Annotated in this window: 108 protein-coding genes, 1 tRNA gene, 2 pseudogenes and 1 riboswitch (2 of these 112 running past the window's edge); of the genes and pseudogenes, 15 read left to right on the top strand and 96 right to left on the bottom strand. The window is 41.6% G+C overall.

Going from position 1 to position 115,343, the window contains the following annotated elements; genetic code table 11:
• From JI665_RS04400 to JI665_RS04380, 5 genes are all read right to left on the bottom strand, one after another.
• On the bottom strand, positions 1–1,104 hold the 5' portion of the coding sequence (locus JI665_RS04400; protein WP_244671073.1) for a hypothetical protein. 408 nt of this gene lie to the left of the window's left edge; 1,104 of the gene's 1,512 nt are visible here — the first part of the coding sequence; it begins with the start codon at positions 1,102–1,104; its stop codon lies off the left edge, out of view.
• The gene (locus JI665_RS04395) at positions 1,095–2,168 is read right to left on the bottom strand and encodes a Wadjet anti-phage system protein JetD domain-containing protein (RefSeq protein ID WP_312886130.1); all 1,074 of its coding nucleotides are present in this window, start codon (positions 2,166–2,168) and stop codon (positions 1,095–1,097) included. Before JI665_RS04395 ends, JI665_RS04400 begins: the two co-directional genes overlap by 10 nt.
• Positions 2,169–2,347: 179 nt before the next feature.
• Positions 2,348–2,728, bottom strand: a complete 381-nt coding sequence (locus JI665_RS04390; RefSeq protein ID WP_206836734.1) for a DUF5367 domain-containing protein — start codon at positions 2,726–2,728, stop codon at positions 2,348–2,350.
• 97 nt (positions 2,729–2,825) lie between these two features.
• The gene (locus tag JI665_RS04385) at positions 2,826–3,317 is read right to left on the bottom strand and encodes an AraC family transcriptional regulator (RefSeq protein ID WP_206836731.1); all 492 of its coding nucleotides are present in this window, start codon (positions 3,315–3,317) and stop codon (positions 2,826–2,828) included.
• A 123-nt stretch (positions 3,318–3,440) separates the two neighbouring features.
• Positions 3,441–3,971 carry a cell wall hydrolase gene (locus JI665_RS04380; protein ID WP_206836728.1) on the bottom strand — a complete coding sequence of 177 codons (531 nt, stop codon included), beginning with the start codon at positions 3,969–3,971 and terminating at the stop codon, positions 3,441–3,443.
• A gap of 235 nt (positions 3,972–4,206) precedes the next feature.
• On the opposite strand from JI665_RS04380, the gene JI665_RS04375 reads away from it, so the two are divergent.
• The gene (locus JI665_RS04375) at positions 4,207–4,707 is read left to right on the top strand and encodes a GNAT family N-acetyltransferase (RefSeq protein ID WP_206836727.1); all 501 of its coding nucleotides are present in this window, start codon (positions 4,207–4,209) and stop codon (positions 4,705–4,707) included.
• Positions 4,708–4,851: 144 nt separating this feature from the next.
• Here JI665_RS04375 and argH read toward each other — a convergent pair whose 3' ends face one another.
• The 10 genes from argH to JI665_RS04325 form a co-directional block, all read right to left on the bottom strand.
• Positions 4,852–6,180 (bottom strand): argininosuccinate lyase, encoded by a 1,329-nt coding sequence (argH, locus tag JI665_RS04370; RefSeq protein WP_206836724.1) that lies wholly within the window; start codon positions 6,178–6,180, stop codon positions 4,852–4,854.
• Positions 6,181–7,704, bottom strand: a complete 1,524-nt coding sequence (locus JI665_RS04365; RefSeq protein ID WP_206836720.1) for a Na+/H+ antiporter NhaC family protein — start codon at positions 7,702–7,704, stop codon at positions 6,181–6,183.
• A 188-nt stretch (positions 7,705–7,892) separates the two neighbouring features.
• The gene (locus JI665_RS04360) at positions 7,893–9,206 is read right to left on the bottom strand and encodes a hypothetical protein (protein WP_206836715.1); all 1,314 of its coding nucleotides are present in this window, start codon (positions 9,204–9,206) and stop codon (positions 7,893–7,895) included.
• Between the two features lie 520 nt (positions 9,207–9,726).
• Positions 9,727–10,728 carry an adenosine deaminase gene (gene add / locus JI665_RS04355; RefSeq protein ID WP_206836714.1) on the bottom strand — a complete coding sequence of 334 codons (1,002 nt, stop codon included), beginning with the start codon at positions 10,726–10,728 and terminating at the stop codon, positions 9,727–9,729.
• Between the two features lie 55 nt (positions 10,729–10,783).
• A riboswitch (purine riboswitch) is annotated at positions 10,784–10,883 on the bottom strand.
• A gap of 45 nt (positions 10,884–10,928) precedes the next feature.
• Positions 10,929–11,951 (bottom strand): multifunctional transcriptional regulator/nicotinamide-nucleotide adenylyltransferase/ribosylnicotinamide kinase NadR, encoded by a 1,023-nt coding sequence (gene nadR / locus JI665_RS04350; protein ID WP_206836711.1) that lies wholly within the window; start codon positions 11,949–11,951, stop codon positions 10,929–10,931.
• Positions 11,952–12,647: a nicotinamide riboside transporter PnuC gene (gene pnuC, locus JI665_RS04345; protein ID WP_206836707.1), complete on the bottom strand. Its 696-nt coding sequence runs from the start codon at positions 12,645–12,647 to the stop codon at positions 11,952–11,954.
• Between the two features lie 28 nt (positions 12,648–12,675).
• Positions 12,676–13,440 (bottom strand): NUDIX domain-containing protein, encoded by a 765-nt coding sequence (locus tag JI665_RS04340; protein WP_206836703.1) that lies wholly within the window; start codon positions 13,438–13,440, stop codon positions 12,676–12,678.
• 191 nt (positions 13,441–13,631) lie between these two features.
• Positions 13,632–14,999 carry a glycerol-3-phosphate transporter gene (glpT, locus tag JI665_RS04335; protein WP_206836701.1) on the bottom strand — a complete coding sequence of 456 codons (1,368 nt, stop codon included), beginning with the start codon at positions 14,997–14,999 and terminating at the stop codon, positions 13,632–13,634.
• Positions 15,000–15,261: 262 nt separating this feature from the next.
• Positions 15,262–16,236 (bottom strand): bile acid:sodium symporter family protein, encoded by a 975-nt coding sequence (locus JI665_RS04330; RefSeq protein WP_206836697.1) that lies wholly within the window; start codon positions 16,234–16,236, stop codon positions 15,262–15,264.
• A 4-nt stretch (positions 16,237–16,240) separates the two neighbouring features.
• Positions 16,241–17,632, bottom strand: a complete 1,392-nt coding sequence (locus tag JI665_RS04325; RefSeq protein WP_206836694.1) for an FAD-binding oxidoreductase — start codon at positions 17,630–17,632, stop codon at positions 16,241–16,243.
• 199 nt (positions 17,633–17,831) lie between these two features.
• Between JI665_RS04325 and JI665_RS04320 the strand changes: the two genes are divergently transcribed.
• A complete protein-coding gene (locus JI665_RS04320; protein WP_206836693.1) occupies positions 17,832–18,542 on the top strand; it encodes a FadR/GntR family transcriptional regulator in 711 nt (236 codons plus the stop codon).
• Between the two features lie 47 nt (positions 18,543–18,589).
• Here JI665_RS04320 and JI665_RS04315 read toward each other — a convergent pair whose 3' ends face one another.
• Positions 18,590–20,656, bottom strand: coding sequence for a DUF4179 domain-containing protein (locus JI665_RS04315; RefSeq protein ID WP_206836691.1), 2,067 nt, complete (start codon positions 20,654–20,656; stop codon positions 18,590–18,592).
• A 167-nt stretch (positions 20,657–20,823) separates the two neighbouring features.
• Positions 20,824–21,735, bottom strand: coding sequence for an SDR family oxidoreductase (locus JI665_RS04310; RefSeq protein ID WP_206836688.1), 912 nt, complete (start codon positions 21,733–21,735; stop codon positions 20,824–20,826).
• A 97-nt stretch (positions 21,736–21,832) separates the two neighbouring features.
• Here JI665_RS04310 and JI665_RS04305 point away from each other — a divergent pair, with 97 nt between their 5' ends.
• Positions 21,833–22,801: a helix-turn-helix transcriptional regulator gene (locus tag JI665_RS04305; RefSeq protein ID WP_206836685.1), complete on the top strand. Its 969-nt coding sequence runs from the start codon at positions 21,833–21,835 to the stop codon at positions 22,799–22,801.
• Positions 22,802–23,052: 251 nt separating this feature from the next.
• Here the strand turns inward: JI665_RS04305 and JI665_RS04300 are convergent, their stop codons facing one another.
• Both JI665_RS04300 and JI665_RS04295 read right to left on the bottom strand, forming a co-directional pair.
• Positions 23,053–23,547: a DUF1456 family protein gene (locus JI665_RS04300; protein WP_206837664.1), complete on the bottom strand. Its 495-nt coding sequence runs from the start codon at positions 23,545–23,547 to the stop codon at positions 23,053–23,055.
• Positions 23,548–23,744: 197 nt separating this feature from the next.
• A tRNA-Sec gene (locus tag JI665_RS04295) sits at positions 23,745–23,841 on the bottom strand.
• Positions 23,842–23,964: 123 nt separating this feature from the next.
• Here JI665_RS04295 and JI665_RS04290 point away from each other — a divergent pair.
• Both JI665_RS04290 and JI665_RS04285 read left to right on the top strand, forming a co-directional pair.
• The gene (locus tag JI665_RS04290) at positions 23,965–24,390 is read left to right on the top strand and encodes a DUF2621 domain-containing protein (protein ID WP_019381898.1); all 426 of its coding nucleotides are present in this window, start codon (positions 23,965–23,967) and stop codon (positions 24,388–24,390) included.
• Between the two features lie 291 nt (positions 24,391–24,681).
• Entirely contained in the window at positions 24,682–25,176 is a 495-nt protein-coding gene (locus JI665_RS04285) for a DinB family protein (RefSeq protein ID WP_206836683.1), read from the top strand.
• 48 nt (positions 25,177–25,224) lie between these two features.
• Here the strand turns inward: JI665_RS04285 and JI665_RS04280 are convergent, their stop codons facing one another.
• From JI665_RS04280 to JI665_RS04270, 3 genes are all read right to left on the bottom strand, one after another.
• Positions 25,225–25,713, bottom strand: a complete 489-nt coding sequence (locus tag JI665_RS04280) for a CcdC family protein (RefSeq protein ID WP_206836681.1) — start codon at positions 25,711–25,713, stop codon at positions 25,225–25,227.
• A gap of 152 nt (positions 25,714–25,865) precedes the next feature.
• Entirely contained in the window at positions 25,866–26,225 is a 360-nt protein-coding gene (locus JI665_RS04275) for a response regulator (RefSeq protein WP_206836678.1), read from the bottom strand.
• Between the two features lie 275 nt (positions 26,226–26,500).
• Positions 26,501–27,208, bottom strand: coding sequence for a cytochrome c biogenesis CcdA family protein (locus JI665_RS04270; protein WP_071156551.1), 708 nt, complete (start codon positions 27,206–27,208; stop codon positions 26,501–26,503).
• A 347-nt stretch (positions 27,209–27,555) separates the two neighbouring features.
• Here JI665_RS04270 and JI665_RS04265 point away from each other — a divergent pair, with 347 nt between their 5' ends.
• Positions 27,556–27,726 carry an aspartyl-phosphate phosphatase Spo0E family protein gene (locus JI665_RS04265; RefSeq protein ID WP_009330553.1) on the top strand — a complete coding sequence of 57 codons (171 nt, stop codon included), beginning with the start codon at positions 27,556–27,558 and terminating at the stop codon, positions 27,724–27,726.
• 60 nt (positions 27,727–27,786) lie between these two features.
• Here the strand turns inward: JI665_RS04265 and JI665_RS04260 are convergent, their stop codons facing one another.
• Positions 27,787–28,194: an Lrp/AsnC family transcriptional regulator gene (locus tag JI665_RS04260; RefSeq protein ID WP_206836676.1), complete on the bottom strand. Its 408-nt coding sequence runs from the start codon at positions 28,192–28,194 to the stop codon at positions 27,787–27,789.
• Positions 28,195–28,312: 118 nt separating this feature from the next.
• On the opposite strand from JI665_RS04260, the gene JI665_RS04255 reads away from it, so the two are divergent.
• A complete protein-coding gene (locus tag JI665_RS04255; RefSeq protein ID WP_206836674.1) occupies positions 28,313–29,074 on the top strand; it encodes an MBL fold metallo-hydrolase in 762 nt (253 codons plus the stop codon).
• A gap of 39 nt (positions 29,075–29,113) precedes the next feature.
• On the opposite strand, the gene JI665_RS04250 is transcribed toward JI665_RS04255, so the two are convergent.
• From JI665_RS04250 to yneA, 9 genes are all read right to left on the bottom strand, one after another.
• Complete coding sequence (locus JI665_RS04250) at positions 29,114–30,907, bottom strand: ABC transporter ATP-binding protein (RefSeq protein ID WP_206836669.1); 1,794 nt, start codon at positions 30,905–30,907, stop codon at positions 29,114–29,116.
• Between the two features lie 4 nt (positions 30,908–30,911).
• Positions 30,912–32,660, bottom strand: coding sequence for an ABC transporter transmembrane domain-containing protein (locus tag JI665_RS04245; protein ID WP_206836666.1), 1,749 nt, complete (start codon positions 32,658–32,660; stop codon positions 30,912–30,914).
• Positions 32,661–32,771: 111 nt separating this feature from the next.
• Positions 32,772–33,212: a DUF6376 family protein gene (locus JI665_RS04240; protein WP_244671072.1), complete on the bottom strand. Its 441-nt coding sequence runs from the start codon at positions 33,210–33,212 to the stop codon at positions 32,772–32,774.
• A gap of 134 nt (positions 33,213–33,346) precedes the next feature.
• Positions 33,347–33,562, bottom strand: coding sequence for a YneF family protein (locus JI665_RS04235; protein WP_009330559.1), 216 nt, complete (start codon positions 33,560–33,562; stop codon positions 33,347–33,349).
• 86 nt (positions 33,563–33,648) lie between these two features.
• A complete protein-coding gene (gene sirA, locus JI665_RS04230) occupies positions 33,649–34,086 on the bottom strand; it encodes a sporulation inhibitor of replication protein SirA (RefSeq protein ID WP_035330668.1) in 438 nt (145 codons plus the stop codon).
• Positions 34,087–34,355: 269 nt separating this feature from the next.
• The gene (gene tkt, locus JI665_RS04225) at positions 34,356–36,362 is read right to left on the bottom strand and encodes a transketolase (protein ID WP_206836660.1); all 2,007 of its coding nucleotides are present in this window, start codon (positions 36,360–36,362) and stop codon (positions 34,356–34,358) included.
• Positions 36,363–36,598: 236 nt separating this feature from the next.
• Positions 36,599–36,832, bottom strand: a complete 234-nt coding sequence (locus JI665_RS04220; protein ID WP_206836655.1) for a DUF896 domain-containing protein — start codon at positions 36,830–36,832, stop codon at positions 36,599–36,601.
• A 142-nt stretch (positions 36,833–36,974) separates the two neighbouring features.
• A complete protein-coding gene (locus tag JI665_RS04215) occupies positions 36,975–37,622 on the bottom strand; it encodes a YneB family resolvase-like protein (protein WP_206836652.1) in 648 nt (215 codons plus the stop codon).
• A 9-nt stretch (positions 37,623–37,631) separates the two neighbouring features.
• Positions 37,632–37,964, bottom strand: coding sequence for a cell division suppressor protein YneA (gene yneA, locus JI665_RS04210; protein ID WP_206836649.1), 333 nt, complete (start codon positions 37,962–37,964; stop codon positions 37,632–37,634).
• Positions 37,965–38,120: 156 nt separating this feature from the next.
• On the opposite strand from yneA, the gene lexA reads away from it, so the two are divergent.
• Together lexA and JI665_RS04200 are read left to right on the top strand one after the other, a co-directional pair.
• The gene (gene lexA, locus JI665_RS04205; protein ID WP_206836646.1) at positions 38,121–38,744 is read left to right on the top strand and encodes a transcriptional repressor LexA; all 624 of its coding nucleotides are present in this window, start codon (positions 38,121–38,123) and stop codon (positions 38,742–38,744) included.
• Between the two features lie 285 nt (positions 38,745–39,029).
• Entirely contained in the window at positions 39,030–39,314 is a 285-nt protein-coding gene (locus tag JI665_RS04200; RefSeq protein WP_009330566.1) for a DUF4257 domain-containing protein, read from the top strand.
• A gap of 207 nt (positions 39,315–39,521) precedes the next feature.
• Here the strand turns inward: JI665_RS04200 and JI665_RS04195 are convergent, their stop codons facing one another.
• The 4 genes and pseudogenes from JI665_RS04195 to JI665_RS04180 form a co-directional block, all read right to left on the bottom strand.
• On the bottom strand, positions 39,522–40,082 hold the full coding sequence (locus tag JI665_RS04195; RefSeq protein WP_244671071.1) for a CBO0543 family protein: 561 nt from the start codon (positions 40,080–40,082) through the stop codon (positions 39,522–39,524).
• Positions 40,083–41,280: 1,198 nt separating this feature from the next.
• On the bottom strand, positions 41,281–41,748 hold the full coding sequence (locus JI665_RS04190) for a CBO0543 family protein (protein WP_206836643.1): 468 nt from the start codon (positions 41,746–41,748) through the stop codon (positions 41,281–41,283).
• Positions 41,745–42,236, bottom strand: a complete 492-nt coding sequence (locus JI665_RS04185; protein WP_206836640.1) for a CBO0543 family protein — start codon at positions 42,234–42,236, stop codon at positions 41,745–41,747. Before JI665_RS04185 ends, JI665_RS04190 begins: the two co-directional genes overlap by 4 nt.
• 47 nt (positions 42,237–42,283) lie before the next feature.
• Positions 42,284–42,513, bottom strand: a pseudogene (locus JI665_RS04180) (hypothetical protein).
• Positions 42,514–42,737: 224 nt separating this feature from the next.
• Here JI665_RS04180 and JI665_RS29100 point away from each other — a divergent pair.
• Positions 42,738–42,902, top strand: a complete 165-nt coding sequence (locus tag JI665_RS29100; RefSeq protein ID WP_244671070.1) for a hypothetical protein — start codon at positions 42,738–42,740, stop codon at positions 42,900–42,902.
• Between the two features lie 85 nt (positions 42,903–42,987).
• On the opposite strand, the gene glnA is transcribed toward JI665_RS29100, so the two are convergent.
• The 4 genes from glnA to hflX form a co-directional block, all read right to left on the bottom strand.
• Positions 42,988–44,322, bottom strand: a complete 1,335-nt coding sequence (gene glnA / locus JI665_RS04170) for a type I glutamate--ammonia ligase (protein ID WP_035330680.1) — start codon at positions 44,320–44,322, stop codon at positions 42,988–42,990.
• Positions 44,323–44,425: 103 nt separating this feature from the next.
• Positions 44,426–44,833 carry a MerR family transcriptional regulator gene (locus tag JI665_RS04165; protein ID WP_035330681.1) on the bottom strand — a complete coding sequence of 136 codons (408 nt, stop codon included), beginning with the start codon at positions 44,831–44,833 and terminating at the stop codon, positions 44,426–44,428.
• A 188-nt stretch (positions 44,834–45,021) separates the two neighbouring features.
• Positions 45,022–46,293: an aminotransferase class I/II-fold pyridoxal phosphate-dependent enzyme gene (locus JI665_RS04160; RefSeq protein WP_206836637.1), complete on the bottom strand. Its 1,272-nt coding sequence runs from the start codon at positions 46,291–46,293 to the stop codon at positions 45,022–45,024.
• Between the two features lie 13 nt (positions 46,294–46,306).
• On the bottom strand, positions 46,307–47,581 hold the full coding sequence (gene hflX / locus JI665_RS04155; protein ID WP_414635259.1) for a GTPase HflX: 1,275 nt from the start codon (positions 47,579–47,581) through the stop codon (positions 46,307–46,309).
• 218 nt (positions 47,582–47,799) lie between these two features.
• Here hflX and JI665_RS04150 point away from each other — a divergent pair, with 218 nt between their 5' ends.
• A complete protein-coding gene (locus JI665_RS04150; RefSeq protein ID WP_206836631.1) occupies positions 47,800–48,414 on the top strand; it encodes a trimeric intracellular cation channel family protein in 615 nt (204 codons plus the stop codon).
• Between the two features lie 66 nt (positions 48,415–48,480).
• On the opposite strand, the gene JI665_RS04145 is transcribed toward JI665_RS04150, so the two are convergent.
• The 4 genes from JI665_RS04145 to miaA all read right to left on the bottom strand — a co-directional run bounded on the left by JI665_RS04145 (position 48,481) and on the right by miaA (position 51,373).
• Positions 48,481–48,714, bottom strand: a complete 234-nt coding sequence (locus tag JI665_RS04145; protein WP_206836628.1) for a glutaredoxin family protein — start codon at positions 48,712–48,714, stop codon at positions 48,481–48,483.
• A 64-nt stretch (positions 48,715–48,778) separates the two neighbouring features.
• Complete coding sequence (gene spoVK / locus JI665_RS04140) at positions 48,779–49,729, bottom strand: stage V sporulation protein K (protein ID WP_206836624.1); 951 nt, start codon at positions 49,727–49,729, stop codon at positions 48,779–48,781.
• A gap of 420 nt (positions 49,730–50,149) precedes the next feature.
• The gene (gene hfq, locus JI665_RS04135) at positions 50,150–50,383 is read right to left on the bottom strand and encodes an RNA chaperone Hfq (protein WP_035330690.1); all 234 of its coding nucleotides are present in this window, start codon (positions 50,381–50,383) and stop codon (positions 50,150–50,152) included.
• Between the two features lie 27 nt (positions 50,384–50,410).
• Positions 50,411–51,373: a tRNA (adenosine(37)-N6)-dimethylallyltransferase MiaA gene (miaA, locus tag JI665_RS04130; protein ID WP_206836619.1), complete on the bottom strand. Its 963-nt coding sequence runs from the start codon at positions 51,371–51,373 to the stop codon at positions 50,411–50,413.
• Positions 51,374–51,648: 275 nt separating this feature from the next.
• Here miaA and mreBH point away from each other — a divergent pair, with 275 nt between their 5' ends.
• Positions 51,649–52,656: a rod-share determining protein MreBH gene (mreBH, locus tag JI665_RS04125; RefSeq protein WP_206836618.1), complete on the top strand. Its 1,008-nt coding sequence runs from the start codon at positions 51,649–51,651 to the stop codon at positions 52,654–52,656.
• 254 nt (positions 52,657–52,910) lie between these two features.
• On the opposite strand, the gene mutL is transcribed toward mreBH, so the two are convergent.
• The 6 genes and pseudogenes from mutL to JI665_RS04100 all read right to left on the bottom strand — a co-directional run bounded on the left by mutL (position 52,911) and on the right by JI665_RS04100 (position 60,269).
• Positions 52,911–54,833: a DNA mismatch repair endonuclease MutL gene (gene mutL, locus JI665_RS04120; protein WP_206836614.1), complete on the bottom strand. Its 1,923-nt coding sequence runs from the start codon at positions 54,831–54,833 to the stop codon at positions 52,911–52,913.
• 18 nt (positions 54,834–54,851) lie between these two features.
• Positions 54,852–57,452: a DNA mismatch repair protein MutS gene (gene mutS / locus JI665_RS04115; RefSeq protein WP_206836611.1), complete on the bottom strand. Its 2,601-nt coding sequence runs from the start codon at positions 57,450–57,452 to the stop codon at positions 54,852–54,854.
• A 323-nt stretch (positions 57,453–57,775) separates the two neighbouring features.
• Positions 57,776–58,393, bottom strand: a complete 618-nt coding sequence (locus JI665_RS04110) for a PH domain-containing protein (protein ID WP_113882021.1) — start codon at positions 58,391–58,393, stop codon at positions 57,776–57,778.
• Between the two features lie 117 nt (positions 58,394–58,510).
• A complete protein-coding gene (locus JI665_RS28475) occupies positions 58,511–58,960 on the bottom strand; it encodes a VOC family protein (protein WP_414635262.1) in 450 nt (149 codons plus the stop codon).
• A gap of 288 nt (positions 58,961–59,248) precedes the next feature.
• Positions 59,249–59,560 (bottom strand): annotated as a pseudogene (locus tag JI665_RS28855) (VOC family protein); the annotation flags it as partial.
• Between the two features lie 163 nt (positions 59,561–59,723).
• The gene (locus JI665_RS04100) at positions 59,724–60,269 is read right to left on the bottom strand and encodes an outer spore coat protein CotE (RefSeq protein WP_206836605.1); all 546 of its coding nucleotides are present in this window, start codon (positions 60,267–60,269) and stop codon (positions 59,724–59,726) included.
• Positions 60,270–60,585: 316 nt separating this feature from the next.
• On the opposite strand from JI665_RS04100, the gene JI665_RS04095 reads away from it, so the two are divergent.
• From JI665_RS04095 to JI665_RS04085, 3 genes are all read left to right on the top strand, one after another.
• Positions 60,586–60,960 carry a hypothetical protein gene (locus JI665_RS04095; protein WP_206836603.1) on the top strand — a complete coding sequence of 125 codons (375 nt, stop codon included), beginning with the start codon at positions 60,586–60,588 and terminating at the stop codon, positions 60,958–60,960.
• A 43-nt stretch (positions 60,961–61,003) separates the two neighbouring features.
• Complete coding sequence (locus tag JI665_RS04090; protein ID WP_206836600.1) at positions 61,004–61,300, top strand: hypothetical protein; 297 nt, start codon at positions 61,004–61,006, stop codon at positions 61,298–61,300.
• A gap of 64 nt (positions 61,301–61,364) precedes the next feature.
• A complete protein-coding gene (locus tag JI665_RS04085) occupies positions 61,365–61,715 on the top strand; it encodes a hypothetical protein (RefSeq protein WP_009330660.1) in 351 nt (116 codons plus the stop codon).
• A 102-nt stretch (positions 61,716–61,817) separates the two neighbouring features.
• Here JI665_RS04085 and JI665_RS04080 read toward each other — a convergent pair whose 3' ends face one another.
• The 46 genes from JI665_RS04080 to JI665_RS03855 all read right to left on the bottom strand — a co-directional run.
• Positions 61,818–62,243, bottom strand: coding sequence for a RicAFT regulatory complex protein RicA family protein (locus tag JI665_RS04080; RefSeq protein WP_206836597.1), 426 nt, complete (start codon positions 62,241–62,243; stop codon positions 61,818–61,820).
• Positions 62,243–63,790, bottom strand: coding sequence for a tRNA (N6-isopentenyl adenosine(37)-C2)-methylthiotransferase MiaB (gene miaB / locus JI665_RS04075; protein WP_206836594.1), 1,548 nt, complete (start codon positions 63,788–63,790; stop codon positions 62,243–62,245). Before miaB ends, JI665_RS04080 begins: the two co-directional genes overlap by 1 nt.
• Before the next feature lie 310 nt (positions 63,791–64,100).
• Positions 64,101–64,967, bottom strand: coding sequence for a 2-oxoacid:ferredoxin oxidoreductase subunit beta (locus tag JI665_RS04070; RefSeq protein WP_009330663.1), 867 nt, complete (start codon positions 64,965–64,967; stop codon positions 64,101–64,103).
• Positions 64,968–66,704: a 2-oxoacid:acceptor oxidoreductase subunit alpha gene (locus JI665_RS04065; RefSeq protein WP_206836592.1), complete on the bottom strand. Its 1,737-nt coding sequence runs from the start codon at positions 66,702–66,704 to the stop codon at positions 64,968–64,970.
• 300 nt (positions 66,705–67,004) lie between these two features.
• Positions 67,005–67,928, bottom strand: a complete 924-nt coding sequence (locus tag JI665_RS04060) for a dipeptidase (protein ID WP_206836589.1) — start codon at positions 67,926–67,928, stop codon at positions 67,005–67,007.
• Between the two features lie 154 nt (positions 67,929–68,082).
• Entirely contained in the window at positions 68,083–68,343 is a 261-nt protein-coding gene (gene spoVS / locus JI665_RS04055) for a stage V sporulation protein SpoVS (RefSeq protein ID WP_026585459.1), read from the bottom strand.
• 281 nt (positions 68,344–68,624) lie between these two features.
• Positions 68,625–69,422, bottom strand: a complete 798-nt coding sequence (locus JI665_RS04050; RefSeq protein WP_206836586.1) for a TIGR00282 family metallophosphoesterase — start codon at positions 69,420–69,422, stop codon at positions 68,625–68,627.
• Between the two features lie 128 nt (positions 69,423–69,550).
• Positions 69,551–71,116, bottom strand: coding sequence for a ribonuclease Y (rny, locus tag JI665_RS04045; RefSeq protein ID WP_414635258.1), 1,566 nt, complete (start codon positions 71,114–71,116; stop codon positions 69,551–69,553).
• Positions 71,117–71,534: 418 nt separating this feature from the next.
• A complete protein-coding gene (gene recA / locus JI665_RS04040) occupies positions 71,535–72,575 on the bottom strand; it encodes a recombinase RecA (protein ID WP_206836583.1) in 1,041 nt (346 codons plus the stop codon).
• Between the two features lie 269 nt (positions 72,576–72,844).
• Positions 72,845–74,095: a competence/damage-inducible protein A gene (locus JI665_RS04035; RefSeq protein ID WP_206836580.1), complete on the bottom strand. Its 1,251-nt coding sequence runs from the start codon at positions 74,093–74,095 to the stop codon at positions 72,845–72,847.
• 27 nt (positions 74,096–74,122) lie between these two features.
• Positions 74,123–74,701 carry a CDP-diacylglycerol--glycerol-3-phosphate 3-phosphatidyltransferase gene (gene pgsA / locus JI665_RS04030; RefSeq protein WP_206836577.1) on the bottom strand — a complete coding sequence of 193 codons (579 nt, stop codon included), beginning with the start codon at positions 74,699–74,701 and terminating at the stop codon, positions 74,123–74,125.
• Between the two features lie 115 nt (positions 74,702–74,816).
• Positions 74,817–75,737: a helix-turn-helix domain-containing protein gene (locus JI665_RS04025; RefSeq protein WP_206836574.1), complete on the bottom strand. Its 921-nt coding sequence runs from the start codon at positions 75,735–75,737 to the stop codon at positions 74,817–74,819.
• 21 nt (positions 75,738–75,758) lie between these two features.
• Positions 75,759–76,550 carry a YmfK family protein gene (locus JI665_RS04020; RefSeq protein WP_159862727.1) on the bottom strand — a complete coding sequence of 264 codons (792 nt, stop codon included), beginning with the start codon at positions 76,548–76,550 and terminating at the stop codon, positions 75,759–75,761.
• A 234-nt stretch (positions 76,551–76,784) separates the two neighbouring features.
• A complete protein-coding gene (locus JI665_RS04015; RefSeq protein ID WP_206836571.1) occupies positions 76,785–77,042 on the bottom strand; it encodes a DUF3243 domain-containing protein in 258 nt (85 codons plus the stop codon).
• A gap of 116 nt (positions 77,043–77,158) precedes the next feature.
• The gene (gene ymfI / locus JI665_RS04010) at positions 77,159–77,881 is read right to left on the bottom strand and encodes an elongation factor P 5-aminopentanone reductase (protein WP_206836567.1); all 723 of its coding nucleotides are present in this window, start codon (positions 77,879–77,881) and stop codon (positions 77,159–77,161) included.
• 59 nt (positions 77,882–77,940) lie between these two features.
• Complete coding sequence (gene yfmH, locus JI665_RS04005) at positions 77,941–79,230, bottom strand: EF-P 5-aminopentanol modification-associated protein YfmH (protein ID WP_206836561.1); 1,290 nt, start codon at positions 79,228–79,230, stop codon at positions 77,941–77,943.
• Positions 79,230–80,510: an EF-P 5-aminopentanol modification-associated protein YfmF gene (yfmF, locus tag JI665_RS04000; RefSeq protein WP_206836558.1), complete on the bottom strand. Its 1,281-nt coding sequence runs from the start codon at positions 80,508–80,510 to the stop codon at positions 79,230–79,232. Before yfmF ends, yfmH begins: the two co-directional genes overlap by 1 nt.
• A gap of 321 nt (positions 80,511–80,831) precedes the next feature.
• Positions 80,832–81,791, bottom strand: a complete 960-nt coding sequence (locus tag JI665_RS03995; protein WP_009330679.1) for an ABC transporter permease — start codon at positions 81,789–81,791, stop codon at positions 80,832–80,834.
• Positions 81,792–82,838 carry an ABC transporter permease gene (locus JI665_RS03990; RefSeq protein WP_206836555.1) on the bottom strand — a complete coding sequence of 349 codons (1,047 nt, stop codon included), beginning with the start codon at positions 82,836–82,838 and terminating at the stop codon, positions 81,792–81,794.
• On the bottom strand, positions 82,831–84,366 hold the full coding sequence (locus JI665_RS03985; RefSeq protein WP_206836552.1) for an ABC transporter ATP-binding protein: 1,536 nt from the start codon (positions 84,364–84,366) through the stop codon (positions 82,831–82,833). Before JI665_RS03985 ends, JI665_RS03990 begins: the two co-directional genes overlap by 8 nt.
• 237 nt (positions 84,367–84,603) lie before the next feature.
• Entirely contained in the window at positions 84,604–85,710 is a 1,107-nt protein-coding gene (locus JI665_RS03980) for a BMP family lipoprotein (RefSeq protein WP_206836549.1), read from the bottom strand.
• 73 nt (positions 85,711–85,783) lie between these two features.
• On the bottom strand, positions 85,784–86,509 hold the full coding sequence (locus JI665_RS03975; protein ID WP_113881995.1) for a GntR family transcriptional regulator: 726 nt from the start codon (positions 86,507–86,509) through the stop codon (positions 85,784–85,786).
• Positions 86,510–86,937: 428 nt separating this feature from the next.
• Positions 86,938–89,283, bottom strand: coding sequence for a DNA translocase FtsK (locus JI665_RS03970; protein ID WP_206836546.1), 2,346 nt, complete (start codon positions 89,281–89,283; stop codon positions 86,938–86,940).
• A 170-nt stretch (positions 89,284–89,453) separates the two neighbouring features.
• Positions 89,454–89,669 carry a YlzJ-like family protein gene (locus JI665_RS03965; RefSeq protein ID WP_206836543.1) on the bottom strand — a complete coding sequence of 72 codons (216 nt, stop codon included), beginning with the start codon at positions 89,667–89,669 and terminating at the stop codon, positions 89,454–89,456.
• Entirely contained in the window at positions 89,666–90,418 is a 753-nt protein-coding gene (locus JI665_RS03960; RefSeq protein WP_206836540.1) for a ClpP family protease, read from the bottom strand. The genes JI665_RS03965 and JI665_RS03960 overlap by 4 nt, the downstream gene beginning before the upstream one ends.
• A gap of 126 nt (positions 90,419–90,544) precedes the next feature.
• On the bottom strand, positions 90,545–92,212 hold the full coding sequence (locus tag JI665_RS03955) for a ribonuclease J (RefSeq protein ID WP_206836535.1): 1,668 nt from the start codon (positions 92,210–92,212) through the stop codon (positions 90,545–90,547).
• A gap of 167 nt (positions 92,213–92,379) precedes the next feature.
• Positions 92,380–93,246: a 4-hydroxy-tetrahydrodipicolinate synthase gene (dapA, locus tag JI665_RS03950; protein WP_206836532.1), complete on the bottom strand. Its 867-nt coding sequence runs from the start codon at positions 93,244–93,246 to the stop codon at positions 92,380–92,382.
• 136 nt (positions 93,247–93,382) lie between these two features.
• Positions 93,383–94,627 (bottom strand): aspartate kinase, encoded by a 1,245-nt coding sequence (dapG, locus tag JI665_RS03945; protein WP_206836529.1) that lies wholly within the window; start codon positions 94,625–94,627, stop codon positions 93,383–93,385.
• 41 nt (positions 94,628–94,668) lie between these two features.
• Positions 94,669–95,718 carry an aspartate-semialdehyde dehydrogenase gene (asd, locus tag JI665_RS03940; RefSeq protein WP_206836527.1) on the bottom strand — a complete coding sequence of 350 codons (1,050 nt, stop codon included), beginning with the start codon at positions 95,716–95,718 and terminating at the stop codon, positions 94,669–94,671.
• 290 nt (positions 95,719–96,008) lie between these two features.
• A complete protein-coding gene (gene dpaB, locus JI665_RS03935; protein WP_206836525.1) occupies positions 96,009–96,608 on the bottom strand; it encodes a dipicolinate synthase subunit B in 600 nt (199 codons plus the stop codon).
• Entirely contained in the window at positions 96,605–97,507 is a 903-nt protein-coding gene (dpaA, locus tag JI665_RS03930; protein WP_206836522.1) for a dipicolinic acid synthetase subunit A, read from the bottom strand. Before dpaA ends, dpaB begins: the two co-directional genes overlap by 4 nt.
• 375 nt (positions 97,508–97,882) lie before the next feature.
• On the bottom strand, positions 97,883–98,137 hold the full coding sequence (locus tag JI665_RS03925) for a YlmC/YmxH family sporulation protein (protein ID WP_206837657.1): 255 nt from the start codon (positions 98,135–98,137) through the stop codon (positions 97,883–97,885).
• A 142-nt stretch (positions 98,138–98,279) separates the two neighbouring features.
• On the bottom strand, positions 98,280–99,515 hold the full coding sequence (locus tag JI665_RS03920) for a M16 family metallopeptidase (RefSeq protein ID WP_206836519.1): 1,236 nt from the start codon (positions 99,513–99,515) through the stop codon (positions 98,280–98,282).
• Between the two features lie 42 nt (positions 99,516–99,557).
• Complete coding sequence (locus JI665_RS03915; RefSeq protein ID WP_206836516.1) at positions 99,558–100,574, bottom strand: polysaccharide deacetylase family protein; 1,017 nt, start codon at positions 100,572–100,574, stop codon at positions 99,558–99,560.
• A 185-nt stretch (positions 100,575–100,759) separates the two neighbouring features.
• Positions 100,760–102,880 (bottom strand): polyribonucleotide nucleotidyltransferase, encoded by a 2,121-nt coding sequence (gene pnp / locus JI665_RS03910; RefSeq protein WP_206836513.1) that lies wholly within the window; start codon positions 102,878–102,880, stop codon positions 100,760–100,762.
• A 318-nt stretch (positions 102,881–103,198) separates the two neighbouring features.
• Entirely contained in the window at positions 103,199–103,468 is a 270-nt protein-coding gene (gene rpsO / locus JI665_RS03905; protein ID WP_009330698.1) for a 30S ribosomal protein S15, read from the bottom strand.
• A 122-nt stretch (positions 103,469–103,590) separates the two neighbouring features.
• On the bottom strand, positions 103,591–104,541 hold the full coding sequence (gene ribF / locus JI665_RS03900) for a bifunctional riboflavin kinase/FAD synthetase (RefSeq protein WP_206836511.1): 951 nt from the start codon (positions 104,539–104,541) through the stop codon (positions 103,591–103,593).
• 66 nt (positions 104,542–104,607) lie between these two features.
• A complete protein-coding gene (truB, locus tag JI665_RS03895; RefSeq protein WP_206836508.1) occupies positions 104,608–105,525 on the bottom strand; it encodes a tRNA pseudouridine(55) synthase TruB in 918 nt (305 codons plus the stop codon).
• 65 nt (positions 105,526–105,590) lie between these two features.
• Positions 105,591–105,971 carry a 30S ribosome-binding factor RbfA gene (rbfA, locus tag JI665_RS03890; RefSeq protein WP_206836506.1) on the bottom strand — a complete coding sequence of 127 codons (381 nt, stop codon included), beginning with the start codon at positions 105,969–105,971 and terminating at the stop codon, positions 105,591–105,593.
• 16 nt (positions 105,972–105,987) lie between these two features.
• Positions 105,988–106,269: a DUF503 domain-containing protein gene (locus JI665_RS03885; RefSeq protein WP_206836503.1), complete on the bottom strand. Its 282-nt coding sequence runs from the start codon at positions 106,267–106,269 to the stop codon at positions 105,988–105,990.
• Positions 106,269–108,500, bottom strand: coding sequence for a translation initiation factor IF-2 (infB, locus tag JI665_RS03880; RefSeq protein ID WP_206836500.1), 2,232 nt, complete (start codon positions 108,498–108,500; stop codon positions 106,269–106,271). The genes JI665_RS03885 and infB overlap by 1 nt, the downstream gene beginning before the upstream one ends.
• 19 nt (positions 108,501–108,519) lie before the next feature.
• Positions 108,520–108,822, bottom strand: a complete 303-nt coding sequence (locus JI665_RS03875; RefSeq protein WP_009330704.1) for a YlxQ family RNA-binding protein — start codon at positions 108,820–108,822, stop codon at positions 108,520–108,522.
• A complete protein-coding gene (gene rnpM / locus JI665_RS03870) occupies positions 108,819–109,103 on the bottom strand; it encodes an RNase P modulator RnpM (RefSeq protein ID WP_206836497.1) in 285 nt (94 codons plus the stop codon). The genes JI665_RS03875 and rnpM overlap by 4 nt, the downstream gene beginning before the upstream one ends.
• A gap of 17 nt (positions 109,104–109,120) precedes the next feature.
• Entirely contained in the window at positions 109,121–110,278 is a 1,158-nt protein-coding gene (nusA, locus tag JI665_RS03865; protein ID WP_206836495.1) for a transcription termination factor NusA, read from the bottom strand.
• A 92-nt stretch (positions 110,279–110,370) separates the two neighbouring features.
• Positions 110,371–110,838, bottom strand: coding sequence for a ribosome maturation factor RimP (gene rimP / locus JI665_RS03860; RefSeq protein ID WP_206836490.1), 468 nt, complete (start codon positions 110,836–110,838; stop codon positions 110,371–110,373).
• 270 nt (positions 110,839–111,108) lie between these two features.
• Positions 111,109–115,343: the 3' portion of a PolC-type DNA polymerase III gene (locus tag JI665_RS03855; RefSeq protein WP_206836487.1), read on the bottom strand. Its footprint extends 76 nt past the window's final position; the window shows 4,235 of its 4,311 coding nt (coding positions 77–4,311); its start codon lies beyond the right edge, outside the window; it ends in the stop codon at positions 111,109–111,111.

Below are 115,343 nucleotides of genomic sequence, written 5' to 3'. Positions count from 1 at the left end.
TTCTTCCTCTATTACCTCTGTAAGCTGCGTTTCATCAAATTCCTGCTCTCCCCAAATCCAGTCCAAAGGCAAGATAAATTCATTCTTTGGCGAAAATAAAGGACCTAATACTTTTTCAACCCTATCGAATGAAGAAAACCCTTCTTTCATGAACCAGTTCTCATAAATATGCTCCCTGAATGAAACAAGGCTCGTTTCCCAAAACAGGGATGGGTTTTCTGCTTTCATCTTCATTTCATAGGAGATATTTTGAATCACAAGCTTGGCGAAACGGTCATGCAGCTGCCTCGTATGGCCGATCTTTTCCTGAAGAAGGATTAATTCTTTTTGAATGAGATCATCTTCCTCATTTCTTCGTTTCGTTTTCTCTATCATGCTGCTGATGGTGCGGAAGTGATTCTTCTCTTCTTCGAACTGCTTTTCAATTTCCGCACGGTTATCAGCCCTTTGCATTTCTTCTTCCATCAATAAGATTTTGGGATTGTTGATCATTTCTTTTTGAAAGGAAAATTCTTTTGCCATTAAGCGGTTGACCCGTGAAATGAGGTGATCGAGGTTTCGAGTGGCTTTGCGGAAATTACCGTTTTTTATCAGCTGCATACTATAAAGCTGTTCAATGGTGATTGAGAATTCCTCTGCCATTTCCCTGCTCATGAAGATCATCTCCTGTGAGACATCTGTGAGCTTGTAGACAATGGATCCGCCCATCTCCAGGTTCGTATATAATTCATCCATCGTCACATAGCGGAAAACCTGCGTCTCCCATGATTGCCTGATTTCATCGTAATAGAGGGCTTCAAAAGGTCTGCTGTATTCCTCTTTCCCCTGATACAGAAGCCCGCTTGTGATCCGTTCAATCTGCTTCTCATCGGCTAAAAGCTTCATTTGCTTGATTGAATCTTCAACCATATACTTGATATCCGATTTCCCCCGATGATCATCATCATTCAATTCCCGATAAAAAATGGTGAGGAGCACCTGCATCAGAATTGTTTGGATATGAGGCTTCAGCTCTCCGACTTCCATTCCTCTTCCAAGCTCAAACAGCGGATTCAATCGCTGCATCCGCTGGGCGAATCCTTCCCATGATTCGTTCACATCCATCTCCTCCATGTTTCAATTGTTAAGACTTCCTGGGGAATCCGTTTATTTTCCTTCCATAATGTCATTAAAAGTTTCTGCTCTTCCTCTGTAAACCACTGGAAGAACGCATCACGGTACTTAAGATTTTGAAGCTGACCGGATTTCTGTTCATTTCTTTGATCCAGACATTCAAGCATTTTACGATAAATCTTTAATGCAGGCTGAATGCAGCAAAGCGGATATTTTTCAATCAGCCGGGAAATGATCCCGTAACCTGCTGCATCAAGATCTCCTGCATAGTAGAAGAGATACGATTTTGCCGGGAAAATTTTAAAGAAAAACGAAAAGCTCCGTTCAATTTTCGTGCCTTCCCCATAAATGATGAGTTCCGGCTCATAATCAAGCAGTTCACTTTCCAATAATTGAATGGAAGTATGAAAGAATGATAGTTTCTCGACAATCAGCACTCTCTGAATTTCTTTCATTTCTTTTCCCTGCTTCATCCAAAATACAAAAGGCTCCCCGTATTTCACAACTTTAAGCTGTTCTTCAGATATTCCAATGCGCGCTAAAAAGCCTTTTCCATCAGGAAAACTAATCCCGTCCTGCAGGAATTTTTCATGGCCGAACAGTTCCAGGCTTCTTTCCTCGAGTGAAACGATTTCCCGTTCATTGCTGGATTGGAGAAAACCATATAAACTCTGAATACGGCTCCACTCCTCTTTCGTCTGCCATTCCGGGTGCCGTTCATAAAATGAAAAATCGAACTGATCACTCAGCTTCATCATCCCGAGCCGATCCCATTTGTCGGCTTGAGCCTTCACATTAACCCAGTAATATAAAGGCAAAGACGGTGTTTTCCCATTGTATTGATTATTATGTATAGGAGTCAGCTGCCCATCAATTTGCAATGATTCTATGGCTTCATAAAACTGCGAATAACCATCCATTTCATAGTAATCATCCAGCAATTTTCGCAGCTGAAATTCTAAATCGTTTATGTTTAACTTCTTCTTTTGCTTCGGGTGCTGAATATCTTCAATGAAACTTCTCACCCTAGTTTCGATGATGTTGATTTTTTTCACCTTCTTAAACATCTTGGGGTCAGTAGAGACCTCTATTATCCATAAGGACATCATTTTTATTATAAACTAGTTGAAGAATTGATGGTAATTTTGATTTTTAAAATTGATGAAGTAAATGGCCTAAGATGCAATAAACGAAAAAAATGCCTGCCCTGCAACCAGGGCCCGGCACTTTTTTCTCAAAAGGCATCCTTTGATCTTACCTTTATTGTGAACCCTGACAATAAAATCAGGCTATACGCCCAAAGCAGCCAGGAAGCGAATAAAGGAAGTGAATCATTAGTTAAATTCGGAAACACTTTTGCAAAATAAATAATGCTTATGATATCCAGCAGCATTCCTGGAAGAGCAATTTGCACTGCTGCCTTCAGACGTTCTGTTTCTGGAATATGCCTAAAATAATAGTAAGGATAGGTTGCAATTGAAATTAAAGGGATCGCCAGAATAAAAATCGAAAGCGCTAAAAAAGCCTGTCCAGGAATTAAAAAGATCTGTCCAAATAAACGGAATAATATTGTTGCTGATACCCATAATAGAAAGCCCCATGCAAAGTTAAGCATAAAATACACCTCCTGCAAAGATGTGCTTTATTATTCGCTGGAAGTCAGTTACATCCTGCTGATAATTGGTGAATTTTATGTAAAGATTCTGCAGGCATTACTCTGCATATGAAATTCTTTTTTTGATTGGAACATATAAATCAACCTTACATTTCCCCTCTTCATCTTCAGCGGGATTATTTAAATTATACTCAAGGCTGTGCCGATCGTAATCCGGTTCATAATCGCTATTTGGAAGCCATTCCCGAAACATGTACTGATAGGCACCATTCAATTTATCAGGGATATCAAAGAAATGATACAGAGCATAATCTCCGCCAGGCAGCTTTCTAAATTTCACTTCTTGATGTTTTTCTTTATCAAATCCCTCGGGTATGGTAACACAGGCATCGTGGCGGCAAACCTTGCTTTCCACCAGTTCAGGATTATCCAATGAAATGCCGATAAAAGATTGCTTCGGCGGCAACAGCCCATTGGTGTTTGCCCAGCTAATCAAATCTCTCCAATGATCCTGCAGTTCAAAATAACTTCCGGTGCGCCTGATAAATGCAACTTCAGTTTGGGGTAATTCCATTACAATGATATTCATTTTCACATCTCCTTCATGGAAGTATTTACCTCAAACAAATTTCGGCACCATATTTAAATTTCCTCCTTCCTTTGCTTTTTTTCCAATAAAAAAAGCGCGCAGCTTTTATGGCTGTACGCGCTTTTATATAGCAAATGCATGATTGCCGATTTTTTTCACAACTTCACGTGAAAAGATCCACTGGCTTGTAGCTGTGTCAGGGTTATAAAAATAAAGGAGCTCTTCATTTTGCTCCTTATCAATAAGAGCTGTCTCAACGGCCTGAACTGCTTCATTACTCGCCGGTTCATTGATGGAACCATTTTGAACAGGTTCAAAAGCATTCTTCTGATAAATAACGTCCTTGACTGTATCCGGGAATTGTTCATGCTCAACACGATTCAGCACCACGTCAGCAACTGCTACTTTCCCTTCGAACGGCTCCCCTTCTGCTTCAGCCTGTACAAGACGGGCAAGCAGCTTTTTTTCTTCCTCTTTGATGAAACGATGATCTGTTGATGATGACTCCTTCACGTCAACCTCAACTTTTTTATATGTTAGTGTCTCTGCAGCTTTCTGATCCACTGTCTCAGCATCAAAGTGATCTGCAGGAAACACGCTATATGAACCCATAATGAGTGAAATGGCAGCAACAAACGTTACTAAATTCTTCATTTGTAAACCTCCTGTTTGTAGTTTTTAGGCAAAAACAGGCCACTTATAAGGCTAACAGGTTTACAGTGGTAACTCATTAGTGAATCTATGGGAGAATTACCAATCTAGAAAATGGAATTTTTAATTTGCTCATATAATAACTTAACTTATATATTTGTACTAGCATGACTGATGAACAAATTTTTTTATGAATCGGTTCAACAGGTATAAAAAATTGAAAGAGGTGCTACTTTAATTGAAAGTACTTGAAACAGATCGATTAATTCTTCGCTGGTTAACACCAGATGATGCAGCATTCATTCTCAATCTTTTAAATGAACCTGCATGGATTCGTTATATTGGCGATAAAGGTGTACGTACACTAGAGGATGCTAAGAATTATATTGTTACCGGCCCAATGAAAATGTACTCTCAGCTGGGCTATGGCCTTTTTATGGTTGAACGGAAGGAAGGAAACACTCCTATTGGAATGTGCGGATTGATAAAACGAGATACTCTAGACAATGTTGATATTGGCTTTGCTTTTTTATCTACATATCAAACGCAAGGTTATGGGTTCGAGTCAGCTTCTGCTACATTGAAATATGGTCATGAGCAGCTGGATCTGAAACGGATCCTTGCCATCACATCCTTGGGAAATCATGCTTCCTCCAGACTGCTTGAAAAAATCGGCATGAAATATGAAGGAACAATTATTTTGGATAAGGAAGAGCTTAAATTGTTTGTGTCTGAATAATGAATTCTTGAGTATATTTCTATCCTGAAAAAAGGTGTCTCCCCCCAACCAATAAAAATTAAGCCTGGGGCCGACATCGATACGATTGATAACGGGCAAGCAAACAGGACCAACCCTCTTCGATTGGTCCCGTTTGCTTAATTTTTATCCCGAAATCTGCTTGATTAGTTTTTTGTTCCCTTTGGTTAATATGTTCTCATAGTCAATGTATTCGTAAATATCGTCTGTTATGCTGCTGCTAAACTGCGCCAGCTCTTCGACCGTTAAATCTTCAATCGCCTTCTTTTGCTCTTCACAATAAATAATGAGCTTGCCGACGATTTCGTGAGCATCTCTAAATGCAGTCCCTTTGCTCACTAAATAATCTGCAACTTCGGTTGCGTTCAAGAAACCTGCTTTAATGGCAGCTTTCATGTTTTCTTCCTTTACTAGAAGCGTATCAATCATTTTTGACATAATATCAAGGCAATCTATCACTGTATCGACTGCATCAAAAAACTGTTCTTTATCTTCCTGCATGTCTTTGTTGTATGTGAGCGGCAATCCTTTCAGTGTCGTAAGCAATGAAAAGAGGGAACCGTATACTCTGCCTGTCTTGCCTCTAATAAGTTCAGCTGCATCCGGGTTTTTCTTTTGAGGCATGATGCTGCTGCCCGTTGAATAGGCATCATCCATTTCAATAAATTTGAATTCCTGGCTGCTCCAGAGAATGAGTTCTTCACTCAAGCGGCTCAAGTGCATCATTATAATTGAAAAACTTGACATGATTTCCAGTAAGTAATCCCGATCACTTACCCCATCTAAAAAGTTGTCTACCGGTTTAGCGAATCCTAACAGGTCTGTAGTTATTTGACGGTCGATGTTGTGTGTTGTTCCCGCCAATGCACCACATCCGAGCGGGTTTTCATCCAAAATATCAATGGCATTCTGGACTCTCTTTTTGTCCCGGCTAAACATTTGTACGTATGCACCGAGATGATGGCCGAATGTTATGACCTGTGCCCTTTGCAAATGTGTGTATCCAGGCATAATGACGTTATTATTTGCTGATTTCTCATTTAACGAATGGATAAGTTGCTGAAGGACAGACACCACTTCTCCGGCTTTATTTTTTGCATAAAGTCTCATGTCAATCGCCACTTGGTCATTTCTGCTTCGTGCAGTATGAAGTTTCTTTCCTGTGTCACCAATTCTCGATGTCAGATTCATTTCAACAAAAGAATGGATATCTTCATATTCGCCTTCCACTTTTAATACACCGGACTCTATATCGCTCATGATCGATTCCAGCCCACTAATAAGTAAATCACCTTCAGACTCTGTGAGTAATTTACATTTTACAAGCATTTTTACATGTGCAATGCTTCCAGTTATATCCTCATAATACAGCCTATTATCAACAGGTAAAGATGTATTGAATTTCTCCATGATTTCATCTTCACGTTTAGTGAATCGTCCGCCCCAAAGTTTCACTTATAATTCAACCCTTTCACTATACTTTCTTGTGTGTATCTTGGATATCACAAAAACAGCTGCTATTAGCAGTACTATCGTCAAGATTAAAGTGAATGCACTTCCTGTGATCCCGGCAACGAGAAATCCGATTAATGCAATCGATGCATTAATGAGTGCATATGGAAACTGTGTTTTTACGTGATCGATATGATCCGCTCCTGCCCCTGTTGACGATAAGATCGTCGTATCGGAAATTGGTGAACAGTGATCTCCGAAGATACCACCTGACAATACAGCTCCTATACAAACTAACAAATGCGCATCGAGACCTACAGCCATAGGAATGGCTATTGGAAGCATAATCGCAAATGTCCCCCATGACGTCCCTGATGCCAGAGACATCCCCGCTCCAACTAAGAATAAGATTGCAGGTATGATGAACGATGGAACATTTCCTTTCATCGCCTCAACTATAAACGCTGCCGTTCCCATTTCATTAATTACTTTGCCAAGCGACCAAGCAAGGACAAGTGTGACTGCAACGTAAACCATTTTCTGAATTCCAGTTGTATAAATATCAATAATCTCGCCGAACTTTTTCACTTTGTACATAATCATTAAGACGACAATCGATAACGCCGCAAATAAGTATGCAGCACTTAAAGAAACCCTGAATTCATTTCCTGGTACCGGCTCAAACGGGAAGCCGAATGAAATTAACAATCCGAAAAGGGTAATGAATAATACCAATAGCGGCAGCCAAATTAATACGGCATGTCCATTTTTGGTAATCCCCTCCACATCTTCTGGTTTTCTAAGAGGTTTCGACTCAGGCCAATACAGATTGCCCGTTTGCTGCACTCTTTTTTCCGCCTTTGCCATCGGTCCAAAGTCCAATTTTGTCAAAGCCACTATAGGCACCATTGAAACGGTCAATAGTGCATAAAACTGAAATGGAATGACTTGAATAAGCGTACTGAATTCAGATGTATTTATGTTCAGCAATTCAAATTCTTTTTTTATAAGCCCCATTATATATACGCCCCATCCGATGAATGGGATCAATACTGCGACGGGAGATGACGTTGAATCGATGATCCATGCAAGCTTCTCCCTAGAGATTTTGGCTTTATCGAAAATCTTTTCAAAAACCGGTCCAACGATTAGTGGTGTGCCCAAATCGGAAAAGAAAATGATAATTCCTCCAAACCACGCAGAGATTTGTGCTTTTGCGCGTGTGTTAATGTACTTTATGGCACCTGAGGCAAGAGCTGCCCCTCCACCCGACTTCTCCATAAGTGCTACAAACCCGCCAATAAAGAATAATAAAACTAAAACTGCTGCATTGTAACTATCCGCTACTTGCGGAAAAATAAAGTTTCCGATTACTTCCATTGTCGCTTCGAGAGGGCGGCCACCGACAAGAATCAGGACTCCAATATACACTCCGGAGAACAGGGACACGATAACATTCTTTGTAAGTATTGCGAGAATTACTGCAATAATCGGTGGTATTAAAGACACCAAACCCATGTGATCCATAAACAAATCTCCCCTTAAACTAAATATTATCATTTTGTATATGGGTAAATAGTTAATATTTACCCTAAAATAAATTATATTTTAACGCATCCATGAAACGCAATAACAATTTAAAATTTTTAGACAATTTTTTATCAGTTATTATCCTAAAATTAGAAAGACTGTTGAGGTGATAATTCCCAACAGTCTTAAACAACTTTATTTGGTGAGTTTGTCAGTTTGTAAACGCGTCTCGGTCTTCCCCTCGCCGGGTATTCTTCCACCCCGGTACATTCAGCTAAACCGGCATCACATAAACTTTCTATGAAACGTCTTGTATTTCTTTCATCCCTGGATAGTTGAATTGAAATGTCTTTAACTGTAAATTCTTTTATTCCTGCATTCCTTATTAAAGCAAATAGTTCAATATAATGTTTAACATTGATTTTCTCGTTTTTAAGTTTAGTCATAAAGCTTTTATCATTAAAATACGGAAAATCCATCTTTTCTATGTTTTCACTATCAACTTCAACGACTTCACCATTTTCGTGAATAATAATAATTGAACCAAACCTCTCTTTGGATTGTTTTAGTGCATTGTTTGCATTCAGTTCCGCTGAAAATATAGTTTCACCAAATCCTATGCCTACACCCACCTTCAACCCAGACTCCAAAATCAATTTGTTTACTGTCTCTTCAATTTTTTGTATTTCCCGTTCACTATCACCGCGCGAGCTAAATATTAAATAGCGGCCAAGCCCTTTTTCTATTAGTGATCCATTCAACCGTTCACTTAGGTTTATTAAAATCTCTTTTAACTTCAATTCCATATACTGGAGCTGATATGTTTGTTTCGAACTTTTGAAATGATTTTCCAAATGTCCCATTTCAAATAGCTGAACTGCAACTTGGGACTCCATAAAGTAGAAAGTCTTTATTTTTTCAGAAAGGATGTTTAATGTATGGCGGATTTCAATATCACTTGTTGAAATTCTGAATGCAGGAACACTCATTTCTTTAAGTTGTAAATAAACTTCTTCAAAACAAGTGATTGCTCCTTTTGTCTCACCATTTTCCCATAAATGACTGTGGAAACCTATTAATTCTTCTGTTGAAGTTTTTTCGGAAAAAGTTTTCACATAAATCTTTTCGGGATTAATATTGAGTTGGTTAAAAGCAGTCTCTAAATGACTTTTTGAAATTTCATCTATACTTAAATGATCTAAAAAAGAACCCGTTTTGTATGCAAACTCCAAGAGCCCTTTGAAAATTCCAGCTTCAGTATGTTCGATATAAATTTGTTTTTCCGTATTTCCTACCGCTTCACATGCAATGTTATAAGAAATTTTCCCTGAAAAAATCCACAAATCAACATTGTTATTATTATTTCTTATTATATCTTCAGTTTCCCGCACTTCTTTATACGGATACGTTAAAAAAATAACATCTAACTTTAAGTCTTGTGCGATATGTATGATTCTTTCTACAGTGGATTGTGGACCGACGACCCCCACCCTTAACATAGACAAGCACTCCTTTAATAATAATGATACAATCTAGAATTCTATCTTAATGATACACATTATTCTGTAAATTATTAAGTTTGATTTTTAATTTTGTATTCTTCGATTATATTCTTTAATCAGTATACCTAAATATTCATTCCAATCCCCCCGTATCTCTCGATATTTTTTGTGAATAATTTAGCCACCCTTTATAAAGAGTGGCCTAAAGAATATTCACATGTTTTTACTAGTTTCAGTAATGGAAAGGTTAGCTAGTAAGAAGGAGCTTAATATCAAAAGTATAAAGCATCAATCAGGCGCATTGCTTTTTTAAAATGCTTATCTGATAAGATTACTTTATAAAAAGTATTCAGGGAAAAGCTGCATTTACTAGTGCCTTTTTACTTTTAATATTGTTGGAAACAAATAAAGGTGCTGTCCCCCTATTCATGTCCCTTGCTCATGATTGTATTAATGCAGCCAGGGTCATGCATCTTTCTTGCTCAAGTTGAAATTTCTTTTTTAGGCAATATTAACTTTAAATGTCCAGTAGATATTTCTTCAGTTTTTCCTTTGTCCCTTCATCTGCAAAAGCTGCTTCTACACTATTCATATAAATTTGTTTATAATCCTCAGCACTCATAGCAAATTCATTGGAAACAATATCACATTCCTTTGCCATCGTTGTATCCGATACTGTTCTGTTATCCGTATTAACCGTTACTTTAATTCCATCCCGATGGAAGTCGGAAATTGGGTGTTCGCTAAATTGGTTTACCGCTTTCGTTTGGACATTGCTGGTTGGGCACATTTCAAGCACAACCTGTTTTTCCTTTACAAGCTTATAAGCCTTTTCACAGTCCTTAATAAATACGCCATGTCCAATTCTTTCAGCTCCCAGCCATTCTACGGCCTCCAGCACATTTTGACCGATTCCCGTTTCACCGGCGTGGATGGTGACTTTGTATCCATATTCTCTGGCCAGCGCGATCGGTTCAATGAATTTTTCGCAGAACCCTTCCTCCTCGGAAGCACATAAATCGATTGCGACAACCCCTTTCCCAAGGAATGCCTTTCCCTTTTCGACGACCTCAAATGCACTTACCACACTCATCGTTCGCATACATGACAAAATGATATTTCCTTTAATATCAAATTCTTCTTCTGCTTCTCTCATCCCTTCAATCACACTTTGGATGATTTCTACTACGGATAATCCCTTTCGCGTATGAAGTAATGGGGCAAAGCGGACCTCCATGTACTTCACATTTTCCTTTGCTGCATCTTCAAAGAGCTCAAAGGAAATTCTTTTTAAATTTTCCTTTGACTGCATAACTAAGTTAGGAATGGAGAATCTTTTTAAATATTCATCCAGGGATTCGCAATCCAACGGTGCAATTAGTTCTTCTTTGATTTTTTCTTTATCAAAAGAAGGCAGGCTGATGCCTTCTCTCTTCGCGATATCAATGATGGTTTCTGGTCTGACACTCCCGTCCAAATGGCAGTGAAGTTCAATTTTAGGCAAAATAGTAAAATTCATAGCTGGACCTCCTAGATTTTTTTACAAAAAAAAATTCCTGATTACGAAGAAAATACAGCACATGTATCTTCTTCGTAATCAGGAATTATTGGTTCCTGGTAGAGACCTCCAAACCATATTATTGGAGTTATACGAATGAAAGTATTTCATTAGGTTTTTTAAAAGGATAAATAATATTATCTATTTTGTCAATCACTTATTTAACATTTCAGCAGCTCTTCAATATGCCCTATTGCACTCTGAAGCCGTTCCTTATAATCTCCGTTAAGGGTTTTGTAATCAATCTTATGATTGTTCAGCAGTGTTTTTAGAGCATCGTTGTTTTGGAGCCTTACTTCATGCTCTCCATGAACACGAAGTCCATCATCCACCCATTTCACATCAGTTTCAAGATATAGCCATAGGTCATAATCCTGCAGGTTCGCTATTTCATCCAGCACTGTTTGATGCTCATTGTTGTATAGGTTGGAGTAAAACTGGGTCACGATTGCCTCTGTGTCGATAAAAACAACCCTGTTCGCTTTTTCAATCGCCTTAATTTCACTAAGCTTATGGCCGTAAGCAATTTTGTGGTAATCTTCCTTAACTATGATACCTTCGCAGCCGCCTAGTTCTTCGCATACGTTTCGGCCATATTCCTCAACATAGGAAGTATTATAAACTTTAGCAAGATTCCTTGTCAGTGTCGATTTTCCACAGCTTTCGGTTCCAACCAAAACAACCTTTTTAACGAAATATGGTTTAACAAAGTCAGGAATGTACTCCCAATGATGAAAGACGCCTTCATTACGGATCACTGTTGCTGATATATTCACATGTCCCCGATTCGGATCAATCAATTCGTGTTTCGCCTCAGGGTAAAGTTCATTAAAGATATCGCTATATTCATACTCTGAACTAAATACATAATCAATGCGCTTTCCAATTGCCTTTTTTATATTCCCGGCACCTTCAGCCCAATTGTAATCGTTATTCCCCTGATCGTCTTTAATGGATATGACCTTAACATGCGGCATATCTTTTGTTAATTGGCTGAGCCAGCGCAAACGGATATGAGGCGGAATATAATTCATTTTAGAATGCTGGCACAATTGCCTGTCACGCAGTTCGCTATGGGACAGCACAACGTACAGTTCATCGACGATGGATGAGGCCTGCACGATGGCATAGACGTGGCCAAGATGGAGGGGGAGAAACTTGCCTCCAATAAACCCAACTGTCATTTAAATCGCCTCCTTCTTCTGGTTCACATACAATTTCCGCCAGTTGATATAACCATAAATGCTGTTGACCAGGAAAGCAGTCCACATGACCAGCATCGAAAAGTCATTGCCTCCCTGTGAGATGAGAGCACTCGCCCAAAGAATAATCGATAATACATTAACGGAAATCCACAGGAGCCATTGCTCCGCAAATCTCTTCAGCATCAATATTTGTGCAGTTATCGAAAGGACATTTGTAGCTGAATCCGTCCAGACAAAATTGCCTTCTAAATATCTAAGAAAAAACCCATATCCAATTGTAAGTACGACAATAGCTACTAATGTATAGAGCCAGCCCTTTTTAGTCAGGCTTTTAACTTTTACATCTTCCCCTTTAACATCCCGAATTGTTTTATGCTGTCTCCACAGATAAATTCCGATAAATTGCACCGGAAAATAAAACAGTGCATTGAGCATGGCTTCTCCATATAGACCATAGCCGTATGCAATATAAGCATAGGTTAAAGTTTGAACAATGCCAAAGTAATAGTTTGCAATCTTCCCCTTTGCCACCAGCACCACACATAACATGCCGCTTATGGAGGAAATCAGGCCAAGCATTGAATCCGACCAGGCAAAGAAAAGATAAATGTTAACAAATGTAAACGTGATCAGCCATATTATTTCGAACCGCGTCCAGTTCTTAAAGATCCCCATGTGAATCTCCCCTTTTATGATTTGCTTTTCACCCCTGCAGCTTATTTCTATACACGGACACAATCGGCTGGAAATCATTGAATCGATAAAGCTGGGCAGGCGTTTTGGAATAGCGGTTTGATTTCTTAGACTTTCCGTCTTCCGATACCGCTTCAATAAAAGGCAGTGTCGGTGCTTTTCTGAAAAAGGCAGCATCAGTCGAGATCGAAGGATCATCCAAGACCGTCAGTAATACCCCCTGCAGTTCAGAGAGCACAAATTCCTCAGGAAGAAAGTGCTTAGCAAGTGTTGTGAGCGCCATATCTTTTTTAATAAACCAAAGTGCATCATCCATAATGGTCCGATGATCGAATGCAAGATCAAGTTCAAGTGCCTCTTCAAGAGTAAACAGCTCAATTTCAGAAGCATCAAAAGTCTTTTTCCGGCTCCTTAATGCCGCTTCATTTGCAATGACATAATGAGCATTAGAAATTATCCATCCCCGCTGATCCCGGCCAGAAGAATCATAGACACCAAAATGTTTTATTTTCAGTCCTTCCACCCCGGTTTCCTCGGTTAACCTTCGCAAAGCTGCCTGAAACGCTGTCTCATTGGGACGTACAAAACCCCCGGGGAGTGCCCACTTTCCTGCTTCTATATTTGGATTTCCTTCATGGTCCAGCTCGGATCTTTTTATAAGCATGATTTTCAGTTCTTTTTTTGGAGGTTTATATTCTCCCGAGAGCTCAGATGTAATTGTAAAAACCGCTATATCGCTTGTGTAACCGTCTGGGGTAATATATATTTTTTTCAATTTTGTTCACCTCTTTTTTAATTAACATTTTGTTAATTGTTAATTAAAATATATTCCATAATTTGCTGTTAGTCAAGATAGTTTTAAAAAAAGATTTTCTTTTAAGAAAAAGATACTTATTACCTTAGTTTTTTAACGCATTTTTGAGCATAAAAAAAAGTGCCTAATGATTAGACACTTTCTTTTTTATCTTAATGTTGATTTTTAACAACTTCTTGACCACGGACATTCCACGTTACAGCGAATATGATGGCTGCAAGGACACAAGATGCGGTTAACAGCATAAATCCTGCATCCCATCCAGATGCATCTACGATAACACCCATTAACGCATTAGCAGTTACAGTACCTCCGAGGTAGCCAAACAAACCAGTTAATCCTGCTGCAGTTCCGGCAGCCTTTTTAGGAACGAAATCAAGTGCCTGAAGGCCAATTAACATTACCGGTCCATAAATAAGGAAACCGATTGCAATCAAACAAATCATGTCGATCGTTGGATTTCCTGCCGGATTAAACCAATAAATAAGAACGGCGATCAATACTCCCAGCATAAACACAAAGCCTGCAGGACCACGGCGCCCTTTGAAAAACTTATCTGAGATCCAGCCGCATAATAGTGTTCCTGGTATACCCGCCCACTCATATAGAAAATAGGCTACGCTGGACTTGCTCATATCGAAGCCTTTTTCTTCACTCAAATAAGTTGGTGCCCAGTCCAGTACACCATAGCGGACGAAATAAACGAAAATATTAGCAATAGCAATGGCCCAAACCCATTTATTATTTAATACATACTTGAACAGAATTTCTTTAGTTGTTAATTCTGTTTCAAAGGTTTTCTTAGTTTTACTTGGATAATCATTGCGATATTCTTCAATGGTTGGCAGTCCTACCGATTGAGGAGTATCACGAATGAGGAAGTAGGCCATGAATGCAACAACAATGGCTACAAGAGCAGGTAATATAAATACACCTTCATAGCCTGAAGAAGAGCTTCCGGCTATGCCTGCGAACATCGCCGCACCAGCCACGGCAAGAGGTGCCATTAGCCCCCCGCCGACATTATGGGCTACATTCCAAATGGCTGTTTTGTTTCCTCTTTCATTGATGCTGAACCAGTGTACAAGAACACGGCCAGAAGGCGGCCAGCCCATTCCCTGGAACCAGCCATTTAAGAAAAGCATAATAAACATAATAGCAACAGATGAAGTAAAGAAAGGAACAAACCCCATTAATAAAGAAATAATAGCAGAAAGAATTAAACCTGCAGGCAAGAATATCCTTGGATTACTCCGGTCTGAAAAGGTCCCCATGACAAATTTACTGATGCCATAGGAAATAGAAATAGCAGATAACGCAAAGCCAAGTTCTGTTTTGGAATAACCTTCTTCAATAAAGTACGGCATGGCCAATGAGAAGTTTTTCCGGATCAAATAATACGCTGCATAACCAATGAAAATTCCCAGAAATACTTGAAATCTAAGTTTTTTATACTCAGAATCAATTTGTTCTTCAGGCAATCTTTCAATTGGGGGAGCAGGCTTAAACAGTTTGAACATTCAGGTTCCCCCTAAGATAGATTTGACAACAATATTAACTGTTAAAAAAAACAAAACCCATACTTTATTAACACTTCCAGGAATGGAAGTGCAAAAAGCATGGGTTCTCCGTTTCTCCACCATAGTTAACTTGTTATGTCACATTCTAGTATTATTTGTAAACGTTGTCAATAGCCTATAAAACTATTTAGATTGTTTTCGATACGTACAAAAAAGGTGCCTGCCCTCTTAAGCTTTAAGGGCCAGACACCTAAACCCATATTTATAGTTTCACCTCAACTGGCTTAACTGCCGTTTCTAGTTCACTTTTCACAGCAGGTTTCTTCGACCAATAAGTCGCCAGAATCGGCCCTGAAATGTTATGCCAGGCAGCTGCCAGCACACTTGGAAGTGCTGCCAACGGCCCAAAATGGGCAGTTGCAAGGGCAACACCTAAACCGGAGTTCTGCATGCCAACTTCAATGGCAATCGCTCTTCGGTTTACTTCATCCTGACCAAGCACTTTTCCTGCAAAATAGCCAAGCAGGAGTCCGAATCCATTGTGGAGCATGACGGCTGTAAAAATCAGAAGCCCAGATGCGGCGATGGTTGCCGAATTGCCCGAAACGACTGCAGCCACAATCGTGATAATCGCTGCTACGGAAATAAGAGGTAAAACAGTTAAACTTTTTTCCACAGCCACAGGGAAGAATTTCTTGATGGCCAGGCCTAGAACAATCGGTACAATGATAACCTGCACAATAGACATAAACATGGCAACAGCATCAACCGGCATCCATTGGCCGGCAAGCATCAGGAGAAGCAGCGGTGTCATGATCGGCGCCAATAGAGTTGAAACGGAAGTCATGGCGATGGATAACGGTACATTTCCCTTTGCCAGATACACCATAACGTTAGAAGCCGTTCCCCCAGGTACACAGCCAAGCAAAACAAGTCCCGCTGCCAATTCCGCCGGCAAATTCAAAAGTTTCGCAATGACGAAAGCGACCAGCGGCATGATAATGAACTGTGCACAAACTCCGATTAACACAGGCAGCGGTTTGGTAAAGATGATTTTAAAATCGACTGCCTTCAGTGTAAGCCCCATTCCAAACATGACGACACCGAGAAGGATGGTGATATAGCCTCCCAACCCCAAAAATGGGTCAGGAAACATAAAGGCAATAACCGATGTGAAGATCACCCACACGGCAAAATATTTTCCGGCAATGGTACTGACCGCTTCTAATACCTTCATTACATCACGCTCCTTCTCTTGTCTTTAAGATTTTATTTGGGTTAAAAAGGTTATCTGGATCGAGGGCCTGTTTGATTTTTTCCATAACCTGAAGAGCCTGGCCATGTTCTTGTTGCTGGTATTTCTGCTTGCCTACACCCACTCCATGCTCACCTGTGCATGTTCCGCCCCGCTCAAGCGCATAGATGACAATTTGTTCATTGAACTTCTCTGCCTTTGCCACCTCTTCCGGATTACTCATATCAATCATGAGAAGTGTATGGTAATTTCCATCTCCTACATGTCCGACGATCCCTCCAGGTAGTCTCAGTGAATCGACCGCTTCCCTGGCATGGCTGATAGCGCCAGAAAGTTCTGAAATCGGCAGGCATACATCTGTTACCATCATTTTCTTCCCGGGGTGGCCATGGATATAAGCATAAGCAAGGTTATGCCGGGCCTCCCACAAGCGATTTCTTGCGGCATTATCGGTTTCAAATTCAATATCGAGGCAACGATGGTCCTCGACTATTTCTCTTGTGAAGGCGACATCCTGTTTCAAACCGGCTTCATTGCCGTGAAACTCCAAAAAGAGTGTTGGACTTTCGTTATAGTTTGTTTCACTGAACAGGTTCACCTGCTTCATGGATGGTTCATCCACAAGCTCCACTCTTGCAATCGGAACCCCTGCCTGTAAAATAGAAACAACCGCTTCCACCGCATCGTTCAATGAAGGGAAAGAAGCTCTTGCCGCCATCACATGCTCCGGAATACCATATACTCTTAAAGTCAATTCCGTAAAGCAGCCAAGCGTCCCCTCAGAACCAACGAATAAACCATTTAAATGGTATCCCGATGAGGATTTAGCAGCTAAATTTCCTGTATGTATGATCGAACCATCAGCCAGAACCACTTCCAAATCACGCACCTGATCACGCATCACTCCATATTTTACCGATGTTGTTCCGCTGGCATTAGTTGCCGCCATTCCGCCAAGCGTAGCATCCGCCCCCGGATCCACAGAGAAAAACAGACCATATTTTTTCAATTCCTTGTTTAGCTGCGTGCGGGTTACTCCAGGCTGTACCCGGACAAGGAAATCATTTTCACGCACTTCGAGGATTTTATTCATTAAGGAAAAATCAATTGTAATTCCATGTTCGTACGGTATGACGTGCCCCTCGAGACTGGACCCCAGACCAAAAGGAACGATTGGCACTTTATATTGATTTGCAAGCTTGACCACTTCACTGACCTGCTGGGCTGTTTCAGGAAAAACCACAATATCGGGAAGGCTCTCCTTGTGGTATGATTCATCCCTTCCATGCAATTCTCTGACTGTCTGATTTTCTGTTACCTGCTGCTCAGAAAGAACCTCTTTTAAAGCATGTACGAGGCTCATACTAGCTGTTTCCATCCTATACTCCTTCTTTCTTCTGCTAAAAATTTGGTCAAACCAATGTTATAATTGGTCCAACAAGTTAAGTCAATTATACTAACTTATCAGAAAAATTCAATTATTAATTTTATTTATTTTTCAGTATTGATTAATAGATTTTAGGTCTGTTACATTTAGAAAAGTGAATGAGGCCTATTTTGAAAAGAGGTTACGGGGAATGGCAGAGAAAAAAAAGACCTATCTGGTTTTAGTAGATAAAATTATAGAATGCTATTTAGGAGGAAATCTGAAACCGGGTGATAGACTGCCTTCAGAAAGAGAATTGGCAGGCCAATTCAATGTCAGCCGGACAACCATCAGAGAAGCCCTGAGAACCATGGAACTGAACGGGCTCATCGATATCCGCCAGGGAGGCGGAAGCTACGTTAAAGTCTCTGATGTCCATGCAAGAAAAGAAGAAATCATCACAGCTGTCAAATCGGAAAATCCCCTAGTATATGAAATGCTAGAGCTCAGGCGTGCACTGGAAGTCGAATCCTCCTTTCTTGCTGCCAAAAGAGCCACTTCGGCAGACCTGGAGAAGCTGCGGATAGCTTTGAATCATATGGCTCTGTCCAAACAAGACCCGGAATTAGCGTTAAAAGCCGACCTTGACTTTCACATTGGGATTGCCGTGGCCACTCATAATTCGATTTTCATTGAATTAATACATACTCTAAAAGGACATATGGAAGATACCATTAGAGCTACACAGAATCATCGCTTTAAGGATCCGTCCCGTTACGAGGATACAATGGAAGAACATAAGGAAATTTATCTGGCTATTGCCTCTGGAAATGGGGATAGAGCGAAGGAATTAATGGAGGGGCACATTACGAATATTAGGGCCGAATTGGTGGAGTCGATGGTGATTGATATAGGGAGATGAAGGCATAAATGCAGCTAAGGCTTTAATTGAAAAGAAGCAGGAAACCATTATCGGATTCCTGCTTTATCTTTTACTATCAGCTCAGTTTCAATCTCTACTATATCATCCAAATATTTCGTTGTATTATATCCGAAAATATCCAGACTCTTCGGAACCACGTTATCCCCTTGTATCTTAAAGCTTTGAACTGTAAAAAAGTGACGAGGCTGTTCAATATCTTCGTAAATAAAAGGTGCTTTATTCATATCATATTCTTTTCCATTCTTATCAACGATGACTCCTTCATAATCCCCTTCCATTGAAATATTTTCTTCCTCAGTAGCAATATTGAAATGAAGTGATTCATACTCTCGATTTTTAATTTCATGATTGCTAAAGACAACTCTGGTAGGCTGGCCAATTTCCACCTTGTCAATTGAGATGGTACTGCCTGCATATTCGAAGGTTTGAGGATACTTTTTGGAAGTATCCAGTTCGACAGTTTTAAGCTCTTCAATTGATAAATTCACACTATGAAATTGAATTTTGACCTCATCAGTTTCTTTTTCAAAAAGAGGTTCAAAGTGCGCCTGGAAGTTACTCCATCTAAAATCCGGCTGTGTATATACATAGGAACTTCCAAATAAATCGGCTTCCGTTATTTTATTGTTAATTTTCATATTTTTAAAATTGATCATGTCTATCCGCTTCTTCTTCTGTTCAGTTTTGAGGCCATATTGCAGTATTGTCGCTGTTGGAGCAAGGATTAGTTTATCGAACCGAACCGGTACTCCCTCAATTTCAATATCTTCCTCCAATGCATACTCGGTAGAAGGCTGTTTTGTTACGGGAATCTCAAAATTCCACTCTCCTTCTTCCGGCTCAATACTCTTGTAAGAATCAGATGAGTCACCTACTATTTTCATAACCTTATTAATTTTGAGCTTAATTGTGCTTTTATCCTCTTTAAGTGGGGGCAGACTAATCTTCCCATGATAAGTATTCTTTTCCTCATTGTTAAGCTCCGATCCAAAATCAGGCGGATAGTACCTTTGAGAAGTATGATCATTCATGATATTACGTTCGTCTTCAATAAAAACACCGTCATCAAAATTAATCATGTATTGATTATTTTCATTGGTATCCTCAATCTCATAAAAAATAAGAGTCTGAACATCATCAGCTATCGCACTCTTAATCTTTATTTTCACCCCATCACTTTCTGCTTCCAGGTTCAGCCTCTCACCCACATCCGCCTGCAGAAAGGCACGCAGCTCCTGATTTTCCTCGGTCCAGGTGTAATAGAGCTTTGAAAAGGCGCCTGTAAAAAGCCCTGCAAAAATGGCTAGAGCGAATATACCTGCGGCAATAAACCCATTTCTTTTACGTTTATTCTTCTTTTGCTGATTGAGACTTTCCCTTTCTGCAATTCGTTCTTTGACATTTTCCATAAAACCAGGTGGTACACTGAATTTCGCAATGGCTTCATTAAAGCCCAGCATAACTTCCTGTAAGGCTGCTAAATCTTCCTGGCAGTCCTGGCAATGATAGATATGTATTTCAAAATCAATCTTTCGCGGCCGGTCCATGTTTCTCTCCAGATAATCAACGTAAAGCTTTTGGAATTCTTTACAGCCGTGATAGTGCTCTCCATCTCCCATTCCGTTTCTGAGTGACTGGAGTCCTGAGAATATAAGCGCCTTAACCTGTTCGGCTGAAACCTGGAGAAGCTGTGCTGTTTCGTCCTTTGAGAGTCCTTTTATGTATGTTAAAACCAGTACTTCTCTTTTCTTCTCTTTTAACGGATGGAGTGCATGAAATATCTCTTGATGGTAATCACTTACCTCCGAAGCTTGTATACTTTTATTAAGAGAAAGCTCCCGGCAGATAAGGATAAAAATAGATAAAACCGATATTTCGAAAGATGTGCTGCTTTTAAACCTTGGCAGCTCCTTGTGCACCTGTAAAATGGCCCGATAAAAAAGCTCCTCTATCTTGCGTTGGTTCCCAAGATAGGACAAGCCAATTGCATATAAGGATCGCTGATGCTGTTCAAACCAGTTAACGATGGATTCTATACCTTTTACTCTTATCATCACTGGTAAACTGGGATTGTTTTTTGCTGGGATAATCAAGACCAGTCTCCCCTCTATGTATGTCTAATTATTTATTTACCTGGTTTAATTATAACGATTAGTGTGGAATTGTTCACCAAAATTTGGATAAGAAATTCATGTTCCCTCAGGGAAATAAAAAAACTCCTTTTGCAGAAGTTCTGCAAAGGAGTTATTCGAATGATAAGCTATCTATATCCCTCCACATCGGCCGGTTTCCCCGCCTCCTGGACCTCCACCAGATATCTGAAAGCATCAGGCTGAGAACCGTCCAGATCATGAAAGTTGTACATTTTGGCCAGCTGGCCACTGGAATAGGACCCTCCGTTCAACCGTTTTTTATCAGGATCCTTTGCTATAGCACTAATTGCACGCCCTATATACCTTGGTGTTTCAGAAATCACGAAATGAGGCTCCTTAATGGCCGCATCTTTCCAGTTTTCCTCTTTTACCCCAAATACCTCAAGCATGATTTCAGAACGCATCCAGCCGGGTGAAACAGCTACCGCTGTGCAATCATAAGGTTCAAGTTCATGTGCCAGCGCTTTAGCCATCCTGATAACCGAGCTCTTAGCCAAATCATAAAATAAAGACAGGCGGTAACGATTTTGATTGTACTCCTCTGTTCCGTCTGTGATTTCGGCAACTAATCCGCCTTTGTTTTTGATCAGGAGAGGGAGGGCATAATGACTTGTGATAATATGCGTATCAATCGCCAGACGAAGCATTCTCATCCCCTTCTCCAGGGAATGCTCCCAGACAGGAATATCCCATTCCATCAAATTTTCGCTTCCCCATATATCATTGACTAGGATATCCAGCCTTCCTTGTTCTTTCTCTATTCTTTCAATCAATGACTGCACCTGATCAGGTATCAGATGATCCACTTGGACAGCAATACCATTACCGCCCAGTTCGCTGACTAATTCTGCTGTTTCCTCAATGGTTTCCTTACGGCCATATTCCGACATCTGATTTCGGGTCGTACGCCCTGTAACATACACTGTCGCACCTGCAGCTCCCAGTTCCATGGCAATGCCGCGGCCAGCTCCCCGTGTTCCTCCGGCTACCAGCGCTACCTTCCCTTTTAATGATGTCATTCCGATTTGCCCCCTTTTGTGTTATATCTATACTATAATCATTAAAGTTGACATCCAATGTCATATTTAACATTATTATTATCCAGGAGTGAACAGAATGCGGGCGGACAGACTCATTTCTATATTATTATTGCTTCAAAATAACGAAAGAATGACCTCAAGGGAATTGGCAAAAGAATTGGAGGTAACAGAACGCACAATACACCGGGATATGGAAGCCTTAAGCGCTGCAGGCATTCCTGTCCTCGCTGAACGCGGAAAATTTGGCGGATGGAGACTGCTTGAGAAATACAGAACAAATCTTACAGGATTAAAGGCAGATGAAATCAAAACACTGCTTCTATCCCCTTCCTTCGAGCATCTAGCGGACCTTGGAATCAGTAGGGATTGGAAAGAAGCACGCCAGAAACTCCTCGCGGCCATTCCTGCTCCACTGAAAGAGGATGTTAAAGACATTTCCAATCGGATTCATATAGACACCAGCACTTGGAGACAAACACCAAGGGAAATGAAGTCTTTTGAAATTCTGCAGCAGGCGGTATGGGAGGAGAAAAAGCTTCAGATTAAATACGAAAAGGCAGATAAACAAACGAGCGACAGAATTGTAGAGCCTTTAGGACTGATCGCTAAAGGGAATACCTGGTATCTAATCGCTGCTTCTGACGAACAGATAAAGAGCTATCGTGCTTCGAGAATAGTGGATGCAGATCTTATTAATGAGAAATTCAGCAGGCCGAGTGACTTTGATCTCGCTGATTATTGGCAGGAATCTAAGCAGAAATTTATTAGCAGCCTTCCTAAGTTTGAGGTGGAAGTGGAGATGTCTCCATCCATTATTCAGCGGATTAATTTTACTGGGCGATTTGTACGGGTGATACACATGGATAACCCTAGGGATAATGGATGGATTCCTGTAAGCCTTAGCTTTGATACTGAACAAGAGGCGAGAGAGTATATACTTGGGTTTGGGAATCAGATTAAGATTGTAAGGCCTGTTTCGCTTAGGAAAAGTGTGTGGGAAATGGCTGAGAGTGTTGTTAATTTTTATAAAGAATATGAGGAGTAAACAAGGAAAAAAGGGGTCTCTAATTGACCAGAGCCTTTCCAACAGTACATAACGGATTAACCCCCGCAGGGTCAGGCACCAATATTAAAAACGAGCCTCCTCAATCATTTCTGAGGCTCGTTTTTGTCCATAGTCCACTTATGTAACTACTAAAGAAAAATTAATTTCATGAACAATTCACTTTTTCAATGATATCAGACAGCTTTTCTTTATAGACTATTAATATGTTATCACTCGAATTCTTTCATTCATTATCCTCTATATTTAATTGCCAGTCCTTTTAAGAAATTTCTGGCAAAATTGTCTAAGCATATTTTATAATTTTTGTGTCCTTCTTTTCTTAAAAACGCTCCGAGTTCTCCTTTTGATACGTTTAATCCAGCTTTTTTGAATACATCTATCATGTCCTCTGTTGTTAAGGACAAGGCGATTTTGGTTTTCTTTAAAAGGATATTGTTTACATTTGTAGTTTTTTCTATGGATGGTTCTGGCGTATTATTTTGACCTGGTTTTGGCTCTTGTTTACCTCTTTTATAAATAATGAAGCCATTCAAAAATGAATTTAACATATTATTTGTCAATTTTATTTGGCTGCCATTCTCTTCTTCATCATCTGTCTTTTTGAGGATCTTCACCACCTCTGGTACGGTCACTTCTATTCCTCCAAGTTTAAAGATTTCTGCCATTTCACTATTTTTGATTTCTAGCGCATATCTCAATCGAATTAATATATCATTATTATCCATCAACTTACTTCCTCCTATTTTTCACTGCTCTTTATTACAACAGTATGCATTTAAATATCTTAAGTCTATCATAGCCGAAGCCTCACAATGAGTAGAACGGAAACAATCCATTTAATATGCTTTAGCACCAAAAGCGAGTAAGTGGATAGCACAAAAAACCGCACAGCGTCCCACTATGCGGCCATTATATGTATATTTGGCGGGACCGCCTGGGAATCGAACCCAGCTGACCACACACGGTGGTCACAAGCGGTTTTGAAGACCGTGGAGGGCACCAGCACCCCAATCAGCCCCGTAAAGACTCTTCCTATTATAAGGGCAATTGATGCTGTTTTCAAGACTAATGCTTCCTTTCTTGTCGTATCGCGGGACAAGGCTTATAATAAGGACAGGAAAAAATGTGTGTAGGTGAAGGAAATGCTAGAAGGCTGGTTTATGTATTTTATATTGTTTTGGGTTGTCGTTCTGATTTCGTTCTTCGCGATCGGCGGATTTTTTATGTTCCGCAAATTCTTAAAGCGCATGCCCAAAGAAGATGGCAAATCAGATTTGGATTGGGAAGAGCATTATGTCAATGAAACGCGCCATCTATGGCAGCAGAAGGAAAAAGATCTGCTGGAGGATCTGGTAAGTCCAGTTCCTGAACTGTTCAGAGATGTAGCAAGAATGAAAATAGCCGGCAAAATCGGTGAACTTGCCCTAAAGGAAAAGGCAGCACAAATCGATCAGGACCTCCTGATTCGCGGCTATATATTAGCCACTCCAAAAAGAGATCATAAATTTCTCCGCAAGAAATTGACGGAAAAACAGATAAATATGACTCCATACGAGCACTTATTTTAGGCCATTTCGTATCATCGGAATGGTTTTTTATTATACGGGCTTTTAAAAGCCACACATAGTTTCAGCACGTGTGGATTGGAGTGGAAGTCACTCGACTCCTGCGGGAGTAGCATACCAAGGGAGACCCCACAGACGCGAATGCGTCGAGGAGGCTCCCGGTAGCCCCGCGGAAAGCGAGTGTCTGGAACGGAAATCCACACATGCTTAATTCAATTCTTGAAATTAAATAGGATAGTCAGAATATCTAATGAATAGAAATGAAGAGTACTCTATCCAAAAAGGAGAAGTCCAATGACCACAAAAGAAGTCTTATTAAAACAACTATCCGCCTGCCTCGACCAGCCCAATTGGTTTGTCCCTTTATCAGCTGCCATCGAAGGACTATCAGCAAAAGAAGCATCTTTCAAGTCAGGAACCGCCAATTCGGTCTGGCAGATCGTCACCCACCTTACCTTCTGGAATGACCGCTATCTAACAAGATTCAAAGAATTGCCGCTCGCCCAAACCCATATCGCCAATGACGATACATTCAGCACAAAAGAATCCGTTACAGAAGAGGATTGGCAATCTGCTATAAAAGCTCTTCAAAACGTATTGTCTGAGTGGATCAAAGCCCTGGAAGAATGCAGTGAAGAAAAGCTCCTCTTATCCGCCTATAAGGAACCAATTGAACCCTGGTCGTCTGTCATTTCCAATCTAACCATCCACAACGCCTATCACATCGGACAGATTGTCGAAATCCGGAAGATGTACGGACTTTGGGACCCCAAAAATGGTGTCCATTAATCAATAACAAAAAATCCGCCGAGCCTATGCCCGGCGGATTTCATTCTATCAAGTTGTTTTCGGATTCCCCGATTCATGCAGCTCCTGATGAAGCTTCCGATAATTCATATACATCGCTATCCTCCACGGCACGATCATTGAAAATGCGAGAATCCAGAACATGCCGCTCAGCTGGCCATAGTCAATCGTTGAGCTAAGGACCATTTTTCCAATAATCCGGATTATAAGCAAGCCTATCAATATAAAAGCGAATGCTTTGGAACGCTTCAGATAAATATCGCTGTCTCTGACTTCAAAGGAGGATGTTTTAATTAAAAGGATGGAAAAAAGCATTCCAACTGCGGCTGCTTCCAGGATCTCCATTGGGGTAACGCGAAAATAAGGAACGACAAACATAAGAGCACCTGTGCTCATAAAAATCGGCGGCAAGATGATTTTCTTGGCGGAAGCCGGCTTTTTTGCGGCCTTCATACGGATGAACATTACGAAGATCGCCATAAAAACGGCACCGATTGATGAAATTAATACAAAGTCCATTCGATTTCATCCTCTATTTCATTTGATTACTAACCATATTATATCTTAATAGGCTTGATTTAGGTACTCAGAAGGATAAAAGTTCAATAAAAAAAGCCACTCCAGCTGATACCCGGACACATCCGTATGTCCAGGGTACCCTGAGTCAGCTCTTAGCTTAATACCCGATTCACAGCTTCTAATACACGGCCTTCATCAAATGGTTTTATGATAAAATCTTTCGCGCCAGCTTCAATGGATTCAACCACTACCTTCTGCTGGCCCATGGCTGAACACATGATTACTTTTGCATTAGGGTTTTCCCTCTTAATTTCCCTGACAGCCTCAAGCCCGCTCATTTCAGGCATTGTGATATCCATCATTACCAGATCAGGCTTCAGATTTTCAAATAGGTGCACGGCTTCTTTACCGTTTTCCCCTTCGCCCACAATTTCATGGTCGGCTTTTTTTAAAATGCTGCCAAGGGTAACCCTCATAAACTTTGCATCGTCTACTATTAAAATTCTCGCCACCACTGTTTCCCCCTTGTAGTGCATTGGAAGCTATATCTCTATTATACTACATTCATAGTAAAAAATACCCATAAAAACAATTATTAAACATTTAATCGAACAAAATTCCTTAAGAGAGACACATTTTTCCACGCCCAAAGAACACATATTTCAATATATCGAAGTATCAGATAAATTTCAATTGAAAGAATATGACAAATTTCGACCACGTCACATAGCCCTTTTTACATATAACAAAAAAAGAGCACATTCCCAATTTGAATGTGCTCCTGCTTTTAGAAACCTGTAAATCCGCCAAATAGCGGTGAAAGAATCGCAATGATTTTTGTCATCCAGTCAAAGAATAAGACAACACCCATGATCATCATCAATACGCCGCCGATTTTCATAATCTTGGCACTGTTTCGTCTGATCCATTGCAGCTTGCCAACAAAGAAAGAAAGCACGAAGAATGGGATTCCGAAACCAAGAATATAGGCAATCATATAAACCATTGCTGAGCTTGGATTAGAAGCTGCGAGTGAAATCACAGCTCCCAGAATTGGTCCTGTACATGGGGTCCAGCCGGCAGCAAACGCCATCCCGATTAGTACCGAACCAAGCAATCCGGCAGGACGGTTTTTAAACTCGAACCGCCTTTCTTTCATTAAGAATTCCGGCTTGATGACTCCCACTACCAGCAATCCAAAGAAGAAGATAAATATAGCTCCCAGCTGGCGGATGAGGTCTTGATATTCAGTAAAGAAACGGCCTATGAAAGTAGTGCCAAACCCAATAGCAATAAAAATAGCCGAAAATCCAAGAAGGAAGAATAGCGTGTGCAGCATGCTCCGTCTTTGCAGCATCGCATTCTCTTCTTTTATCTCCCCTACAGACATTCCTGTAATATACGATAAGAATGCTGGATATAACGGCAGGCAGCAAGGAGAAATGAAGCTTAAAAACCCTGCCCCTAAGGCAATAAATACATTCAAATCTGTCATAGTCACAACTCCTGATACTCATTCATTCCCATTTCATTCTAACAAATCCCATATAGAAAAGATAATGGATAGAATGTGAACATTTTGTGTCCCCGAATATTTCACACATTTCTGAGTAAACCACCGGCTATTATATTAATTCATATTAGATTTCAACCTAAAACATGTATTTTTAATGTAAATGTTACTAAAGTTTAAAACAAGTTTCTTTTGAATTAATTACCATTATTCGATATACTAGTATAGGACTTAACAAATTCTGTTATTATCTTTCATCTTTTGACATGGAATAGAATTGGCAGAGTAAAGCCTACATATAAGAAATAATCAGAGAGGAACTATTGGCCATGTGTAAACAGGAACTGCTTACATTGATTGAACAGAAAAGAACAGAGTTAATTCAAGTGGCCATGAAAAGCGGCTTAAGCTCTGCCGCAGCAATCCGGTACAGCCAGGAGCTGGATGCCCTATTAAATGAATATAACCGAACCTTTATAAAAAAAGTGCAGACACATTAAGAAACAGCCATGCAACCTATGCAGGCTGTTTCTTACATTTATCCCTCTGAATCTAAGCAGTTATTTATTAATAACAATCGATAATTTATAATTTGCATGCTTATTCAAGTCTGTTAAAAATTGATCTAACCGTTCATTAGACTGGAATTTGCATTCAAGTATGTAACAGCCATCCCCGCTGATCTTATAATTATGTATGATTTCCTGCTGTGTTTTTACGAAGGTCAGATACGGCTGATGATTCATACTTTGAGTAATAACCGTAATAAAAGCATGGATGGAATACCCTAATTTCTCCTGGTTCACTTTGATTGTGTATCCCTCAATTACGCCATGATCTTCTAATTTTGCCAATCTTGATGCGGCTGCCTGGCCAGTTAAATGGACTTTCTCCCCCAGCTCCTTCATGGTGATCCGGCTGTTTTTGGAGAGTTCCTCCAAAATACGCCAATCCGTGTGATCCAGCATTTTTTCAACTCCTTTCACTTTTCAAGTTAAACGGCAAAAAGACTTGATTTTATCTATGTAAGTACCAATGGGTCTTAGTATAAACTAAACCTAAATCAAAGAAAAGGAGTACATTTATATGAATATACAGCAAATCCGCAACGCTACACTAGTTGTCCAATATGCAGGCAAAAAGATTTTAATTGATCCCTTTTTAGCAGAAAAAGGAACTTACCCGCCTTTTCCAAATTCATTGAGACAAGATCAAAACAATCCTTTAACAGAGCTTCCGGTTTCCATTGATGAAATTATTCATAATGTGGATGCAGTGATTGTTACCCACCTGCATTTAGACCACTTTGATGATGCAGCCAAAGAAGCATTGCCAAAAAACATTAAAATGTTTGTGCAAAATGAAGAAGATGCTGCTGAAGTGAGAAATGCTGGTTTTAATAATATTGAAGTGCTCCATGAAGATAATGTTTTTGAAGATATCCAACTAATCAAAACAAAGGGCGAACATGGCAGGGGCGAAATTTTAAAACTGGCCGGTCTTGTTTGCGGAGTTGTCTTCAAACATCAAAGTGAAAAAACACTTTATGTAGCTGGAGATACAGTTTGGTATGATGCTGTTCAGGAAGTCATTGAAACACACAATCCTGAAGTCATTGTTGTAAATGGCGGAGATAACCAGTTTCTTGAAGGCGGCTCGCTAGTTATGGGGAAAGAGGATATCTATGAAGTTTCCAAGGCTGCCCCGGATGCTAAGATTATTTCCGTCCATATGGAGGCCGTCAACCATTGGACACTATCAAAGGAAGAGTTAAAAAGCTACAGTAAAGACAAAGACTTTTCCGATCAATTATTAGTGCCTGAAGATGGAGAATCCTACTCCTTTTAAGAGACGAAAAGACGTGTGGCTATTCACACGTCTTTTCTATTAGCCTACTGCATCCTCCACTTTCTCAGCCGACCCATTCTGCAGCAGATACATTTTATGATACAAACCGCGCTTGGCAAGTAATTCCTGATGCGTTCCTCTTTCTACTATTTCCCCCTGATGAAGAACGAGAATCAATTCTGCATCCTGTATCGTAGACAATCGATGAGCAATCGCAATCGTCGTGCGGCCCTTCCGCATTTTCTCCAGTGCAGTTTGAATCGCTTCCTCTGTTTCTGTATCAATGTTGGCTGTTGCTTCATCCAGCACAAGAATTTTCGGATTGGCAGCAATCGTTCTTGCAAAGGCAATAAGCTGTCTTTGCCCGCTCGAAAAAGTCGATCCGCGCTCAACCACCGCATGCTCATATCCGTTTTCCAGCTTATCTATGAATGTGTGGGCCTGAACAAACTGAGCCGCAGCTTTGATCTCTTTATCTGTCATTTTCTCATTATGAAGTCTGATGTTATCCTTAATCGTCCCGTAAAATAGGAAAGGATCCTGAAGGACGAGTCCCATTTTCGCGCGCAATTCTTCCGCTGGATAAGACTTAATGCTTTTTCCGTCAATGAAAATACCGCCGCGCTCATATTCATAGAATCGCATCATTAAATTAATGATTGAGCTCTTGCCGCTGCCGGTATGGCCTACAAGGGCAACGGTTTCACCCTGCTTGGCTGTAAAAGAAATATTTTTCAATACATCCCTTTTGCCGTCATAGGAGAAGCTGAGGTTCCTAAACTCAATCTCTCCTTCCTTAATTCCAGCAGACAGGTTATCCTCCTGTTCAGGAGCAAGTTCCTTTTCGTCCAGCAGCGCAAACGCTCTTGAAGCGGCAATGATTGCCTGCTGATACATGGAAAGCCTCATCATGATCTGATTAACAGGCTCAAAAAAACGGTCAAGATAGCTGACAAAGGCATACAGCACACCGATTTCGATCGGATTGTTAAAGGAAGAAATGCCAAAGAAGCTCAATACAATAATAAGTGACAGTACATACACAAGGTCGATGGCAGGCCTTAACAGCAGCCCATCCATTTTGATATTGCGCATACCTGCTTGATAGTGCTGCTCATTGATATCGCCAAATTCCTTCCGCAGCCTTTTTTCCTGCCTGAATACCTGGATGATGGACATTCCCTGCAGTGATTCACTCAGCTTAGCATTCAGCTGGCTCAGCCTTTCCCTTAAGTCCTTATAAAATACCGAACTGTATTTACGGTACGTACGAATGATCATAAAAAGAATCGGGAGAATCACCAGGCAAAATAGTGCCAGCTTCACATTCAGGATAAACATCGCCACAAAGATCCCTGTCAGCAGGAAGGCACCCTGAATAAAGGTAACCAGGACACTGACAAACATATCCTTAATAGCTTCTGTATCATTGGTAACTCTTGATACAATGCTTCCGGCAGGCGTTTTATCAAAGTATTTCAAGCCCAGTGACTGAACTTTTGAAAAGACATCCACACGCAGCTGCTGAATGATTTTAAGCGCAATTTCCTGAAATTTCAGCAGCTGAAAATAGGATACCAGCACATTCATAATCTGAATGCCCAGATATGCTGCACCAAGAGCAAATAACGGCTCGAAAACCAGGTTCCTTGGTGTTAAATAATCATCGATAAAAATTTTGACAAGAATCGGCCCCAATATGTCTCCAATCGTCGTTAGCAGAAGCAAACTGAAGGCAAGTATGATTGTTTTCTTATGCGGTTTTGTATAGGAAAGCAGCCGGAAAAGGACCTTCCGCTGCTCTTTCCCTTTCATAATCGGTGTCTTTTCCATCGGCTTATCCCCCATGCTCCACAAGCTCTTCCAGCTGCTGGCGCAGATACATATTCTTATACCAGCCTTCTTCAGCCATCAGTTCATCATGTGAACCCCGCTGAACAATTTTCCCTTCATCCAGCACCAATATGAGATTCGCATGCTGAATGGCGCTCAGCCTGTGAGCGGTTATGATCGTTGTCTTGCCTGCCCGCTCACCACGCAATGAAGTAAGGATAGCTTCCTCTGTTTTCGCATCAACGGCGGAAAGTGAGTCATCCAAAATCAATACTTCCGGTTTCATCAGAAGGGCTCGTGCAATGGAAATACGCTGCTTCTGCCCTCCGGAAAGCGAGACCCCTCTTTCACCCACAACGGTTTTATAGCCATCTGTGAATTCTAGAATATCCTCATGGATATTGGCCAGTTTCGCTGCTGCATAAATATCTTCAAGATCTGCATCTGGCCTCGTGAAAGCTATATTTTCAGCAACAGTGGCAGAGAACAGAAAGTGCTCCTGCGGGACATAGCCAATCGCTTCCCTCAGCTTTTCGATTTTATAGCGGTTGATAGTATGTCCTGCAAAAAGAATTTCCCCTTCATAGCCTTCAAACTCACGGATCAAAAGCTTCAGAAGTGTGGTTTTGCCAGCACCCGTTTTACCTGCTATGCCGAGAGTCTCTCCTCTTTCCAGCCTAAAATGAATATCCTTAAGCAGCGCTTCCTGTTCACCCGGATAGGCGAACTCCTCAATCTTGTACTCAATATCACCGCTCGGAACTTCATTGATGCCAGTCTCATCATCCTTAATATCGATTTCTTCTGCAAGAAGCACAGAGACTCGATCATAGGAGGCGCGGCCTCTCTCGACAATGTTGAACAGCCAGCCAAATGCGAGCATTGGCCAAATCAGGAGACCCAGATAGGCAGTAAATGAAACCAGCTGCCCGATGGTCAGCTCTCCTGCAATAACATATCTGGACCCAAAAGCAATAGATAGGAAGAAAGAGATTCCTACAATAATGCTGATCGTCGGATCAAACAAAGAATCAACACGTGCAACAGAAATGTTTTTTTGCACTACATCTTCAGACTGCCTGCGGAAATCTTCAATATCTTCTTTTTCCTGTCCGAATGTTTTAATCACTTTAATTCCTGAAACACTTTCCTGAGTTTTGTCATTCAGTGAAGAAAAAGCCTCCTGTGCTTTGTGGAACCGTCTATGAAGCAGTGTTCCATACCAGCTCGTTAAGAGTGCCATGAACGGCATCGGAACCAGACTGATTAGTGTAAGCTTCCAGCTGATTGTTGTCGCCATGGCGATGATAACGAAACCGCCTGTCGCCAGTGAATCGACAAATGTGAGGACCCCCGCTCCTGCCGTCTGCTGAATTGCCTGCAGATCATTTGTCGCATGGGCCATCAAGTCCCCCACTCGCTTTTTCTGGTAGAAGGACTGTGACATATTCGTAAAATGCTGATAAAGCCTGTTGCGCAGGAGTTTGGACAGCTTAACGGCTGATCCGAAAATCATAATGCGCCAATAATAGCGGAGCACATACATCATGAGGGCTGTAACAGCAAGAAGTCCGATCCACATTAATAATGCCTTTGAAGTCAGCTCGCCATTTTTAATCGAGTCGACCACAATGCCGACCACCTTTGGCGGCACCAGCTGAAGCATTGCCACAAATAACAGCAGAATAATCCCGTTTACATAAGCCTTTTTCTCCTTCTTAAAAAACCACATCAAATCCCAAAAAACCTTCATACCCCATCCTCCGAAATTCGAAACATAATAGCTTAAATAGTTTAACAAATATTGAGAAAATAAGGAAGATTTTTTCTCGAAAAGAAAAAAGCACCCATTCATTTGGATGCTTTATTGTCCTAATGCTTCTATTCGGTTTATCAGGCTTGTTGCTTCATGAATGGTAGTGAACAGCTCTGAGTTCTCCAGCTGATCTAGCGCAAGGTTGCCGTTCTCCAATACTTTATTTATTTCAGCCAGAAGCGCTTCATTCTGTGTCACCAGCTCCTGATGAACATCTTCTGCCAGCTTCGGGATATCCTGAAGGGCGATAAATTCTTCAACTTCCTGCTTAAGCGTCGTCAATCTGTCTTCAAGTTCCTGCTTTAATGCCGGATCCGCTGCCGCCTCCTGAATCATTTGCGGTGCCTCTTCAGCAAAGTCGCTTAATGTATTGATATGCTCAGTCGCTTCATTAACATAGTCAATGGAATTATTCACTTCACCCATAACGGAACAGCCATTTAATAACATAGAAACGGTAAGGAGCCCTATTAGAATTACTTTTTTCATTTGCTCGTTCCTTTCATGATTTGTCATAGTATATATACGGTCAGTATAAAAGAAGGTTTCATTTTGGATATAAAAAAACCACCTTCCTTGTATTGTAACAGAAAAGTGGTTTCCGATGGGATGCTTGTCCCTGATTATTTGCCAGTCTGCTTGTTCATGGCATTCATCATTTGGTTGATCTTCTTCTGAGATGGCTTCATGCCCATTTGCATCATCATCATTTTAAGCATTTGTTCATTAATTGGCGGATTTTTCTCCAGGTAGCTCATCATATATTTTCGAGCAATGAAAAATCCTAGTGCTACACCGGCAAGAAGCGCCAGTACACCAACTAGAATGTACATACCCATACTAACTTCCTCCTTCATGTTGTCTATCATACAGTGTACTAGACCAAAGGTTATTATACAATATTTGCTTTGTTTTTTCTCTTATTTTAGACGAATTTTCTCTCTTTTATCGGTTTTAGCCACCCATAGCGCTTATGCTGGAGGTCAACAGCCAGGAAGGAAGACTCGCTTTTTCGCAGCACTTCGAAAAATACCGTCTCTGCCTCATAGCTGCCAGCTGCTTCTAAAACCAGGCTCCGTTCAAATACTTCAAGCTTCGCCCTGCTTCTTTTGCTCATCTCTATATAGTATGCACTTTTTTCTATAATAAAGTCTTTTTTTCGCTGCAGCTGCTGATGGATATATTGATGCACTTTCAAACCCGGGATTGGCTTAGTCACAAAATCAATTTGCTTCGATAGAATAGACTTCATTTCACCTGATGAACACTCATACTCTTCAAACAACTGAAAAAACATTCGCTCTCTGCCAAAATAATGGGACGCAAATTCATCTTCTATTAAATACAATTGATAAGCTCTCATCTGGCCCCTCCTTCCGGGACAATCCATTTCTTTCAATTATAAGCAACCAAAAATAAGGAATGTGTCTGAAGATGTTAAAAAATTTCACTAATTTTGTCGAAAACGAAGAATTCAGTTGATTATGAGGATTCTTGGTGGAAGAGCTGCTAAATTAGCTGATCAAAATATTTACTATGTCAATTTCCCGGTTTTACTGAAATGTAATCCTTTTTTTAAAACACATCACACAAAAAAGGAAGAGCCTCTCAGCTCTCCCTCGTCAGTTAATATTATCCCTGCAGCAATGCTTTTACGCGTGCTACAACGTTTTCAACTGTGAATCCGTATTCTTCCATAATCTTCTCACCTGGAGCAGATGCGCCGAAGGTATCGATTGCAAGAACATCGCCTTCGTCTCCTGCATAACGGTGCCATCCAAGTGAAGATCCCATTTCAATGGCAAGACGCTTCTTGACTGTCTTAGGAATTACGCTTTCTTTGTACTCTTTTGATTGAGCCTCGAAGCGGTCCCAAGCAGGCATGCTTACAACAGATGCATGGATGCCTTCGCCTTCAAGCGCTTTTTGTGCTTCAACAGCCAGGCTTACCTCAGATCCTGCAGCAAGCAATAATACATCCGCGCTGCTGTTGGAAGCTGGTGAAACAACATAAGCACCTTTTTGTACGCCTTCGTATGCTGCTGAATCCGTTCCTTTTAATGTAGGAAGGTTTTGACGGGTCAATACTAGTGCAGTTGGCTTGTTTGTTGATTCGATTGCTGTTTTCCATGCAGCTGCTGTTTCGTTTCCGTCAGCAGGGCGGACAACAGAAAGGTTTGGCATTGCACGCAATGCAGCAAGCTGTTCTACAGGCTCATGTGTAGGGCCGTCTTCACCGACAGCGATACTGTCATGTGTGAAAACATACGTAACAGGCAGATTCATAAGTGCAGCCAGACGGATTGCCGGGCGCAGGTAATCAGAGAACACGAAGAATGTTCCGCCGAATACTTTTAATCCGCCGTGAAGAGCCATACCATTCAATGCAGCACCCATTGCAAATTCACGTACTCCGAACCAGATGTTGCGGCCGTCAAATGACTCAGCCGTAAAATCTCCTGTACCTTTGATCATTGTTTTGTTGGAGCCTGCAAGGTCGGCAGATCCGCCAAAGAATGAAGGAAGGTTTTGTGCGATTGCATTTAGCACTTCTCCGGAAGAAGCACGGCTAGCAAGGCTCTTTCCTTCTTCATAAACAGGGATGGCTTTATCCCAGCCTTCAGAAAGCTCGCCATTGAATGCCTGCTCCAGCTGTTTTCCTAACTCAGGATGTGCTTCTTTGTATTGTGCAAAAAGGTCTTCCCATTCCTGCTGCTTTTTAGAGCCGCTTTCCACAACCTGCTGCTTGAAGTGATCATATACTTCCTGTGGAACATGGAAATCTTCATCGAAAGTCCACTTATAGGCTTCTTTCGTTAATTTCAATTCGTCAGCACCTAGCGGAGCACCATGAACATCAGATTTGCCTGATTTGTTTGGAGAACCGTAGCCAATGACTGTTTTGACTTCAATCATTGTTGGCCGGTTTTCATCCTGCTTCGCCTCTTCAATTGCTTTTGCGATTTCGTGAAGATCATTGCCGTCTTCTACGCGGATATACTGCCAGCCGTATGACTTGAAGCGCTGTTCAACACTTTCAGAAAAAGATTTATCAAGGTCACCATCAAGTGAGATATCATTTGAATCATATAGAACAACCAGTCTTCCAAGCTTTAAGTGGCCAGCAAGGGAAGCAGCTTCAGCCGAAACGCCTTCCATAAGGTCTCCGTCACCGCAGATGCTGTATGTATAGTGATCAACCACATTGAAGTTGTCTTTGTTGTATGTTGCAGCCAGGTGGCGCTCTGCCATTGCCATACCAACAGCCATTGCAATACCTTGACCTAATGGGCCTGTTGTTGCATCAACACCTGGAGTATGGCCGTATTCAGGGTGGCCAGGCGTCTTGCTTCCCCACTGTCTGAACTCTTTAATGTCATTCATGGAAACATCATAGCCGGAAAGATGAAGAAGGCTGTATAGAAGCATCGAGCCATGTCCTGCAGAAAGGACGAACCGGTCACGGTTGAACCATTCTGGATTTTTCGGGTTATGGTTCATGAAGCGTGTCCAAAGTGTATAAGCCATTGGCGCTGCACCCATCGGCATGCCCGGATGGCCGGAATTCGCCTTTTCAATGGCGTCGATTGATAAAGTACGAATGGAACTGATGGATAGTTCATCTGTGTGATTAAACATTCAATACATCCTTTCGAGTAGTAATTCTTTACTCTTTTTATATTATCGGGTGTCCCTTTTTTTCACAACCAATAGGGTCAGAAAAGGACAAAAAAAGCCGGTTTGTTACTATATTGACACAAATAGACCCGGCATATGTAAAAAAGCGGAGATATCCGGCAATAAATCCGTAAAGTCTTCTCCGCATTCTATTAAAAGAAGGAATACAGCATTGTGTATCCCTTGCATTTATAATATTAGTGAAGGCGGTTTTTATTTTGGAATTCTTTCAGCTTTTTAGGAGTAACGTCGTTTCCTTTCGGGTCAACAATTGTAACACCTTTAAGCGTGTTTAACATGCCAGAGCGAAAAGTCTCCAAATACTCTTTGCGGAGAGAAGTCTGCTCTTTCGCTTCTGCTTCTGTTAATCCGGATTCCTTTGCCTTCTTTGCCAGTGCATTAATTCGGGCAAGTTTTTGTTTTGGCAGCATATTAAAGCTCCTTTATATCAAAAGTTTACCTTTGAATATTCTAAATAGAAGTTCTTATTATACAATAGCTTCAAATATAGAACAATACTGAAACTCAACTGCCATCATACTAAAAAAGAACACTTTTGACAAGAAAAGTGCTCTATTCAGGAAGTAATTCAATATGTTCTTTATACCTTCTATGGACAGTTGCTTTTGAGATATTATAGCCAAAACCCCTAAGCGTTGCAGCAATCTCTGCAAATGTTAATTCGTTTTTCCTTAGCCTGACAATTTCCTCTATCGGCACCTCTATTCTTTCCCTGCCTCCATTTGCTCCCTGATTGCTTAAGTTCTTCTCGGGCCGGTAACCTTTATCAATAGCCCGCTGCATGCCGCGTCTGATTTTGATGTTATGAAGCTTTCTCTGATACTCCTCTACCATTCCAACAATGTTCAGCACCATCGAATCTGATTCCGAAAGTTCGAGCTGGCCGTTATTCGAAATGCTGTATAGCTGGACTTCTTCTTTTAAAATGCAATGGAGTATTGCAATCTTTGCATTGCCCCGCCCAAGCCTGGTTTCATCCTGAATGAGGACAACCTTGATATCCTTTTCTTTAATTAAGTCTAAAAGCTCCAATATACCGTCTCTTTCAAGATCGTATCCGCTGGCCTGTTCGCGAATCACCTTGACCACTTCAAAATTATGCTTTTTCGCCAGAATCACCAGCTCTTCTTCCTGCCTTGAAAGGGACGTTTCCTGAGTATCCTTTGTTGTACTAACCCTGCAGTAAATAATAGCTTTCATAACTTCTCCTTATTCATAAAGGTCTGAACTGGCAAGCTCTTTATAAGGCTCGTCATCCAGAGCTTTTACTGGAATTACAATTTCATCGCCCGGAAAAATCCTTCCAGACGCAATCTCATTATTTTGTTCCACCCAATTAATAAATTGATCTGTAGACAGCGAATGTTCAGCCGAAAAATTCTCAGCAATTTTCCATAAAGAGTCGCCTTCTGCAACAGTGACTTTCACAAACTTTTCCGTATCGGGTGTTTCTATTTGCACGAGCATAATAAACGATGCTGCCAGGCTTAAAACGAAGAGAATAATAGCATAAGAATATGATTTCCACAATTTTTTAAACATGATATACCACCTCTGAAAAGAATATATGTTCGCATTTGATGATTTTATTATAGACCGAACATTTGTTTTGTGTCAATGAAAATTCGAACTTATGTTTGTATCATATGGTAATTGGTGCTATAATTGAGACAACAAAAACATACGAGGTGCGTAAAGATGGTGAAATTATCAAAAAGGCAGCAAGATATATTAGAGTTTATAAAAGAAGAAGTTAAATTGAGGGGTTATCCGCCTTCTGTAAGGGAAATCGGGGAAGCAGTCGGCCTTGCTTCAAGCTCAACAGTTCACGGCCATCTCGCCAGACTTGAAAGCAAAGGGCTGATCCGCAGAGATCCTACTAAACCGCGCGCCATTGAAATTTTAGACCTGGACGAGTCTTCTCACATTCCTAAAGTCAGTGCAGTTAATGTTCCGATCGTCGGTAAAGTAACTGCAGGTCAGCCGATAACGGCCATTGAAAATGTCGAAGAATACTTCCCTCTTCCAGAAAGAATGGCACCAGTTGACGAGCATGTATTCATGCTTGAAATCATGGGAGAAAGTATGATTGAAGCCGGAATCCTTGATGGCGACTATGTCATCGTCAAACAGCAGAGCACTGCCAATAATGGAGATATCGTGGTTGCCATGACAGAGGAAGACGAAGCAACTGTCAAGAGATTCTTTAAAGAAAAAGACTTTATCCGTCTTCAGCCGGAAAACTCTACAATGGAACCTATCATCCTTCGAAATGTTTCCATCCTTGGAAAGGTTATAGGTGTATACCGCCATATGCATTAATAGAGTGATAAAAAGCAAGCAGCCTCTGCCTGCTTTTTATTTTTTCCAATTTTAAGAAGGTTATCAGTTCCTATTACCTGATGCTATTAGCGAAATCATACGAAAGTAACGGATACTTTTTCTTTTGGCATAAAGTTACAGTCAAGTATGACTATTTTATTGTTCTGAAAATTCGGTATTTTTATGCATATTAATTTATAGCCACTTTCTATATAATGGTAATACACCGAGAATCAACCTAAGGTCGCTTGTCCAAAATCTCGACTTTAGGAGTGTGAAGAAAAAATGTTTTTGAACATTACCTTCGCTTTGTTGATTGGTGGGCTGGTTGGTGTCGTTGGACATATTCGGAAAGAAGGCAAAATGGTCAAACCCAGAAGGACAAAAAAGTTCATCTATCTGGGGGTCTTTGAAGAAGTAATCATGGGGGCTTTAGCGGCTGTTTTTTTGGTCGTATCTTCAGATCCTGACTCTGCCTTAAAGGTAGTTCTCCTGGCGGTGATTGCAGGGTTTGGAGGAGATGCACTGCTGACATGTCTCGATTTCTTAAAGATCAGACATAAAGAATAGAGAGATGCAGAGAAATACGAATTAGTTAAAACCTCGTTCATCTGTAAACGGGGTTTTTGTATTTGCCTTTTTAAAAATACTCCCCGGCTAAAGTGGCCAGGGAATTTCAAATTTTCTTAGTACGAGAACATGTACTGCCCGCCCTCCCAAGAATGCACTCGCATACGTGAAAAAACACACCACCTGCTGGGAGAAATCCTGCCTTTTTTATTTTTCGACTATTTTTTCAAAACTGCTCCTTCTGCTGAACCAATGGGCAATTAAATAAAGTGAAACTAATATAAAAAAGGAATAAGTATAGGCCCAGTCGATTTTTTTATACAAGTGCAGCATTGCCATAATAGGCATTCCTACATAAGCACCAAACCCACCGAATAATACAGCCTTAACTATCGCATTCATATTTGGTTTAAATTGAATTAATAACATTATAGCCACTGGAACAGTTCCATATCGAAATGAGTAGCTGATCGTTGGTATTGGAATAACCTTAATGGGATAGGACCATTTTCCAAAGTCAACACCTAATCCATCAATGGTTGTAGAGATTATCATCGTTATAAAAGCGGCAAATAACAGCCGGGCTGAACTCTCCTTTTTCCGAAAAATTGCCCACAAAACCCAAGGAACAAGTAACATAGCTAAGGCTACCCACCAACTTAAAGTAAATAAGAAAGTGTTTAAATTCACCTCGGTAATCAATTTATTTGCTTCTGTAATAATCTTATTCGCCTTATCAAGTTGAATTAATCCTTCCTGGAATGTCATGATTCACCCACCTTTTACATTCCTTGCTTCGCGTCTAATCCTTAATATTTCAAATTTTATATCTTTTATTCTTATTCGGTCCCTTTATCACGTAATTAACTAATTCTATCTTGTGTTTATTAAAAATATTTTCAATATCACCTGTATCAACCTCTAGCCCTATTCAAATATAGTCTCCAAGACTATCCCTCTTAACATTTTTTGGATTTATAATTCATGTATAACACTTTTGTAAATGGTGAGTCGTCTGAGCATATCAAAATGGCTCGGTATTTTATATTGGTTTGCTACTTGCTTGTATTTTTTTATGGAACCAATCTTCATTTTGACTTCTACAGCTCCGTACAGTTTTTTAGAACATTTGCAATGAGCGACCTTGGCGTTACCTCTTGCAGGGAATACACCTATTCAATTGCACCTCATGAGATTTGTTCTCCTTACCATTTCTGGATGAATGTATTGTTTATTATTAACAGATTAACCTTTTCATTTGGTATTTTGCACCTTTCACAAAACCTTGAGAAGACAAGATTAAACCGGCTAGCGACAATTTTCATTCTTATCTTAGCTTTAGGTAATATTGTTTCTGGCTTTATACCGGCTGATATAAATCTATTTTGGCATTGAATAGCAGCTCAAGTTGGCATGATTACTGTCATGCCCGGTCTTTGGCTTTATGGAAAATCATTAGAAAACGGAAAACGCTGGACTCAATACTGTTTAGTCACATTACTAGTCATATCCATATTCATTATGTTAATCTTTTTCATCCCTATGCCCGCCGGTCTATTGCAATTTACCTGACTCATAATTCTTTTTTATCAATTAACACCCGCTGCCTTGTTTTAATATTCGTCAAAAAACAGAACTAAACAACAATATTCTCTAAGCCTTAACTGTATGGTCCTGAAAAACTTTTTTACAACGACGGCCAAGAACTAAAACTAAATCTTTTTTGTCCAAAAAATAGACCTCTTAACATCAATGGTGTCAAGAGGTTTACTTTTATACAAGTTTGGCATTATTACTCTGACGGAAGAACATACAGAGATAAAAAATCGTCATGACTTAAAACATGTTTCTCCAGAAATTTAATGATTGCTCATAAATCTGGAAAATAGGTTCCATCTCCCCAGTGTCCCATTTTGAAAAAAAGTCCAAATTTCTTGACCTGGGGGAGCCTAGATATTACAACTGGTTACACCAGACCTTTTTTAAACCAAAATATATATATCTTTACAAGATAAAGAATAATCACGTTGGTAATTAAACCAATGAACCAGTTCCAGTGAATATAGTGATACAATGAACTAAATTTTTCGAGAAGATAAGAATAAGTTGTTATCCCCATTGAAAATAGTAAGTAGTACAAAAATGTTCTTCTTGTCCCTTTTTCATTTGGATAAAAAAGTATAAAAAACACGGCAATTGCAGGATAAACTATATAATGTAATGAAAAGCTCATATTTGTTGCTTTATTAAATTCTCTATACGGAAACTCAACCAATCCAAATACCAATTGTATATATTCATGTATCCATGTTATTGCTTGAACAAATATAAAGGTTATCCACGCTAACCTTTTACTTTCGATTGGAATATATCTAAACAGCAAGTACAATGATAAAATCCACGAACATATTAAAATAAGAACTTCTCTGTTCATTTTAACTCCACCAAAATTAATCTTTTAGAAAACCATCGATAAAATTTATCGTTTATATAGAGAGAAATCATTACTGTTACCAGTGTCCAATACCATTTCCATTTATGATACTCAACCAGTTCAGTATTTGATTCTAATACAACTTCTAAGAAGGTAAAAAATCCAGCAAAGAAAACATAATACAATAGTGAGCCAAACCATTTTTTATTCCTTGGAAAATACAAACTAAAAATAATGGCGACTACCGGGAATAAGAAGAACTCAAAGGAAAAACTAGTCCTATTATATAAATTTGCCTTAGGATACAATTGAATCGGATATTCAATCCAACCCATTTCTACTGCTATTAAACCGGCTGGCCATGTAATGACTTGTAGAAAAAAAAAGATAACCCACGCATCTCTAACCTTTTCTCTCGGTACTAGTATCTTGAGACACATGATACTTAGTATTAATATCCCCAATATAATCCATCTTTCAAGATTCATTTAAGTCACCTTTCATCGAAACCATTTAATACTATTTGTTCACATAATTAAATAAATCGATACCACCACTTTTCATCATGCTGCCATTTGTTTGGCTTCTTATATTCCTGAAGTCTCGGCCATGTTCTATGTTATGGCAAACGACACAAACAACACTCCCTAGGTTAATTTCATCAAGTACAAACTCTTGATGATGCTCAAGCTCCTTGATATGGTGAACAACCAGTTGAATCTTCTTACGCTTAGCACTTTCATTGTATTTATTTGTATCACTCATCCAGTATTGGAGGAATAATGCTTTAACGAAAATATTTCTCCAATCCCTGGCACCCTTCTTTGCGACGGCGGGCAAGAGATTTGCCCAACGGCCTTTTCTGTTTGGCTTTATTGGCCTTATTTAAATCATTTTTTAGGATCCTAAAGAACTGTGATCTCCCCTCTTTACCAATTCACTCATTAAGACACACTCATGTGGTTCTCCAGTTAGAAGCAGGGGCAGACATGAAATACATCCCAGAGAGATTGGTTCATGGAAGTATTCAAATAACTGCAGATGTTTATTCGCATATTAGTAAAAAGATTGAAACTGAAAGAATGAGTATATTCGAGGAAAACATGAAAAATGTCCTTGAATTAATTTTTTGCTTTAAAATCGGGCATTTTTAGGGCAAAGCAAAAACTAAAGCCACATTACAATTTTTGCCCGAAAATAAAAACCCCTCAACACCAATGGTGTCAAGGGGTTTACTTTTTAATACATGCTCAAGTACTGCTCGCGCTCCCATGGATGCACTTGCGTACGGAACATATCCCACTCAATTTCCTTCGCTTCAATGAAGTGTTCAAAGATATGTTCGCCAAGAGCGGACACGATGACTTCATCTTTCTTAAGCTCATCAAGTGCAGCAGCCAATGTAGCCGGAAGATCCTTGATGCCTTCTTCTTCACGTTCCTGCTTGTTCATTACATAGATGTTGCGGTCTACTGGTGCCGGAGGAGTCAATTTGTTCTTGATTCCGTCAAGTCCAGCTTTTAGAAGTACAGCCATTGCAAGGTATGGGTTTGCAGCAGGGTCTACACTTCTTACTTCAACACGTGTACTTACACCGCGGGAAGCCGGAATACGGATAAGCGGTGAACGGTTTTGAGCAGACCATGCAACATAGCAAGGTGCTTCATAACCAGGCACCAAACGCTTATAAGAGTTAACGATTGGATTTGTTACTGCAGTAAATGCTGTCGCATGGTTGATGATGCCTGCGATAAAGTGACGTGCATCTTCACTTAATTGAAGATCACCAGTTTCGTTGAAGAATGCATTTTTGCCATCCTTGAATAAGGAAACGTTACAGTGCATACCTGATCCGTTAACACCGAACAGCGGTTTTGGCATGAATGTCGCGTGCAGGCCGTGCTTGCGGGCAATTGTTTTAACAACAAGCTTGAACGTCTGGATTTGGTCACAAGCTGTTAATGCATCTGCATATTTGAAGTCGATTTCATGCTGTCCAGGTGCAACCTCATGGTGGGATGCTTCAATTTCAAAGCCCATTTCTTCAAGCTCAAGCACGATATCGCGGCGGCAGTTTTCTCCAAGATCAGTTGGCGCAAGGTCGAAGTATCCGCCATTATCGTTCAATTCAAGAGTCGGCTCACCAGCCTGGTCAAGCTTGAATAAGAAGAATTCCGGCTCAGGTCCTAAGTTGAAATCAGAGTATCCCAACTCTTCCATTTCTTGTAAGATTCGTCTTAAGTTGCTGCGGGGATCACCGAGGAATGGAGTTCCATCCGGATTGTAGATATCACAGATAAGGCGTGCAACTTTCCCTTTTTCAGCTGTCCAAGGGAATACCACCCAGGTATCAAGGTCAGGATAAAGGTTCATATCTGATTCTTCAATACGTACAAAGCCTTCGATTGAAGATCCATCAAACATCATTTTGTTATCAAGGGCTTTTTCAAGCTGGCTGATCGGAATTTCCACGTTCTTGATAGTTCCAAGAATATCCGTAAACTGTAAACGGACGAATTTTACATTTTCCTCTTCTGCAATTCGCTTAATATCTTCTTTAGTAAACTTTGCCACTGGTAGTTCCTCCCTTAAATTTACATGAGTGATTTATTTTTTGCTCTGTTAATGTGCGCTCAGAAATCCAAGACAATATCAACGAGCTTAAAAACGGCTTTTTTTAATGAAAAAAGCGATGCATGTTGCCCTGACGCAATGATGAACGATTAAATCGGCCCGCCTGCACTATTTCCTTGCGAAGGAGTTTCCGGATTTCTTCATCTGATAGATCGCGTCTCGCTTTTTCTGCTTGCTTATTCATGTTTTCAGTTATCGCTTGCTGTTCTTTTACGAAAAATAGCTGCTTGATCCCAGCCATGTTCACGCCTTGATCAATCAAATCTTTAATTTCCAGAAGGACATCGATGTCGTTTAAGGAAAAAAGCCTTCTATTTCCGTCAGTTCTAGCTGGAGAAATTAATTGGTGCTCTTCATAGTAGCGAATCTGCCTGGCGGTCAGGTCAGTTAGCTGCATGACAGTACCAATTGGGAAAAGCGGCATGGAACGTCGAATTTCGCTTCCAGTCAACTATTTCTCCCCCTTTTCAATTACTTCTTGAGTTTATTATATGTAATGTCAGATTATCTGTCAACAATATGTTAGCTTTTATAACATGATTTTTTCAAAAAAATTTTACCTTTCATATTTTCATATAAATCTCAATAAAGAAACAGAAAAGGACAACTAACTATGTAGCTGTCCTTCTTAATATTCACCTAATTTATTTGGACTAAACCTTTTTCCAGCAATTGGTTCAGCGCGATGCATACAGCCATTTTCACATGGGAATAAGTCAGCCCGCCTTGAACATAAGCAACATAAGGCGGCCTGATGGGGCCATCAGCTGTCAGTTCAATGCTTGCACCCTGAATAAAAGTACCCGCTGCCATGATAACATCGTCTTCATATCCTGGCATATAAGCAGGGTAGGCAGTTACATGGGAATTAACAGGAGATGCAAATTGAATCGCCTGGCAAAAAGCCACCATTTTTTCTTTATCATCAAATTGAACAGATTGGATTAAATCGGTTCTTTTACTGTCCCACTTTGGATTGGAGTTCATTCCAAGCCGTTCAAGCAGTGCTGCTGTAAAAACAGCCCCTTTCAAAGCCTGACCGACAACATGTGGAGCCAGGAAAAAGCCCTGATACATTTCCTGAAGGCTGTAAAGGGACGCACCTGCTTCTGCACCAATTCCCGGTGAAGTCATACGGAAGGAACAAGCTTCGACCCATTCCTTCTTCCCGACAATATAACCGCCTGTCTTGGCAATTCCCCCGCCGGGATTCTTAATAAGCGACCCGGCCATCAAGTCTGCCCCAACATGGCAAGGCTCTCGGTCTTCAACAAACTCTCCATAGCAATTATCAACAAAAACAATCGCATCCGGCTTAATTTCTTTTACGAACTGAATCATTTCTTCTATTTGTTCGATTGTGAATGATGGTCTTGTTGCGTATCCCTTAGAACGCTGTATGCCAATCATTTTCGTATTCGGTTTAATTGCTTTTTCAACTGCAGGATAATCAATGCTTCCATCTTCATTCAGCGGGATGCTATTGTATCCAATCCCGAACTCTTTCAGCGAACCGTTTCCAGTTCCCCGGATTCCAACAACTTCTTCCAGTGTGTCATATGGTTTTCCGGTGATGTACAGCAATTCATCACCCGGCCGCAATACGCCAAAGAGTGCAATGGAAATGGCATGCGTCCCTGATATAATCTGAGAGCGGACCAATCCTGCTTCCCCGCCGAAAACTTCAGCATATATTTCCTCCAATGTATCCCTGCCGATATCATCGTATCCATATCCGGTTGAAGGAATGAAATGCGAATCGCTGACTTTGAAATTTTGAAAGCTCTTTAATACACGGAATTGATTCTCATCAATCCGCTCATCAATACTCTTTAATACCTCTGAAATTTGCTGCTCCACTTCTTTTACAATCGGCTGGAGCTTTTCTCCTTTTGATAACTGTTGAAACATGATGTTCTCCTAACTATACGGTATATTTCATTAAAGGCCCTGAAATCTGATGGTCTTCGAGGTAATAGCCCTTGCAAACATAGAGCTCTTTATCTTCATTGAAAGTCAATTCCCTCAGGATGGTTTCGTTCTTGAGCTGTGACAGCAGTTTTCCCTCTGTCGAAGGCACCTCCACATGGTAATACTTCATCATTCCCAGGATCATCTGCTCGATTTTCCGTTTCAGTTCATTGCGGTCATCTTCATCAAAGGCACTGATCTGAATCGTTTCTGTTCTGGCGGTCGGGACAAAATCAGGATGCCTTAAATCTCTCTTATTATATACCGTAAGCTGCGGTATTTTATCATTTTCCAAATCTTCTATCAGTTTATTGACTGTCTGCTCATGCTGGTAATAATCCGGATTGGACATATCGACTACATGAAGAAGAAGATCTGCTTCCTTTACTTCTTCCAGAGTGGAACGGAAGGCTGCAATGAGCGTAGTCGGCAAATCCTGAATAAATCCGACTGTATCTGTCACAAGTGTGATAAATCCGCTTGGCAATATCAGCTTGCGGGTCATCGGGTCAAGTGTGGCAAACAGCTGGTTTTCTTCATAGGAATCCGCTTCCGACAATCTATTAAAAATAGTGGATTTCCCTGCATTTGTATAGCCGACAAGCGCTATTTGGAATGCTTTATTTTTCTTCCTTCGTTCACGGTATCTGTCACGGTGCTGCACAATGACAGAAAGCTGGGTCTTAATATCATCAATTCGGCGGCGGATATGGCGGCGGTCTGATTCAAGCTTGGTCTCACCCGGTCCCCTTGTGCCGATTCCCCCTCCAAGCCTTGAAAGCTGGACACCCTGGCCTGACAGGCGCGGCAGCAAATACTGCAGCTGTGCCAATTCGACCTGCAGCTTCCCTTCTTTAGAGCGCGCCCTCTGCGCAAAGATATCTAAAATCAGCTGTGTGCGGTCAATTATCCGTGCATCCAAATCTGCAGATAGGTTGCGAACCTGGCTTGGTGAAAGCTCATCGTTAAAAATGATAATATCTGCTTCCATATCTTCCTGAAGCGCAGCCAGTTCCTCCACTTTCCCTTTTCCTATATATGTAGACGGATGAACCCGTTCCCTTTTTTGAGTAATCGAAGCTAAAACTTTTCCGTTTGCCGTTTCAGTCAGCGACTCCAATTCTTCCATTGAATATTCAAACCGCTGGTCATCTTCATCAGTATGGCAGCCGACAAGAATGACTTTTTCATAATCTGGCTTATGTTCCAACCAGCATCCCTCTTTCATATGCTTATTTTAATTGATAACATCATAACAAAAAACATATTCAAATACTAATTTTTACCGCTATTCATAGGCTTTTGCACCGCCCATAATAAATGAATAAAAAAATGGTTGTATTTCTTATTTCCCGTGTTAAAATCATATTGTTTGGAAAGAATTTACGTTTTACTAACTTAAATAAAAATATATTTATAGATTTGCATCAAGAGGAGAAATGGCATATGACATGGGAAGTTTTAAGTATGATCGGCACTGTTGCTTTCGCTGTGAGCGGAGCAATTGTGGCCATGGAAGAAGAATATGATATTTTAGGTGTTTATATTCTGGGTATTGTTACCGCTTTTGGCGGCGGGGCCATCCGAAACCTGCTAATAGGTGTTCCTGTCTCTGCCCTTTGGGAACAGGGTTTATTTTTTCAGATTGCCCTTTTATCCATCACAGCAGTAATGCTGTTCCCTAACAATCTGCTCAAGCATTGGCAAAAGTGGGGTAATTTCACTGACGCAATCGGATTATCCGCCTTTGCTATCCAAGGAGCACTATACGCAACTGAAATGAATCATCCTTTAAGCGCTGTAATTGTGGCTGCTGTATTGACAGGAAGCGGCGGGGGCATCATCCGTGACCTTCTGGCAAGGAGAAAACCGCTTGTATTGCGGTCTGAAATCTATGCGGTCTGGGCTATCCTTTGCGGTTTCGCAGTCGGACTCGGAATCGCCTCAGCTCCGTTTGAGTTATACACTTTGTTTATCATTATTACTGCTTTGCGGGTTTTATCATACACATATAATTGGAAGCTTCCGGTTAAGAGGCTTGGGACAAAAGCATCGGCTTAAGCTGGTGCTTTTATTTGTCGAACTATATTAAAAAGACCTGCTCAATCCATGAGCAGGCCTCCTATATTATTGCTTCACATTCGCCATAATTGTATTTGGATCAAAGCCAATGACCCATTTGCCATTCACATTGATCTGCGGAACTCCCATTTGTCCGGTTGTTGCAACCAATTTTTGTGCCTCTCTCTGATCATTCTGCACATTAACCTCTATATACTCCAGCCCTTTCTCATCCAGAAAATTCTTCACCATTGTACAGTAAGGGCAAGTATTTGTTGTATAAACTGTAATATTGTTCATTTTATATTCCTCCTTCAATAAAAAACAATGCTTTTTTGACACTGTCTTTTTTTACAATATCCCCTTAATCAGCTTCTTCAAACACCAAATCATTGCTTCTGATGGTCATCAGATCATGTTTGTCATAGCTGTTTTGCATTAACAGGCGCATGGCCTGAGTCCGGATTGATTTTTCTATAATATTTCGGATGTAGCGCCCGTTCGAAAAGCTGTTCGGGCTGAGATTATTTTTTACATAGTGTAAGTGTTCCCTTAGCTTTCTTTCGGATTCGTGGCTTAAGGTATACTCCCGTTCCTTCAGCATCCGCTCCCCGATTTCCATCAGCTGTTCAATCGAGTAGTCAGGAAAGTCAACAACCAGGGGGAATCGGGAATGAAGACCTGGATTCAGTGTCAGGAAATGATTCATTTCTCTTGAGTAGCCCGCCAGAATCAGAATAAATTCATGCTGGCGATCTTCCATATGCTTGACGAGGGTGTCAATGGCTTCCTTGCCGAAGTCTTTTTCTCCGCCTCTGCCTAAAGAGTATGCTTCGTCGATGAACAGGATCCCGCCTATTGCTTTTTTCACCAAATCCCTTGTCTTTTGGGCTGTATGACCAATGTATTCACCGACAAGATCGGCCCGCTCTGCTTCAATCAGATGGCCTTTTGACAGCACATTCATTTTTTGAAAAAGCTTGCCTATTAATCGGGCAACTGTTGTTTTACCTGTGCCGGGATTTCCTTTGAACATCATATGCAATGCTTGCTTTCCAGCTTTGAGACCGGCTTCTTCCCGCTTTTTATTCACATAAATCCAGGCATAGATCTCCTTGATCATTTTCTTCATCTCTTCCATTCCCACAAGAGCGCCAAGTTCTTCTTCAATTTCTTTCAGAGCTGTATGCTCAGCCGGAATGGCTTTTGGAGCCGCTTGGGATTCGGGAAGCTCTTTTGTGTATGTTTTTCGCTTTTGTGAATTGAGCACGATGCTGATCTGTCCGTTATTCTTCAGGCGAATCGGCTGGTCCAAAAGCTATCACCTCACATTCTTAGCACAGTATACGCATAGAAGTAATCGTTGTGACAAAAGCCTATATGCATCCGCGAGATTACGGTTATTAGGCTAAAATACGACAAGTTCCCGTCCATTTCAGCAATCAATGATGCAGGAGTGTCGGTTCATGCGGTTTCCCGAGAAATAAGGTGAAACTTCCATCAGCTATGGCTATACTCCCTTTCAGTATGGCAAAGAGTAAATAAACCGTTCATGATGGCCAAGGGAAACGAGCCCGCAGTCAGCTTGCCCACATAGAAACAATAAATTCCCATACCTATATGTATTCAGATGGCGTCCATTTCATTAAATATTTTTGTCTTTCTTATCGGTCTCCGCAAAAGAAAATAGCCCGCTTCATTTAAAGCGGGCTTTTCTTGCTGACTCTATTATCTTTTATTGCTGGTTTTCTAAATCCAACTGAACATTGCGCTGGGGGACGAATGTTGAAATCGCATGCTTGTAAACAAGCTGCTGCTTTCCTTCTGATTCAAATAGTACAGTAAAATTATCAAAGCCTTTAATACAGCCTCTAATTTGGAATCCATTTAATAAGAACACGGTACAATTCGTATTATCCTTGCGTAGCTGGTTAAGAACCTGATCCTGAATATTGATTGCTGATTTCATTATAATCCTCCTCTTTTATCTCTAACATTATGTATTCGATTTTATTTTCAGCTTTCCTTCAATATGAGCAGAAATTTCAGCGAATTTTTTTTCAAACTCATGAGGGTCGGCTGTATCGGACATATCAAACCATTCCACATTCATCTTGTTTCGAAACCATGTTAGCTGCCTTTTTGCATATCTTCTTGAATTTTGCTTCAGATTTCCTACTGCATCCTCCAGAGAAACACGTCCATTAAAGTATTGATACAGCTCTTTATACCCGATAGCCTGTATGGACTGGCAATCCTTTAATCCCTGATCATATAGTGATCTCACCTCTTCAAGCAAGCCTTCCTTCATCATGATCTCAACTCGGAGATTGATGCGTTCATATAAGGTTTCCCGATCCATGGTCAACCCAATCAGTGCCGTATCATAAAGAAGTTCCGGATCCTGATTCTCCTGATACTGAGACATTGTTTTCCCTGTGCAATGGTAAATTTCCAATGCCCTGATCACTCTTCGAATGTTATTGGGGTGAATTTTTTCTGCACTTTCAGGGTCTATTGCCAAAAGCTCCTTAAAAAGGGCATCTTTCCCTTCCCTTTCGTCGCGCTCCTCCAATGTTTTTCTGAATTCTTCATCTGAAGGCGCATCAGAGAATTGGTAATCATAAATAACAGATTGAATATACAATCCTGTGCCTCCAACGATCATGGGAAGTTTGCCTCTTGAAGTTATCTCTGTGATTCTGCTTCGGACCAGCTCCTGAAATTCAGCTGCAGAAAAGGGATCTTCAGGATTTTTGATGTCGATTAGATGATGCGGAATTCCTTCCATCTCTTCTTCCTTAATTTTTGCTGTGCCGATATCCATGCTTTTATATATTTGCATAGAATCTCCGCTGATGATCTCGGCATTAAATCTTTTCGCCAGCAGAATGCTTAATTTTGTTTTTCCAACTGCTGTAGGGCCAATAAGCACTGCCAGCTTTTCTTTCTCACTCATCTGTTCACTGCCTTTACTGCCATTCTATTTATTATCCTACCATATGACAGGAAAATTTTTCAGGTATCATCTTACCATTCTTTTTACAAAAACAGAACATTTATGCATTATGAACAAGTTTTGTCCGTTCTATTCGACAATTTTCCTAAAATTTTCTTATAAAATTACATTTTATTAACGATTCCATAACAAATCAAGGCTAACCCCCAAAATCATGTTAATTTATTAGAAGGTTATATCGTGACAATATAAATTTGAAATTGGGTGAATAATTCATGATAAATACATCTGAAATTGGAATTGACTTAGGGACTGCTAATATCCTTGTCTACAGCAAAACAAAAGGAATTATCTTAAACGAACCGTCTGTAGTAGCAATTGATACAGAAACGAAAAAAGTGTTAGCTGTTGGTAAAGAAGCAAAAGAAATGATTGGGAAAACACCGGGCCGTATCATTGCCATCCGTCCGCTAAAAGACGGGGTTATCGCGGATTATGATACGACGACTGAAATGCTTCGCCAGGTTATGCGAAAAGCATCGAAAAAAGTCGGATTCGCGATCAGAAAGCCTAACGTGGTCGTATGTACTCCTTCAGGTTCTACTTCTGTAGAGAGAAGAGCTATTCAGGACGCAGTACGAAATGCTGGGGCAAAAAAAGTACATCTTATTGAAGAACCTGTAGCAGCTGCAATAGGTGCAGGCATGCCTGTTGATGAGCCCGTTGCGAACGTTGTTGTAGATATTGGCGGAGGTTCAACTGAAGTCGCCATCATTTCATTTGGCGGCGTTGTTGCCTGCCATTCCATCCGTATTGGCGGTGACAGACTCGATGATGACATTATTCAGCATGTCCGCAAAGAATACAATGTCCTTATAGGGGAAAGAACAGCTGAAAAAATTAAGATGGAAATAGGCTATGCATTAGTCGACCATGAAGAAATGACAATGGAAGTCCGTGGCCGGGACCTTGTGACTGGTTTGCCAAAAACAATTATATTGTCTTCATATGAAATTCGTGATGCAATGAGAGAAGCACTCCTGCATATTCTGGAGGCTATCCGTGCCACTTTAGAAGACAGTCCTGCCGAACTGAGCGGTGACATCGTTGACCGCGGTGTTATTTTATCCGGCGGCGGCGCTCTCCTTAATGGCATGCAGGATTGGCTATCCCAAGAAATTGTAGTGCCTGTGCACCTTGCTCCAAATCCACTTGAATCAGTAGCGGTTGGAACAGGGGTTGCATTAAAATATATTGATAAGATGCATACATTGGTAAGATAAGGTTATAGATTAAGAGCACCCATTTTGCGGAATGGATGCTTTTTTTGTTTAATAGAGTGACATTTTGAGCGGTATTTCGTTTTTATGAGCGAAAATTGGATTTTATCGGCGATTCGAATTCTTTATGAGCGAATTTCTAAATTTATGAGCGAAAAGATAGTACTTTTAAGCGAAAACCTATTTTAGTTTACATAATATTATTATAGTTTATAGATTAAAAACGCCGAACCACTCAGGTTCAGCGTCCCAATTTTCTACATTACCCTCTTAAACATTTTCTCCATCTCATAAGTGGAGTAATGAATAATGATCGGCCGTCCATGCGGACATGTGAACGGATCGGAAGACCTCCGCAATTCATCAAGCAGCGCCTGGATTTCATCATTGCGGAGATGGTGATTCGCTTTAATGGAAGCTTTACAGCTCATCATAATGGCAGCTTCCTCACGCAACTTTTTAATATCGACTCTCTTCATGGCTAAGAGCTGTTCAATCATATCCTCGATGATTTCCTGTTCCTCGCCTTTAGGCAGCCATTGCGGATGGGAACGGACAATAAAGCTGTTATGTCCGAATTGCTCCAGAAATACCCCCACTTTTTCAAGCTCGCCTTTGTATTCATCAATTTTAATGTAATCATCTGTTGAGTATTCAAAGGTCAGCGGTATGAGCATATCCTGCAATTCGCTTTCAACCTGGCCTACTTTCTCCCTGAAATACTCGTACTTGATCCGCTCCTGCGCGGCATGCTGATCAATGATATAGAGGCCACGGTCATTTTGGGCAAAAATATACGTCCCATGCATTTGCCCGATCGGATAGAGCGGCGGCACCCGGGACGGCTCTTCCACTGTTGCAGTCTCTGCAAAAAATTGTTTCAGTCCTGCAGCTCTCGGCTCTTCAGGCTGGAATAAATGCTGATCCGCTTCAGGCATTTCTTCTGCTGATGTGCTAATATCCATGAAAGGTGTATTCTGCACATCAGGTGATTCTGCTGCTGGCAGTTCAGCTGGAGGACTTTGCGGGCTTTTCAGAACTCTCCCATTCGGGTACTGCCGGACAGCTTCCTCCCTTGTTTCACGCACATAAGAAGGCACATGCTCCCGATGCTCCGGCAGATGATCCAAATCAAGAGCAGTCTGTTCCGATTTAGGTTTCATGCTTTTCGGCTGTGTAAATCCGGAAGGAATAAGTTCCTCTTTTTTAAATGCTGTCTTCAAGGCACCTGATACAAGCTCATTCAATTCATTTTCCTTGCTTAAGCGTACCTCCATTTTCGACGGATGGACATTCACATCGACAAGGAGCGGATCCATTTCAATGTTCAGGAGCACAATCGGGTAGCGGCCAATTGGCAGCAGAGTATGATACCCCTCCTGAATGGCTTTGGCCAACGAATAATTTTTGATAAAGCGGCCGTTGATTATGGTAGAAATATAGTTTCTTGATGCCCTTGTAATCTCAGGCAGTGCGGCATAGCCGCTGATTTTAAAATCAAGTGAGCTTGCTTCAATCCGAACCATCTTTTTCACAATATTGAGCCCATAAATAGCCGCAAGCACCTGCCGGACATCCCCGTTTCCGTTCGTCTGCAGAAGCTTTCGCTCATTATGGATCAGGCGGATGGCGACCTCAGGATGGGCGAGCGACAGCCTGTTAACCACATCTGTAATATTGCCCAGCTCTGTGTGAATCGTCTTCATATATTTAAGCCGTGCCGGCGTGTTGAAAAATAAATCCGTCACGGTCAGGTCAGTCCCTTTTCTGCCGGGCGCCTTTTCCATTACTTCCACTTTTCCGCCTTCGATGACAACCCGTGTGCCGGCAACCCCGGTTGAGGTTTTCATCTCAATCCTGGAAACAGACGCAATACTTGGCAATGCCTCGCCGCGGAATCCGAGAGTGCGGATGCGGAAAAGGTCATTTTCGTCTTTAATTTTACTGGTAGCATGGCGATGAAAGGCATTCAGGACATCATCTTCCTCAATGCCATCACCATTATCGATGATACGGATTTTAGCCAGGCCGGCTTCTTCCACTTCGATTTCAATAATCGTGCTACCGGCATCAATCGAGTTCTCCATTAATTCTTTTACCACTGATGCAGGCCGCTCCACCACCTCGCCGGCAGCGATTTTATTAGAAAGAGCATCATCCAGCTGAATGATTTTCCCCATCTCGTCACCCCCTGTTTACTAATTTTTCAATTTCCTGTGCAATTCATATAATGTATTTAATGCCTGCATTGGCGTCATATCCAGGATATCGAGCGCTTTGACTTTATCAATTATCTTTTTTTCTTTAGAGCCTATTGAAGGTTTCTTCACATTTTCAGGCTCCTCAAAAAAAGATAATTGGCCAGCAGGCTCTGCCATTTTTTCTGCGGCAGGACTCTCTTTTTTCACAGGATGAGGATCGTTCGATTCCAGCCCCGTTAATATTTCATTTGCCCTTACAATCAGTTCATTCGGAAGCTCTGCAAGCTGGGCAACATGGATTCCGTAACTCTTATCTGCCGCTCCTTCCTTAATTTTATGAAGGAACACAACCCGTCCATTTTGCTCGACTGCGCTGACATGGATGTTTTTCACCTTTTGCAGTTCTTCTTCAAGCACCGTCAATTCATGATAGTGAGTGGAAAATAAAGTCTTCGCACCAATCCGGTTGTGAATATATTCAATGATTGCCTGCGCCAATGCCATCCCATCATAGGTGGATGTTCCGCGCCCGATTTCATCGAATAGTATCAAACTGTTTTGAGTGGCATTCACAATCGCATTTCTCGCTTCAAGCATCTCGACCATGAACGTACTCTGGCCGGAAATTAGGTCATCGGCGGCTCCGATTCTCGTAAATACCTGGTCGAAAATCGGCAGCACGGCTTCAGAAGCAGGCACATAGCAGCCGATTTGCGCTAAAATCGCCGTTAGGGCGATTTGCCTCATATACGTACTTTTACCGGACATATTCGGCCCTGTAATTAGCAGCATTTCACGGTCGGCATCCATATAACAGTCATTCGGCACATATTCCTGTGCATTCAGTACTTTTTCAACGACTGGATGGCGGCCGTCTTTAATATTAACCCGTCTTTCATTTGAAAAGTTTGGCTTTATATAATGCCTCTGCTCGCTGACAGCAGCGAAGCACTGAAGAACATCCAGCTCACTTACTGTTTTCGCAAGCTTTTGCAATCTCGGAATAAATTCTTTTACATGTTCGCGGACATTAGTAAATAATTCATACTCCAGCTCCACGCACTTTTCCTGCGCTTCCAGTATGAGTGCCTCTTTTTCCTTTAATTCAGGCGTAATAAATCTTTCGGCATTGGTCAGGGTCTGTTTGCGCTCATATTGCCCTTCCTGTAATAGATGAAGATTGGCGCGGGTTACTTCAATATAATAGCCAAACACACGGTTAAAACCTATTTTTAATGATTTAATGCCTGTTTTTTCACGTTCCTGCTTTTCAAGCTGGGCAATCCAGGTTTTCCCGTTGCGGCTGGCATCACGGTATTTATCCAGCTCTTCATGATAGCCGTCCTGAATGATGTTTCCATCCTTCAAAGACAGCGGCGGATTTTCCATTATCGCGCTTTCCAAAGTATCAGTGACTTCTTCACAGGCATCCAGGCGCTCAGCAAGCCTCACTGCTTCTTCACTCGGCAGATTTGAGACCATTTCTTTTAAAACAGGTATCTGCTGAAGAGATTTCTTAAGCTGTACAAGGTCGCGGGCATTTACATTTCCAAATGCCACTCTTCCTGCAAGGCGTTCCAGATCATAAACTTCCTTCAGCTTTTCCCGGATTTCTTCCCGTTCAAAGAAAGAGTGAATAAGCGTTTCAACCAGCGAATGGCGGCGCTTGATTTCCTGTTCATCAATAAGCGGCCTGTCGATCCATTGCTTTAACAGGCGTCCTCCCATGGCAGTCTTCGTTTCATCCAAGAGCCATAACAGTGAGCCCTTCTTCCCTTTGCTGCGGATGGTTTCTGTCAGCTCAAGATTCTTTTTTGAAAAATAATCGATTTTCATGTATTGATTAATCTGATAAGTAGCCACCTTTTGAAGGTGATCCAGGCTCCTCTTTTGCGTACGGTACAGGTAATTAATCAGTCTGCAAGAAGTTGTCCTGAGCTTGTCCTGATTTAAACCAGCCAGAAGTCCCTCGAAAGAGTCCCGGACTCCGCAATCATCCTCGAATGAAATCGCCATGACGGAGCGTTCTTTCATTCTCCTCTGCCATTCTCCATCAAAGTCGGAAGAGATGACTACTTCCTTTGCACCTGACATAGACAGCTCGTTCAAGACCTCATCAAACCCGCTGCTTAACATCGTTACCTTCGTCTCACCTGTTGATAAATCATTGGTGGCAAATCCAAAGGTTTCATCTTCAAAGACCGAAATCGATGCAATATAGTTGTTTTCTTTTTCCTGAAGGCCTTTGCCTTCCATCATTGTTCCAGGTGTGATAAGCTGAACGACTTCCCGCTTCACAACTCCTTTTGCCTGTTTCGGATCTTCTGTTTGCTCGCAGATTGCGACTTTGTATCCTTTTTCAATCAATTGTTCAATATAAACCGGTGCTGAATGATACGGCACCCCGCACATGGGAATCCTTTCTTCCGTACCTCCCTCGCGGCTGGTTAATGTGATTTCAAGCTCCTGTGATGCATTAAGTGCATCATCAAAAAACATTTCGTAAAAATCGCCAAGGCGAAAAAATAAAAAGGCATCCTGATATTCTGCCTTTACCCGTAAGTATTGCTGTATCATAGGCGTGTAAGCTGCTGCCATAACTTCCTCCAACGATCCATAATCTATTATTTTATAATCCTGTTTTAGAGATTTTCTCTAAAAACGTCTTTTTCATTATATCATAGATTATCGGCTGACTCAGACGTGCAATATTTGGCGATTAGAAAAGCGGAAGCGCCTTGCCCACCCCCGACAAGCACAAGATGATCCTCACGGAAAGGCGTTCTTTGCCTTTTTGGGAGGATTGGCTTGTGACCTCGAGGGGGTATGCGCTGGATCTAGACAGTTATCGAAGTTCAAAACTTAAAACTTCTTATTTTAGAAAAACAGCAGCTCCCCAAATGGAGAGCTGCCAGTATTTCTTAGTTATTGATGTATTTTTCAAACACATAACCGAAATCTTTCACATTATATTTCTTGCGGCTGTTCATCAGCCAATTGAAGGCTGTTTCATTCAATACACGGAAATTATCCACTACATTGGCGTCCTGACTGGACACTGAACGACCAAGAGTGCTTGATGCCAAATTCAGGCTTTTTTCAGCATACTCCATCGACACTTCATTTTCGCGGCAGATTTCGGAAATGCGGATCAGGGCTTTATATAAATCTTTCAATTCTTCGATATGCTTTTTATGTACGTCAATAGAGAAAGCCTGGGATCCGATCACGAATTTGATTTCTACATCTAAATCAACTGTACCAGCTGTTTCCAGCATCACATTGGAAATGCTGTATTCACGGTAGCTGTAGCGCTTTAGAGTTCGTTTTTTGCTGACTGCACTTGTACCATCCAGATGAATAAGCGCTTTATTCGTAAAGCAGTATTCATCCGACTTGGACTTGATCAGGAAATAAATTTTCTCATTATCTTCGTGCAGGACATAATCGTCAGCATCAACCTTGTCATAATCAGCCGGCTGGATGACGCTTCCCACATCGCTTAATCCCAGCACATCAGATGCAACCTTTTTAAACATAAACCCTCAACCTTTCATTATTCATTATACTACTTTGCTATTTTAACATATTTAGGAAAACGATGGCTTATTCATTTTTTAATTAACATTGGAAAAGCTCCCGGCAAACCGGAAGCTTCATATTCCTAGCGTATTCATCAATACAATCGGCCATCCATCAGGATCTTCTATCGTCACTCCGCCTCTGCCCCAATATGGATTTTCCGGATCTGTTTCCAAATACCCAATAGCTGCAAGCCTTTCGGCAATGTTATCCCGCTCCAGGCGGTCTCCAACATAAAAGACTAATAGATGTTCCTTTGTTGGCTTCGGAAGCTCCATTATTTCCCTGGATTGAGTAAATTCAAGATGGTACTGGCTATCAGGCAGACCAATCATAATGCCATCATAGCCTTCATGATTCCGAAACTCGCCGACTCTTTTCAGACCCAGTCCTTTTTCATAAAAGGAAATGAGTTTATCAAGCTGGTTTGTGGGACGTGCAATGCGAAATTGCACAGCTGGAATGCTCCCTTCCCACTCCTTTCTCACGATCACTTCGTAAGGATATTCCTGATGCTGAAACATAGCATCCTCTGGTCCCGAAGCAAATATTTTAATCGGAGAAATAACGGAAGCCCTTTCAGTTGGATACCAGTTACGCCCTTCCTTCACAAGCACAAAAACCCCTTTCCTGTCTCCGTAAAAAGCAAACGTCTCGCTGGAATCCATCTGTTCATTGTACAAATACTGATCTAATTCCCGCGCCATTGCGGAAACATCTTTGACAGGCAAGCCAACTTCCCCAACATCATGCCAGCGGATATCCTCCTTTTTTACACCATCCAATGGGCGCTCCAGCATCTCCATAATATTTCCGTCCGGATCGATAAAATAGGCCTGCTTTCCTTTCCAAAACATACTGTACTCACCACTCTCATTTGCCAGCAGCACGCTTTCAGCCCCTAATTTTTGATACATATGATCAAAGTGTCCAGTATTAGTCCGGAAACATACATGATAAAATGGAATTGCTGCATCTTTCTCAAAAAGAATCTTTGTTGAACCGGCCATTATCGTAAAATAACTTTCAGTCTCCATCAGCAGCTCCATTTCCAGCACATCTGTATAAAATTCTTTCATCCTGTCTAAATCATTGCACTTCAAATTCAATTGAAATATTTTCATCCTTGCCTCTCCCCTTTACATCTTATACCTCCATTCTAAGGAAAGACTCTGCAGATGAATTCAGACTAAAGGCTGAAGATACAGTCGATAATTCGCTGGAATATGGCTCCCATTATGAAAATATAAAAAGAAAAACTAGGAAGCAAAACCTCCTAGTTTGTCATTATTCTTCTTCAGTTCCCACCAAGAAATCTGGATTTAAATCCTCGAATTCTTCATCATCCACATCAAGTCCCCAATCGTCATCATCGCATTCGCACTTGTCTGGGTAAACAGCTACACAAACTTTTGTTTCGCCGATCACCTCGACCATGAACTCTCTTTCCACAGTGACGATGATTTTGTTGCCGTTTGGAGAAATGACTGCTTCACAGCAGCTCGGCTGCTGCAGAACACGGGCGATGACATCATGATCATCCAAACAGTCCGGATCACGGTACTTCAATTTAATGACATCTTTATACTCAACCCGTTCGGTAACAACTTCGGTTTTTGTATTGTTGTTGAAAGAGTACCAAACGTTAATGTCATAATGGCCGCAGATTTCCACTGTTTTTCCAGCTTTTTTCGCCTCGTACGTATGGTTTATGATCCAGCAGCCAAGTATGCTTGACGGATGGTGTGACGGGCAGATCGTATGATTGGACTGTGTGAATTTACGTCCTTTCGCAACGACCGCTTTCGTTATAATCTCTCTGTAATCTCCCATTGCGAGCGAACCCTCCTCATTCATTTTCAATTCATCCTATGCGGGATATTAGACTAGTGTGCGATAATTTTGATGAATGTTAGGCAAAAGTATTGGCATGATTTATAGTATGCCGGGAGCGGGCGAATGTTCCGGTCTGAACAAATCCAGCAGGAGAATTCTCTATATAAATAAGGAAAGTGCCTGCCTATGGTAAGGCCTTAAAACTCACTGATAGGTATGTGATTGAAAAATGCACGTTTGTCCTGCTCCATCTGCGGAGACAGCTTGGCTCATGAATCAATATAATAAACTATCGATAAGGAGGTGAACAGGAATGGCAGACAAGGAGAACTCCAACTATAAAGTTTCAATCAATGGCAAAGAGCTGACAGGAGAAGAAGCAAAACAATATGCTGAACAAATGGCAGCCAAGTTTACTGAAACATTGGGCGAATTCTATACAAAAGGATTAGAAAAAATTCAGTCTGAAGAGTTAAAAGGAAATCTTATGGAATCTCTTAAGCCGTTGAAAAACTTAGAAGGGCTCTTCACAAAAAATTCCTCCGGGATCGGGAATATGATTCCTGCATTAAAAAATCTGCTGCCTGTTGTGGAAACATCAGAGGATTATAAACAGGTGAAACTTTCTGTAAACGGAAAAAAACTTCTGGATCTGGATCTTTCAGACATGATGAAGAAAGACTCATAATCTAGAAAACAGCCACTTCAATCAATTGAAGGAGGTGAAAAATATGCTATCAAGATGCAATGACGATTACGAAAAAGACAATGGCGTATTGCCGAGCGGCGGAGCAGTAAATGGAGCAGACAGCGGCAATGAAGCGGAAGCTTTTACTTTCGCTGCACAAGCAAACCTACCTCAAACAAACCTAAATGGCCAATTGCCGATTTCTGGTGGAGGCTTTGCTATTAACGCTGCACTGATCAACATTCCAATTCTTTCAGCTCAATACAATATTGCAAATGGAGGAGACTCCACAGCCATTTCTGTGAACACTACAACTCAGCAGCAAAGCAATAAAGCGTAATTAAAGATAAAGCAATTTTTTCTATGCAGAGTCTTAAATGTCCAAAAAGAAGGGAGGGAGTACCATGTTAAGTCAAAATATGCAAAAGTTGGATTTGGATCCGGAAGTCCTCAAACAGCTGGGTATTCCAAAGGAGTTTATTGATATGGCTGCAGAAGCCGGAATACCGTCTATCAATAACCATGCTGCCGGCGGAAAGGGCGGACGGGCTATCAATCTCACATATGTGGATAATTACTCGACATTGCTCCTTGTATATACTTTTCTCCTCAACTTTTTGGACAAAAAATCTGATGATGCAGGGACTAAAATGCTGAATCAATCCCTGCTGTCAACGTTAAATGCTGCAATCATCGAACAGCAGGAGTACAGAAAAGAATTTTTAAAGGCAGTAGAATTATTGCGAAACCAATAAAAGGCCCCCCACAACCCATGGCCAATACCAATTCCTCCCTTAAATATAGAACGTAAAAAACACCCTGCACTTATTGGTGCAGGGTGTTCCGCTTTCTGTTTATTAATGTGTACAGCTGCTGTTGCTGATTTTTGATCCCGTTTCACCGCTTAGGAGATTTCCGCCTGTAGAAGTAATGACTTCGTCTGTTACAGTGTTGGAAATCGCATTAGCCACAATCTGCAGCAATTCATTAACATCCACCTGGGATTGCTTGAATTCCTGGACAACCGGAATTTCATCCAGCTGCTGTTCCAATTGGGCAATTTTTTCTTCCGTTTTCTTTAATGCTTCAGCTTTACCATAGTGCTGAAGATTGACAGCCTGTTTTTGCAAGCCTTTGATTGTTGTAATGGTAGCACTAACCTTTTCGTTTTCATTAATCTGTGCTTCTGCACGCTTGAAGAAATCTACCTCTTCTGTCTCTGCAATCATGCGTGCCAGTTCCTTCGCACGTTCTACTATCTCATCTTTTGTGTATTTAGCCATTACTGCTTCACCTCAACCGCATCTAGTTCTTCTACCATTTCTCCGTTTAGGGACCAAGTCTTCGCATCGGTTACCTTTACATTCACGATTTTGCCGATCGCTGTTTTCGGTCCCTTAAAGTTTACGAGCTTGTTCTTTCTTGTGTAGCCTGCAAGAATTTCAGGATTGTTCTTGCTTTCCCCTTCCACAAGAACTTCGACAGTCTGACCTTTATATTTTTTCATTGCTTCTGCAGATAATTCATTAACAACTGCGTTCAGGCGCTGAAGACGTTCTTTCTTCACTTCCATTGGCACGTTATCCACCATTTTGGCCGCTGGTGTGCCTTCACGAGGTGAGTAAATGAACGTATAAGCAGCTTCGAACCCTACCTCCCGATACAGGGAAATTGTTTCTTCAAATTGCTCTTCTGTCTCATTAGGATAGCCTACGATGATATCAGTTGTGAAAGTGGCCTCTGGAATAGCCGCTTTAATCTTGCGAACCAGCTCCAAGTATTGTTCCCTTGTATATTTACGGGCCATGATTTTCAGGACATCTGTAGAACCAGATTGAACTGGCAGGTGAATATGCTCTACCAGATTGCCTCCCTTGGCAAGCACTTCAATCAAATGATCATCAAAATCTCGTGGATGGCTGGTTGTAAAGCGTACTCGCGGAATGTCGATTTTGCGCATTTCATCCATTAAATCGCCAAGACCGTATTTCATATCCTCAAAATCTTTTCCATACGCGTTTACATTTTGCCCAAGCAGGGTAATTTCCTGGTAGCCCTGTGCAGCTAACTGACGCACTTCCTGAATGATATCCTCAGGACGTCTGCTCCGCTCTTTTCCCCGTGTATAAGGAACGATGCAGTATGTGCAGAATTTATCACAGCCGTACATAATGTTGACCCATGCTTTAATATTGCCGCGGCGCACTTTTGGAAGGTTCTCAATAACATCCCCTTCTTTAGACCAAACTTCAATTACCATTTCCTTCGACATATACGCTTCTTGAAGAATGTTAGGAAGACGGTGAATGTTGTGTGTTCCAAATATCATATCTACCTGGTTATATGTTTTAAGAATCTTGTTAACAACTGATTCTTCCTGTGACATACATCCGCAGACACCAATTAGAAGATCGGGATTTTCCTTTTTTAAATGTTTTAGATGGCCAAGTTCTCCAAACACTTTATTCTCGGCATTTTCACGGATGGCACATGTATTAAGCAAAATGACATTTGCATCTTCTACAGATTCTGTATGCTCATAGCCAAGACCAAGGAAAATACCAGCCATAACTTCGGTATCATGTTCATTCATTTGGCAGCCGTAAGTGCGGATATAGAATTTGCGGCCTTTTCCCATTCCATGAAATTCTTCTGGTATGTTAAAATCTTTATGATATTTCACTTCTTCTTTACCGCGTTTTTTCGCTTCCTTTAAGGAAGGTGCAGTATAAACAGTTTCAAAGTATTTGCTGTAATCCTTTACGGATTTTTTGTCCGAAGGATTTGCTGTTTGCACTTGCTGGCTTTCTAAACGCTGTTTTTCGTTCATCATGTATCCCCTTTCTCTTTCTCCTGAGCTGCATCTATCATTTAAACTCCATTTTCAGCTTTTATTAAGTTGTGCAATTTATATATGTGCACATTATTATAGTATAAGGCTTTCTGATAGTTAAAACAATAGAAAACAGCACTCGGTCTCTTATCAGCAGCTATTACTTGTATGTACGAACAGGGATAATTTTAATCCTACACATTTACTTATACTAGACTAAATTTAATATATTGTGTGTGATAGTTGTCACATCTAATCTCATTCAATACAAGAAAAAAGAAGCCCGGGATTCCCGGACTTCTTATGATTACATAAATTCAGCTGCAAGTTTATCAAAGTGAGCTTGATCTAGTTCCAGATCCGCTTGTGATAAAGGAGTTTCAGAGTAACCTGAAAGCAATTCCTGATAAGACTTGCGCTCTGTGTCCTGGTAGATTAAGCCAGTTACAAGGCCGCTGTGCTTCATAAGAGTCTGCATTGCCATTTCACGGCTTGAGTTGTCATAGCCTTCCACATCGCTAAGCTTTGTCAGGTTTTCTTTAAACCAGTCATATGTGTTGACTTTATTGTATGTAACACATGGACTGAACACGTTAATTAAAGAGAAGCCATCATGCTTGATGCCTGCTTCGATTAACGCTGTCAGATCTTTAAGGTCAGTTGAGAAGCTTTGTGCCACGAAAGTCGCACCTGCTGTTAATGCCATTTCCATTGGAGAAATCGCCTGCTCAATAGAACCTTGAGGAGTAGACTTCGTTTTGAAACCAGCCGCAGAACGCGGTGAAGTCTGGCCTTTTGTTAAACCATAGATTTGGTTATCCATTACGATATAAGTGATGTTCACATTACGGCGGATCGCATGAATCGTATGGCCCATACCGATCGCGAATCCATCTCCGTCACCGCCGGATGCGATAACTGTTAAATCGCGGTTAGCCATTTTCACACCCTGAGCGATCGGCAGTGAACGCCCATGAATGCCGTGGAAACCGTATGAATTGATATAGCCGGAAATACGTCCGGAGCATCCAATGCCTGATACTACAGCTAAGTTCTCCGGCTCTAAACCAACATTTGCTGCCGCACGCTGAATCGCAGCCTGCACGGAGAAGTCTCCACAGCCTGGACACCAGTTTGGTTTTACATTATTTCGAAAGTCTTTAAATGTGGCCATTTAGAACAACTCCTTGCATTTTGTGTGAATTTCATGCGGCAAGAATGGATTTCCGTCGTACTTTAATAGCTTATGTACTTTCTCAGCATGTCCGACGTTCATCTTCATGATGTTCGCTAATTGTCCTGTAGCGTTGTTTTCTACTACAGCGATTTTTTTAGCTGATTTCACAAGCGGCAATAACTCATCCGTTGGGAAAGGATGAATCAGGCGAACTTGTGCATGGTTCACTTTAATACCGTCCTGTTCAAGTCTGCTCATTGCTTCCTCAATTGCACCGCGTGTTGAGTTGAAGCCGACGATCAGCAAGTCTGCTTCTTCATGAGGAGCATTCTTGTGAACAGGTGTATTGAATTTTATATTTTCAATCTTGCGGAAACGCTTATCCATTTGAGCATTGCGGTTTGCAGCTGATTCTGAAGGTTTTCCAGTTTCATCATGCTCCACACCCGTCACATGGTGGATTCCGTTTTTCATGCCAGGGATCACTCGAGGTGAAACACCATCTTCTGTAACCTCAAAGCGCTTGAAGTAGCCTTTGTTTTCAATTTCAGGAAGTTCTTCTGTAACAAGCTTTCCTCGACGGATTTCAACTTTGCTGAAATCAAGCGGCTCCACTGTCTGCTTTCCAAGAGAAAGCTGCAGGTCTGAGAGGACAATAACCGGACACTGGTATTCTTCTGCAAGGTTGAAAGCTTCAGCCGTATCATAGAATGCTTCCTGTACAGTACTTGGAGCAAGTACGATTTTTGGAATCTCGCCATGAGTGCCGTAAATCATTGCCATTAAGTCAGATTGCTCCTGCTTTGTAGGTAGTCCTGTAGAAGGGCCCCCACGCTGTGTATCTACGATAACAAGCGGTGTTTCAGTAATTCCTGAAAGGCCGATAGCTTCCATTTTAAGGGAAAGTCCAGGACCTGCAGATGCTGTAATTGAGCGGACACCGGCGTAGTTTGCACCGATTGCCATTGTTACTGCGGCAATTTCATCTTCTGTCTGGATGACAGATCCGCCAAGCGCCGGAAGTTTTTTTATCAGATATTCCATGATTTCGGATGCAGGTGTGATTGGGTAAGCGGCCATGAAGCGGCATCCTCCTGCAAGAGCACCAAGAGCGATTGCATCGTTTCCGATCATGAATAAACGCTTCAGTCCGTCAGCTTTTTCAAGCTCCATTAATTCCACATCATCGCTGAGCTTTTCTTTCATGAAATCAAAGCCAGCCTGAATGGCTTCCATGTTTTTATCGACAACCTGCTGTCCTTTTCGCCCAAAAATCTCTTGAACTACTTCTTCAAATACTTTAATATCTAAATTTAGAACTGCACATGTCGCACCAACAGCAACCATGTTTTTCATCAGGGATGTTCCAAGCTCTGTAGCAATCTCTGTAAAAGGTACTGCAAACAAAGCTGCATTCGTATCTTCTGGCTGTTTTGGATCAAATTTCGCATCTGCAATCATGATCCCTTTATCGTGAAGTTCTTTGTAGTTTAAATCGATTGTTTCCTGGTCAAAAGCTACCAGAATATCTAAATCGTCCGAAATAGAACGAATTTGTGACGTGCTGACGCGAATCTTGTTGTTCGTGTGCCCGCCCTTAATACGTGATGAAAAGTGGCGGTAACCGTACAGGTAGTAGCCTAAACGATTTAATGCAATGGAAAAAATCTCCCCGGTACTTTCGATACCTTCCCCTTGCTGTCCTCCAACTTTCCATGAAAGTTGATTGATCATGTCTTACACCCCTTTAGATACGTTAAGAAATTATGTAAAAACGTTTATTTAATTTAAGTGTAGTACTTGTCCAGTCAATCCTGTTATTTCACCATACCTTAAAGGCTATATTCTGGAAGCTGGATGGGTACTAAACGCTTTCAATTCTAGACCTATGTGTCTAAAAAAGCAACCCTTTCTGAATATTTATTGGCTAAAAGATGAATATTTTTTTATTTTTTGAAAAATACTAAAAAGATTATTTCATTTTGGATTTATCAGGTCTTTCACATCCCTTGATATACAGTTTTTTCACCATTTTCACCTTGGAAATCTGTTATAAAAATTCCGAAATGAAAATTTTTCAGCTTGTATATCAGAATAATATTTTGTTAGTTCATTTATCAGGCTATCGTATTTTCTTGCATCCTCCAAACCTGCAACTCTTCCATCCGTACCGTCAAAATCCGAACCAAAGCCCACATGATTTTCTCCTCCAAGTGAACATACATGTTCAAGATGTCTTAGGATGTCTGTAATCGTGGCTGTTTGTTTTCCTGATAAAAACTCCGTCACAAATGTAATGCCCATCACACTGTCCCGATCAATCAGTGCTTCAATCTGTTCGTTTGATAAATTGCGTGGATTCGGGCACAGCGAATAGCAGTTCGAGTGAGAGGCAAAAGGATAATCCGCCCATTCCATCACATCCCAGAACCCTCGTTCAGAAAGATGGGATACATCGCACCATGCTTTGCTGGCATTTAATTCATAGACCACTTGTTTGCCAAATGAAGAAAGCCCTGCCCCCCTTTCTTCAAGCACTCCATCAGCTGCACAGTTAGCATAATTCCAGGTCAATCCCACTGAAGACACTCCCAGCCTGAGAAGCGTCTTCAATTTAAGCAGATCGCAGCCAACAGCATCACATCCCTCCAGTGTAAGCACTGCCCCTACTTCATCATCCTGCAGCAGGTCGATGTCCCGGCTGCTTCTAATGAGCTTTAATTGCGGGTTGGGTTTAAGCACTTTATCGTAAAACAGATCGGTCATATATAGTGCTGCGTTGAACTTCATTTCTGGATGGACAGATTCAGGAACATATATGGCAAAGCATTGAACTTTTATACTGGAAGCCTGCAGCCCAGCAAGGTTCACCTGAAGACTGCCTGAATTATTAAAGTCAACCTTTCTGTCCATAAACATTTTATATAGGACATCACAATGTGCATCAAATATTTTCATGCTGTTTTCCTCCCTTTTTCTGCATAGCTTTATCTTATTAAAAAAAGAACCTGTTTGCCTATGATGCAAACAGGTTTTAATATTTTTGCACGAATTTATATTTTGCTGACTTATGCATATGACAAAGGATGATTTCCCATTCTGAAGCTTTTGCCTAACGCGGTTCCACAATCAGCTTAATGGCAGTCCGCTCTTCGCCGTCAATCAGGATATCCGTGAATGCAGGGATACAAATTAAATCCACTCCGCTAGGCGCTACGAATCCTCTTGCGATCGCTACTGCCTTAACAGCCTGGTTCAATGCACCCGCACCAATTGCCTGGATTTCCGCACTTCCTCTTTCGCGAAGAACTCCAGCAAGCGCACCAGCTACAGAATTAGGATTAGATTTTGCTGAAACTTTTAATATTTCCATTCCTAGCTCCTCCTCGTTTTACCCCTCCTGTATGCATTGCTCAAAGCGCTGATTCGCCTTCTGTAAAGGCTGAATGCCTTCAGATAAGCAATTACTTTCCGTTCATGCACATCCCGCTTTGATGGAATTTAGCACCAGGTCTATATATCATTCCATTGCTACTATATTCAGCTTAGAATTCACATATTCCGGCTTGGACAAAAAAAGCATGGTTTTAGGCTGAATTTTCTGCAAAAACCAAAAAAACCGCACTCGGACATCCGAATGCAGTTTTTATCAGTTTATGAGTAAAAAGGATGGTCATCATTAATCAAGATCCGGTCAATTTTTTTTGCCAAACCCGTTTTTGGACTCAGCTCAATGAATGCTGCACTTAATTGGGTCCTTCCTTCTTTCGGAACTTCAAACCGAACCGGCAGTCCAGTCAAAAACCTTTTGATTACAGCTTCTTTTTCAACACCAAGGATACCGTCATAAGGGCCTGTCATTCCCACATCAGACATAAAGGCTGTCCCGCCAGGCAAAATACGGTTATCGGCTGTCTGCACGTGTGTATGCGTACCCACGACGGCTGATACCTTTCCATCCAAATACCAGCCCATTGCCTGTTTTTCACTTGTTGCTTCCGCATGAAAATCAACAAAAATGAACGGAGTCCTTTCACGGGCTTCTTTTATCAGTTCATCCGCCTTTTGGAAAGGACAATCACTTGTATTCATAAAAGTCCTGCCCTGAAGGCTGATCACCGCTACTTCCTCTGTATTAAATTTTAAATACACCATGCCTTTTCCAGGATTATTTGAAGGAAAATTGGCCGGACGAACCATATATTTAGCGCGGTCAATGAATTCAAAAATTTCCCGGTTATCCCAGGTATGATTACCGAGAGTTACCGCCTGAGCACCAGCCTCAAGAAAGCTGCGGTAAATCTTTTCCGTAATACCCTTTCCACCCGCTGCATTTTCCCCATTAATAATTGTGATATGCGGGCGGTATTTTTCTTTTAGCTTCGGTACATATTCAGTGATCATATCCCGCCCCTGTGATCCCACTACATCTCCGACAAACAATATATTCATGTCATATCCCTTTCTGTTTTTAAAGATATATGTATTCTTTCCCAGTCATTTTTATTAGTTTAACACAGTTTCCTGCATCAATATAAAGCACACCCGAAAAAGAAATAAAGCGATGCATGAGCATCGCTTTATTTTGCATATTCAACGGCCCTCGTTTCACGGATAACCGTGACCTTGATGTGGCCTGGATAATCAAGTTCCTCTTCAATCTTCTTACGGATATCCCTTGCCAAACGATGAGCTTCAAGGTCATCAATTTGTTCAGGTTTAACCATAATGCGAATTTCGCGTCCTGCCTGAATGGCAAAAGATTTTTCAACGCCATCATAGGATTCTGAAATCTCTTCAAGCTTTTCCAGACGGCGAATATAGTTCTCAAGCGTCTCTCTTCTTGCTCCAGGTCTTGCTGCTGATAAAGCATCAGCTGCAGCGACAAGTACGGCAATGATCGATGTAGGCTCTGTGTCACCATGGTGGGAAGCGATACTGTTGATGACAACAGGATGCTCCTTATACTTAGTGGCAAGCTCCACACCTATTTCAACATGGCTTCCTTCCACCTCATGGTCGATTGCTTTACCGATATCATGAAGCAATCCTGCACGGCGGGCCAATGTTTCGTCCTGTCCTAATTCGGCAGCCAGCAAACCTGAAAGCTGAGCCACTTCCATTGAATGCTTTAACACATTCTGACCGTAGCTTGTACGGAATTTTAAACGGCCAAGAATTTTGATTAAATCTGGATGCAGACCGTGAACACCAACCTCGAAAGTAGTTTGTTCACCGATTTCACGGATGTGTTCATCCACTTCACGGCGGGCCTTATCAACCATTTCCTCAATTCGGGCTGGATGGATGCGTCCGTCCTGAACCAGTTTGTCTAAAGCTAAGCGTGCAGTCTCACGGCGAATCGGATCAAAACCGGATAAAATAACCGCTTCCGGCGTATCATCGATTATGAGATCAATTCCAGTCAGAGTTTCCAGAGTACGGATATTACGGCCTTCACGGCCAATAATGCGCCCTTTCATCTCATCATTTGGCAGATTGACAACTGATACAGTAGTTTCTGCTACATGATCCGCTGCACATCTTTGGATAGCCAGTGACAAGATTTCTTTCGCTTTCTTATCTGCGTCCTCTTTCGCTCTAGTCTCGCTCTCTTTTACCATAATAGCGACATCGTGAGCCACTTCCTGCTCCGTGCGCTCTAAAATGATGGACTTTGCCTCTTCACGAGTCAAGCCTGAGATACGTTCCAGCTCAGCTTGCTGCTCTTTAATCATCTCGTCCACTTTGCTTTCCATCTCTTCAATATGCTGTTGTCTTTTGCTAAGAGAATCGTCCCTCTTTTCTAAAAGCACTTCACGTTTATCTAACGTTTCATCTTTACGATCAAGGTTCTCTTCTCTTTGCATTAAGCGATTTTCTTGTTTTTGCAGTTCATTTCTTCGATCACGAATTTCACTTTCCGCATCTGTGCGAAGCTTGTGAATTTCATCTTTCGCTTCAAGCAGGGCTTCTTTCTTCGTAGCCTCAGCTTCTCGCTTTGCGTCTTCCAAAATCTGCTCAGCAGCATCTTTAGCTCCTGCAATTTTTGCTTCGGCAATAGATTTGCGAACAAAATAGCCAACAATAGCACCGACGATTAGGCCAAGCAAAATGGAGATGATTGCTGTTACTAGATCCATCATTTCACCTCCTCTTGCTATGAACTTGTTTGTGTTACGTTTTTTAAAGTGTCGGCATGTACATTGTCCAATTCAACATACAGCACTAAGGCTTTTAAACGTTTCAATCTTAAAAAAGCATTGGGCATCCATTTTGGGCTGGCATTATATTAACGTATGAATAGCCAATGGAGCCTGGAGCCAGACAATGTCTAACTCAATAAGAATTTCTTTACATATAAAATGTAAAATATACATTTTTAATTGTAAGGCTGTGGAATTTTATTGTCAAGGGTTTGTCCTAAAGGCTTTTCTTAATATTTCGATTGGTTTGAACTCTTAATAATTATAAGCAAGTTTTGGCTATAATAAAAAATGCTTAGTGAATCACTTATTATCCATAAGAAAAGCAAAGCCACCCGGGCTTTGCTTTTTCTTAGTATTAATCGATAAGCTCGAATTCTTCCTGCTCTTCGTCTCCGCTGATTACTTTATCTTCGTCAAGTCCGTAGTGTTCACGGATTTGTTTTTGGATAGTGAGGCGAATTTCCGGGTTTTCTTTTAGGAATACTTTGGCGTTTTCACGGCCTTGGCCTAAGCGCTCTTCGTTAAATGAGTACCATGAACCGCTCTTTTGGACAATATCCAGTTCAGATCCAAGATCGATGATTTCGCCTTCCTTCGAGATTCCTTCACCGTACATGATATCTACTTCCGCTACTCTGAATGGAGGAGCGACTTTGTTTTTGACAACTTTGATCTTTGTCTTATTACCAACCATTTCATTGCCCTGCTTAAGGGTTTCTGCACGGCGCACTTCAAGACGGACAGAAGAGTAGAATTTCAATGCGCGTCCGCCAGGAGTGGTTTCAGGATTCCCGAACATAACTCCGACTTTTTCACGAATCTGGTTAATGAAAATCGCAATGGTTTTAGATTTGTTGATTGCACCTGATAGTTTACGAAGTGCCTGGGACATAAGGCGGGCCTGCAAACCAACATGGGAGTCACCCATTTCCCCTTCAATTTCAGCCTTTGGCACAAGAGCTGCAACAGAGTCAATTACCAGGATATCCACAGCGCCGCTTCGAACAAGAGCTTCTGCAATTTCAAGCGCCTGCTCACCTGTATCCGGCTGGGAAAGAAGAAGCTCATCAATATTTACACCAAGCTTTTGTGCATAAACAGGGTCTAGAGCATGTTCAGCATCGATAAAAGCAGCTTGTCCTCCGCTTGCCTGAACCTCTGCAATTGCATGCAGGGCAACTGTTGTTTTACCTGAGCTCTCAGGTCCATAAATTTCAATAATACGTCCTCTTGGGTAGCCGCCTACCCCAAGAGCTGCATCAAGGGCAAGGGATCCGCTTGGTGCAGTGGAAATTTTGCGGTCAGTCTGTTCACCAAGCTTCATGATAGAACCTTTACCAAATTGCTTTTCTATTTGTTTTAACGCCATTTCAAGAGCTGCTTGACGATCACTCACTAATAGTTCCTCCTTTTATATAGACGAATCTATCTTTTGATTAGATTCGTTTTGTCTCATCTCAAATCCTAACTCTACTATAAACCTTTTCAATGCATTTGTCGAGCAAAAAGTCGAACATCCATTCGTTTTTTTCACCGGGACGTTTTGCCCGAAAATATTAATTCATGCGGAGGAAAATGAAATTTTCAGGTGTGAATCAATAGAAGAAATAGCATTTTGATAAGAATTCTGCCTATTTTTCAGGCTATTAAAAAATCAGAACGCTTTTAGGCGCTCTGACTTTCTTTTAATGCTTTTATAAGAAAATGGCAGCCGTATTTTACCGTACGGACCCGGTTTGCTGCCCTGGTTCCCCCAAGGTTCAGCTTTTCAGTCTGGACTGGCTTTCCTTTTATCCAGATGCCTATATATACGGTTCCCACCGGGTTGCCTTCCAGTTCGTCAGGACCTGCAACACCTGTGAAGCTGATCCCGATATCTGAGTTAGTCAGACTTGCGACATTCACAGCAAGCTCTGCTGCACACTGAGCACTGACGACCCCGTCGTTATCAATCGTTTCTTTGCGGACTTTTAACACTTCAGCCTTAACTTCGTTTGTATAACAAACCACTCCGCCTTTTAGAAGACCGCCTGCTCCCGGAATAGAGGTAAACTCCTGCTGGAACATCCCTCCTGTTAAACTCTCAGCAGCGGAAATAGTCATATTGTTTTCCTTGATCAGCTTGGTAAGCTCATGCATCAAGGAAGTGTCATCATAGCCATAGAAAAATTCTCCGACACGGTCGAGGATCTTGGCTTCAGTTTCATCCATCAGCATCATGGCCGTGTTAGACTGACTATGCTTTGCTGTGAGCCTCAGTGTAACTTCCCCATCAGATGCAAGCGGGGCAATGGTTGGATTACTCTGCGCATCGATAATATCTTCAATCTCCGTTTCCAGCATGGCTTCTCCAATCCCGAAGAAGTGCAGCACCCGGGAAACAATCACATCCTCGGTGCCCAGCTTGGATTGCAGGGCTGGAAAGGCATGTTTGAGGAACATTGGCTCCATCTCATTTGGCGGACCCGGAAGAAGCATAAAAACATGCCGGCCACTATCGTCAATCATTCCGGGTGCCATTCCATGCTCGTTAGGAAGCACTTGCGCATCCTTAAGAACCAGGGCCTGTTTTTTATTATTCTCAGTCATCTCTCTGTTGGTGCGTTTAAAATAAAGCTGTATAGATTCAAGCGCCTGTTCGTCCATGACGAGCTCTTTGCCAAGATGGCGGGCAATCGTTTCTTTCGTTAAATCATCCTTTGTCGGTCCCAGTCCGCCCGTGAAGACGATCAGGTCAGAACGGCCTTCGGCAATTTTGATCACCGATTTTAGGCGCTCGGGATTATCTCCAACCACTGTATGGTAAAAAACGTTAATGCCCAGTTCTGCAAGCTGCCGGGACAGAAAGCGGGCATTTGTATTTACTATTTGTCCAAGTAAAAGCTCAGACCCGACAGCTATAATTTCAGCATTCATTCAAAAGCCCCCTTCTGGGTAAAGTAATTATTTTGAGTTAATGAAGGCCTGCTTGTTTTTAGCAAAGTAGTCCCAGCCGGACCAGATCGTAAAGAACATCGCAACCCAAAGGGCAATCAGGTCAAACCGGATTGAAACCATTTCAAAAATAATATTATGTAAAAGCAGTGCAGAAATGGCCACGATTTGTGCCCAGGTTTTGATTTTGCCAAGCTGATTCGCTGCGACTACTTCTCCTTCCCCCGCCAGAACAAGCCTTAAACCTGTTACAGCAAATTCCCGGCTGATTATTATAATGACAATCCATGATGGAGCCAGACCAAGATCAACCAGAACAATTAATGCTGCAGAGACGAGAAGCTTGTCTGCAAGCGGATCAAGAAACTTGCCCAGGTTTGTAACCAGATTGTACTTGCGGGCAAAGTAGCCGTCGACCCAATCGGTAACTGAAGCAATAATAAAAATAAGAGCTCCAATCAGATGGGTAACGGGCATTTCAGCTCCTAACAACTCTACATTTCCCCATGAAAGAGGGATGAGCATAACGAGCAGAAATATTGGTATCAGCAAGATACGGGACACTGTAATTTTATTTGGCAGATTCATGTTTTACCTCCAAGTATTATAAATGAAGCTTCTTGCAGAAAAAGTTTAAGACAATTGCTCAATCCTTTTACTGATAATTTTTACATAAAAAGCGAAAATAGTCATCTAAAGATGACTATTCGTTCTTCGGCGCGTACTTTATGGTTATATCCTGCTTGACGGATTGTGAAGGCGGCACCTTATACTCAATTTTTTCGCCGTTTACATAGATTTCAGTTTGAGTCGAATTTCCGACTACAATGGAAGCTTCCGTTTCCTTTGAAAAGTCTACCTTCTGGCTTTTCGTGCCATTCGAAGTCAGCATTCCCTGGAAGAGGGAATCCCCTTTGCCGTTCTTGATATTCACCCAAGTTTCTCCTGTAGACAAAACCTCCAGTTCAAACTTGTCCGCATTTTTCAATTCATAAACCGTTCCATTTCCGCTGGATTGCACCACAGCAACCTCCTGCTTTGGCGCTTCCTCGGCTTCCTGTTCCTCAGAATTATCCTCAGCAGTCTCTTTGTCAGCAGATTCTTCTTTCTTACCTGCTGATTCATCTTTATCATTTTCATCTTTTTTACTATCAGCAAGGTTTTCAGACTCTTCTATGACCGTCTGCCCATCTGTCCGATCTGATGGCTTTTCATCATTATCCGCCTGATCTTTGGCCCCAAGGAAATTATAAAGGACCGCGATGAGACCAATTATAAAGACACCAATGAGTACCTTTGGAAGAATATCGAATACCTTTGAAGTCCTGCCCGATAAATCTTTTCTGGATTGAACACGGGAAAGCTTTTCCGGAATATCATCATCCACCTGTGCCGGAATGTCATTTTTATACTGCTCGAAAATTTCTTCCGGCTCAATTCCAACCGCTTCAGCATATTGCTTTATAAATGCCCTGACATAAAACTTTCCGGGCATCATGCTATAATCGCCCTCTTCAATTCCCATCAAATAGCGCTTTTGTATTTTTGTGACCTTCTGCAGATCGTCAAGGCTCATATCTTTAGCCAGCCGCGCTTCTTTTAAACGATTGCCTAGTTCTGTCAATTTACAACACCTTCCAACTTACTAAAAATCAAAGCCTCCAAAATCAGATTCCGAGAACATATTGTTTTTCTCTACTACATCATAAGTAATCTCTTCCTCAGGATCATGACGGAGCTCAATAATATAATCAAAATCATTAAGAGAGTATTCAGTGTTTTGCACAAAAATATCCGGATGCTCAACTACCTTTACTGCAGGAAGGCGCATAATTTCCCGGACAAGCTGCCAGTGCCGTTCGTTTGCACGTCTGGTTGAGACAATTCCGTCTATTATGAACAAATTGTTTTCATTATACTCATCCTCGATCAGCTGGTTGCGTATCGTCTGCTTAAGCAGAGTGGATGAAACAAATAGCCATCGTTTGTTCGCACAGACACTTGAAGCGACAATGGATTCTGTCTTTCCAACCCTTGGCATTCCTCTGATCCCTATTAGCTTGTGCCCTTCCTGTTTAAATAATTCGGCCATGAAATCGACCAGCAGACCAAGCTCATCCCTTACAAACCTAAACGTTTTCTTGTCATCTGCATCCCTTTGAATGTATCTTCCATGGCGCACGGCAAGACGGTCTCTGAGTTTAGGCTCCCGTAGCTTGATCACTTTAATCGTATCCATTGTATTAAGAATAGACTTTAAGCGTTCAATCTGTTCGTGGTCTTTAGCCAAGATCAGCAAGCCTCTTCGGCCTTCATCCACACCATTGATCGTGACAATATTAATCGAAAGCATACCCAGCAGGGAAGAAATGTCACCAAGCAAGCCTGGACGATTCTTTTGGATTTCATATTCCAAATACCATTCTGTTTTCTCCACCGGAAAACCTCCTCCTGCATGATGCGCACCTATTTGCGCATTTTATATGTATATATATAACTTTTGGTTATGTAAATTTTTATTAAACTTATCCTAAATTTTCATCTAGGTTCTATAATATATGATTTTTTACTAATATGAAAGAAAAAACCCGTTTGACCGGGAAGGAAATCTTTCTGGGGGAAAAACGAAAAGAGAGGATTTCCTCTCTTTTCGCTGATTGCTATAAAATTCTTAGTGAGTACCGTCATTTTGAACAAGCTTTACCATTATATTTGCAATGGCATGCTGCTCTTCCGGACTTGCTACGGACCAAAGATCAGCAAGGATTTTTTCCTGGTCATTCTTTGGCTCAACCTGCTTGGCTAAATAATCGCCAATTTGAAAAGCAAGGTCATTTACAGTTTCCTTATTCATTCCCTGATCCATTCCCTGATGAAGACGATCGCCAAGGAAATCTTTCCACTGCTGCCAGTTATCTAGTACAGACATAATTTTGCCTCCTTTAAATGTTGTACAATTATATTGTGCTTAGGGGCTGAGTAAAATATGCATGCACTAATAGACATAACCAAAAAACAAGTGACACTTTTTTGAACACTTGGGAGTTACGTATACCAGCCGCCATTTACAGCCAAGACCTGTCCGGTAATATAGGTTGCCTTTTCTGAAAGAAGGAAGGAAACGGAGTTGGCAATGTCAGCAGGCAGTGCAAGCCTGCCCATGGGAATGCCGCTTTTAACGGCATCGAGCTCTTCTTCAGTAAAATCATTCAGCATGGCGGTCTCGACGGCACCTGGTGCAACAGCATTAACCCTCACCCCGCTTAAGGCAACTTCCTTGCTTAAAGCTTTGGCAAAAGCAATTTGTGCACCCTTTGCTGCTGAGTATGCAACTTCACAAGCCGCACCCGTCTGGCCCCATATAGAGGAAATAACTACGACATTCCCGCTGCCCTTTGAAATAAGTTTTGGCAGAAGCTCTTTGGTCAGCAGGAGCGGTGAGGTCACATGAAGATTCATCAGCGACTCTGTTTCCTTTTCCGGCAATTCCGTAAGAAGTCCATATTGTGCTGACCCGCTATTATGGATAATGGCATCAAGAGAGAAGATATTTGGTATAATTTTTTTATAGCCGCCTTGTACAGACAGGTCAGCCTGGATCGGAATATATTCTCCGTCAAAGGTCTGCAGGCGGTCCAGCAGACTGTTTATACTCTGCTTGTTTTGATTGTAATGCAAATAAAGTGAATAGCCTTCCTCCGCCAGTTTGATGCTGATTGCCTGGCCGATTCCTCCGCTCGCTCCAGTTATTAACGCAAATTTTCTCATTTCATACACTCCTCAAAAAAAGCAAAGCGCCTTTTATGGCGCTCTGCTGAAACAGCTTTTTATTTCTTAGGCACAACCTGACAAACCGTAAACCGTTCTTCGCTTATCAAATTACCAGCCGCATTTTCCACATCCTCAAGTGTAATGCTTTCAAGCGTCGGCACTACATCAAACAAATCCATCTCATTAAAAGCATACCGGGTAAATTGATTGGCTATATATTCAGGAGAATTGACAGCACGCAGGAATGCGCCTATTTTCTTCTTCTTTGTCCGATCCAGTGTTTCCTGTGAAACAGCTCCCTTTTCCCTCGCATCCAGCAGCATCTTTTTCAATGTTTCTGCCAAACGGTCAGGATCATTTGTGTCCCCGCCGACCATGGCAAAACCAAAGCCCTCTTCCTGTGTATAATCAAATGAGAACGTGTCATCAATTAATCCTTCATTATACAGTGAGCTGTAGTGCTCAGAGCTTTTACCGAATAGGATATCCAGAAGCACATTCAGACTCAGCTCATTTTTAAGCATTTCCTTGCCGGACTGGTTTGCATTACTGCTCTTTATCCCAACAAGGCACTTTGATGTCTGGACATTCATCTCAAGCACTTTTTTCTTTTCAGCCGCTTCAGCAGGCTCTTCTTCGAATTGGCGTTTTATTTCAGGCAACTCTTTATAATTCTTCTTGCTTTGATTATTCCTCACCTGGGACATTATCTGATCCGGATCAACGGGTCCGACGATGAACAGAAGCATGTTGCTTGGGTGGTAGAAGGTTTCATAGCATTCATACAGCATATCTTTTGTGATATGGGAAATGGACTCGATCGTACCTGCGATATCGATTTTAACCGGATGGTTTTTGTACATATTTTCGATGAGGCCAAAATATAGGCGCCAGTCAGGATTGTCATCATACATGGTAATTTCCTGACCGATGATGCCTTTCTCTTTTTCAACAGTCTTTTCTGTAAAATAAGGATCCTGCACAAAATCAATCAGCGTCTCAAGGTTCAACTCTACATTAGATGTGCTGGAGAATAAATAAGCCGTCCTTGTAAAAGAAGTAAAAGCATTAGCCGATGCTCCCTGCTTACTGAATTGCTGGAATACATCGCCATCTTCTTTTTCAAATAGCTTGTGCTCCAAAAAATGAGCTATCCCATCTGGAACTTTTACAAATTCATCTTTTTCGGGAGGCAGGAAATGATTGTCAATCGAACCATATTTCGTTGTAAACGTGGCATAAGTCTTGTTAAATCCCTTTTTCGGCAAAATATATACATCCAGCCCATTTTCGAGGCTTTCATAATACAGCTCTTCCTGAAGCTGGTCAAAAGTGATTTTTTCCATTACTTCCCCTCCTCCTTTCCTGTCAGGAAATACACTGTATCCAAACTGACCTTCTTAGCTGTTTCGGCAATCTCCTCTTTAGTTACCTTATCCATTTCATCCATCCAGGTTTGAAGCGTAATTTCTTTGCCTGACACAACATTATGATAGAGGACTTCGACAATTCCGCGGGCTGTATCAACAGTCTCCAGAAGCTGATTTTTTATGACTGCTTTGGTCTGCTCCATTTCCTGTTCCGTAAAGTCCCCGTTTTTCATGGCTTCCAGCTGTTCTTTAATAATATTCACTGCCTGGTCATAATTACTGTTATCGATTCCCGACATAACCATCATTAAGCCTTTATGGCTTTCAAGGCGACTGGCTACATAGTATGCGAGACTGGCTTTTTCGCGGACGTTCAAGAACAATTTTGAGTGAGAAAAGCCTCCAAAAATTCCATTGAATACCTGAAGGGCATAATAACCAGGATCACCGTAAACGACATTTGTCCGGTAGCCGATATTAAGTTTCCCCTGCTTCACATCCTGTTCTTCCCTGACTTCATTAACAGATTCCTTGGCTCTTCCTGCAGATGCCGCAGCTGACTGAGGTGTTCTTTCCTCAAAAGATAATAGTTCACCTGCATAGGATTCGGCATCTGCCTCATCCACATCACCTATAACATATAAATCAAGCTCATCCTGCGCCATTGCCTGCTGATAATATTCATAAAGGCTTTCAGGCGTAATTTTGTCCACATCTTCTTTTTCGCCATTCACATGCAGCGCATAAGGCTCATCTTTACACATTTCCTGTACCAGCCGGAAATTCGAATAGCGCATTTTATCATCATAAACGGATTGAATTCGCTGTTTCAGCGTCCTTTTTTCTTTTTCAACCGTATCCTGGTCAAAAGCGACGCCTTGCACATTTGGCTTTGTCAGAATCTCCGATAAAAATTGGAACGCTTTTTTCAATAAAGGAGTTGGGTCTGAGAGAAACTTCTCATTCGCAATTTCAACTGAAATGGTAATGACATGATACTCGCCCTTTTTCGCCAAATCCACAAAAAGAGTTGCACCATATAATTCATCAAGATAAGAGCGAAGCTTTCCGGTTGCAGGGTAAGACGAACTGCTGCTTTGCAGGACATGCGGCAATAAAGATCTTAATGTAACAGTATCCTTTTCAAGCGGGGCTTTCATTTTCCAAACCAGTGTGTTGGTTTTATATTTCTCTGTTTTAACTACATGAAGCTTATAGCCATTCATGGCTTTTACGGATTCAGAGATTACAGCCATTTCTTTTCCTCCTGTCGGTAAATTGATGAATCCAAAGTACGGTCAATATGAAGAATAGGGAATATCGCCTATATGTAAACACTTTGCTGCTATCTTCTATAATATCCTTTGTATTAAATCATATTCTTACTATACCTTGCCCTATTTCTTTATTTCAAGTTATTGGCTGTATTGGAAGGTTATATAAGAAAATCGGGAAGCTATGCCGATGAATGCTTGCGGATTAACTGCATATCTCCAAATGAGGAACAAAAGATAAGAAGACAGGGTTTCAATAAGCAATAAAAAGCCCCATTTCCAAAAGAAATGAGGCTTTCCTGTTTAGCGTTTTCCTTTTATATATGGAGTACCAGAGGCTTTTGGAGCATCAGCGCGTCCTATGAAACCAGTTAATGCCAGAATCGTTAAAACATATGGTGCGATGAGAAGATATACATTTGGAATATTCTCCAGGAATGGAAGGCTTGAGCCAATGATACTCAAGCTTTGCGCAAATCCAAAGAATAAAGCCGCACCCATAACACCAAGCGGATGCCATTTACCAAAGATCAATGCTGCTAATGCCATAAAGCCCTGGCCGCTGATTGTTGCATGGCCGAAATCTGAAGAAATGGATTGTGCATACACACCGCCGCCAATTCCTGCTAAGGCACCGGAGATTAATACCCCAATGTATCTCATTCTGGTAACATTAATACCCATTGTATCGGCAGCCATTGGGTGTTCACCAACCGCCCTCAGCCTTAGTCCGAATGGAGTTTTAAACATCACAAACCAGGCAAGGAATGCAACGGCAATCGCTGCAAATGAAGTATAGTATGTGTTTGAGAAAAACAGTTTACCGATTACAGGTATATCGCTTAAAAATGGTATATCCACCTTGCTGAAACCTTTTTGAATGATATCCGTCTGGCCTTTCCCATAAATGAATTTAACAAGGAACAGTGCAGCTCCAATTGCCAGAAGGTTAATCGCAACACCTGAGACTACCTGGTCTGCTCTAAACGTAATAGAAGCAACAGCATGCAGGATGGATAAAAGAGCCCCGACAACCATAGCTGCGAGTAATGCTACCCATGGCGTCATGCTGCCAAATACATCCACGAATGTAAGGTTAAAGACAATGGCAGTGAATGCTCCAATTACCATCAAGCCTTCTAAACCAATATTTACAACACCGGAGCTTTCTGAAAAATTTCCGCCCAATCCAGTGAAAATAAGCGGGGCTGCCCAAAGCAAAGTTGATGGAATAATAATTAATAGGATCTCCATTAAGCCCACTTACTTCACCCCCTTTTTGCTGATACGGTCAATAAAGATGCGAATCATATAGCTTGCTGCAACAAAGAACACTATAAGAGCAATGATAATATCTACCAGTTCGTTTGGCACTCCAGCTTCAAGCGGCATGTTTAATGCGCCGACCTTTAAGCTTCCAAATAGCAATGCTGCAAAAATAATTCCGATTGGACCATTACCGCCTAGAAGTGCAACTGCGATACCGTCAAATCCTACTCCGGTAAAACCGCCCTTGATGGCAGCATATCCGAATGTACCCAAAGCTTCCATCGCACCTGCAAGACCAGCAAATGCTCCTGAGATGACCATTGAAAGAATTATGTTTTTGCTGACGCTCATGCCTGCATATTCAGATGCATGCTGGTTAAAGCCTACAGCTCGCAATTCGTATCCCTTTGATGTTTTTTCTAATAGGAACCACATAATAAACACACAAGCTAAAGCAATTAAAATACCCCAATGCAGACGAGAATAATCAGTTAATCCCTCAAGAAACGGGGAACGCAGTGATGCAGAATCTGCAATCATCTCAGTACGGTCACTTTTTTCTGAAAGAACTGTACGGATTATATAGTTCGTTACATGCAATGCAACATAGTTCATCATGATCGTGACAATGACTTCATGGACTTTAAACTTGGCTTTCAGCAGTCCTGGAATGAATGCCCATAGCGCACCCGCTGCTGCTGCTGCAAGAACAGCAAGCGGCAGATGGATGAACTTTGGAAGTTCAAATGCAACTCCTACCCAAACAGCTGCTAGCCATCCGACGATCAGCTGTCCTTCAACTCCGATGTTAAATAAGCCTGTACGGAAAGCAAATGCAACTGCCAAACCGGCAAGAATATATGGAGTCACCTGTCTGACTACCTCACCGGTGTAGTAGATTTCTCCGAAAGCACCGTTCCATAGGGCAATAAATGCAGATCCGGCATTATAACCTGTTGCTATCATAATGATTGTACCTACTAATACACCTAGCAGAACGGCAACTAGAGGTACGACAATATTCTTCATGCGATTAGACATGGTTTTCGCCACCCGCTTCCTTCCGTTTAGAACCGGCCATCAATAAACCTAATTCTTGTTCAGTTGTTTGTTTCGGATCAACTACTGCTACAATTTCACCTTCATAAATAACAGCAATACGGTCGCTGACATTCATAATTTCATCCAATTCGAATGAAATAAGCAGCACTGCTTTCCCCTGGTCACGCTGTTCAATCAGACGCTTGTGAATGTATTCAATCGCTCCAACATCTAATCCGCGTGTCGGCTGAGCAGCGATCAGGAGATCTGGATTTCGGTCAATTTCGCGTCCGATTATGGCTTTCTGCTGGTTTCCTCCAGAAAGTGCTCTTGCAAGTGTATATTCACTTGGGGTTCTGACATCGAATTCTTTAATCAGCTTTTTTGCTTTGCTGTAGATTTCTTTAAAGTTCAGAACACCTTTTTTAGAGAATGGAGCTTTGTAATAGGTTTGCAGAACCATATTCTCTCCAATTGGAAAATCGAGGACAAGTCCATGCTTATGACGGTCCTGAGGGATATGACCTACCCCCTTCTCCGTTACCTTACGCGGAGACATATTCATAATTTCCTTGCCATTCAATTTAATTGAACCGCTTTCAGACTTCCTCAAACCTGTGATTGCTTCTATTAACTCAGACTGTCCATTTCCATCTACACCGGCAATACCGACAATTTCCCCGGCCAGTACATTGAGGTTAAGCTTATTAACCACGCCAAGCCCCCGGGAATCTTTTACATGTAAATCCTGAATTTCAAGCACTTGCTCCTGCGGTTTCGAGTCTGTTTTATCCGTTTTAAAAGTAACTTCCCTTCCCACCATTAAGCTGGCAAGTTCATTAGGGTTCGTCTCGCTGACATTAACCGTACCGATACCTACCCCTTTGCGGATTACTGTTACACGATCACAAACTTCCATAATTTCCTTCAGCTTGTGGGTGATTAAGATAATAGATTTGCCTTCCTGGATTAAGGTTTTCATGATCTGAATAAGCTCTTTAATTTCCTGTGGAGTCAGCACAGCAGTAGGCTCATCAAAAATAAGGATTTCCGCTCCCCGATATAGGGTCTTTAAAATCTCTACCCTCTGCTGCATTCCTACAGAAATATCTGAAATTTTCGCCTGAGGGTCTACAGCAAGTCCATATCGCTCGGAAATTTCCCTGACTTCCTTCTCCGCTTTTTTAATATCTATTTTTCCGCTTTTCGTCGTTTCTTTTCCTAGAATAATATTTTCAGTGACGGTGAAACGGTCTACTAGCATAAAATGCTGGTGAACCATCCCGATGCCCAAGTCGTTTGCTATATTTGGATCGGTGATGCGCACCGGTTTTCCTTTAACTTTTATTTCACCTTTTTCAGGCTGATATAAGCCAAAAAGGACGTTCATCAATGTTGATTTGCCCGCACCGTTTTCGCCAAGCAGCGCATGAATTTCACCTTGTTTCAGCTGAAGCGTGATATTATCATTAGCTACGATTCCAGGAAACTCCTTGCGGATGTTGAGCATTTCAATAACATAATCCATTTGTTTCACTCCTTGCTCAAAATATAAGGAAATCATTAGTAGTAAGAGGTCAGACCTTGGCAATTCTTAGAAAAACCTGGCCAAAACGCCAAGTTCCCCTTAAAGAATTGAATAATATAAAGGCATTAAAAATCTAAGTGAAATACAGAATTCTTTCTGTCCTTCAATTAAAATTTTAATTTTTAAAAAAAAGGAATAAGAGGCCGCAGTGCAACCTGCTTATTCCTTGTAAGTTAATTATTCAGCTGAGAAAGAAGCCAGTTCATCTTTTGTAGATGGAACAGTCAGGTCACCACTCTTGATCTTTTCCTGCCATTCTTTAACTGCACCTTCGATTTCTGCTTTTGCAGCTACTTCCGGATTGATAGGAGCAAGGCCTACACCGTCTTCAGCCAATCCGTACGTAGTCGTTTCTCCGCCAGGGAAGCTGCCGTCTTTTGCCTTTGTAGAAAGGTCCTTAACAGCATTGTCAACACGCTTAAGTGCAGATGTAAGGATTACATTGTGCTCTTTGCCATCGATTTCAACTACACCTTCAGCTGTCTGGTCTGAGTCAACACCAATTGCCCAAAGTTCTCTTGCCGGGTCTTTCTTTTTAAGGTCACGAGCTTCCTTAAATAGACCATTGCCTGTTCCGCCAGCAGCATGGAAGATTACGTCTACGCCAGAAGAGTACATTTTCGAAGCAATTGTCTGACCTAATTCAGCTTTATCAAATGCTCCAGCATATTGAACTTCTACTTTAATATCAGGGTTTACCGCTTGAACACCAGCCAGGAATCCAGATTCAAAACGCTCGATAACCGGAATTTCCATACCGCCGATGAAACCAATTTTGTTTTCTTTAGTTGCTTTGGCAGCAGCAACACCTGCAAGGAATGCAGCTTCCTGCTCTTTGAACATGATGCTTGCTACGTTTGGCTGATCGACAACTGCGTCAACGATACCGAAATGCGCATCCTTTTGCTGTTGAGCAATCTCATTGATCGCGCCTTCCATTAGAAAGCCGATACCGAAAACAAGATTAAAATCTTGACGAGCTAATGTATTAAGGTTTGTAGAATAGTCAGCATCTGACTGTGATTGAAGGTAGTCAAATCCGCCTTTTCCTTTTTCAAGGCCATTTTCTTCACCAAATGCCTGTAAACCTTCCCAGGCAGATTGGTTAAATGATTTATCATCTACACCGCCGACATCTGTTACCATTGCTACAGAGAATGCTTTTTCTTTTTCGTCTCCGCCAGCTGTTTCTCCGCCTTTTTCTTCACTTTTGCCGCAAGCACCGAGAATCGTTCCAGCAGCAAGAACTAAAGATAGCGCCAATCCAAATTTACGCTTTTTCAAGGTTGGTACCCCCTAAGAAATTGTTTTTGCATTAGCGGAATGAGTGATTGTGTTTTCGTGTATCCCCCCAAAGCTAGATTCTCTTTCTGAGGACATGGAAACTGAACTTATCAGCTCTGAAATAATTGACCGAATAGAGAATCGGAGTATCCGCTTCATCGAAATGCATCTGCTTCAATACAAGCAATGCGGTTTCCGGGTCACATTCCAGAATAGGTGAAATTTTCTCGTGATAGCCGATAGGCTCGATTTGGGCAACAGCATAGGTGATTTTCCGGTTTGCCTCTTCTTCAAGCATGTTGAGGATCGACTCTTGTTCGTGGGAAAATGTGTCTGGAAGAATATTCTCAGGAACTTTATCCACGCAATAAACGACCGGTTCACCATTTGCAGTTCTTACCCGCTCAATCACAGCAATCTCCTGGTCTAACGAACATGAGAATCTGCGGATATCGTCTTCAGTCGGTCCCATAGTTACAGAACTTAAGAAAACGGTTCCCGGCTTCATCCCTGCCTGCAAAATCATATTTGTGACACTATTAAGCTGTTCGATGCCTGATGTAAAAAGCGGCTTTGCATTGACAAAGGTGCCTACACCGTGACGGCGGATAATTACGTTTTCTTCTTCAAGAATGCGCAACGCCTCCCGCAGTGTAGCTCTGCTAACACCAAGCTGTTTGGCAAGATCAAATTCGGACGGAAGTTTTTCTTTTTCTTTATACACTCCATCTTCAATGTCTTGTTTTAATCGATCGATGACTTGCAAATATAAATGCCGGTTATCTGACTTAATAGACATGCAGGGTTCCTCCAACTTCAGTTCTCAAGACATCAGACCTCTGATGTTCAATCATTCCTACTAATCGAAAATACTATAACACTTTTTACCCAATAAAGAAATAGAAATTTATCAATTTGTCGAAAAAAGGTGAAAAGAACAAAATGTTTGTGAATCCCTCTGTACCAATTCCTTTTTTCTGGTATAATACTACTTTGAAAACGATTACATTTTGGTTTTTAGTGATAAATGCACCTGGCAAAAAATCTTATTTTATGATGAGTTGAAAGTACCATACCTCTTTCATTTTATGTAAGCGTTTTTAGTAGTATGGCATATTCCGATACCTTTTTTTATTGACGTCAATTTTTGGTTATATAACTCTCAAAAACATTAAAAAACGACCGTCCGAAGACTGGCCATTTTTTAATGTGTTATTCTTATAAAATTTAAGAACTTGCTTCTTCCGAAGGCTTGCCCTGCAGCACAGCTCTAGGCTTGCTGCCTTCATATGGACCGACAATGCCCCTGGCTTCCATTTCATCAATCAGCCTTGCAGCCCTGGTATAGCCGATCCTGAATCTCCTTTGGAGCATGGATACAGAAGCAGTCTGCATTTCCAGAATCAATTCAACAGCTTCTTCATATAAATCATCATCCACTTCTCCTGCCGCTTCAGGAATATCCTCTGGAATCATCTCTTCCTGATATTGTGCCTTCTGCTGACCGATGACGAAATCCACTATCTCTTCGACTTCTTCATCAGACAGAAAGGCACCTTGTACACGGACTGGCTTGGAAGCACCTACAGGCAGAAAGAGCATATCTCCTCTTCCCAGAAGTTTTTCCGCTCCGCCCATATCCAAAATGGTTCTGGAATCCGTCATGGATGACACGGCAAATGCAATCCTTGATGGTATATTCGCTTTTATTACACCTGTGATAACGTCTACTGACGGACGCTGGGTTGCGATGATTAAATGGATGCCTGCTGCCCTTGCCATTTGAGCAAGGCGCGTGATGGCATCTTCGACATCAGAAGACGCTACCATCATTAAATCTGCAAGCTCGTCCACTATGACCACAATGTAAGGCAGAAGGGGCTGCTGTGCTTCCTCTTCGGCATTATGCCTTTTTACATACTCATTGTATCCTTCGATATTTCTTGTGCCGGTATGGGAGAAAAGCTCATAGCGCCTTTCCATCTCACTGACGACTTTTTGCAGCGCCTGGGCTGCTTTCTTCGGATTTGTCACAACCGGCGCCAGCAAATGCGGCACCCCATTATATACATTCAATTCAACCATTTTAGGATCGATCATCATTAATTTTACTTCATGAGGTTTTGCCCTCATCAAAATGCTGGTAATGATTCCGTTAATACACACACTCTTCCCGCTTCCTGTCGCACCGGCAACAAGCAGGTGGGGCATCTTATTAAGTTCTGCGAGGACAGCTTCCCCGGTGATATCACGGCCAAGCCCGATCAGAAGCTTGGAGTCCGGTTTGTCATTTTGCTTGGATTCAATTACTTCCCTTAGAGAAACCATGGCCACTTCAGAGTTAGGGACCTCTATTCCAATGGCAGATTTACCGGGAATTGGTGCTTCTATCCGGATATCCTTAGCTGCCAGTGCCAGGGCCAAATCATCATTGAGACTAACGATTTTGCTTACCTTTACCCCAACATCGGGGTGCACCTCATATTTTGTAACAGCCGGTCCTAAATGAACCTGTGTCACTCTCGCTTTTACCCCAAAACTCTGAAACGTTCTTTCGAGCTTAGCAGCATTCGCATGGATAAGCTCATACTCACCGCTTTGATCGGTTTGCCTTGGCAATTTCAATAGTCTGATTGGCGGAAGCTCATAGTCTTTGTTTTCCACTTCAGTAAACGCAATTGGCGGCGCAGTCTCATCCTCCGGCTCAGTATCTGCTTCTTCCTGAGGCTGATTAGAAGCGGCTTCCCTGGGATCCTCCTGATAAGCTCTTTCGGCAAAGCTTGAAATAATCGGTTCTGGTGCCGGTTCAGGAGTATGATTGATGGTTATGACAGTGTCAGGTTCTTCTTCATCCCGGAGAGCCTGCTGTTCTTCTCTTTGGGCACGTCTTTCTTCCTTTTGTGACCTTCTCTCTTCACTTTTATCTTTTAGATTCTGTATCCATCCTTTGCAGTCATCAACAAAACCAAACCACTGTTTTTTAATAAAGGTTATTACCAGATTAAAAAACTTCCCAATAGTTTCGCCAAATGTCTTACCAGTGATTAAAATAAAACCAATTATAATCATTATAAAAGAAATAAACTTAGATCCCGATACATCAAATAAATAGTAGAGAATTGCTAGCAGAACTGCTCCTATCATACCTCCATTTAATTGGTCTGAACTTGTTTCCCCATTTTTAATCATGACAAATGATTCGTATGTATGTTTGATGATACTCGGATTATTTGTTCTTCCATCAGTAGTTATTAATTCAACATAGTTCGTATGGCTAAGTATAAGAATTGCTCCTATTACTAAATAAATCCCAAATAATCTGGATGTAAAGAGGGGAGGTATAGTCCTCTTCCACAATAGATAGGTCCCAAATAGCATCATACCTATTATGCCTATAATATCCCAGTTCCCGAAAAAGAAACGGAAAAACAATACAGTCCAATCACTTACTCTGCCAAAATTAGCTAATGCTACTATCCCAAGTGCCAGCAATGTAAGTCCTATTAATTCAAATTTCATTGTCCGTTTAAGTGTTTCGCTCTTTTTAGATTTTCTTTTCTTTCTTTTGGCCATATTATCACCTTATCATTGTTCTTTTTAACATCATCATCAAAATCCCATTATGTAATACATCATGTCAGCTATGAAAGAAGAAGCAGCCATTTTTTGGCTGCTTCTAAAATTACTTTTATTATATCATATCGATTCTTAATTAAGTTGTTTTTTGAATGTATTTCTCAGTTTTACTGAGTTAAAGTGATCATGGACCCTGGAGTATATCTTTCATCCATATAATGGGAGGGGTCACTGCTCATTATTCTTAAGATACGGCATTCCTGTCCTGCATTCATTTCCACTAGGAGGGGAATTCCTTCATATGACACAATTTTCTGTTTTCCAAAATCATCCTGCTCATTTTGATAAATGAGTTCCTGTGGCATCATGGTATAAAGGATCATTGAACCATCACTTCTTCTTTAGGTTTATTCATATCAATAAGCTCATTCAGCTTTGCCAGCGCTGGCCCTACCCCGCCTACTTCATCAATCAGGCCATATTCAACAGCATCCCTGCCGACCACGTTTGTACCAATATCCCTGGTTAGGTTGCCTTTATCAAACATCAGGTCTTTAAATTTCTGTTCCGAAATATTTGAATGCTTCGTTACAAAATTAATTACCCGATCCTGCATTTTATCCATATACTCAAAGGTTTGCGGCACACCGATTACCAGGCCAGTCAGTCTGATCGGGTGGATGGTCATCGTAGCCGTCTCTGCAATAAATGAATAATCGCATGACACAGCAATAGGCACACCAATGGAATGGCCTCCTCCCAGGACAATGGAGACGGTTGGCTTTGATAAAGAAGCCAGCATTTCTGATATTGCCAGCCCGGCTTCCACATCACCGCCTACTGTATTTAAAATGACCAAAAGACCTTCTATTTTTGGGTTTTGCTCAATCGCAACAATTTGAGGAATTAAGTGTTCATATTTTGTTGTTTTATTTTGCGGCGGAAGCTGCAGATGTCCTTCTACTTGTCCGACAATGGTCAAGCAATGAATTTTGGAATCCTGGGACAGCTGCGGCACATTCGTCTGTCCAAGCTGCTGAATCTTCTCCATAAGGGCAGACGGTTTATCCTCTTTCGGCTGTTCTTGCCCTTCCCCGCTCTCATTGCGGTTATTTTTCAAATCGTTTTCCATCCTTATTTCTCCCTTCAAGCAATATATTGTTAGTATGAACGCGGGATTCTTTTTCATGCGCTTTATTGCTGAAGAGTGAGCGTAAAAAACACAGCCCGGCATTGAATGACGGGCTGTGTTTTATTGTTATCCCTCCATAAGAATTGGAAGGATCATTGGTCTGCGTTTTGTTTTTTCATACAGATACTGATTCAGGCTGTCACGCATATCCTGCTTAATGCCGGACCAGTCAAAGGATTCTCTGGCAAGGTTCTGCTCTACAGCTTCCCTCACGATTTTTACAGCTTCCTCGAGAAGCTTTTCTGATTCCCTGACATATACAAAACCTCTAGTAATAATTTCAGGGCCAGCGGATATTTTCTTTTCTTTTTTATTGAGAGTGACCACCACTAATAAGATTCCATCCTGCGATAGCAGCTTTCGGTCCCTTAATACGATATTTCCGACGTCGCCAACACCGATCCCATCAATCAGCACATTTCCTGAAGGAATTTTTCCTCCGGGAACGATTGCACCATCCTTAATTTCTGCTACATCACCTTTATCCGGGATGAAAATTTGTCCGCCTGATAATCCGCAGTCCATGGCAATGTTAGCATGCGCTTTCAGCATTCGGTATTCCCCATGAACCGGGATGAAGAATTTTGGGCTCATCAGATTAATCATAAATTTAAGTTCTTCCTGGCTGCCATGGCTGGAGGTATTAAAAGTTCCCTTCCCAGGAATGACTTCAGCTCCCGCTCTAAACAGCATATCGATCGTTTTAAAAATTAATACCTCTGTTCCTCTTAAAGGGGATGCCGCCAGTAAAACGGTATCACCCTTCTTTATATTCACCTGTCTGTGAGACTGCTTCGCCATTTTTTGAAGGGCCTCTATTGGCTCCCCCTGAGTACCTGTGGTAAGTACAACGATTTGGTCCTCCCTGTATTTCCCGATTTCAGCGACAGGTATAATCACATCTTCCCCTACCTGTAAATAACCAAGCTGCATGGCAATATCATAGATCTTTTGCAGACTTCTCCCGACCACTGCCACTTTCCTGCCCGTTTCCATAGCAGCATCAAAAATATGCTGTATACGGATTAAGTCAGACGCAAATGAAGCAGCAATGACTCTCCCCTTTGCTGCATAGAATGCGGCTGTCATCTCTCTGGCCACTTTCGATTCTGAGTTGGTGTATCCCGGCTTTTCTGCTTCTGTACTGTCAGATAGAAGGCAAAGAACTCCCTCTTCCCCCAAGCGCGCCATTTTGCCGATTTCAGGTTTGTATAAGGCAGTCGATGCCTGATCGAATTTGAAATCTCCTGTATACACAATCGCACCTTCGGACGTATGGATAGCCACCCCGACACTATCCGGTATGCTATGGCAAGTCCTGAAAAAAGTTACATCTGCCGAATCAAATTCCACTTTGGTGTCTGAATTAATTTCAATAAACTGCGCTTTGCCTTTGTATTCCTGTTCCTTCATTTTGGCTTTGGCAAGTGCCAGAGTCAGCTTTGTTCCATAGACAGGAACATTGACCTTTGTCAGCACATAAGACAGCCCGCCAATGTGATCTTCATGTCCATGTGTCAGAAAAATCCCTTTCACTTTTTCCTTGTTTTGAACTAAATATGTAATATCCGGTATAACGATGTCAATTCCGAGCATTTCATTTTCAGGGAACATTAATCCGGCATCGATAACATATATTTCCTCATCCACCTCTGCCAAATACATATTCTTCCCAAGTTCTCCGACTCCTCCGAGTGCTGCTAGCTTGATGCTTTCATTCTGTCTCTTTTTCAATGTACGTATCCTCCCATGCATGTTCAGCCGATCAAGATCAGTTATCCATATTATACTTGAAGTCATAAAACCATGACAACCAAATTTATACATGGGAAAAGTTGAGGCTGCCTAATGAACCCCTTAAAAAATAAAAACCAACCAGCAAAACACTGGTTGGCAAGCAATTATTTAAATAGGTCAGCAACTGCGCTGCGTTCCTGTTCTGTCAACGGAACCATTGGAAGACGGACGGATCCGACATCGAGCCCTTTAAGCTGCAGCGCTGTTTTTACAGGCACTGGGCTTGGGGCAGCAAAAAGGCCTTCCATGATCGGAAGAATTCGCTGATGGATCTTTGCAGCTTTTTCATTTTCACCATTCAGGTAAGCTGTGATCATCTCCTGCATTTCATTGCCAATCACATGGGAAGCGACAGATACGATTCCAGTTCCGCCAATTGCCATGCAGGGAAGAGTAAGGCCATCGTCACCGCTGTAAAGCATGAAGTCATCATCCGTATTGGCAATGATTTTTGCCATTGCATTCAGATCTCCGCTTGCTTCTTTAACAGCAGCGATGTTAGGGATTTCCGAAAGGCGGATGATCGTTTCAGGTAAAATATTGACGGATGAGCGTCCCGGAATATTATAAACCATTACTGGAAGGCTCGTGCTTTCCGCAATTGCCTTGAAATGCAGATAGAGCCCTTCCTGATTTGGCTTATTATAATAAGGTGCTACAATCATGATGGCATCTACACCAATTTGCTCTGCTTTTTTCGTTAATTCAATGGATTCGTACGTATTATTGCTTCCAGTGCCGGCAATAACAGGCACACGTTTGTCAGCCACCTTCACTGCGTGTTTGAATAATGCCAGCTTTTCCTCTTTTGTCAGTGTTGGCGACTCGCCGGTAGTTCCGGCAATGACCAATGAATCTGTACCATTTTCTATAAGATGATTGATAAGCTGTGTCGTTTTAGGGAAATCAATATGTCCCTTATGATCGAATGGCGTTACCATTGCTGTTGATACTCGGCCAAATAGAATCATGTTTACACTCCTTGCAGATGTTTAAAAGACCGGGAAGACACGGGCGGATCTGCCGATTAAGATGCAAGTCAGTCGTTACCCCCTGAAGGGCTTTCTTCCCCTTTTTAAACATGATATTTTTCTAAGATTTCTAAGATTAAATGTCTTTTCTCTCATACTCTGCCAATTCTTCTTCCAGGCGAAAAGCATCGTGCAATGCATTAACAGACTTTATCAAATCTGCCTGCTTTACAAGAACCCATATTGTTGTATGGCTGTCTGCAGATTGCAGGATGCGGATTCCCTGCTCGGACAATGCCGTCACGATTCGTGAAGCCACGCCAGGAACACCCTGCATTCCTGCACCGACAACCGAAACCTTTGCGCACTCTCTTTCAACCAGCGGATCGTGACCCAGACCTTTAAGAATACTAATCGCTTTATCCGTCATTTCTTCCGTAACCGTGTAGTTGACGCCATTTGGATATATATTGATAAAGTCAACGCTGATCCCCTGGTTTGCCATGGCTTTAAAGACCTCAGACTGAAGATCATATTGATCTTTCTTCGCAAGAACCTTTATTTGTGTGACATTGGAAACGTGGGCAATTCCTGTTACCGAACGCTCTTTAATATCTGTACCGCGCCTGTCTTTATTTAATGTTGTGACAAGTGTTCCGAGACTGTCGGAGTAGGTTGAGCGGATTCTGATCGGAATTTTGGCCTGCATGGCAATCTCGACAGCACGAGGGTGAATCACCTTTGCACCCTGATACGCCATATTGCAGACTTCCGTATAAGTGACAACTGATAATGGACGTGCATTTTCAGCTATGCGCGGATCAGCAGTCATGATGCCTTCCACATCTGTAAAGATATCAATCCACTCAGCATTTAGGGCTGCGCCAAGAGCCGCTGCGGAGGTATCACTGCCGCCTCTTCCGATCGTTGTGACATCACCAGTTTTAGAAGAACCCTGAAATCCCGCGACAACGATAACATCTTGATTCTCAAGCTCTTTCAAAAGTCTGTCGCATTTCATATCGATAATTTTTGCATTTGTATGATCATTATTTGTTCTAAATCCTGCCTGTGCCCCTGTTAGAGCTGCTGCTGTGATTCCATGTTCATTTAGCATGTTTGAAAAAACGATACTTGAGATGACTTCACCGCAGGATAAAAGCAGATCCGTTTCGCGTCTGCTGATCTTGCTGTTATTGCCTTGTACAAGCGCAAGCAGTGTATCTGTTGCATAAGGATCGCCTTTTCGGCCCATCGCCGAAACAACGACAACAACCTTATATCCATCAGCCAGCGCTTTTTTTATGTGCTTAAGCGCATGTTCGCGGCTATTTTCATCGCGGACTGATGTGCCCCCATATTTTTGAACGATGATATTCATTAAAACACCTCTAACCTCTCAACATGAAGAGAATACGTTAACTATTTCACTATGCCAAGTTTAATTAAGCTTTCGGCAATCTGCACGGAATTCCATGCTGCCCCTTTAAGAAGATTATCAGAAACCACCCACATATGGAAGCCTTTATCCTCATCCAAATCTTTGCGGATACGGCCGACAAAAACATCATTTTTACCAACACAATCAGCAGGCATTGGGTAAATCTGGTTATCCGGATCATCCTGCAGGACAACACCCGGCGCATTTTCAAGAAGGCTCTTTACTTCATTTGCAGTCACACTGTCAGTTTCCACTTCAAAATAAAGGGACTCTGAGTGCCCAGTTGCCACTGGTAGACGAACGCATGTAGCAGCCACTTGCAACTCGGGCATATGCATGATTTTCTTTGTCTCATTGATCATTTTCATTTCTTCATATGTGTAGCCATTATCCTGGAACTTATCAATTTGCGGAATCGCATTGAAAGCAATCTGATAGTGTTTTTTATCGCTCTTAACAGGAAGAATGACAGGCACATACTCTTCATTATTTATTATGGCTTTTGTCTGCTCATTCAGCTCTTGAACTGCAGCTGCTCCTGAACCTGAAACAGCCTGGTAAGTAGAAACAATCACTTTTTTCAAACCGTATTTTTCTTTTACCGGCTTTAGGGCAACAACCATTTGAATCGTAGAACAATTTGGATTAGCGATTATGCCATTATGCGAATGAAGGTCATCTTCATTTACTTCAGGTACGACAAGAGGCACATTTGGATCCATACGGAATGCACTTGTGTTGTCTACCACAATGGCACCATGCTCAACCGCATGAGGAGCAAGTTCCTGGGAAACGCTTCCTCCGGCACTGAATAATGCGATGTCCACGCCTTTAAAGCTCTCTGGCTTTGCTTCCTGAACCGTATACTCCTGGCCCTTGAACGCTACCTTCGAGCCTGCAGAACGGGCTGATGATAAAAGTGTTAATTCAGAGATCGGAAAATCTCTATTTTCAAGTGTTTGGATCATTTGCTGGCCAACTGCACCAGTTGCTCCAACTACCGCGACATGAAATCCTTTTTTCTGTTCCAAATTCCTTTTCCCCTTCCAGTACCATTATATTTTTCTAGCAAAATTAGTTTTTTAGTGAAAAAACAATATGCCCAAAATTCAATAGAACGGCAGCCAAAGTCAATTGGCAGCCGTTTTCCTGCCTGATTTTAAAGATGGCAGGCTTCCATTTATATTATCAGCATATTGTCATTACTCCAAGAGGTTAATATTATTTTAAACATAGCTTGGAGGTTGGTTATCTTAATAATCTTTATTCTAACATATTCGCTCACTAAAGGACTAAAATTTTTGCTAGAAAAAATAGGGGGCTAATTTTCGTCTTTATATCTTTCCACTAAAACAGGCTGCAGCTGCTTGCCTTCCATGGCATGAAGAACTGTTTCAGGTAATGCTGTCATTCTTGCTACCATTGAATTTGGCTTCTTCACAGGATCATCCTGGCCATAAGGGATAAAATAAATATTTTTTGTAGCCATTAGTCTCATTAAGTTTACCCCATTTAAACCCAGCGCATCATTTGTGGAGATACCAAGCACAACTGGTTTGCCGTTTCTAAGGGTTGCCTTGGCTGCCATCAGTACGGGCGAATCAGTCATGGCATTGGCAAATTTGCTCATGGTATTTCCAGTAAGCGGGGCAATCACCATACAATCCAGAGGAATCTTAGGTCCAAGCGGCTCCGCTTTCACAATTGAATCGATCACTTTATTGCCAGTCAGATCTTCAATTCTTTGAACCCAGTCTTCCCCTTTCCCGAATCTTGTCTCAGTGCTCTTTACCGTAAAGGTAACGACCGGAAGCACTTCAGCCCCTGCAAGAACAAGCCTTTCTATTTCCGGAAACACTGCATCGTACGTGCAATGTGATCCTGTTAAACCAAATCCGATTCTTTTCCCTTTCAAACTCATATTGATTTCCCCTTTCTCTTTTGCAAATCTTCCATAATCAATTGAGAAAGAACATTCGCCAATATTTGCCCGGCTGTTTTCGGAGCAACGATTCCCGGCAGGCCTGGTGCGAGCAGGGCTTTCACTCCCCGTTTTTCCGCGTAGCGGAAATCGGTTCCTCCCGGCTTTGAAGCCAAGTCAATGATAAGCGTATGTGTAGGCATTTTTGAAATGACGGATGCTGTTACAACTAAATGAGGAGCTGTATTTATGCAAATATCCACATCTTTTACCGCATCCTCAATCTCTTTCAGGTTGAATGGGGTAAGACCCATTTCCGTTATCCGGGCAATGTGTTCACTTTTTCTCGCCCCCACTTTCACTTTTGCACCCAGTGCATGAAAGGTTCTTGCTACACTCATTCCTACTCTGCCAAGGCCGATTACGGCTATATTAGATCCATGAATAGTGAAATCAGTATGCTGGATAGCCATCATGATGGTTCCTTCTACTGTTGGAATTGAATTGTAAATAGCAACATCGTCCCGTTCAAATAATTGCACAAGACGGCGGTCTGCCGATTTAGTAACTCCTGTTAAATACGAATTGGTTATGCCGGAATAAACTGTACAGTGTGCTGGAGTCTGCGAAAGAATTTCCTCTTCAAAAGTCACTTTTTCATTGGAGAAAATCGTTTCGATCTGACCCTCCAGACCCGTGCCGGGAACAGGTAGGATAATCGCGTCTATATTGGAAAAATCCACTTCATCTATTTTTTCTTTTACCGCACCAGAGAACGCATGATCCAGCTGCTCAAATCCAATTAATGAGAGCTTTGCATCAAGCTCAGTCAATTTCCGGATGATTTCGAGCTGCCGTGCATCACCGCCGATGACTGCTATTTGGGTTCCTGTCAGCATGCAACACTCACCTTCTTTTTTCTTTCTTTTTAGAAAGCATATATTTTTGAAGCCAATGACCGCATGACTCCTGGTAAAAAGTAACCTCGCACCGGCAACGCCACTATACAATAGCTGCGGCACGAGACAGCAATTGCACAAGCAGATTTATCTTAAACGAAATGTGGCGTTATTTTTGGCCGGCAATTCATCTAATAACCATAATGGAATTGTGTATTGAACTACTTCAACATCTTATGTATGAACGGGGCAATAGGTGAGTTTTCCACTAAAAAGAAAATGGTTCAGCTATGGAAGGGGATTTTTGAAGATATTAAGGAGATTGCCTAAAAACAGCTAAAAACAAAAAGGACCTAATCGGCCCTTCTTTCAAGACTATTCCTGCTGATCAGCATTTTCCGGAATATCAATAATGATCATGTCATTGCCAATTTTCCTTATATGCTGCCACGAAACCCGGATTTCGTCACCTTGGCGCTTGAAGCCGAACCACTTTAATGAAGGGATGAGCAAGGTCTGGATCTGACCATTTTTTTCATTTATTTCAAGATCTGTCTGCCCAAGTACCCCCAGTCGTTCCGCCCGCTTCACATCCACGATTTCCTTTCCGCTCAGCTCACTTAATCTCATCATCTGCCCTCCTCTTTTCTCTTTCTCTATATTTTTATCGTTCAGCCAGTAGTTTTAGAAGTCCAAGACAAAAGAAAACAGCCTGCAGGAAAACAGGCTGTTTTTAGTCCACCGCTTTTGCAAACGGCCCACAACAAATTTATTAAAGATTTTTTGGAAGTTCTCCCTCTGGGCTGATTAAAGCAACAGAGTATTGATCTGTGAAAATGGAATTCGCCATGTTATTTACTCCCTGCATGGAAACTGCATCGATTTCCTCAACAATTTCATCCATAGAACGGTGGCGGCCCAGAAGCAGTTCGTTTTTGCCATTTCGGCTCATCCTGCTGTTTGTGCTTTCAAGGCTAAGCATCAAGCTTCCTTTGAGCTGTTCCTTACTGTTATTCAGCTCTTTATCTGTAATGCCTTCTTTTTTAAGAGTAGCAAGGGTTTCCTGAATCGTATCAAACAGGACGTCCAGCTGTTTAGCGCCTGTTCCGCCGTATAGCGTCACTATTCCGCTATCCTGGAAGGCAGAATGATAAGAGAAAACAGAATATGCCAATCCTTTTTGCTCCCTAACATCCTGGAATAAACGGCTGCTCATGCTTCCACCCAATATATTATTTAAAACAATCAGATTGTATATATCCTCATGCCCTACTTGCAATCCTTCGAATCCCAAGCAAAGATGTGCCTGCTCAGTATCCTTTTTACGCGCAAGATGGTTTGAATGGAATTCAGGCTTCTGCTCAGAGCTTTCTCTCTTTCCGCCTTCATAGGATCCAAAGTATTTTTCTACTTCCTTGATGAAAGACTCCTCGATATTTCCGGCAATGGAGATTACTACATTTTCAGGTGTGTATGTTTCATGCATATACTGTTTTAATGTATCACCATTGAACGTGGCCAGCGTTCCTTCTGTGCCAAGGATCGGATAGCCAAGAGAGTGGTTCTCATAGATTGCTTTGCTCAAAAGGTCATGTACGATATCATCAGGCGTGTCTTCATACATTTTGATTTCTTCGTAAACAACATTCTTTTCTTTATTCAGTTCCTCATCCACAAAGGTGGAGTTAAAAAACATATCAGAAAGCACTTCAAGAGCAAAGTCAGAATGGGTATCCAGTACTTTTGCGTAGTAACATGTATATTCTTTTGATGTGAAGGCGTTCACCTGGCCTCCAATGCTATCAAAGCTTTCGGCAATTTCCCGGGCTGATCTTGTTTTCGTTCCCTTAAAAAACATGTGCTCGAGGAAATGAGAGATTCCATTATTTTCAGGAATTTCGTTTCGCGAACCTGTTCCGATCCATACTCCGATCGCAACAGAACGGACGGTTGGAATGTTTTCTAGAACGACTCTTACTCCGTTTTGGCATGTATATTTCTTTATCAAATAAATTCCTCCTGTTCTGAAACCCAATGACATATGCTTCCATTAGTTTATATTATTATTGTTATTTTTTCCAAAATCCTGATTATTATTTTCCCGATTCTGGATTCTCTTCTCGCTTAACAATTCAGATACTGTTCCAATCTGCAGGTTCTTCTGCTTAAGACCTGTTATAAGTCTATCGAGTGATTTTTCGGTGGATTCAGTAGGGTGCATCAGAATCAGTGCTCCATTATGGACCTTTGATAACACCCTATTTATCAGGACATCAGGGGGTGGCTTTTTCCAATCCACTGTATCAACAGTCCACATAACGGTGCCGAGGTTCTTCTCAGCAGCAATCTTCACTGTTTCATCCCTATAGCTGCCGCTGGGAGGAGCAAACCAAGTAATGGGCTTATTCAGCCTTTCATCCATCGTGGCTTCGATCACATCATTTGTCTTTTGGATTTCTTCCCTTGTCTTTGCAGAAGAAATCACTTTCATATCCGGATGAGTATACGAATGGTTGCCCACTTCATGTCCAGCATCTATAATCATTCTGGCAAGTTCCGGATTATTCTTTACCCATCTTCCTTCAAGGAAAAAACTTGCTGACACATTATGTTCCTTTAAAGTAGCCAGCATACCTGACAAATATTCATTTCCCCATGCCACATTAATAATGAAACTGACCATCGGTTTATCAGGATGGCCTTTATATACAGGTGACGGTGGGAGGTCCTTTAACTTCACCTTCGGTTCAATTTGTTTAAATACAAGTTTATCTTCATTGAACTCATTCTCTGATTTCATCTTTCTATAAGATGCCTCAACATCTATTTCAATTCCGTTAAGCCCTGGAATGGCTTTCCATACACGGTCTATTTTAGCATCCTGTGCAGGAATGCTGTATTCCTCTTTTTTTGCTGTAATCTCTTCATAAAGTGAATCCTTAGCCTTGGAAACCGTTACGGCTCCTGTCTCCTGTTTGAGGCCTGATACATACTGATCAGTAAAAGGATTATTGATAAAAGCAAGTGCCATAACAAACATGATAGCAATATGGATAAACTTTCTCATTCTTCATGCCTCCTTCAATTCATAGTATGATTCAAAGGGACAAGGTAGAACGGAAGCGTATTACAAAGGTATGTTGTATAGGGCAAACGCCCATGGATATTCATATATGTAAAAAGCCAGGGTTTCCCCTGGCTTTCAGGAAATTTCGCCCCGCAAAATGCTTCTCTCCTAAATAGAGGTTAGTATTATTGCTGTGCTTTTTCCTTTTGCTCACGCTGTTCACGCAAAACGGCTTTGCGGGAAAGGTTTACGCGGCCTTGCTTATCGATTTCAGTAACTTTTACTAGAAGTTCGTCACCGATGGATACAACATCTTCCACTTTCCCTACACGCTCTTCAGCAAGTTCAGAAATGTGAACCAATCCATCTTTACCGGAGAAGATTTCAACAAATGCACCGAATTTCTCAATTCGTTTCACCTTGCCAAGATACATTTGTCCAACTTCTACTTCACGTACGATATCTTCTATAATCTTCTTCGCTTTTTGATTCATCTCTTCATCTACTGATGAGATGAATACTGTTCCATCCTGTTCGATATCAATCTTAACGCCTGTTTCTTCAATGATCTTATTGATCTGCTTTCCGCTTGGCCCAATAACATCACGGATTTTATCAGGGTTGATTGACATCATCAGAATCTTAGGAGCATATTCAGACAGCTCTTTTCTTGGCTGCCCAATAGTGCTAAGCATGGAATCAAGTATCTGCATGCGGCCTTTCTTCGCCTGCTGCAATGCTTCCTCAAGAATCTCACGTGACAAGCCTTCAATTTTAATATCCATTTGGAGAGCAGTAACACCCTTGGAAGTACCCGCCACTTTGAAGTCCATGTCACCCAGGTGGTCTTCCATACCCTGAATGTCAGTCAGAATTGAATAATGCTCGCCTGATTTAATAAGACCCATTGCTATACCGGCAACTGGCGCTTTAATAGGCACACCGGCATCCATCATAGCCAAAGTACTTGCACAAATACTTGCCTGTGATGTTGAACCATTTGATTCCAATACCTCAGATACAAGGCGCATTGTATAAGGGAAGTCCTTTTCAGATGGAATAATAGGCTCAAGAGCACGTTCTCCAAGAGCTCCATGCCCGATTTCGCGGCGTCCTGGCCCTCTGATTGGTCCAGTTTCACCTACACTGAAGTTAGGGAAATTGTAGTGGTGCATGAATCTTTTTTCTTCTTCAATTCCCAGCCCATCAAGAATCTGTACATCGCCAAGAGCTCCTAAGGTACAAATGCTCAGAGCCTGAGTTTGTCCGCGTGTAAATAAACCTGAACCATGTGTGCGCGGAAGAATGCCTACCTCTGATGATAGCGGGCGGATAACATCCAATCCACGTCCATCCGGGCGAACTTTATCTTCTGTGATAAGACGTCGCACTTCAGCTTTAACAATTTTATCAAGGATCTGCCTGATTTGCTTCAGCTTGTCTTCGTCTGCTTCTTCACCTTCATATTTAGCTGTAATTTCTTCTTTAACTGCTTTAATGGCAGCTTCACGGGCATGCTTCTCCTGCACCTGAATTGCTTGAATCATTTCTTTCTCACAGATGCCGCGAACTTCAGCCTCAAGGTCCTGGTCAACCTGGTATAAGACAACTTCCATTTTCTCTTTGCCGATTTCTGATGCTATTTCTTCCTGGAAAGCAATAAGGCGCTTGATTTCCTCATGGCCAAACATAATCGCTTCAAGCATTGTTTCTTCAGGCACTTCATCTGCACCTGCTTCTACCATGTTAATCGCGTCTTTTGTACCGGCTACAACAAGGCTGATATCGCTCTTCTCAGCCTGATCCACAGATGGATTAATGATGAATTCTCCATCAATGCGCCCTACGCTGACCCCTGCAATCGGACCGCCGAATGGGATATCCGACACAGAAAGGGCTAAAGATGACCCAAACATTGCAGCCATTTCAGATGAGCAGTTTTGATCCACACTCATCACCATGCTTACAACCTGTACATCATTTCTGAAACCGTCAGCGAATAATGGACGGATTGGCCTGTCAATCAATCGGCTGGCCAAAATTGCTTTTTCACTTGGACGGCCCTCTCTCTTAATAAAACCGCCCGGAATCTTACCAACAGCATATAAACGTTCTTCATAGTTAACTGTCAGCGGAAAAAAATCCAGATTTTTTGGTTCTTTTGATGCTGTAGCAGTACTTAATACTACAGTATCGCCATAGCGCACTAAAACCGCACCGTTAGCCTGTTTAGCCAGCTGGCCAATCTCAACGGTCAATTTGCGCCCAGCCCACTCAAGGCTGTAGACATGTTTATCTTGTCCCATATTTGTACCCCTCTCTGCTTTCACTTAAGGACAGGCGTCAGTTCTGCCTGGTCCGTTCCAATTGTTGTTTATCCTGCATAAGCTGCAGATAATCCTGCCATGACAGCAGCAGAGGCTTAAGAGCTCTGCATTGCCAGCAGTCCAGTTTTATATAAAAGCATGAAATGCTCTTTAATCATAATAAAATTAGGCATCTTATAGTATGCACAATTTTTCTGTTTGCTAAAATAAGAATAACTTATGTATGTACATGATTAGGAACAAAATTCAAGTTTTTAAAGCTAATAAAAAAGCGGGAAAAAATCCCGCTTCTGTTGATTATCGACGTAAGCCAAGCTTATTGATTAACTCACGGTAACGAGCAACGTCTTTGTTGCGAAGGTAAGTTAATAGGTTACGGCGCTTACCAACCATTTTCAAAAGACCGCGACGTGAATGGTGGTCTTTCTTGTGAGTACGTAAATGGTCGTTCAAATTGTTAATTTCTTCAGTAAGGACAGCGATTTGAACTTCTGGAGATCCAGTGTCGCTTTCATGAGTTTTGAACTCATTGATTAGCTCATTTTTACGTTCTTTAGTGATTGCCATCCGGTTCACCTCCTAAATTTTCAATCCCCTGTTACTGAGCAAGCGTCGGTGACTCGACTTGCCAAGCAAAGGTTCATTTGGTACGTTACTTAGAATACAACTTTTTATGACAAAAAGCAAGGCTAAACCCTGTTTTTCTCAAAATATTGCTCAGTCTGCTGTTTATCCTTCTCAATTTGGGCGATTAAATCCTGAACGCCAGCAAATTTCCTTTCACTTCTAAGATGTCTATGCCATTCAACCGTAACTTTCCTGCCATAAATATCTGAAGAGAAATCAAAAATATGGACTTCAACCGATGGCCTGTCCCCTTTTTCCTTATTAAAGGTAGGTTTGTAGCCAACATTGCATACACCTTCATACCAGCTGCCATCTACTAAGAATCTCACAGCATATACACCTGGCGGAGGAATGATGCAGTCATCCGAAACATCCACGTTCGCAGTTGGAAAGCCGATTGTACGGCCTCTCTTATCACCATGGATAACGGTTCCTGATGTTTTATAAAATCTCCCTAAAAGGTCGGGAAGCTCAGCTGTTTTCCCTTCCCGGATGTATTTCCTTATTAACGTAGAGCTGATTTTTTCGTCTTCTTTTTCAAGCTTTGCAACAACCGAATAATCAAATTGATCTCTGGAATGGAACAACAGCGTTTCCATTGTGCCGCGTCCCATCCGCCCGTAGGAATAATCAAAGCCTGCTACGACATGCTTTGCATTAAGACCAATCAGGTATTGATCAACAAACTCCTGGGGAAGAAGGTTTGCAAATTCCCTTGTAAAATTGATGATAAACAAATAATCGATGCCTAGATCCGCTATGATAGCAATTTTATCCTCAATAGGAGTAATATACTCCACATGCTGAACGCTTTTCCCCAGAACAACCGATGGATGCGGGTCAAATGTCATAACAGCACTTTTTAATCCTTTTTGTTCAGCTATAGATTTTGCTTCACGGATGACTTTCTGATGACCCAAATGAACACCATCAAAATATCCAAGTGCTATTGCCAGTTCAGGCATGCCGGTTCTATCCAATCGATGGGGATGATGTATATGAATAACTTCCATATTATTAATTCACCTTTTCTCTACAGAGCCTGGACCTATAAAAATGCACAGCTTTATAACGAGTGCTTATTGATCATTCCTTAACACCTTTACTGGCTTCATTAACCCAGGTTTGCTGGGGTGATGCTCATAAATCGCCAGAACAAGGCCTTCCATTGCTTCCAATGCGATTGGGCCCTTGGTGTCGAGTAAATGATCAGGGATAGTTAATACAGCCCCATTTTTTACTTTCTCTGCTACTTTATCACTTATTTGAAATTTCGGCAAATGAGAAAGCGCAGCTTCCATAGGTCGGAGAACCTCGGCTATTGTCCCCTTCTCTGCTCTGTCTTCTATTTCATCAAAAGTCAGACAGTCATCAATTGTCAATGAGGCAGACTGGATTCTAACCAGCTCGGACATATGGGCGGGGTATCCCAGTTCACTCCCAATCATGACAGCAAGCGTTCGGATATATGTTCCTTTGCTGCAGGCTACACGGAAACGAAAGGTAATATTCTCACCCTCAAACATTTCTCTGTCATCGAGCAGTTCGATAGAGTAAATAGTAACTTTCCTGGACGGCCGTTCCACTTCTATTCCCTTTCTTGCATATTCATAGAGGCGTTTTCCATTCACTTTTACTGCTGAATACATAGGAGGTGTCTGCGTAATTTCCCCGGTCAGGCTTCGAAGAACTTCCAATATCTGATGTCTGGAAATAGGTGCTGCAACATCTTTTCTCTCCACGACTTCTCCGGAGGCATCTTCTGTTGTCGTAGAAAATCCTATTGTGACTTCTCCCTCATAGGACTTTCCTGCATCTGTTATGTATTCAGCCACCTTTGTCGCTCTGCCGAGACAGATTGGGAGTACCCCAGTTACGTCAGGATCAAGTGTGCCTGTATGGCCGATTTTTTTCATCCGCAAAATTTTCCGCAGCCTGAAGACACAATCATGGGATGTCATTCCTTTTGGTTTGAAAAGCGGTAAAATTCCTTCCATATTAAATACCACCTTGTCTTTTGTAATTAGAAAAAAATGGATAGACAAATTGTCTATCCATTCCATTAATCTTCTTCTTTGGTGCGTTCCTCATCTTTGGAACGGCCTTCGTCCTGAATTTGATGGAGCAATGATTCTATACGGTTTCCGTAGTCAATTGATTCATCAAATTCGAATAGAATTTCCGGCGTTTTTCTTAGCCGGATTCTCTGGCCAATTTCAGATCGGATAAAGCCTTTTGCTTTAGCCAGCCCGCGAAGCGTATTTTCCCTTTGTTCCTCATCACCCAGAACAGAGATAAATACAGTTGCCTGCTGGAGATCCCCAGTAACTTGAACATCAGTGACTGTTACAAATCCAACCCGCGGGTCTTTTATTTTCCGGCCGATGATTTCGCCCAGTTCTTTTTTCATTTGTTCTCCAACTCGATTTGCTCTAAGGCTCATTCTATATCACCTCTTCTTAAAGCCACTCTAAATCTGTAATTGTCCGTTCAATTTCCGGAAACGAATCAATCATCTTCAGCGCATTTTGCAGCTCGCGTTCCGTTGAAACCTGGGTAGACGAAACGGACACTATGGCAATTTTTGTCCTCTGCCATAGGTCCTGATAGTCCACCTCAGATACAGATACATTGTATTTTTGCTTAAGCCGGGTTAAAATCCGCTGCAGAACAGCCCGCTTTTCTTTCAAAGAATGTGTGTCATAAATGATACATTCACAGGCTGCAAGCCCAATTATCATTAACGTTCCACTTCTTCCATAATATATGCTTCGATAACGTCGCCTTCTTTAACGTCATTGAAGTTTTTGATGGTAATACCACACTCATAGCCTTGGGCTACTTCTTTAGCGTCATCTTTGAATCGCTTTAGAGCGTCAACTTCCCCTTCAAAAATAACAACTCCATCGCGGATTAAGCGGACACCGCTATCACGAGTGATTTTTCCGTCTGTAACATACGAGCCTGCAATTGTACCGATTTTGGAAACTTTGAACGTCTGGCGTACTTCAGCCTGGCCGATGATTTTTTCTTCGAACTCAGGATCAAGCATACCCTGCATCGCCAATTCAATTTCCTCGATTACTTTGTAGATAATGCGGTGCAAACGGATGTCAACATTTTCTGCATCTGCTGCCCGTTTGGCATTATTGTCAGGACGGACATTGAATCCTATTACAATGGCATTGAAAGCTGCAGCTAAAGTGATGTCAGACTCATTTATGGCACCGACACCTGTATGAAGGATACGAACATTAACACCTTCTACATCAATTTTATGAAGCGCAGCAGTTAATGCCTCCGCTGAACCTTGGACGTCCGCTTTAACAACGATGTTTAAGTCTTTCATTTCCCCTTGTTTCATATGTTCAAACAAGTTATCCAGACTTACTCTTGTCTTTTCGTTTCTTTGGGCCTGCAATGCCTGCTGGGCACGAGCTTCACCAATTTGGCGGGCTGTCTTTTCATCATCAAGGACAGCGAAGCGGTCACCAGCTTGAGGAACATCGTTAAGACCTGTTATTTCAACAGGTGTTGAAGGTCCAGCAGTTTTCACACGGCGGCCAAGATCATTAACCATAGCACGTACACGTCCAAATGAGTTACCGACAACGATAGGATCTCCTACCTTCAATGTACCATTTTGCACAAGGAGAGTCGCAACTGAACCACGTCCTTTGTCAAGCTGTGCTTCAATAACAGTACCAACGGCATTGCGGTCAGGATTTGCTTTGTATTCTTCCACTTCACCTACAAGAAGAATCATTTCAAGCAGTTCATCAATTCCATCGCCTTTAATAGCTGAGATTGGAACAAAGATTGTGTCACCGCCCCATGCCTCTGGAACCAAGCCATGTTCAGTCAATTCCTGCATAACACGGTCAGGATTTGCTGCTTCCTTATCCATTTTGTTAACAGCCACAATGATTGGCACTTCTGCTGCTTTTGCATGGTTGATTGCTTCAACCGTTTGCGGCATTACACCGTCATCTGCTGCAACAACGAGAATTGTAATATCGGTAATTTTCGCACCGCGGGCACGCATTGTCGTGAACGCAGCGTGTCCAGGAGTATCAAGGAAAGTAATCTTTTTGCCGTTTTCTTCAACTTGATAAGCTCCGATATGCTGAGTGATACCGCCTGCTTCTCCTGCTGTTACTTTCGTGTTGCGGATGGAGTCAAGCAATGTTGTTTTACCATGGTCAACGTGTCCCATGATGGTTACAACAGATGGACGTTCCACTAGTTCTGCATTTTCTTCTTCTGTGAAGTATACTTCAAGATCAGTTGTATCAACCAGTATCTCTTCTTCTACTTCCACACCGTATTCACCTGCAATCAGCTCAATGGCATCTTTGTCAAGATCCTGGTTAATTGTTGCCATAACACCCAGCATGAATAGCTTTTTAATGATTTCAGAAGGTTCGCGGTGCAGCTTCTTTGCCAGTTCCGCTACAGTCAGTGATTCGCTGAAAGTAATTTTTGAAGGAAGCTCCTTCACCTTTTTAGGAGCTGGGGCCACATGAGTCTGCTGCTGCTGTTTGCCTTTGTTATTTTTATTCTTATTGTTGTTTCGGTTATTGTTTCGGTTGTTGTTATTATTGTTTCTATTGTTGCTATTGCCCCGGTTATTTCCGGAGAAGCTTTTGCCGGACTGGCTGCCCTGTCCCTGGTTTCTGTTTTCGCCTGGTTTATTCTGAGGCTTGCTTTTAGGAGCTGTTGTGTTGACAGCACTATTATTTGAAGCCGGTTTTTGATTCCCTTGCGGTTTTTGCTGGCTTTGAGGTTTGCTCTGTTTTTGAGACTGGCTGTCATTCTTGATAAAGATTCCGTCAAGTTTCTGGACTGCAGCCGGCTCAATTGTAGTCATATGATTTGAAACCTCTATATTCATGTCTTTTAATTTTGTAATAACATCCTTGCTTGAAATGTTATGTTTTTTCGCATATTCATATACGCGCATTTTACTCATACTTTCACCCCCGCTAGTATTAATCGAGCAACGTTAACAGCTTTTTTGCAAATCCGGCATCTAACACTGCCACAACAACGCGGGCTTCCTTCCCTATAGCCTTACCGAGCATTTCCCGGTTTTGAATCAGCTTATAAGGAACCCCAAATGATTTACATTTATCTGTAACTTTCTTTGCCGTATTTGCGGATGCATCTGCAGACAGCAAAACAAGCTTTGCTTTACCGTTTCTGATCTCTTTAACAGCAAGCTCTTCTCCCGAAGTAATTTTCCGTGCCCGATTGGCTAAGCCAAGCAATGACATCCATTGATTTGAGTTCATTTGGATTGCCGTTTCTCCTTCTCTATTAACTCCAAGAGTTCTTCATAGATAGCTTCATCAATGGAAACTTCTAAATGATTGGCTAAGATATTCTTCTTCTTTGCTAACAAAACTGCTTCCTTTTCTTTGGAAAGATAAGCCCCGCGCCCTGATTTTTTACCGGTTGGGTCTACAGATACTTCCCCTTCTTTGGAGCGAACGATGCGAACGAGTTCTTTTTTCGGCCTCATTTCACCGGTAGCGACACATTTTCGCAAAGGAACTTTTTTACGATTGTTCACGATCATTCACCTCTTCCCTATTCTTTTCCCTCTAAAAGTTCATCCTGAAAATCGAAGTCTTCCTCATTTTCGTAGTCTTCGTTTTCATAATCATCATTATCAAAGTTCAACAGTGTTTCATCCCGCGGGTAAATTCCGGCTTCACGGGCATCTGTTTCTGATTTGATGTCAATTTTCCAGCCTGTAAGCTTGGCTGCAAGTCTTGCATTCTGGCCGCGCTTTCCGATTGCCAGGGAAAGCTGATAATCCGGAACTACAACTGTTGTCGCTTTGTCATCTTCATTTACGATTACGTCAAGCACCTTAGATGGACTTAGTGCATTGGCAACGAAAACCACCGGATCAGAAGACCACTTTACAATATCAATTTTTTCGCCCTTAAGCTCATTTACTACTGCCTGTACGCGTGTGCCCTTAGGTCCTACACATGAACCTACCGGATCAACTTCTTCATTGTCTGAATGAACGGAGATCTTAGAACGGTCCCCTGCTTCACGGGCAACGGATTTGATTTCAACAGTTCCATCATAAATTTCAGGCACTTCAATTTCAAATAATCTCTTCAGCAGGCCAGGATGTGTTCTGCTGACAAAAATTTGCGGTCCTTTTGTTGTCTTTTCTACTTTTGTAATAAAGACTTTAATGCGGTCATGGGGCTGATAACGCTCATTTGGCATTTGTTCGTTTGCCGGAAGGATCGCTTCAATCTTTCCAAGGCTCACATAGATGAACTTAGGATCTGTACGCTGAACAATTCCCGTCATGATATCTTCTTCACGGTCGATAAATTCAGAATAAATGATGCCTCTCTCCGCTTCACGGACACGCTGTGTAACAACCTGTTTGGCCGTTTGGGCAGCGATGCGCCCAAAGTCCTTAGGAGTTACTTCCATTTCAACCACATCTTCCACCTGGTAGTTTGGGTTGATCTTTTGAGCATCTTCAACTGAGATTTCAAGACGCGGATCAAATACTTCATCCACTACATCTTTGCGTGCAAAGACTCTCATCGTTCCGTTTCCTAGGTTTAAATCAATGCGCACATTCTGTGCCTGGTTAAAGTTTCTGCGGTAGGCTGACACCAATGCAGCTTCAATTGCTTCGATAATCACATCGCGAGAAATGCCTTTTTCTTTCTCAAGCAATGTCAGAGCATCCAAAAGTTCACTGCTCATGAGATTTATATCCCCCTTTATTTCTCTTATCAAATGATCAACACTGAGTAGCAATTGCTTATATTAATAAGCAAGCCCGCAATCAGCTGTCATTAGAAAACAACAGCTAAACGGGCATTCGCTACCTTTTCATAAGGAATTTCGATTCTTTTCTTCCTTGTTTTGATTTTCACTTCAACCGTAACGGTCTCCCCGTCAAATTGGGTTAACACACCTTCGAACGTCTTTTCTCCATCAATCGGTTCGTATGTTTTAACGAAAACATTCTTGCCGACTGCTTTAACAAAATCACTGTCTTTCTTTAGAGGGCGTTCAGCTCCCGGCGATGAAACTTCCAAGAAATAGTTGTATGGAATCGGATCTTCAGCATCAAGCTTTTCGCTTAGCTTTTCACTGACCATTCCGCATTCCTCGATATCAACGCCTGTTTCTTTATCAATAAATACGCGAAGGAACCAGTCTTTCCCTTCTTTTACATATTCAATGTCGACTAATTCTAAATTAAGTTCATCCACAATAGGGGTGACCAGTTGTTCCACCGTTTCAGTCACTTTGCTCATTCATTTCCCTCCTTTTTACTGGATTCTTAGCTCTTGTTTTACACTAATAAATTAGATATTGGCCCTGCTAAACTTTAATTAACATATAGTTTTAACATAGATCCGATATAAGGAAAAAACCGTACACAACACGAAAGAGTGGGTTGCCCCACTCTTCCTTTTGCGAGAGTTATTCTTAGTATTTCCAATAAAACTATACCATAACCAATTTTTTTATGCAAATGGAATAGCTGTCAGCAGAAGGGTTTGGAACATATGCCTGCACTCTTTTTAGAATAGAGAAAGCTGATTTTGTTCAGGAAGGGATTCCAGGCAGCCGTGGTTATCCAGATACTCGATAATTGTTTTGGACACTTTTCCGCGCTGCTGCAGATCTTCTTTGGATAGGAATTCTCCTTCTTCTCTTGCTTTAACAATATTGAATGCAGCGTTTGTACCCAATCCCGGAATGGAATTAAACGGCGGGATCAAAGAATTCCCTTCAATGATAAACTCATTTGCGCTTGAGCGATATAAGTCCACCTTTTGGAAGTTAAAGCCCCTTTCGTTCATTTCCAAAGCCAGCTCCATCACTGTTAATAGATTTTTTTCTTTCGTCGAGGCATCAAGTCCCTTTGCATTGATTTCTTCGATGCGCGCACGTATCGCCTGGGATCCTTTAACCATGGCATCAACGTCAAAGTCCTCTGCGCGGACAGTGAAATATGCTGCATAGTAAAGAAGCGGATGGTGCACTTTAAAGTACGCAATACGGACAGCCATTAAAACGTATGCAGCCGCATGGGCTTTAGGGAACATGTATTTAATCTTTTTGCAGGAATCAATATACCATTCCGGCACTTCATTCTTTCTCATTTCCGCTTCCATATCATCGCTCAGGCCTTTACCCTTACGGACCGATTCCATAATTTTAAAAGCAAAGGCAGGCTCAAGACCCTGATAGATTAAATAAACCATAATATCATCACGGCACCCGATTACTTCACTTAAGTTACAAATATTATTATGGATCAATTCCTGGGCATTTCCGAGCCAAACATCCGTACCATGAGAAAGACCAGAAATCTGGACAAGTTCTGAGAAAGTTGTCGGCTTTGTATCTTCAAGCATCTGGCGGACAAATCGCGTACCAAATTCAGGTATGCCAAGTGTTCCGGTTTTACACATGATTTGCTCTTCTGTCACACCAAGCGATTCCGGCCCGCTAAAGATTTTCATTACTTCAGGGTCATCTGTCGGAATCGTTTTTGGATCAATTCCGCTAAGATCCTGGAGCATCCTGATGACGGTGGGATCATCGTGCCCCAGTATATCGAGTTTTAATAGATTATCATGAATTGAATGGAAGTCAAAATGAGTCGTTTTCCATTCAGAATTCCGGTCGTCAGCTGGGAACTGAATTGGCGAAAAATCATAAATATCCATGTAATCCGGCACAACAATAATACCGCCCGGGTGCTGTCCGGTTGTCCGCTTTACCCCTGTGCAGCCCGAAGCCAGCCTGTCAATTTCGGCACCTCTTATTTGAAGATTATTATCCTGCTGGTATGCTTTGACGTAACCATAAGCTGTTTTGTCTGCCACAGTACCAATTGTTCCTGCACGGTATACATAATCCTCCCCGAATAGCACCTTTGTGTAGTTATGTGCCTTCGGCTGGTATTCCCCTGAAAAGTTCAAGTCAATATCGGGAACCTTATCTCCCTTGAAACCAAGGAAGGTTTCGAACGGGATATCATGTCCATCTTTTTTATATTTTGCTCCACAGTTCGTGCAGTCTTTATCAGGCAGGTCGAAACCGGAGCCAACTGATCCATCATTGAAAAACTCGGATGTCTTGCATTCCGGGCAAACGTAATGCGGAGGAAGCGGATTTACTTCAGTTATTTCAGTCATCGTCGCAACAAAAGAAGAGCCGACTGAACCACGGGAACCAACAAGATAGCCATCATCCAGTGATTTTTTTACAAGCTTATGGGAGATCAGATAGATCACCGCGAACCCATGGCCGATAATACTCTTAAGTTCTTTTTCAAGGCGGGCTTCAACGATCTCTGGAAGCGGATCACCATATATTTTTTTTGCCATTCCGTAACTCATGCTGCGCATTTCTTCATCTGCGCCTTCAATTTTCGGCGTATACAAATCATCTTTTATCGGCTTAATTTCTTCAATCATATCCGCTATTTTATTCGAATTCTCTACCACAATTTCCTTCGCTTTTTCTTTGCCAAGGAATGAAAAAGCGTCAAGCATTTCATTGGTAGTCCTGAAGTGAACATCCGGGAGCTGATGGCGATTTAGAGGATTTGCGCCCCCCTGTGAATTAACAAGGATTTTCCGGTAAATTTTATCATTGGGATTCAGGTAGTGTACATTGCCGGTTGCGACTACCGGCAGATCAAGTTTATCTCCCAGTTTTACAATATTGCCGATAATCTCTTCCAGCGCTTTTTCATCTCTTACAAGTTCAAGCTCCAAAAGGTGTGCATAGACGGCTTTTGGGTGCACTTCAAGATAATCATAGAATTGTGCTGTATCTTCCACTTCATCTGGAGATTTCTGCATCATGCCTTCAAAAACTTCGCCTTTGTCGCATCCCGATCCAACCAGAATTCCTTCACGATGCTTTTGCAGGACTGACCTAGGAATGCGCGGCACTCTGTAAAAGTATTCAAGATGCGATATGGATACGAGTTTAAAGATATTTTTCAGGCCTTCTTCTGTCTGTGCAAGCAGGGTGCAATGCGCCGGCCTTGCCCGCTGATAGGCATTTCCCTGTCCCATATTATCATTGAATTGATCATGATATTCGATCCCTTTTTCTTCTGCACCCTTAAGCATTTTAAGAAGCAGATAACCCGTAGCTTCCGCGTCATATATGGCACGGTGATGCTGGGTGAGTTCAACATCAAATTTTTTGGCCAGCGTATTCAGACGGTGATTTTTCATGTCCGGATATAAAAAGCGTGCGAGTTCAAGAGTATCAATAACAGGGTTAGGCGCTTTGCCTATGCCCATTTTTTTATAGCCGACATTTAGGAAACCCATGTCAAAGGAAGCATTATGGGCTACTAAAACAGCATCTCCTGTCCATTCATGGAACTTCTTTAGGACCTCTTCCACTTCCGGTGCATTCTCCACCAAATCATCTGTGATTCCAGTCAGATTGATCGTTGTTGCCGACAGTGGGTGATGAGGGTTGGCAAAGGATTCAAACCGATCAATGATTTCCCCATCATGAATCTTAACTGCAGCAAGCTCAATGATCGTATCATATACAGCTGATAAGCCGGTTGTCTCTACGTCAAATACAACATAAGTATCTTCAGTGAGCCTGCGATGCGCATCATTATAGGCAATCGGCACACCGTCATCCACAAGGTTCGCTTCGATTCCGTATAAAATCTTTATATCATTCTTCTTCCCGGCACCATAGGCTTCAGGGAATGATTGAGCAACAGCATGGTCTGTAATGGCAACAGCTTTATGTCCCCACTTTTTCGCCTGTGAAACCAGTGCACTGACAGATGAAACTGCATCCATTTGGCTCATCGGTGTATGAAGATGAAGTTCAACCCTTTTTTCATCAGCAGGCGATGTATCCTGTCGTTGAATAGGTTTAATTTCATTGATATCGTTCCCGATCATTACCAGGTCGCGGACAAATGTATCGTTTTGTATGCTGCCCCGGACCTTTAGCCACATCCCTTTTTGAACATGCTGAAATAACGCAGCATCCTCTTTGTCCCGCGAGAACATTTTTACAAGAATGGAACTGGTATAATCAGTAATTTTGAAAGTTAAGAGTGTCCGGCCGCTTCGGAGCTCTCTTGTTTCAGCAGCAAATACATAGCCTTCAACGGCTATTCGGCGCTCTTCATCAACGATATCAATCAATTTGCGGTAATCTGAATCGTCTTTAATGGTAAGACCAATTGTAAGCGGCCCCTGCGGTGCTGAAGAATCTGCTGATTCTGCTTCGGCCTCTTTCTTCTGCATCTCGATTGCAGCCTGAAGACCGCGCTCCTGGTCTTCTTTGCGTTTGGCCTCCATGAATTTTTCATATTCTTCATTGGAACCTTCTGAAGATAATTCTGTATCAACTGTTAAGGCCGGAAAGCCAAATACTTGAAAAACATCTGAAATAGTGCCGGCATACTTCTTTTTGATAGACAATCCTTCCAATTCATTTCGGACCTTAATAATAATTTTGTTCCCCTGTACAGATGGAACCTGTTCATTCAAAAGCTTTATGAGAGGCGGCGCCATGCCATCCATTTCTCTGATGCAGTTGTGCCAGTATTCAAGTACAAGCTTTTCAGTAAAGTCCTGATTCTTCACAGTTATGCTGTAAGAAATTTCTGCGATATGGGAAAATGTCTTTTCCAGCTGATCTGTGAAGCGGCTATATACACTGCAAGGCACAATCTTTGGAAAAGCAAAATAAAAATGCCATTTCCGTGACTGTCTCTCGACTATGACCCTTTCGATCTGGGCATCAT

This window comes from Bacillus sp. NTK034 (assembly GCF_017303275.1).
In the GTDB taxonomy this organism is placed as follows: Bacteria; Bacillota; Bacilli; order Bacillales; family Cytobacillaceae; genus Cytobacillus.
This window is presented reverse-complemented; position numbering and strand designations above follow the sequence as displayed.

Coding starts and splice junctions, on each gene's coding strand:
- JI665_RS04390 (WP_206836734.1), bottom strand. CDS start 2,728: ATGCTTAACTTTGCATGGGGCTTTCTATTATGGGTATCAGCAACAATA.
- JI665_RS04385 (WP_206836731.1), bottom strand. CDS start 3,317: ATGAATATCATTGTAATGGAATTACCCCAAACTGAAGTTGCATTTATC.
- JI665_RS04380 (WP_206836728.1), bottom strand. CDS start 3,971: ATGAAGAATTTAGTAACGTTTGTTGCTGCCATTTCACTCATTATGGGT.
- JI665_RS04365 (WP_206836720.1), bottom strand. CDS start 7,704: ATGGATCACATGGGTTTGGTGTCTTTAATACCACCGATTATTGCAGTA.
- JI665_RS04360 (WP_206836715.1), bottom strand. CDS start 9,206: ATGTTAAGGGTGGGGGTCGTCGGTCCACAATCCACTGTAGAAAGAATC.
- add (WP_206836714.1), bottom strand. CDS start 10,728: ATGAATTTTACTATTTTGCCTAAAATTGAACTTCACTGCCATTTGGAC.
- nadR (WP_206836711.1), bottom strand. CDS start 11,951: ATGACAGTTGGGTTTATTGGAGGCAAGTTTCTCCCCCTCCATCTTGGC.
- pnuC (WP_206836707.1), bottom strand. CDS start 12,647: ATGGGGATCTTTAAGAACTGGACGCGGTTCGAAATAATATGGCTGATC.
- glpT (WP_206836701.1), bottom strand. CDS start 14,999: ATGTTCAAACTGTTTAAGCCTGCTCCCCCAATTGAAAGATTGCCTGAA.
- JI665_RS04330 (WP_206836697.1), bottom strand. CDS start 16,236: ATGAAGGTATTAGAAGCGGTCAGTACCATTGCCGGAAAATATTTTGCC.
- JI665_RS04325 (WP_206836694.1), bottom strand. CDS start 17,632: ATGGAAACAGCTAGTATGAGCCTCGTACATGCTTTAAAAGAGGTTCTT.
- JI665_RS04320 (WP_206836693.1), top strand. CDS start 17,832: ATGGCAGAGAAAAAAAAGACCTATCTGGTTTTAGTAGATAAAATTATA.
- JI665_RS04310 (WP_206836688.1), bottom strand. CDS start 21,735: ATGACATCATTAAAAGGGAAGGTAGCGCTGGTAGCCGGAGGAACACGG.
- JI665_RS04305 (WP_206836685.1), top strand. CDS start 21,833: ATGCGGGCGGACAGACTCATTTCTATATTATTATTGCTTCAAAATAAC.
- JI665_RS04300 (WP_206837664.1), bottom strand. CDS start 23,547: ATGGATAATAATGATATATTAATTCGATTGAGATATGCGCTAGAAATC.
- JI665_RS04290 (WP_019381898.1), top strand. CDS start 23,965: ATGCTAGAAGGCTGGTTTATGTATTTTATATTGTTTTGGGTTGTCGTT.
- JI665_RS04285 (WP_206836683.1), top strand. CDS start 24,682: ATGACCACAAAAGAAGTCTTATTAAAACAACTATCCGCCTGCCTCGAC.
- JI665_RS04280 (WP_206836681.1), bottom strand. CDS start 25,713: ATGGACTTTGTATTAATTTCATCAATCGGTGCCGTTTTTATGGCGATC.
- JI665_RS04270 (WP_071156551.1), bottom strand. CDS start 27,208: ATGACAGATTTGAATGTATTTATTGCCTTAGGGGCAGGGTTTTTAAGC.
- JI665_RS04265 (WP_009330553.1), top strand. CDS start 27,556: ATGTGTAAACAGGAACTGCTTACATTGATTGAACAGAAAAGAACAGAG.
- JI665_RS04260 (WP_206836676.1), bottom strand. CDS start 28,194: ATGCTGGATCACACGGATTGGCGTATTTTGGAGGAACTCTCCAAAAAC.
- JI665_RS04255 (WP_206836674.1), top strand. CDS start 28,313: ATGAATATACAGCAAATCCGCAACGCTACACTAGTTGTCCAATATGCA.
- JI665_RS04250 (WP_206836669.1), bottom strand. CDS start 30,907: ATGGAAAAGACACCGATTATGAAAGGGAAAGAGCAGCGGAAGGTCCTT.
- JI665_RS04245 (WP_206836666.1), bottom strand. CDS start 32,660: ATGAAGGTTTTTTGGGATTTGATGTGGTTTTTTAAGAAGGAGAAAAAG.
- JI665_RS04240 (WP_244671072.1), bottom strand. CDS start 33,212: ATGAAAAAAGTAATTCTAATAGGGCTCCTTACCGTTTCTATGTTATTA.
- JI665_RS04235 (WP_009330559.1), bottom strand. CDS start 33,562: ATGGGTATGTACATTCTAGTTGGTGTACTGGCGCTTCTTGCCGGTGTA.
- sirA (WP_035330668.1), bottom strand. CDS start 34,086: ATGAGAGCTTATCAATTGTATTTAATAGAAGATGAATTTGCGTCCCAT.
- tkt (WP_206836660.1), bottom strand. CDS start 36,362: ATGTTTAATCACACAGATGAACTATCCATCAGTTCCATTCGTACTTTA.
- JI665_RS04220 (WP_206836655.1), bottom strand. CDS start 36,832: ATGCTGCCAAAACAAAAACTTGCCCGAATTAATGCACTGGCAAAGAAG.
- JI665_RS04215 (WP_206836652.1), bottom strand. CDS start 37,622: ATGAAAGCTATTATTTACTGCAGGGTTAGTACAACAAAGGATACTCAG.
- yneA (WP_206836649.1), bottom strand. CDS start 37,964: ATGTTTAAAAAATTGTGGAAATCATATTCTTATGCTATTATTCTCTTC.
- lexA (WP_206836646.1), top strand. CDS start 38,121: ATGGTGAAATTATCAAAAAGGCAGCAAGATATATTAGAGTTTATAAAA.
- JI665_RS04200 (WP_009330566.1), top strand. CDS start 39,030: ATGTTTTTGAACATTACCTTCGCTTTGTTGATTGGTGGGCTGGTTGGT.
- JI665_RS04195 (WP_244671071.1), bottom strand. CDS start 40,082: ATGACATTCCAGGAAGGATTAATTCAACTTGATAAGGCGAATAAGATT.
- JI665_RS04190 (WP_206836643.1), bottom strand. CDS start 41,748: ATGAACAGAGAAGTTCTTATTTTAATATGTTCGTGGATTTTATCATTG.
- JI665_RS04185 (WP_206836640.1), bottom strand. CDS start 42,236: ATGAATCTTGAAAGATGGATTATATTGGGGATATTAATACTAAGTATC.
- JI665_RS29100 (WP_244671070.1), top strand. CDS start 42,738: ATGAAATACATCCCAGAGAGATTGGTTCATGGAAGTATTCAAATAACT.
- JI665_RS04160 (WP_206836637.1), bottom strand. CDS start 46,293: ATGTTTCAACAGTTATCAAAAGGAGAAAAGCTCCAGCCGATTGTAAAA.
- hflX (WP_414635259.1), bottom strand. CDS start 47,581: ATGAAAGAGGGATGCTGGTTGGAACATAAGCCAGATTATGAAAAAGTC.
- JI665_RS04150 (WP_206836631.1), top strand. CDS start 47,800: ATGACATGGGAAGTTTTAAGTATGATCGGCACTGTTGCTTTCGCTGTG.
- JI665_RS04145 (WP_206836628.1), bottom strand. CDS start 48,714: ATGAACAATATTACAGTTTATACAACAAATACTTGCCCTTACTGTACA.
- hfq (WP_035330690.1), bottom strand. CDS start 50,383: ATGAAATCAGCAATCAATATTCAGGATCAGGTTCTTAACCAGCTACGC.
- miaA (WP_206836619.1), bottom strand. CDS start 51,373: ATGAGTGAGAAAGAAAAGCTGGCAGTGCTTATTGGCCCTACAGCAGTT.
- mreBH (WP_206836618.1), top strand. CDS start 51,649: ATGATAAATACATCTGAAATTGGAATTGACTTAGGGACTGCTAATATC.
- mutL (WP_206836614.1), bottom strand. CDS start 54,833: ATGGGGAAAATCATTCAGCTGGATGATGCTCTTTCTAATAAAATCGCT.
- mutS (WP_206836611.1), bottom strand. CDS start 57,452: ATGGCAGCAGCTTACACGCCTATGATACAGCAATACTTACGGGTAAAG.
- JI665_RS04110 (WP_113882021.1), bottom strand. CDS start 58,393: ATGTTTAAAAAGGTTGCATCTGATGTGCTGGGATTAAGCGATGTGGGA.
- JI665_RS28475 (WP_414635262.1), bottom strand. CDS start 58,960: ATGTTTCAGCATCAGGAATATCCTTACGAAGTGATCGTGAGAAAGGAG.
- JI665_RS04100 (WP_206836605.1), bottom strand. CDS start 60,269: ATGGGAGATTACAGAGAGATTATAACGAAAGCGGTCGTTGCGAAAGGA.
- JI665_RS04095 (WP_206836603.1), top strand. CDS start 60,586: ATGGCAGACAAGGAGAACTCCAACTATAAAGTTTCAATCAATGGCAAA.
- JI665_RS04090 (WP_206836600.1), top strand. CDS start 61,004: ATGCTATCAAGATGCAATGACGATTACGAAAAAGACAATGGCGTATTG.
- JI665_RS04085 (WP_009330660.1), top strand. CDS start 61,365: ATGTTAAGTCAAAATATGCAAAAGTTGGATTTGGATCCGGAAGTCCTC.
- JI665_RS04080 (WP_206836597.1), bottom strand. CDS start 62,243: ATGGCTAAATACACAAAAGATGAGATAGTAGAACGTGCGAAGGAACTG.
- miaB (WP_206836594.1), bottom strand. CDS start 63,790: ATGAACGAAAAACAGCGTTTAGAAAGCCAGCAAGTGCAAACAGCAAAT.
- JI665_RS04070 (WP_009330663.1), bottom strand. CDS start 64,967: ATGGCCACATTTAAAGACTTTCGAAATAATGTAAAACCAAACTGGTGT.
- JI665_RS04065 (WP_206836592.1), bottom strand. CDS start 66,704: ATGATCAATCAACTTTCATGGAAAGTTGGAGGACAGCAAGGGGAAGGT.
- JI665_RS04060 (WP_206836589.1), bottom strand. CDS start 67,928: ATGAAAATATTTGATGCACATTGTGATGTCCTATATAAAATGTTTATG.
- spoVS (WP_026585459.1), bottom strand. CDS start 68,343: ATGGAAATATTAAAAGTTTCAGCAAAATCTAATCCTAATTCTGTAGCT.
- JI665_RS04050 (WP_206836586.1), bottom strand. CDS start 69,422: ATGAATATATTGTTTGTCGGAGATGTAGTGGGATCACAGGGGCGGGAT.
- rny (WP_414635258.1), bottom strand. CDS start 71,116: ATGATGGATCTAGTAACAGCAATCATCTCCATTTTGCTTGGCCTAATC.
- JI665_RS04035 (WP_206836580.1), bottom strand. CDS start 74,095: ATGAATGCTGAAATTATAGCTGTCGGGTCTGAGCTTTTACTTGGACAA.
- pgsA (WP_206836577.1), bottom strand. CDS start 74,701: ATGAATCTGCCAAATAAAATTACAGTGTCCCGTATCTTGCTGATACCA.
- JI665_RS04015 (WP_206836571.1), bottom strand. CDS start 77,042: ATGTCTGTACTAGATAACTGGCAGCAGTGGAAAGATTTCCTTGGCGAT.
- ymfI (WP_206836567.1), bottom strand. CDS start 77,881: ATGAGAAAATTTGCGTTAATAACTGGAGCGAGCGGAGGAATCGGCCAG.
- yfmH (WP_206836561.1), bottom strand. CDS start 79,230: ATGGAAAAAATCACTTTTGACCAGCTTCAGGAAGAGCTGTATTATGAA.
- yfmF (WP_206836558.1), bottom strand. CDS start 80,510: ATGGCTGTAATCTCTGAATCCGTAAAAGCCATGAATGGCTATAAGCTT.
- JI665_RS03990 (WP_206836555.1), bottom strand. CDS start 82,838: ATGTCTAATCGCATGAAGAATATTGTCGTACCTCTAGTTGCCGTTCTG.
- JI665_RS03985 (WP_206836552.1), bottom strand. CDS start 84,366: ATGGATTATGTTATTGAAATGCTCAACATCCGCAAGGAGTTTCCTGGA.
- JI665_RS03975 (WP_113881995.1), bottom strand. CDS start 86,509: ATGTCTATTAAGTCAGATAACCGGCATTTATATTTGCAAGTCATCGAT.
- JI665_RS03970 (WP_206836546.1), bottom strand. CDS start 89,283: ATGGCCAAAAGAAAGAAAAGAAAATCTAAAAAGAGCGAAACACTTAAA.
- JI665_RS03965 (WP_206836543.1), bottom strand. CDS start 89,669: ATGATCCTTTATACCATGATGCCACAGGAACTCATTTATCAAAATGAG.
- JI665_RS03960 (WP_206836540.1), bottom strand. CDS start 90,418: ATGGAAAACGATTTGAAAAATAACCGCAATGAGAGCGGGGAAGGGCAA.
- dapA (WP_206836532.1), bottom strand. CDS start 93,246: ATGATTCTATTTGGCCGAGTATCAACAGCAATGGTAACGCCATTCGAT.
- dapG (WP_206836529.1), bottom strand. CDS start 94,627: ATGAATATCATCGTTCAAAAATATGGGGGCACATCAGTCCGCGATGAA.
- dpaB (WP_206836525.1), bottom strand. CDS start 96,608: ATGAGTTTGAAAGGGAAAAGAATCGGATTTGGTTTAACAGGATCACAT.
- dpaA (WP_206836522.1), bottom strand. CDS start 97,507: ATGCTGACAGGAACCCAAATAGCAGTCATCGGCGGTGATGCACGGCAG.
- JI665_RS03925 (WP_206837657.1), bottom strand. CDS start 98,137: ATGAGATTAAGTGAGCTGAGCGGAAAGGAAATCGTGGATGTGAAGCGG.
- JI665_RS03915 (WP_206836516.1), bottom strand. CDS start 100,574: ATGAGAAAGTTTATCCATATTGCTATCATGTTTGTTATGGCACTTGCT.
- pnp (WP_206836513.1), bottom strand. CDS start 102,880: ATGGGACAAGATAAACATGTCTACAGCCTTGAGTGGGCTGGGCGCAAA.
- rpsO (WP_009330698.1), bottom strand. CDS start 103,468: ATGGCAATCACTAAAGAACGTAAAAATGAGCTAATCAATGAGTTCAAA.
- ribF (WP_206836511.1), bottom strand. CDS start 104,541: ATGGAAGTTATTCATATACATCATCCCCATCGATTGGATAGAACCGGC.
- truB (WP_206836508.1), bottom strand. CDS start 105,525: ATGGAAGGAATTTTACCGCTTTTCAAACCAAAAGGAATGACATCCCAT.
- rbfA (WP_206836506.1), bottom strand. CDS start 105,971: ATGAGCCTTAGAGCAAATCGAGTTGGAGAACAAATGAAAAAAGAACTG.
- JI665_RS03885 (WP_206836503.1), bottom strand. CDS start 106,269: ATGATAATTGGGCTTGCAGCCTGTGAATGTATCATTTATGACACACAT.
- infB (WP_206836500.1), bottom strand. CDS start 108,500: ATGAGTAAAATGCGCGTATATGAATATGCGAAAAAACATAACATTTCA.
- JI665_RS03875 (WP_009330704.1), bottom strand. CDS start 108,822: ATGAACTCAAATCAATGGATGTCATTGCTTGGCTTAGCCAATCGGGCA.
- nusA (WP_206836495.1), bottom strand. CDS start 110,278: ATGAGCAGTGAACTTTTGGATGCTCTGACATTGCTTGAGAAAGAAAAA.
- rimP (WP_206836490.1), bottom strand. CDS start 110,838: ATGAGCAAAGTGACTGAAACGGTGGAACAACTGGTCACCCCTATTGTG.